This is a genomic window from Bacillus paramycoides (assembly GCF_001884235.1).
Classification (GTDB): domain Bacteria; phylum Bacillota; class Bacilli; order Bacillales; family Bacillaceae_G; genus Bacillus_A; species Bacillus_A paramycoides.
In genome coordinates, this window is sequence record NZ_MAOI01000112.1 from 57672 (window position 1) to 163051 (window position 105380).

Genomic DNA, 105380 nt, shown 5'->3' on the forward strand with positions numbered 1-105380 from the left:
CTTCTTCTTACCATCAAGCATTGTAACGAAATGGGACTTCAATGGAACTCCCACATCAACAATGGATAAAAGCACTTTTGTTATCGTAAATATAATTATATGTTCTTTTTTATTCTTTCTATTTTTAGCATTATCTAAAGCAATGAGTAATCAAAAATTTTTACTATGGACCGGTAATACAATTTTACTATTCTTATTTTTTGTTGATATTGTAATTGCCCTCATTGCTCTTGGCTTCTCACTTCCTCTTGATCATCTAATATTTTTAGCTTTAGGTTTATTATTTATATTAATAGGCTATTTCAGTTCCAAAATTGATACAACTAAATCAACAGTTTCATTGGAATGGAATCATAAACATCTTGAAAAAAGAGCTTCCAATATTTGTAGTGTTTCTATGATGATAGCAGGTATTTTTTTAGCGATTCTTCCGTTTATAGTTCCTGCTCCGTATAGAGGTTACGGAATACTAGCAATTATTTTAGGAATGACACTTGTCATTATATCGAGTATGATTTATTTACTTATAAAAGACAGCAAGCAGTCTACTAATTAAAAAAGTTAATTGAAATACGAAATCGTAAAACGATGAATAAAAAATAGGAGGTTACATCCCTCCTATTTCAGTTAAATATTTTACTTTCACTCTTATTCATTTCAAGTATTATTCCTTTCTCTATCCAACCTTCTATCCCATCTTTCTTTATTAAGTCATAGCCCGCGCAGCTACCATCAATAAGTGAAACAATATCCCCTTTTCTAACACTTATTTGCGCACAAGAAATATCAGTTTTCACTGTATATTCACCTGACTCAAGTTGCTTAATGTATTCATTTTTCACAGTGAGTAACTTATTCGTTTTCTTTTGCCTGCATATTGTGTAATCTTGCATCTTCTTCACAGGCTCAATGTAATAATACGGATATGTAACCCCGCCCTGCATTGTTGAATCTGAATTAAAATCTGCAATTACTTCATACACTGGAAAATAGTCTACATATGTATAAGAAAACGTATCACCTGTAGTTGCCCTCTGAATGATAAATGCATTTAATTGCCCCGCCTCTTTAATCGCATTTCCGCCGTCAATTGCAATAATTTTTTTCTCCTTATCAATAACTGGATTGTTAGACGGTGCTTCTTCAGAATAGTTTACAACAGGCCAATGACCAACTACTACATACTTATTTGCTCTATGTGATTGATTAAAAAATTCGGGCATTGCTATCGCATTTTTGCGCTCCGTTTCTTTCCAATCTACTCTATCTTCAAGTCCAGCATGCACAAAAATATAATCTTCTGTTTCAATCGCTGTTGGCAACTCTGTTAGCCAATTTATTTCTTTTGAAAATTGACTCATTAACACTTCCTTCACTTCTCCAATAGAAGTATCTTCATGAATAGAAAAATGCAATTTCTCTAACCATTCATTAAAAATCGAATGCTTTCTCATACATAAATAATTAATGAGACCAGGATTTTCATTAATAAGAGCATCAACTAAAACTTCACAATTCCCCTCAACAACATGCACATTTGAATTGCTCTTTACGAGATTCATGACATAGTTTACTACGCCGTTGCTATCTCTTCCTTTCTCACAAAGATCTCCATTAATAATTAAATAATCTTCATCTTTAAAGTTAACTTTATGTAGTAATTCTTTTAAAAGAGGTAATTCTCCATGAATATCAGATATTACGATTACTCTAACATCATTAGGGATTGATAGTTTCTTTATTTTTTCCAAGTATAAGCGCTCCTAACTTTTCTTTATAATTTATAGAAACAATTCAACAAAACAAATTATAAACCTTTCTAAATGAAATAGGTTCTATATATTATGTCATATAGAACCTATCCTTCTTTATAATTTTTTATGAAAAGAAAAACTCACCTTATCATACCCTTCTCTTTCATAAAAACGGTGGGCATCCAATCTAGGAAACGCTGATGTAAGAGCGATAGACTCACACCCATTTTCCATTCCCCAGTCCTCTATATAAGAAAGTAAAACATTCCCATACCCTTTTGATCGATGCGCTTTTGCTGTGACAAGGTCATATACGAAAACGTGCTTCTTATTATAAAAATTCGTACAAATCGCTACACCAGCGAGACTAACAACCTCATCCTCTTCGTTACGTAACGAAAGTAATTTATAATTTTCTTCTTTCATTTTTTGAAATAAAGAACTTGCTTCTTCTTTTGAAAGTTTCGTTCGTAATTGCTGTAAAACGGGTAATACATCGTGTAACTCAGCTTCTGTTACTATTTCACTAATATTCATTATGACTCTCCCCTAACTATTTATAAAATTTTCTAAATGTTATATCATCATTATAGGAAGCAACTGCCCCTTGCTTAAGTGACAGTTCGATTCTTTTTTATAAGGCCAGTATGTAAAGGAGAATTCATAAAATGGATTTTATCATCCCATTACAATTAAAAAGCAAAACACCAATTTACTTACAAATTTACAAATATATAAAACGAGAAATCTCTCAAGGAACGCTTCCTGCCGGCAAACGACTTCCCTCTCATAGAAATTTAGCATTACAACTTAATGTTAGCCGTATTACTGTTGAATCTGCTTATCAACAATTAATTGCTGAAGGATATGTAGAAAGTAAACCGAAACGAGGTATTTTTGTTGCCGAAGTTGATATTAATATCATGTCAAAAAGTGAACAAATTGAGGCATACAAAACTAACAATAATATAGAAGAACAATATGACTATGATTGTAGCCAAGGGCTTATTGATCAAAAAGCTTTTCCGATCACAAACTGGAAAAGGGCCTTACAAGAAACCTTATTACAGTACGAAGATGACTTATTTGCTAAAGAAGACCCTCAAGGTGAATTCGTTCTTCGAGAGCATATTTCAAAATATTTATATCATGCCCGCGGGGTACATTCTTCACCTGATCAAATTATTATCGGAGCCGGTACGCAACCTCTTCTTTGGCTACTACTTCAACTGCTCGGCTCTAAAAAAGAATATGGTATCGAAAATCCTGGATTCCACCGTATAACTGCTATGATTCAAAGCTCTGACCTTCCTATTCACCCTATTCCTTTAGATGATAAAGGGATTCATATTTCAGCTTTACGTGAATCGGGTTCCAATGTAGCATACGTCACTCCATCTCACCAATTTCCACTTGGAATAATCATGCCGTTATCTAGAAGACTCGAATTATTAAGATGGGCCAATGATTGCAAAGGATATATTATTGAAGATGATTATGATGGAGAATTCCGCTATGTAGGAAAACCTATTCCCTCTTTACAAGGGCTAGATTCAAATAAACGTGTTATTTATATGGGGACTTTCTCAAAATCTTTTTTACCTTCTTTACGAATGGGATATATCGTTTTACCCCCTCATCTTTTAAAAATCTATCATGAACTCGGAGGTAAGTTTAAACAAACTGTTTCCACAATGCAGCAACTTGCTTTTGCAACCTTTATTCAAAATGGTGATTGGGAGCGTCATTTAAACCGTAGTCGTACGTTATATAAAAGAAAGCACACATTACTAGTTAAATCTGTCACAAATGAAATGGGATCTCGTGTTCAAATACTTGGCCAACAGTCCGGACTGCATATCGTACTTCATGTTCATAATGGTATGAACGAACAAGAACTTATTCATGCTGCTGCAAAACAACGAATCAAATTGTACCCACTCTCTACATATGATTCTGTACATAATTTAAGAGAGGCATCATATGTACTACTCGGTTTCGGCAGCATTCCCGAAGATAGTATCGAAACTGTAGTCAAATTACTCAAAGAATCCTGGTTCCCTAATTAAAAATAACTCCACATAAGTTATACTTATGTGGAGTTATTTTACACACTATTTTTCTGATACGTCTCCTGATCGGGCTGTCCTTCCTGGACGCTTTACACCAGTTGTTTCTGTTGAATAAGAAGCTTCAATTATAGCACTTGGATCTACAGAGAGAACGAGATCTTTCATTTTTGGATAAATGAAACGGTTTGTAATACAATAAATGATTCTCTGATGCTCACCTAAAAAACCACCTTCTCCATGTAGATACGTAACAGACAGTTGCAATTCTTTCATAAGCAGTTCGCCAATTTCTTTATTTTTATTCGAAATAATCATGACGCTCTTTCCTTGATTAATACCGTCTAATATGAAATCTATCATTTTCGTAACAATATAGAAAATTGCTAATGAGAACATCGCTTGCTCAATTGAAAATAAAATAGCAACAAATACAAAAATAACTGCATTTACAGCAAGTAAAAATGTACTAATTGGTACTTTAAAATGCTTATTCATCCAAACAGCTAACATTTCTGATCCGTCAATTGCTCCGCCCATTTTTACAACGATCCCAACACCAACTCCAAATAGAACTCCTCCGTAAAGTACAATTAATAATTCCGAAGTTGTAATTGCTGGAAATGGTTTTAAATAAATCAATCCGAGTGTTGTAACAACATTTGCATAAGACGTACGGATAAAGAACTTCTTTCCCATTACTTTTGCAGTAAATAATAAAATAGGAATATTAAGTCCTAAAAACACTCCGTAAAGCGGTAATCCTGCAACCTTATTTGCCATAATAGCAATCGCAGTTACCCCTCCGTCCACTAGTCCATTAGGCGCTAAAATAAGTTCTAGTGAACCAGCTACAATAATAGATCCAATTGTTAATAATACGTATTCGAATACTTTTTTCATTCATTACCCCCAAAACATATATATTTTCTTAGTATTATTTTAACGTAATTTTTCTGTAAATACAAAGAAATCGGCTTATATACACATATTTTTCACCTTTTTGGTAATTCTTATGTAGCATTGCTAGCTTTCATTCAGAAATAATTACAATCCTAAATCCCCCTCATACTTACATTATGTTATATAATTAGTTTATCGAATTTACAGAATAAAAGGAGAATTCGCATGTTACAACAACTATTCACTTCCCCCATCCTATCCGCCCAAGCACTACATCCAGGCTATGACGACCATGCAAGCGATGTGTTTCTCGTAAAAACAGAGACTGAAGAAGTCATTGTTCGCTCTTCAAAAATGACTGAGGAACCAAACGATGATTTTTGGTGGGGATGCCAAAACCTATTTGGAATTGATCCAAGAAATGTACATCATTTAGAAACGATACACACATTATTGAAAAAAGCATACTACCTTACCCATCCCGACTATTTTACAAAAACATGTTTTAGATGGACGAGAGTATGTTATCGCCGAAAAACTAGCAGGAAGTACGCTGCAATTATTTATCGGACAACCTGATTCTATTTTATTCAGCCTTGGAAAAGGACTAGCAGAGATTCATTCATTTAAAGCTAATTTCATAGGAAACCCTTCTGGTACTTTCCAAGTGCCACTTAAAAAATTTAAGTCTCACATTTTAAAAGTAAGTAGCGACCTTGTGAATATGTTTTATTCCGATAATATGAGCATACATAACACATTTCATACTTTTGAATCACAGCTCTCTTCCTTATCCATACCAAAGGAATCTACACTCGTTTTAATTGATATGGATCCTACTCAGTTTTTATCAAATGGTCAATCCATTACTGGTTTAGTAGATACAGAAGCTTATGCAATTGCTCCACGAGAGTTCGATTTTATCGGATTAGAATATGTACTTACAGAAAAAGAGGCACGTGCTTTTAAACAAGGTTATGAGACCATTATATCCATTCCTCGTCTTGAAGAATGTAGACAACCCTATCGATATTTATATCGCTTATTATCTGTTCAAGGGAGTGTGGAGTTAGAAAAGTGGTTACGTCATCCATCCTATTTTTAAAAACGATTGCGAGGGATTATGAAATGAATATTGAAAAAAAGAAATCTTTAACAGCAAACGAAATTCAGCATATGAAAGATTTAGCTCATATTTGCGGACAACACGATCAAATTGATTATTCGTCAGATTTACATGTAAACTTTTTAACTGCTCGTAATAAAGACGAGATAAATGATTTTCTATTTTATAATAATACTCAATTAATTGGTGCATTAAGTATGTATGACTTTGAAAGACCAACTAAACTGGAGTTAATAGGATTTGTTCATCCAAACTATAGAAAACAACATATAGGCACTACCCTTTTACAAACTGCAATGAAAGAAATACAAAAAAGAGAAGCAGATGAAGCCCTTCTTATAATTAATGGTGACTCTATTTCAGGGAAATCATTTGCAAAACAAATGAACTTGCCTTATTTATATAGTGAGTACGGTATGGAATTCAAAACAAACGAAACACAAAAAACACTGAAAAATAATATTAACCTTACCGTTGCACCTTCTGAATTACTTCCTGATCTTATAGAAATCGCTAGTAAAGCTTTTGGAGATTCAGTAGAAAATACGTCCACATGGCTACAAAAGATGATGACTTCATCTTCTCATCAAATTTACCGTGCTCTTATCGATGAAAAAGTGATAGGAACGATTACTGTTACTGAGCAAAAACACTCTACTACACTATCAGGATTTGCTGTGCATCCATCTTATCAAGGTAAAGGATATGGCAAAGAAATCCTCAGCTATATGGTGCATACCCTCATTACAAAAGGAGTTTCAACAATTGAATTAGAAGTTGAAACAAAAAATAACAATGCTTTAAAACTTTATACACAATGTGGATTTGAGATTATGACGAAGTATGATTATTATGGATTGTTGGAAAAGAAGTGACTTTTCTTTCGAGGAAGCTTGTTACTCTAAAGAAGAAATAATTTCTTCTCTAAAATCTGCAGGATTTAACAATATACAATTACACGGTACAAATAGAACATTTTTCATTTGTCAAAAATAAAAAAACTGAATCATATCGATTCAGTTTTTTTGTATTATTTTTTTCTTAATATATTTACAACAGTAGTCGTTTCATTCTTTTCTTTATATACACGCGGAATTCTTCTATCTAACATACATGTAACTTCATAGTTAATAGTACCTAATATATCAGCTATTTCTTCTACTGCAATCTCTTCTTCACCTTGTTTGCCGTAGAATACAACTTCGTCTCCTACTTGTACTGGCATCGCTTTTGTAACATCTAGCATAAGCTGATCCATACAAACACGACCAATAACAGGCACTCGAACTCCATTAATTAACGCCTGCCCTTTATTAGATAACTGACGATTATAACCATCTGCATAGCCAATAGGTACAGTCGCAATCCATTCTTCACCCGTTGTTACATACGTATTCCCATAGCTAACACCACGATTTTTCTTCGCATGTTTAACATGAGCTACTTTTGATTTTAAAGACAACGCTGGCTGTAATGAAACAACTGTATAATCAACTTCTCTTGAAGGATACATGCCGTAAACTCCAATACCGACACGAACCATATTTTGAAATGTGTTACTAAGCTCAATTGATCCTGCACTGTTTGAACTATGAATATATGGAAAATGAATCCCTAATTCTTCCGCTGTATGTACAGCTTTCTCAAACAAACTTGTTTGCATATTTGTATAAGTTTTATCTATTTCATCAGCGGTAGAGTAATGTGTAAACATTCCTACTACTTCTACATATCGCATACGTTTTAACTCTTCAAAAAATGGTTTAACTTCTTCTTCCTGTAAACCAATACGGCTCATTCCTGTATCAATTTTCACATGAATACGCACTTTCTTTTGAAGACGATTTGCAATTTCATTTATACCATGTAAATCTTCTACTCTATAAACAGTCATCATAACGTCATATTGAATTACATCTTCTGCAGCCACTACTGGTGTATAGCCTAAAATTAAAATCGGTACAGTGATTCCAGCTTCTCTTAATTCAATTGCTTCATCTACAAATGCAACAGCAAGTTGGTTTATTCCTGCTTCAATAGCAGCTTTCGCAACTTCAACTGCCCCATGGCCATACCCATTCGCTTTTACAGCAGCCATCATCGCAATATTTTCATCGTTTACATGTTTTTTAAATTCTTTTACATTATGTTTTACAGCATTTAAGTCAACTTCAACAATTGTATCTCTTCCATATTTCAAACTCATTGGTCTAACTCCTAACTCAATAATTGCATTCCATTCTATTTCACGTTTCATATGACCTTTTACAATATAATACTTTTCACTATGCTAGTCAAACTACTAGAATTTTCCGAATTTTGAGTATGATATAATACCCTTAAGAAACTATTATATACGGAGGCGAGGAAAATTACAATGTTTGTCCAATCCGCGTTGCATCAACTTAAAGTTGCTGTTGATAGTTTTATTCATATGCTCAACCAATATAATGATAACAATTTGCAAATAACACCGATTCAATCAAAGCGTTCACTATTTGAAATGTGTACACATCTTTCACTTATTTGTCATGCTGATTCTCTCATCTTAAATGGTATTAAGGAAAAAGAGCTACATACTTTTTATAAAGAGCATACACCTAAAACAATTACTCAAATGCAGCAAACATTGATACAAGGGTACAATCTTCTTTCTAAAACTTTTCTATCCTATTCCAATGAAGAATTAGCGGAAGTTATGACCGCCTATTGGGGTATTTCTTATTCTCGATTTGAATGGTTACTTGAAATTATTGCACACTTTTATCATCACCGTGGGCAAATTTACATTTTATTATGTGAGCATATTCATGATCCTAAGATATCTTTATTCGAATAAAGATATCTTTTTAAATAATCTTAAACTCCTTCAAAGCAAAAGCAATACCACCTTCACTTGATTTTTTTGTAATAAAATCCGCTCTTTTCTTTAACTCTTCCCCACCATTCCCCATCGCAATTCCTAATCCTACATATTGTAACATCTCAACATCATTTCCACCGTCACCAAAAGCAATTGCTTCTGATTTACAAATTTTCAGATGTTCCAATACCTTTTGAATTGCAGTTAGCTTCGATACTTTACTATCTTCCAATACATTCATAACGTAACCATGAAAACGTTCAAACGTAAGCGTTGGATATCTTTTTAAAAATTTTTGGGCTTCTGTTTCATCAACATACAGACATACACAATAAACCTCTTCTAACAAGTTTCTGACTTTGTCAGGATACTGTTCTAAATTTAACGTTTCGTTTAGTGCTCGTATTACACGTTCATCTTTCGAGGCAATACCATTCATTGCAAATTCCTCTGTAAAATAAGAAACACTGTGACCATGTAATTCAGCGAAATTTGAAATATCATGAACAATTTCACTAGAAAGTACCGTTTTATGTATAACCTCTTCATCACACTTTATATGTGCGCCATTTGCAGAAATAAACGTATTTACGCCTAGTTCTTTAAATTGTGAGCATAAACTATATGGTCTCCCAGTTGTAACAACTACGTGAATACCTTTATCTATCAATCTTTGTATTGCTTCTTTTGTGCTTTCATGCATACTTCTATCAATCTCACTTAACAACGTACCGTCCACATCAAAAAATACAACTTTGTACATAGCCCCTTACATTCCATCCAAATGATTTGTATCATTTATAAAATGAACTATTTTCTGTTTATCCGTAAGTTCAATCAAACTAATTCCTGTATCTCCCATTTTAAAATAATAGTCCATTGAAATTGCCATTTGGAAAAATGCACGTAATATACTATTTATTACACCACCATGTGCAATAATTGCAATCCGGTCATATGTATTCTCTGTCACGATTTTAGAAAAGATTCCTTCTATTCTCATTCTAAATTCAATAAATGATTCCCCGTTTTCAAAACGATCGTGAAGATACTTTGGCTCTGGATATTTCTTCGCTTCTTCAAATGACAAACCTGCTTGTACCCCATTATTAAACTCCATTAATTCCTCTTCTAATTGAATTGGGCATCCTATTGCTTCCGCTAATGTTTCAGCAGTTTCACGAGCACGTTTTAATGTACTTGCCCATATGAAATCTGGCGGAAATTCCGCTTTCACTTTCTGGATAAGTTTTTGTACTTGCTGTCTTCCCTTTTCTGTTAATTCAAAATCAGCTCGTCCTTCATGTACATTTAAAATATCAGCTTCTGATTCTCCGTGGCGTATTAGTAGTATTTGCATGTCTATTTCCCCCTTATCTCCTTTTAAACAAGGTTAAATTTTAACATATTATTAAGATTTTTCAAAATAATAAAAGCAATCCCCATTCCTAAAAGAATGAAAATTGCTTTTATTACCAACTAACTTTTTTCTAAACTAGCTTTCGACTTTCCTCCTACTCCCCAATGTGAACTAGGGATTTCATTTACTAAAACACGTACATGCCCAGCATCTACATCTAAATTTTTTGCAACCGCCTCTGTAACATCTGAAATAAGATTTTGAATTTGCTCTCGTCCTCTACCTTCTATTATTTGAATTTGTATAATTGGCATTTCTCTCTCTCTTTACTATTTATTCACAAAACATTGCTACACTTCCTAAGTCATCAAACTGTGCAATAATAGAATCTCCTGCTTTAAATGCAATCGCTTCTGACAATGCTCCACTTAATACGATATCACCTTTTTTAAATCCTTCATTTTGTAAACCAAGTTTATTTACCGCCCAAGCAATCGCCTCTGCTGGATGCCCCAGTACAGCTGCCCCTGTTCCAGTTGTAGCAATCTTTCCGTTTTTCGACATAACCATCCCTATACTAGCTAAATCTATTTTTTTAGCATCAATCCATCTACTTCCTAATAAAAACTTTGAAGATGAACAATTATCTGCTATTACATCAGGTAATGTAAATTTAAAATTTAAATACCTGCTATCAATAATCTCTAAAGCTGGAGCGACATATTTTGTTGCCTTTAATACATCATCGGCTGTAACATTTGTACCTTGTAAATCCTCTCCTATTAAAAATGCAACCTCTGGTTCTACTTTTGGATGAATTAATGTTTCATATCGCAACGGCTCCCATTCGAACGCTATCATATCATGTAACAAATACCCGTAAATCGCTTCATCAATCCCCATCATTTGTTGTTTTGCCCTACTCGTTAATCCAAGTTTCACACCAACTCTTTTAGAACCTTCCTTCACTTTTTGTTCAATTAAACATTTTTGTAATCTATAAGCATCATCCACCGTTAAATCAGGATGCTTATCCGTTACTTTCACTACTTCTTTCCTTTCCTTTTCAGCCTGAAGTAAATAGTCAACAATTTCTAAATCTGCCCCTTTCACTAAAGCCACTTTTTACACCCCCGTTTTTATCTTTGCTAATTCTGCCGCTACATCTAAAATCATATCCTCTTGTCCACCAACTACTTTTCTTTTCCCAAGTTCTATTAAAATATCACGAGCGTCTACACCAAAACGCTTTGCCGCTCTTTCAGCATGTAATAAAAAGCTAGAGTATACACCAGCATACCCCATTACAAGACTACCTTTTTGAATTTCTTGCGGTCCCGGTAATAACGGAGCGACTACGTCCTCTGCTAAGTCCATCATCTTATACAGATCTATATCTAGTTCATATCCCATACGATCTAAAACGGCGAGCAATACTTCTGTTTGTGCATTTCCAGCCCCCGCTCCAAGACACCGTACACTTCCATCAATACGTGTCGCACCTTCTTCAATTGCCGCCACTGTATTCGCTACTGCAACTGAAAGGTTGTTATGGCCATGGAAGCCAATTTCAACATTTAAAGATTGACGTAATGCACGAATACGTTCACGTACTTCATGAGGCAATAAAGCACCAGCTGAATCAGTTACATAAATCGCTTCTGCACCATAGGCCTCCATCAGCTTTGCTTGTTCTACTAACTTTTCAACCGGTGCAGAATGTGCCATCATTAAAAAACCGCACACTTCCATACCTAACTCACGTGCAAATTGAATATGCTGAGCTGAAACATCCGCTTCTGTTACATGCGTTGCTACACGAACAAGTTTCGCACCAATATTTGCAGCTTGCTTTAGTTCATGGATAGTTCCAATACCAGGAATTAACAAAACAGCTACTTTAGCTTGCTTGCACTCATCTACCGCTGCTTCAATCAGCTTCATTTCATTAATTAGCGACTTTCCATATTGTAATGTGGAGCCTCCTAAACCATCTCCATGACTCACTTCGATATAATGCATACCAGCTTCATCTAATGCCCTTGTTACAGAACGAACTTGTTCTTCTGTAAATTGATGTTTCATTACATGACTTCCATCACGTAAACAAACTTCCGTTATTTTAATTGGCATTTTACTATTTCGCCTCATTCATTACACCTCTTTTCATTTCTGAAATGATCTGCGCTGCAAACTCTTCACCAACTTTTAATGCCGCTGCTGTCATAATATCTAAATTACCGGCATAAGGAGGAAAATAATCTCCAGCTCCTTCAACCTCTAAAAATACAGTCACACGATTCCCATCAAACATTGGATCTTGTTTTAACGCATAACCTGGAACATACGTCCTAACTACTTCCACCATCTTTTGAATCGTCTCTCGGATAGCAACCTTATCCATATACTTAACTTCACAATATACTGTATCTCTCATTAAAATAGGAGGGTCCGCAGGATTTAAAATAATGAGTGCTTTCCCCTGATCTGCCCCGCCAATTTCTTCAATTCCACGCCTTGTCGTAATTGTGAATTCATCAATATTCGCCCTTGTACCTGGACCTGCACTTAAACTTGAAATTGTAGCAACTATCTCTGCATATGTAACATTTGCCACCTCATTAATAGCATGCACAATCGGAATCGTTGCTTGCCCCCCGCACGTAATCATATTAACGTTTTGCTTATCTACAAAATCATTATTTTGTAAAGCAGGGCAAACGAACGGTCCACATGCAGCAGGTGTTAAGTCGATTACTTTTTTTCCAAGCTCTCCTAATACTTTTGCATGATAATTATGTGCTTTAGCTGAAGTTGCATCAAATACAATATCAGCTATACTCGGCTTATCAATAATTGCTTGTATCCCGTTATCAAAAACCACATATCCCTCTTCTTTTGCTCGCTTTAAACCATCCGATTCTGAATCTATTCCAATCATGGCATTCAGCTCTATGACTTCACTTTTTCTTAACTTATACATTAAATCCGTGCCAATATTACCTGATCCAATAATAGCTGCCTTTACTTTTTCCACATCTATCCCCCCTTTTTCACCGCTTTAATCTATTTGAATTTAACAAAAACCGATCCTAGTGAACCGAAATCAGCTTGAATACTATCTTTACTATTCACTGCGACTGCACCAGATAACGCACCTGGTAAAATTAACTCACCTGCTTTTAATCCAATATTAAATTCATGAAGTTTATTAGCTAACCAAGCAACGGCTTGCGCAGGATGCCCTAATGCTGCTGCGCCAGCTCCTGTAGCAATTAAACAATTATTCTTATAAAGTGTCATTCCTGTTGTACGTAAATCTACTTTATCAATGCTAGAGAATGTATCACCAACTACAACTTTTGCCGATGACCCATTATCCGCCACTGTATCAGCAAGCTGAATCTTCCAATCGGCAATTCTACTATCAATAATTTCAAGTGTAGGCACGACATATTTCGTCGCCATTAGAACATCAACATATGTAATGTTAGGACCGCTTAAGTCTTCTGCTAAAACAAAACCTATTTCCGCTTCTATCTTTGGAGATACAAAGGAGTCTATTGAAATTTCACTACCATTTTCTATCTTCATATCATCTAGTAAATGTCCATAGTCAGGTTCATCTACTCCAAGCATTTGTTGCATTGCAACACTCGTAAGACCGATTTTCTTCCCAATTATGCTACGCCCACTCTCTAATTTCCTCTCTATAACTTCAAGTTGAATATTATAAGCATCCAAAACTGATAAATTAGAATACCTCTCTGTAAAAGGAGTAATCCCTACACACGAATTTTCAGCTTGTATTAGTTCATCTGCTAATTCTTTAATTAATAACTGCACTCATCTCACCCCATTTTTCAATTTTATACTTATCGCACATCAACGAAACTTTAATTAGCCCCCACTTAGCTTCTTTGTTTCCACATAATTTTGAGGTGGGAGCTTTACTGTTCACAAATAGTCGGATAAAACTCCACTGATGCAGCATTGACTTTATAATTTCATCGTAACTGTCTTAGCTTCTGTATAAAATTCAAAACTATGACGTCCACCTTCTCTACCAATCCCGCTAGCCTTCGAACCTCCAAATGGAGTACGTAAATCTCGGACATACCAACAATTAATCCATAGTAAGCCTGAATCAATTTGTGAAACAACTCGTTGTGCTCGTCTAAGATCGTTCGTCCAAACAACTCCAGCTAGTCCATAAACGGAATCGTTCGCAATGCGAATTGCATCCTCCTCCGTTTTAAATGGGATAACAACTAGAACTGGGCCAAATATCTCTTCTTGCGCTACACGCATACTGTTATCAACATCATATAGAATAGTAGGTTCATAAAAATTCCCTTCTACTAAACTTTTAACTCTTTTTCCACCATAGGCTAATTTTGCGCCTTCCGAAATCCCTATTTCTACGTAACGATCAACTGTTTCTAAATGAGATTTTGATACAAGCGCTCCCATATCGGTATCTTCAGAAAGAGGATCTCCCACTTTTATTCTTTTTACAGCCGCTACAAATTTCTCTAAAAACTGTTCATATACACTTTCTTGCACAAGTAATCTTGAACCAGCTAAACAAATTTCTCCTTGGTTCCGATAAATAGCTTCAATCGATCCCTGTACTGTTTCATCTAAATCCGCATCTTCAAATACGATATTTGCTGATTTACCTCCTAACTCTAATGAAACCGGAATTAAGTTTTCTGATGCATTACGCATAATTGTTTTTCCTGTGTTACTTTCTCCAACAAATGAAATTCTTCTTACAGCCGGATGTGTTGTCATTGTTGTCCCAACAGTATTTCCTGGACCTGTAATAATATTAAGTACACCTGGAGGTAGCCCAGCATCATTTGCAATTTCACCGAGCATAACTGCACTTAAAGGGGTATACGAGGCTGGTTTGACAACAACAGTATTACCAGAAGCAAGTGCAGCTGATGCTTTCCACGTCATTTGCATAAATGGCAAGTTCCAAGGAATGATTAAACTAGTCACTCCCGCTGGAGCATACTTTGCATATGACATAAAGTTATGTTTGTCATAATGCTCATGCACCATATATTTAGCCATTTCAGCAAAGAAGCGAAAATTATGAGCCGAGCGTGGTATATCGAACCCTTTACTTTCTTTAATTGGTTTTCCAACATCAAGAGTTTCTAAATACGCTAGTTCATCCACTCTTTCCATAATCAAATCCGACATTTTGCATAAAATATTCGATCGTTCTTCCACAGGCATTTTACTCCAAATACCACTTTTAAATGTTCGTTCTGCCACATCAATTGCTCTTTTTGTGTCCTCTTCATTTGCCTTTGCTATAGAAGCAAGCTTTCTATTCGTCGCTGGATTGAACGTATCAAACGTTTCGCCGGATATAGAATCCACATATTGTCCATCAATAAACAACTTCGCATCTTTTACTTTCAGTTTTTCAGCTAATAATTCTTTGTTCACCTTCCTTACCCCCTATTCCTCAATTTCTAAAACCATCTCAATTTCAATTGTTGTGTTATTAGGTAATTGAGCCATTCCGACAGCAGAGCGGGCGTGTTTTCCCTTTTCCCCAAAAATATCAACTAATAAATCCGATGCTCCATTCATTACCTTTGGCTGATCGATAAAATCTTCTGTACAATTTACAAAACCAAGCATCTTTACAACTCGTTTTACCTTATTTAAATCACCAAGTTCGTTTCTCACAACACTTAACAAATTCAACATTGATTGTCTTGCTGCTTTATATCCCTCATCAATTGGTATATCCTTTCCTAATTTCCCATGATACTCATCTACACCTTGTCCAGCAGTAAACAATAAGTTACCCACTTTTACACAACTAACATAATTTCCGACTGCTGGACGAATAGCTGGTAGTGTGATACCTAACTCACTTAATTTATTCTCAGGTGTTTGTACTCTCTGCATATGCTTCACCTCGTTTTTTTATATCAATATTTAAAAATTCCGCAGCATTTCCCCCAAGCATTGCTGCCTTTTGTTCCTCAGATAAACTGGATGTCTCGTCAATCACTTTTCCTGGATCAATTTCTCGCAATAAAAATGGATAATCCGAACCCATGAAAATTTTTTCATGTCCAAATCTTTCAATCATATATTTCAAATTAATAGGATCGTAATTTAAAGAATCAAAATAAAATTTCTTTGCATAATAACTAGGAGGGTGTGTAGTCAACCGCAAATGTGGCCATACTTTCCACCCCTGATCTAATCTTGGCAAAATATATGGGAAAGACCCTCCACCATGCGCAAAACAAACCTTCAACCGTGGAAACTTCTCCATAATCCCACTCCATATAAGTGTAGCTGCCGCTAGAGCCGTTTCACTTGGCATCCCGACTGTATACATAAAATTATGATGCGGCATTCTATCGCGCCCTAATGTTTCCCATGGATGAATAAAAATTGGAACTTGCCACTTTTCGGCCATTCGAAAGAATTCAATAAATGATGGATCATCTAAATTTTTCCCATTTACGTTTGTACCAATTTCAATACCATGTAAATTTAATTCCGTAATACACCGCTCCATTTCACGAACCGCAGTTTCCCCATCTTGCATCGGAACCGTTCCTAATCCGACAAAACGATCTGGATATGCTAAAACTGTTTCTGCAATAAAATCATTTTGAATACGTGCCATACTTTCAGCTTCCTCTGGTTTTGCCCAATACGAAAATGTGACAGGGATTGGTGATAAAACTTGAATATCGACACCTTCACGGTTCATATCTTCAATCCTTTTCTCAGGACACCATACTTGATCTGTCACGTCGCGAAAATTTTTGCCTCCAACCATAATACTTGCACCACATGTACAAGTCCGATTTAATATTGGCCAACGACCGCCACCAAACTTCTCTTCAAAATCCGGAAAAGTTTCAGGAATAATATGTGTATGAAAATCTATTCGCACTTCCATTCCTCCACTTCTTCCGGCATAATGTAACCACAGTTTTTACATGCACGAATTTCTTTATTTGAATTAAAACTATGAATCGCTTCTTTTACTTGTTTTTCAATATCATTTAATTGAACACGTACACGATGCATTTCATGATTACACTCGTCACAGAACCAAACGAAATCCTCGAGTTCTCCTTGGTTACGTTTTCTTTCAATTACTAGCCCATATGTGTTAGCAACGCGATGTGGTGAATGAGGTACCATAGCTGGTAGCATAAATACATCGCCTTCTTTTACTGTAACGACTTCACGCTTACCTTCCTCTGTAATACATTCCACATAACAGTCACCTTTAATTTGATAAAAAAACTCATCTGAGGGATCTACATGGAAATCACGTCTTCTATTTGGACCACCTAATATCATGGCGATAAATTCCGAGTCCTGCCAAATAACCTTATTATTTACCGGCGGCTTCAACAAATCTTTATTCTCATCAATCCATTTTAGTAAATTAAAAGATTGTAATGTTTTTGACATATTTCTTCCTCCTCATTATTCCTTCTACTTATATCGTTTTGAAAGACCATCCGAGTAAAGAGCTAGACTTTTGCAACTCTCCTTGACATACATGATTTCTAATTCTTGTTGAAGATATCCGCTCACCTTCTTCACAACACACATCTTCAACTATAGAAATATTGAAGTGTTCTCGTAGAAGCTCTATATCACCCTCTCGATTTTTTCCAAATCTAAAATCTTGGCCAATATAAATTTCTACAGGACATAACCTTTGTAGCTCTTTAACAAAATAACTCGCCCTTTTTGTTACATAGGACTCATCAAAACGAATTGCAACTATATGTTCAACACCAAGATGCTGAAGACGTTTCACCTTCTCATCAATTGGCGTTAATATTCGAGCGCCTTGAAAATAAGAACGTGGTGGTGGATCAAATGTATACACAACATTTGTAATCTTTAATTCTTTCGCTCTATGAATCGCGTTTTTAATAACAACTTGATGACCTTTATGTACGCCATCAAAAGCACCAATTGAAACAATTGATCTCTTTAATACCGGTATACAGTTATCATGTATATAAATGAGTCTCACCTCTCTTTTTGGAATTAAATTTCCAAAAAACCAAACTCCTTCGAAATTAAATTCGCCGTATTCATCACACTTTGAATTATGATTTCACGATTACTTCCCTGCATATACGATATAGGTCCAACAATATTAAGCGCTGCAATTGTTCTCCCAGTGTAAGATCGAATGGGAGCTGCAATTCCATACAATCCATGCTCATTTTCATTATCACTAATTGAATAACCTTGCTTACGAATCGTCTGTAACTCTGTCTGGAATTGTTTCACGCAAGTAATTGTATTGGGTGCTCGTGGCAAAAGCCTTTTTTCTGAAGTAAATTCTAGGGGAGATGAATTAAATGAAAGCAACACTTTCCCTGTACTTGTACAATACGCAGGCTCTCTTGATCCAACATGTGTTGAAATTTGAACAGAATCCTTTGATGAAACTTTCAAAATAAATACAACATCACCACGATCAAACATGCCAATATGCACAGTTCCATTAAAATTCCTTACAAGCTCTTCTACAAGCGGAATTGCTCCACTATAAATCTCTTGCTGAAACATTACTTGATTTCCCCACTCTAACAATTTCCAACCTAATCTATATTTTCTTTGCTCATCTTGAATGAGCATTCCTTCTTCACACAACGTACGAACAAGGTGATGAACCGTACTAGCATTCATATTTAGTTTTTCCGCTATTTCAGAATTTCCTAGTACAGGTTCATCGCTCGTAAAACAATTTAGAATTTTACAAATTTTACTGATAGAAGCGATCAAATCATTTACCTCCCCTATTTCAGTTACAGTTCTCTATTTTACATGTTGTTAATAATATAAGAAGATTTACATCCTAACAGTAAAATTCTTGTTATCATCTGTTGCTCCTTCCTTTTCCAAATAAAAATGTAAGCGTAAACATTTTTATTTAGCTTAAAGCGCCTTCGGATGAACTCGATTGCAAAGCTTTCTTCACTAGAGAAAGCGATTGTTGTTTTTTGTACGCACTATAAAACATTCCCATTTTACGCACCGGATCTCCAGAATAGTAACGCTCATATTGTAATAATCGTTGTCCAAAAGCTTCACCACATAAATCCCAAGCTAATTTAAACAAGCGAACACGTTCCTCAGAAGAGACTCCTTCACGCCCGATATAATATTTATGCATATCATCTTGAATCTCAGGGTTCATAAAATCAGCGCCTGTCGGTGACATCAATAGCCCACCAGCACCAATGGTTTGAATGATTTCAATAGCCCGCGGATACATTTTAGGTAATAAACTACGTATCGTATCAAGCGGCAACCTCGCAGGAACAACTTCTCCATATGGATTCGTTTCATATTCATATTCAGCTACTTGCAAGAGAGCACGTATCGTTTCTACATCTTGCATAAGCTCTGCTAACTGGTTTTGTACATTTAAAAAACCGTCTACTCCTATCGAATCTGCTAATTTCATAGCTACTTCAGCGGCGAAAGATAGCTTAACTAACCCTCTTACTCCAGATTGATGCGCTGGTTGATGACCAATTCCCGTTTTAGGATACAATTGATTCCCAGCTTCTACACTTTGATAAATAAATACTTTATCCCATGGGATAAACACATTATGAAATACTAGTAATGCATCCATTTCCTCAAACCTTGATGCAAGTGGATGATCAAATAGAGAACGTTTTCCATCTTGCATTGGCTCACGACAAAGAATCCTTAGTCCCGGTGCATTAATTGGAACGGCAAAAGAAATTGCATGACGTTCATCACCTGGTTTAAAACTTGGATAGGAGTATATAATTACCTCATCTGTAATCGGGGCAAGTGTCGCTAACATTTTAGCACCACTAACATACATCCCTTCCTCTGTTTCACTTACTACACCTAAATGCATTGTTTCATCTTCTTGTTGATGAGAAGCCTTGCTCCGATCATTTTGCGGATTAATAATCGCATGTGTTAAAAATAAATCATTATCTCGTATATGTTTATAATAGTTCTTTATATTCGCTCCCCATTCTGGATTGAACTTCTCAAAAAACCACGCATTACTTGCCATTGAAGTAACTGTTACATTTAAAAAATCAGGTGTTCTTCCCATTAAACCAAAGGTAGCTTTTGCCCATATTTCAAATAATTCACGACGCGCTTTTAAGTCCTCATAATTTTTGGGTACTAAAAATGCATTTGAGACCCTTTCTCCTGTCTCTTCGCATATATGAGTAATCTTATCCTGATATTCTGGATTGTGCTGCATATCATATAAGTTAGCAATTTGTAAAATAGGTTCGCGAAAAACATCTTCATTTACTACATCTGTTACTTTTCTTCCACCCATCCAGATTTCAGGATTTCTTTTTCGCAATCCTTCAATATACTGTTCCCCTGTTCTAATTGCCATTCTTTCCCCTCCAATTTCCCATAATAATATACTAAAAAGTTTAGAAATCTCATTAGATGACTGAATTTTCAATTATTATATCAATTTTATTTCGTATAATTTCTCCCTTATTTCACATTATGAAATCTTAATAATTTTTTAAGCAATACGAAAAAGGAACGGTCTCCCGTTCCTCACCCATTCACTTTCTCCGCATTATTCCAATAATACTTACTAAACGCTTCCGTTAACACATCAATGGTATTATATAGTTCATCTAAAGTATTATCTACACCACCAACTTCGATTAGCATCGTATTTTTAGATAAATCTTGATTATACACTCCATCCCCGTCCTTTTTATACTTCGGAAAAATCCCTCTACTTAAACCGTAATAATTTTCATCTAAATAACTATTGATTGCCCTTGCAATTTTTTCATTCTCTGTATAATTCCCATTTTCCATTCCAATTATAAAATATAATCTTGCATACGATTTCCCGTTAATTACTTTTGTTGTTACCTTTTTCCGCTGATCATCACGATGTATATCAATTGGAAACGCAATTTTATTATTTTGCGCCAATGTTTCTTTTACATATCCATGAGACGCTTTATACGCTTGATACCATTTCCACTTTTTACTCGCTAATAAATCCCCCATATTCGTTTTATCATGAATTACTGGTATTCCTTGCCCTTCAAGCTGCTCCTTCAAACGTTCCCCTAGTAAGGACACATTTACGTCCGGGCTCGATGGGTCGGTAGCTCCTGGTAATAATGGAAAGAACGATTCCCAACTATGCGTATGATAAATGTATACTGCACTTTCACCCTGTTTCGTTCCATTTCTTTTCTGTACTGGATTTTTCTTTTCCGCTTCTGTGACTTTATCTTTTGCTACTTCTCGCTCTTTTGCTACTTCTCGCTCTTTCGTTACTTCTTCAATTGGTACACTAGATTCATTAGGTATATTCGTATAGTTCGTCCCTTCACCAGCTACGATAATGTTAGAATAATACTTCGACATACCTGGTACTTCTTTCCCGACAAACGTTCTTAAGTCTTTAATTTTCAAATCCGTCGCGATAGAGAATAATAAACTTCCAACTGACTCCCGTTTATTTATTTAAAAATAATCTGTTCCGAAATAATGATTCTCACTTTCTATCATTTGAACAAAACCTTGCATCGATACTTTTCCGAACCATTGATTCGCGTAATAAGATTTCATTGTATGTAAAAGTGAAGTTACAATAGATGCAATTACGATCACTATAAATGCATATGTAAACAATAAATATATTAATCTCTTTCCATGTATACGAGTTGAATACTTTTTCAATGTATCACCTTCTTTATACATGAATATGTACAAGCTTTATGTAATATACGCATAAAAAAGAGAAATGGCATCCCATTTCTCTTTCTCACACTTATTTCTCTTTTTCTGCATCTGACGAAGGTAACCTCTTCGCTTGTTTTTCTTTAAAGATTTCACCAATTGCACCAAGAGTACCAAGTGTTTCAATTGCATTAGATGGAATAAAGACTTTATTTGCTGGCCCTTTCGCAACTTCTGCTAATGATTCAAATGATTTATAAGCAAGTATACGTTCATCTAAATTCGCTTCACGAAGTAACTCAATTCGATTTTGTTCTGCTTTTGCGATTTCCTCAATCGCTCTTGCTTCCCCTTGCGCTTCTAATTCTTTTGCTTCTTTAATACCTTCCGCTTCTCGAATACGCGCTTCTTTATCCCCTTCAGCCATTAAAATTTTACTTTGTTTTTCCCCTTCAGCACGAAGGACCTTATCTTGTTTTGCTGCTTCAGCTTCTAAAATGATCGCACGTTTATTACGTTCTGCTTTCATTTGTTTTTCCATTGATGCTTGCACATCTTTTGGCGGGTTAATATCTACTACTTCAACACGCTCAATACGAACGCCCCATTTTTCTGTTGCTTCGTCAAGCGCTAAGCGAATTTCTGTTGAAATTTTTTCACGACCAGATAATGTTTCATCAAGTTCCATTTTACCAATAATTTGACGCATCGTTGCAGAAGTAATGTTACGAACACCATATTCATAATTGGAAATACCGTATGTCGCAAGTTCTGGTTCAACAATTTGATAGAAAATAATTGTATCAATTTCTACTTGTACATTATCTTTCGTAATTACCTTTTGTGGCGGTACATTCGTTTGTTGAATACGTAAGTCGTGATATACGCGAACTCGATCTACAATCGGTATTAATAAATTTAATCCTGGCTGCATAATACGCTGAAACTTACCAAATCTTTCAACGACCCCAACTTTTTGCTGAGGAATAATCTTAATTGTTAATGCAACAAATGTAACTACAATTAGTGCGAAAATAATCGTTAACGTTAATGCTACCATATTTATTCACTCTCCCTTTTTACTTGTAAAATAGTACTATGCCTCTTTATAACAACGATTTTTTCTCCAGAATCAATAGGAGCATCCGAAATAGCTGTCCAAGTATCTCCATCCACTTTCACAATACCGTTCACTTCACTTGTAATCGTTTGCATAACAATCCCCTTTTTACCGACAAGTTTATCTACTGTATCAGTAAAACCTTTTGCTTCTCGAAAGTTTTTTGAAATTCTTTTCGTAAAGAAAGTCAATGTTAAACTTACAATCGCACCAGCGACAACTTGTAAAAATAGTGCATCAGGAGCAAATAAGGCAATAAGACCTCCGACAACAGCTCCAATTCCAAGCCAAAGCATGTAAAAAGTAATCGACAACATTTCTGCGATAAATAAAATACCCGCTATTATAAACCAAATCACCCATCCAGCCATATGCAACCCTCACTTTCTTTCTCAATTTCTATATGTATATGAAGAAAAGAATGGTTTATCCGCCCTATCTCACACAGAGGGCGTTTGCTACAAGTTATTATACATATTCGCTGTTACAACAAGTATTAATAAAATACTATATCAATATATTCTTCATTATACATGAAAATCCCTTTCAAAAAATGACAAAATATTTAATTCTTCCAAAAACGTAATTTTCAGATTATAATTATTCTAACTAAAAAAGCATTATTTTTTTGGGAAGGTGGTATTCTTATTGCCAAAACGTTCACTAGCTTACTATTTAGTCTCCAAAATGTGTATTACCCTCGCTGACATTGTATACTTAATGATTATTACGACTCACATCTATATCACAACTAAATCAGCTACAATTACTGCTCTTTTTCCATTATTACAAGTAATCACAAATCTTATCGCGAACACATCTGCACCACTTATAATGAATCGTTTTCCATCTTATGCATTGCTATATACTCTACAATGGATTAAAACAGTTCTTTTACTATTATTAATGATATTATTTCCTATGCTATCCACAAACATCATTTCTCTTTTAACTTTCATCATCTTCATTTCATTATGTAGCGGCTGGAGCGCTCCATTATTATACAGTATTCTTCCACACCTAACGCCAAAAGAAAAGTTAGTAAAAGTAAATAGTATCTTTTCCTTTTCAACACAAATTGTGCAAGCAGCTGCTTACTCATTTACAAGTATAATTGTTCTTCTCATTGGTGTTACTTCGACACTCATGATTAATAACATATTGATGATTTTCGGATGTATTACATTACACCTTTCATTACAATCTATACAAGCTGAACGAGTAGCAGAACCCTCCTCTTCAAAAACTATTGCTTTATTAGATGGCTGGAAACTATTATTTCAGCACCCGTCTCTACGCACCGTTACATTTATGGATTTAATTGAAACTTTCGCAGGGACGATATGGATCGGTGCCATTACGATGGCATATGTAACTACCGCTTTACATAAAGGCGAAGAATGGTGGGGATATATTAATACAAGTTATTATGTCGGAACGTTAATTGGCGGGATATTAGCATGGAAAATGAGTACATATATTCAAAATAATTTAATACGCTCTATGGCGATAGGATCTCTTTTGTTTAGTATTCTTACATTTTTATACGGTGTTACGAGCAGCGGATTTATTGCCCTATTCCTTTGCGTTCTAATGGGACCATGTTATCAAATTAGAGATATTTCTCAAACGACAGTTTTACAATCAAGCGTCGCTCCTTCTTTATTATCAAAGATGTACACAGCTCACGGTGCTCTTCTCTCAACCGCTTCTGGTCTTTCTATGCTAAGTGTTGGCATAATTACTGATACTTTCGGTGTTCGCACTATTTATATCATTGCTTCTTTTCTTATTTTATGTTCAGCTTGTTTGTCTTTTCGTTTATTAAAACATCAGAGGTCACAAAAGAAAGAGATTTCTATTTAATATATATCATAAATATAATGTTTTCCGTAATTGGAGCTTCCAACTACATAACACCATAGTACATGAAATTATATGAACGTTTTTAAAATATATCTATCGTAACTTACAATATATCAAATATTCGACAATACTTTTAGCTATTAAAATAAGAGAAGGCTGCTCCCAAAAAATCCATTTTGAGCAGCCTTCTCTTTTTCCATTTACGATAAATTGGGAATCTTTCTATGCTTTGTCGCCTGTTCAAAAGCGTATGCTAGTTTAATTAATACCCCTTCACTAAAAGCAGTACTTGCAAGTGTAATCCCAAAAGGCCTCCCGCTTTTCATATATCCAGCCGGCATTGCTATAGACGGATAACCAGCTTTGGCACAAATTGTAGATCCTATATAGGAGGGAAACAGTATCGCATCAAGATTGTATTTTTTTAATGCAAAATCAATTCCTTGTTCTTGTGAAAAGTATATATCTTCTAATCTTGCATTTAAATATTCCGGATTTCTTAACGTATTAGGAAAATCTTTTCTTATTTCTAATTTATTTTGTCCATATTTCAATGCCCTTTCTTCTATATGATTATTAAAATCGATTAGTTCTGAAATCGAATGCACTGGAATATTGGAAGGTAATTTAGAAAGATAGTTATCCAAGCTATGCTTCAGTTCGTAAAGAGGTACTCCCCAACTCCATTCCCTATGAAAGGATGGAATATCGATATCTTCTATTACTGTCGCTCCTTCACTACGTAACACTTGAATTGTTTCTTTAAACAATTGTTCATCGAACTCGCCAGATTCATAATAATCTTCTGGTGCTTTGTCAAACACCCCAATTTTAGCTCCATGTAAGCCATTAATATTAAGATATTTCGTATAATCCTGCTGTGCCCTTCCTTCGCTTTTTTGAGTAGATGCATCCATCTCATCTACTCCCGTTAAGCTCCCTAATAAAATTGCAGCATCTGTTACCGTTCTAGCAAATGGTCCCGCTGTATCTTGCGAATAAGTGAACGGAATAATGCCTCTACGACTAATTAAACCAACTGTCGGTTTAATACCTACTACAGAGTTTTGAACAGCTGGGCTTAAAATAGAAGCATCTGTTTCTGTTCCAACAGATAGTACTGTTAAGTTAGCGGCAACTGCCACGGCAGACCCTGTACTCGATCCTCCAACAAACATATCATCTTCTCCTGTTCCGTAAGGGTTTATTGTTTGACCTCCCCTAGCGCTATATCCAGCCCACATTTCAAAAGACATTCCGTTTGCCAACTCTGTCATATTTGCTTTCCCTATTATAATTGCACCTGCTTCTCGCAGTTTTGTAACAAGAAATGCGTCTTGACTACTAATATTATGCTCAAGAGCAATTGTCCCTGCACTTGTATGCATAGAATCATTCGTTTCAATATTGTCCTTCAGTAAAACTGGTATACCATGTAATGGACCTCTCACACCTTTTGTCTTTCTTTCATGATCTAACGCTTCTGCAATAAAGATAGCATCTGGATTTATTTCTAAAATAGAATTGATTTTCGGACCATCTTGGTCATACTTTGCGATCCTATAAAGATAATACATGACTAATTCTTTCGACGTTAATTTTCCTTCCTCCATTGCAGTTTGTATATCATGAATTGCTAATTCTTTTTGCAATAATGTATTAAACTGAATTTTCATTCTCCTTTTATAAGCCCTTTTCTTTATGAAGTGTATCTATTAATTTTTCATTTTCTTCGCTCCTCGTATAAACAACTACTATCCCTTAAAAGAAATTCAACTCACCTATTTAAAAACCTTTAATTTCCCGAAAAATAAAAAGAGTCTGAAACGAATCAGCTTCCGCTTCAGACTCTTTTATTACTTTATATATATATCATCTAGTAAATGTAAAAACTCTCCTTGTTTACCTGCTAATTCAGGACATTTTGCAATATCAACCCATTCATAACAAAATGCTAAACCTTTATCTTCTTCACCATCACTTACTATATGTTCCCACGTATCTTTCACATCTGTTACTAATGAAACATGGAAAAAATGACGTTTTTGATATTCCTTTTTTTCTTTCACATAAATAATATAATCAGCAAGGAATCGCTCAATGTATAAATGACATAGTCCCGATTCTTCTTGTACTTCACGTAAAATCGCTGCTGTTAACGTTTCTCCTTCATCAACTGTCCCACCTGGTACTTGGATACCAGCTTCAGGTATATCACGATGTTTAAAAACGAGTAATTGCATAATCCCTTCTTTTTCTCTTGTAACATATGCATGTACCTTTTTCTTATATAACATCGTCATCTTAGCCCTCTCCCCCCAATTATTTACTTCGTTACTTCTTCAAGCGTAAGTTGGTTTTCATATAAATATGTAGCTTGCGGATTCCCCACATATCGTACGTGCCACGGTTCATATCGATAACCAGTAATCCCTTCTTTCTGTTTCGTATACCGAATAACGAAACCAAACTTATGTGCATTTTCAGAAAGCCACTTTCCTTCTTTCGTCTCTCCAAAAACTGTTTCTAATTGAAATTTAGCAGATTGAGATGTAATATCCATAGCTAACCCTGTTTGATGTTCACTCGTACCAGGAACTGCACTGGACATCGCTGTTTTTGCTTCGCCATCTTGTTTTTTATACATCGTATTTAATGCTTTTTGTCGATCAAAAGATCTAAATCCAGAGACTGCAAAAAGGAAAATACGCTCCTTATCAGCTTGCTGGAACATTTGCTCTAGCGCCATCGCTGCCTCTTTCCTCATTTTTTTCTTCTCTTGATCACCTTCACTAGAGTAACGTACTTTTGGAATAACTAAATCTGGTGGCTTATACCCATCTGGTAAACGCCTACTTTTATTTACAAGTACAAGCATCGAATTTGGATTATTAATGACTGCGATATCCCCATCCATATTAGCAATCGTTTCTTTTGCTTTTGGAAATATATTGTTTACATTTACTTCCCGCGCCTCTTGATCCTTATACATTTTATAATTTATCCCTGCTACTCCAACAATCAGTATCACTGCTACGATACCAAGTAATGTCCATCTTTTTTTCATATAACGACCTCTTATTTTAATAATTTGGCCATTTCATACTCATCGACACCATTTCCATCGATGATAAGAGCAGATTTTTTGACACCTTCTTGTTCAAATCCAATTTTACTATATAGTGCCTGAGCTCTTGTATTGTGGGCCATTACCGTTAATTCTAAACGCCATACATCATGTAATCTTGCCCACTTCTCTACTTCTTTAAACAAACTTGTTCCAATACCTCGGCCACTATACTCTTGTAAAATACCAATGACAATTGTCGCAACATGTCTCTTTCTTTGAACATCATTACCATTAGCTAAAATAAATCCAACTAATCTACCATTTTCAACTGCTACAAATATTTTTGCATATTCACTTTCTATAAAACGGTGGACCATCTTTTCTTGTTGCTCTACTGTAGTTTTTCGTTCTCCTGGTTCATATAACATAAATTTCGTTTCTTCGTCTAATTGCTTACTTAATTGTAAAAATGATGCTGCATCTTCTACTTTAATCTCCCGGATCACCTTGATCACCCTACCCATTCTGTTAGTTAAAAATTTTCCTTGTAAAAAGATTTTCTCCACTATTCCGAAAATCCCTTTCTAAATTCCTTACTATAAATAGACAAATTTCGATATTGCTATAATGATAGGAAATTATGTCTATAATGTGACATATCTTTTTAACCATAACTTATACTCAAAAAGAAAAAACGTAAGCTTCTCACTTACGTTTATCCATTCACTTTTTCAGCTTGCCAAAAATATTCTCCAAATGCTTTAGCAAGAACATCAATTGATCTATTCAATTCTTCATCCGTATTATCTACGCCACCAACTTCAATTAAAATCGCCTGTCCTGATAAGTCTTGATTATAAACACCATTACCTGTTTGGAAACCTTTTTGAATAACACCTCGGCTCACTCCCGGATATTTCTTACTAATCGTCTCATGTAAAGCCGTTGCTAATTGTAAGTTTTTTTCATAGTTTTTGTTACCTTTCCCAATTACAAAAGCAAGCTTCGCATATGATTTATCTCCAATTGTTTTTGTCGTGACGTTTTTCCGGGCACTATCACGGTGTAAATCAAAAAAGTATTGAAGTTCTTTATTTCCAGTCATAGCTTGTTGTACAATTTCTCGTGACATTTTGTAAGAACTATTACTGTTTAATCCTTTACTTATTAACTTTTGGCCGACATCAGTCTTATCGTTAGTAGCACCTATACCTTCACTTTCCAGTTGTTCCCGAAAACGATCACCGACTATTGAAATATTCGTTACAGAACTCGTTGCTTTATTCGGATCTGGGTCATTCGTTAAGTTCAGTAACGGCAAATAAGATTCCCAACTATGTGTATGATAAATAAATGCAACTTGCCTTTTCCCCGTTGTTTGAGCTGGCTGTTTCTTCTCTTTATTCGGATCAGGCTTAGGAACTTGTCCAGTTTCTCCAGTCCGTTCCTTCACTACTTCTTCAAGAGGAACGCTCGACTCTATTGGTAAGTTGGAGTAATTTGTTCCTTCACCTGCTATAACGATTTCCGTATCATACTTTCCAAATCCCGGAAGTTCCTTTCCAACAAAACTACGTACATCATCAAAACGTATATTCGTTGCCATCGAAAAGAGGAATGAGGAAATAGAAAAGTCTTGATTCAAATTCCGGTACTCTTGTGTAAAGTAATGATTCTCTTTTCCAAGAACATACATGTAACCATTCATTGACAACTCATTTAACCAATTATATAAATACGTTGACTTCGTCTCTTTCATAGAAGTTACCATCATACTAATAAGAAAAAAAGTCGCTAATACCGTAGTAATAATAAATAAAATTAACTTGCGTACGCTCGTTAATTTCACATAAAAAAAACCTCGATTCATACTATCACCCTCTCTATTTCAAGTTATGTACAAGCTCTAGAGAATAGACCGCTTAAATTTCGGCTATATTGTTAACGAGGTGAAATGAATTGAAGCTATTAATAGGAACATTACCAATCGTTCTATCATTTATTTTTTATTTACTTGCTATACACCGTAAAATTCGTATTGCACTTCATATTTTTGCGTACATAGCATTGTATGTACTCGGGACAATTATTTCTATTAATATATATGATGTTTTAATACAACATCTTGTTTTCATGACGAGCATTCATGGTATTTTACTAAATCCATTATTCCTTATTTCCGGAGCATATGTAGGAATATACACTTTGTCCCTAATATTGTCTCAAATTATTACGAAACTACTGAAAATAGAAAATGGAGAGTAATAAAATGCAGCCACCGTTCATCTGTCATACATGCAAAAAAAGAATAGTGAGAAAGCAAGATCTTATTACTGCTACATGGTACTTCCGCTTTTATTTATTTCACAATATTTGTTTTAAGCAGCAGAAACTATTTACCTCTCGCTTTATCCCTATTAATACACTCTTTAGTTTCTTTCTTATTATATATGGACTTATCGCTGGCAGCATCCTAATGTTCACAGAGCCATCTATAATTTGGCTTATTTTTTTGATTCCTATATTATATCGGCTTCTTTCTTATTATTACGTAGAGCGTTATTTCTCTAAATAACTGGTAGACTGCCCCCTAGGAATACTTAAACACGCCCAATCGGTTTCTTTTAACATTTTACCAATGTAAATGATTTGTCCAATATGTAAAGCATAATGTGAAATTTGCCTTTCAATCGCTTGCATGACAGTATGTTCTTCTCCACGAATGTATACTCTCTGCAAAATCTGATCCGGTGTTAAATTATCCATCGCTTTAAAAACATATTCCCATCCTTCCTGCCACGCAGCAAGAGCTTCTTGTTTTGAATTGTAGCCACCCTCAAATTCACCATCTCGATTACGATCGGTTTTTTCACCATCCGACGTTAAAAAATCCGTCCATCTGGAACGCATATTACCATGTAGATGCTTAATAATAATGGCAATACTATTCGTCTCCTCATGAGAAGACCACATGATTTGTTCATATGATAATTGAGAAAGTGCCCGTTCTCCTTGCTTCTTTGTTGCTTTGAAATTCAAAATTGCACATTGCAAATATTCTCGTCCGATATCCAAATTAACCCCTACCTTCACACTAACTTATTTTCGTTCCATTCGGTAGTTCCATATTTGGCTGAAGTAAAACAACATCGCCAGCTTCAGGAACACCACCCAGTACAAGTACTTCGGATTTAAATCCTGCCACACGCTTTGGCGGGAAATTTACAACAGCAACAACTTGCTGACCAATTAACTCTTCTGGATTATATCTCTTAGTAATTTGAGCGCTTGATTGCTTAATCCCTAGCTCGCCAAAATCAATTTCTAGCTTAATTGCAGGAACCCTCGCCTCTTTAAATTCTTCAGCCATTCTCACCGTCCCAACCCTTATATCCAAAGTTAAAAAATCTTCAAAATTAGCCATTTTATCATTCCTCCCAATTATTACTTAGACAAAATACAAAAATCCCCTTCAAAAAAAGAAAGGCGCCTAAGCACCTTTCTTTTGTAATTCACTTGATTCATTTGATTTATAGAAGAAGTAACCGAGTACCCCGCCAATACATGATGGGATTAACCATCCTATTCCTTCTTTATATAAAGGTAGCATTTGCAGTACATTTGAAATTGCGTCAATTTTTATATTTGCACTTTCTAAACCATTAAACAAGCTAATTGATAATGCACCTAAAATAGCTCCAATGTAAATTGTATTACGCTTTCCAATCCATGTATGGAAATACGAAAGTACGATTAATACAATTGCAACTGGATAAATGATCATTAACACTGGTAAAGTTACTGCGATTAATTGTGTTAATCCTAGGTTAGATACAACTAAACTAAACACACATACCATCGTTACAATCGTTTTATGCGAAAGTTTTGGGAACAAGTTTGTAAAGAAGCCCGCACAGGCAGATGTTAATCCAACAGAAGTTGTTAAACAAGCGAGTATAATAACAAGACCTAATAAAATTTTACCACTTGTTCCATATAACTCATTTACAACATTCGTTAAAATAAGACCACCGTTCTCTGAAACACCAAGTGATGTGCTTGTAGAACCGAGATACGCAAGTGATAAATATATTAACGTTAAGCCTAATACAGCAATAATACCTGATACGACTGTTATTTTTGCAATTTGTCCACTCTCTTTTATCCCTTTAGAGCGAATAACTTGTACAACAACAATTCCAAAAACAAGAGCACTAATTGCATCCATCGTTAAATACCCTTGAATAAACCCACCAAAGAAAGCATTTTCTTTATAAGCAGCTAACGGTGCAGCCGGAGTTCCAATCGGATCAATAATTGCCTTTCCGACAATAACTGCAACTATTAATACTAATAATGGTGTAAGAAACTTTCCAAACCAATCAACTAATTTAGATGGATTTAATGATAAATACCACGTTATTCCGAAGAAAACTATAGTGAATAAAAATAGCATGTACCATTCTGAAACCATTGCTTCTGATAAAAACGGCTTCATCCCCATTTCAAACGAAACAGCCCCTGTACGTGGGATTGCAAAGAATGGTCCAATTGCTAAATAACTAACGAGTGGAAAAACAAACGCAAATATAGGGTGAACCCTTGAAGATAACGCTTTCAAGTCCCCCTCTACAAACGCGACAGCTGTGACAGCTAGTAGGGGAAGTCCGACTCCCGTTACAAGGAATCCAATTGTAGCAATCCAAACATTTTCTCCAGCTTGTTGCCCTAAAACTGGTGGAAAAATTAAATTTCCTGCTCCTAAAAATAATGCAAATAACATTAAACCAATTGCTAGCGTATCACCTGGCCTTAATCGTCCCTTCATTTCTTTAAATTGCATAGCACTTTTACATTGTTTTTCTCTATTCTCACAATATGCTATGCATCCTCCTCTCTGTTCATGATCATAAAATATGCCCCTTACAAAGCAATGTCTTTCTCCATAATTTCTCCATCCCCCTTTTAATTACTCTAAATAACGAATTTTGATTTTTTCGAAAATTTAAATCATTAGAGTGTTATAACGCGGAGTTTAGTTGTCAGACCTCTTTGCTTTTATCACACATATAGTAACATATTTAGTTGAAAAATAAAAACATAATTTTTAATGGAATTTTTCGAAAATCAAAATTATCCACACTTATCTACTCTATTTTATTCTATTACACAAATATTTTTTAAAATCTATGTATTTGTATGTTTTGTTATCTTTGAATAACTTTATGTAAGGACTATAGCAAAAGCCATCCCAAAAATAAGATGGCCAATAAACGTTAATCTATAGTCTCCACTTCACGTGGATTATTCATCTCTTCAACATACACAACTCTAAATCCATGATCTTCTAAATCCTTTAACAATGTTTCTAATTCAGCATCTTTAAATTCTTCTCCTAATGTAAACATAATTCTACGTACTAATAACGCGTCATTATCAAAAGTCATCAAACTTTGAATACCAGTGTATTTCTTTAACACTGTCGATAATTTTTGAATTGCTCCATTATAATCTTGTGTTCCAATCATGACAGAATATTTACTAGAATGAACGCCCCATGCATCTTCTAATAATTCAAAAACTTTTTTATGAGTTAGGATTCCAAGGAAAATCCCTTTTTCATCGACTACTGATAAATACGGTAGTTTTTTTATTGTAAAAAATATTTTAAAGAACGAAGAGTCTTCTCTTACGTATCCATCTTTATCGTTCAATAATTGTAATAAATTATCTTCAAGTGAACCTTTATATTCTAAAATATCTACTTTGTATACATTTCCTAAAAATTTCTCTTTTTTTTCATCTAATACTGGTACACAACGATACCCTGTTTTATTTAAATGCTCCAGCGCTTCCCCTACCGTAATTGAACTTGAGCAAAATAAAACTTCCCTTTTCGGCACATAATTCCCTTTAATCCTCATAAAAAGCCTCCTTATGTTAAAATACTTTCTGTGCCATAACTATATTATATTTTCAGAAAAAAATAAATAATTTATTTTATTTTTCTGAAAATTTTTCGTTTTTTCGTCATAATTTATTCATGAATCATACACTTTTATTAAGTGAAATTTTAATCAGTAGGGATTTTGTCCACGCCCACTGGTTAATTAGCTCATACCAATCCGGTAACTCTTCAATATGGAACATTCTCTCACAGTTACTTTTAGAAAAATATATTGTAACTTCCTTAGAAAAAAGCTAAAATAAGAATAAGAATTTTCTGAATATTCAAAGAGTAGGTGATTGTATGTCCTTATTGCGCTCACATATATGTAAATTTATCGTTGGTGTTTTTATTATTTTCGTCATAAGTCCTATTCCAGCTTTATTCATTACACATAATTTCTCTTACTTAACTGGCTTTATAAGCATTTTTCATAACTTCACACAACTTTCTTCCATTTCGATTCCAAGAATCGATTGGATGCATGAACCTATCTTTTTCTCAGCAATTCCGATGGTACATACACAAAATATGATACATACTTCTAGTCATTCGACTCCTCTATTCCCCTACATATGGGAAATATATTTTTTATCGATTGTTCGTTTCACTTTCACTCTTGCAATCGGTTTCTTTATAAGTTTAGGAATCGGCCATCTATTTTTAAAAGCACCGGACTCAGTAAGAAAGTACACTTCTTTATTGCGTTGGATACCATATTCTTTTAGCGCTGTATTATTACAATGTTCAGTCCTATTATTACTTCTCTACATCGCAAAATTCATAAATCTTCCTTTCTTCTCATCTTTTATCATCGTATGTAGCACTTCCATGATTATCGTTATGCAAGCAATAAAAAAATGGCTACCTTTCTTAAATAATACAAATGAATACGAAATAAAAAATTCAGCTTTCCTTGTTGATACGTTATTTATGGCGCTTACTTCCAATCATAAATCTATTTTAAGTTCCATTATTCTTTCCTTCGTTTTTATGGAGTGTGTTTTTCACGCAAACGGACTCTTACAATTTATCGTTCAATTTGGCGGAAATGCACCTATAGTTGTCGCAATTGGTCTATTACTTCTTTACATCCCATACAGCGTCTTATCTTTTCTCCAAACTCTATGGACAACAAACTACTCCAAACAGCAAACATATACTTTAGCAAGAAGTATTTCAAAACCATAACGTAGAATAACCGTCTACTTTAAATTAAAAGTAGACGGTTATTCCTTTTATATAGAGGACAAAATAACAGCAAATTTAAAAAACACTTTAGAAACCTACCAATATTTACCCATTTCCTTTGACTAATCTTTTCATTTGGATTTATTATAAAAGTATAACATAATTGCAGGAGGTGACATCTTTATTCCAACTTAGGAGTAGAGAACACACTTGGACATATTAAATATTTTTCTCATCTTTATACTTATCCTTATTTCTGGCTTTTTCGTTGCATCAGAATTCGCTGTTGTAAAAGTACGAAAAAGTCGAATCGATCAGCTTGCAAATGAAGGTAATAAGCAGGCATTAGCTGCAAGAAGCGTCTTATCTAACTTAGATGTTTATTTATCTGCTTGTCAGCTCGGTATTACTATTACTTCTTTAGGACTTGGTTGGCTTGGTGAACCAACTGTGGAACATTTACTACGACCACTATTTGAAAGAATCAACATTACTGGAGCAATGGCTAACACGTTATCCTTTATTATTGCTTTTAGTATTATTACTTTTTTCCATGTTGTATTAGGAGAGTTAGTTCCTAAGTCTTTCGCAATCCAAAAAGCAGAAGCAATCACTTTAAAATTTGCAAGACCGCTTATTTTATTTGATAAAATTATGTATCCATTCATCTGGCTATTAAATAGTTCGGCAGTATTTTTCACCAAGTTATTCGGTTTAGAACCTGCAAAAGAAAACGAACTTGCCCATTCTGAAGAAGAACTGCGACTTATTTTAGGTGAAAGTTATAAAAGCGGCGAAATTAATCAAACCGAATATAAATATGTAAATAATATTTTTGAATTTGATGATCGTGTCGCTAAAGAAATTATGGTACCTAGAACTGAAATGGTTTGCTTATCTACTGAAAATACGTTAGAAGAGAATATGGAAATCGCCGCAACTGAAAAATATACACGCTATCCTATTATTGAAAAGGATAAAGATGATATTATCGGTATGATAAATACGAAAGAGATTTTTCACAATCAAACAAAAGGCATTTACAAACCACTTGACGCGTACATACATCCTGTTTTAACTGTATTTGAAACAGTTCCCATTCGTAAAACGTTAATCCACCTTCAAAAGAACCGCGTACAAATGGCAATTGTTATGGATGAATACGGTGGAACAGCTGGACTTTTAACGATGGAGGATATTCTTGAAGAAATTATCGGAGAAATTCAAGATGAATTTGATACAGACGAATCACCAATGATTGAAAAGCGTACTCCAAAACTAACTGTTTTAGATGGAAAAGTACTCATTTCTGAAGTAAATGATATGTTTGGTCTGCATATCGATGATAGTGATTTAGATACAATTGGTGGTTGGCTTCTCTCTCAAGCAATCGATTTAAATATTGAGGCTGGCTATTCGGTTGAATATGCTGGTTTTCAATTTAAAGCATTGGAACTTGATGGGCATCAGATTAAAAAAATTGCTGTACATAAATTAGATACTATAAAGGAGTTATAAAGTGACTGTTTTACTAACAATTTGTATCATTGCTTGTTTCATTGTTTCATTTCTTGCCTTTATTTACCCCATTATTCCTGGCATCCTTGCCGTATGGGCTGGCTATTTCATTTATCATTTTGGAATAAATGGCGGAGAGTTAACGATATCTTTTTGGGTTATTCAAGTCATTTTTACACTCTTCATTTTTGTTGCTGACTTTATAGCAAATGGATACTTCCTAAAAAAATATGGAAGTTCTAAGTGGGGCGAACGAGTCGGCATGGTTTCTATTATTGTCGGATCGTTCTTCTTTCCACCATTTGGTCTTATTATCATACCGTTCTTATCAGTATTTATAACAGAACTAATGCATAAAAAGACGCCAAAAGACGCCTTTTTAGTCGGAATTGCAACTGTAGTTGGTTTTTTGAGCAGCACAGTAGCCAAAGCAATTCTCCAAATCATTATGATTATCATCTTTGTATGCTATATCATTTTTTAACCATCCCTATTTGGGGATGGTTTTTTAATATGAAATACCTACTCGACTTCTCTCGTATAAGTTTTTATAGCGTAAGCTCCATGTAAAATAAGCTGTATCACCAACTGTTATTTCAGAGCCATCAGCTGGCAACATATCTTTTTCAGTTCGATATACACCTGTTACTTCACCATCTATTAAATACGTTGGACAAACAACAGTCCAACTTAGTTTACTATTTTTCAACGCTATATACGCAGCTAAATGATCTTCCGCAGCTGTGGTTGTTTTCCTTTTCGATTCCTTTGACCGGAAACGATATATACTTGGATTTGTTCGCGCCTGTAAAATACCAGCCGTTCCTATTGTAACTATTTTCTTTATACCTTCTTCTTCCATACACTTTATAATATTTGGCAAACTCTTTGCTAACGTCCCATTCTGATCCGTTCCAAGAGCACTAATTACAATATCACATCCTTTCAATGCTTCCTTTATATCATTTCCGTTTAATACATTTCCCTCAATAATACGTAACCTTTCATGCTCTATTTCCATTTTACTCAAATCACGAACTAATACCGTCACTTCATATGAATCATGTAATGCTAACTTCATAATGTGTGAACCTACTCTACCTGTCGCTCCTAATATACATACTTTCATATACTATCCCCTCTTCAATTCTTTCTCTCTATTTTTCCGCAAAACTTACAAATATACAACAAAAAAGCTCCCTCGTATATGTGAGGAAGCTCTGTTATCCATTTATTTCTTTTCTTTTGAATCAGAAGACTTCTCTGTTCCACTTGTTTCTTTATCTTTTTTTTCATCTTGCTGTGTTGTCGTTTCATCCTCTTTCTTTTTATCCTCACCTTTACTACAACCTACCATTAATAAAGAACTTGCAAGTGCCATAGCAGTTAATGACTTAACCCATTTGTTCATTTGCGTTTCCTCCTTTTGATAGAATATGTACAACCCTATATTACTCTTCATTTTTAAAGGGAAGATTTAAAAATAGTAAAGATATGGTAAACTTTTGTAAATTTACCGATAACAAAACCGGTTTTCTCAATTCTTCTAACTAACCCTTTCATTGAACGAAAAAAAACTAAGGCACCTTTCATTCCGCCTTAGTTTTTCATGCAAACTTCTCATTTTCATATACATGTTTAATCTTATAATCCTTCTTCATAACATATTGCCAAACACTATAAGCATAACGATTCATTTTTACAAAACAATTTTCCAAAAAAGAACGAAACTCTGGGTTCGCAACTTCCACTGCCACTTGAGCAAACTTTAATGCCAATCGTTTCAAATGTGAAATATAGCAAATAGCAATCCCAATATCCCCTGTATATTCATTATCTGTTTCCATAGCTATTTCAGTAAAATCAGGCCACATTTGTTCACAAGTTATATGCTGTACATTTTCTCCTTCTTGAAAATTCACTTGTTCATTATATGCCTGCAACATATACGGTAAATGATGCTGTAATATATCCTTTAATTCTTCATCTCGAACCATGCTCGTATACTCTCCAACTTTATATATAAGCGTGTAACTATATCTCATCAATTCTTTCATACAATCCATTAAAGTACTCCCTTCCTATTTCATCTATATACTATAAATATGATGCGATAACATTCGCTATTCTTGCTAGAAACCAATCCCAGCTACTAATTTTCTCAAAATCTGCTTCAGAATATCTTTTAGATTTATGAAAATCTTCCTCAAGTCGGCTCCATACTTCTGCTACTACTTTCTTATCATAAATAAAGCAGTTAGATTCAGTATTTAAATAAAAACTTCTATTATCAAAGTTTGCTGTACCGACATCAACAATTTCATCATCAATAATTGTTACTTTCCCGTGAAAAAATCCATTTCGATATTGATAGATTTCTGCCCCTGCCATAAGCATTTCTTTTAAATATGGGTAAGCTGCTTGTTTCAGCATTACAGCATCACTCTTAAACGGGACGAGAATTTTTACACGAACACCTCGATTTAATGCATCTTTTAGCCCCTGCATCATTTCTTTACTCGGTACAAAATATGGTGTGGCGATTATTAAGGAATGTTTCGCCTTCTTTAATAGTGCCCCATATTCCTGCCATAAACCTTTTCCATTCGAAAATACGTATTGATATTTTACATTTCCTTGTACAGGTAAACCATGATGTATAGGGAGCTTTTCTCCCGTATCTTCCTGCCAATCTTCCGTAAATTTCCGTTCCATATCAGCAGCTCCATCCCCTTCGATGCGTACATGATAATCACGCCACGGACCAAATTTAGGATCCTGTCCAAGATACTCCTTGCCGATATTAAAACCACCGATGTACGATACTTTCCCATCTATAGTAACAATGCGTCTGTGATTACGTTGATGCAAAGAAAAAAATAAATTTTTAAATTTAGGGGTTTTACTGAATGTAAACCTCACGCCTTTTTCTTTTAATTGACTAATTATCTTTTTCTTAAGCTTATATCCACCTATCCGGTCTACTGACAATTTCACATCTACACCACTAGATGCTTTTTTCTCTAATAACCGTAAGAACTCTTGACTTGCTTCATCTTTACCTACAATATAAAAATGAATATATATGTACTTTTCTGCGCGATTTATATCATCAAATAAATTCCTATATAACTCATCACCGTTCGTATATAGTTGAAAATCCCCTGATCGAATTTTTTCTAATTCATAACTACTAGCCATTTTTTTCCCCATTTCCACATCGATGTTCATCCAAGTGAATACACCTATAAAACAAAGTATTACAATGACAAAGTGCTTCATGGATAAATTCCTTTCTCCACATACTGTTATTCCTATATCTTTCCTTTTTTAAAACATTATCATACAAAAAATATGTCATTACATGATATACGTCCATATCAAACAAGAGCTCATCTGCATATTGTATGTTGTATCTTAAAATAAAAGGAGGAAATAACAATGGGCTTCGCACATGGTAATGGATTTGCGCTACTAGTTGTATTATTTATCCTCTTAATTATCGTCGGTGCTGCTTGCTTCTGCTAAGCAGTTATTGTAAGACGATATGCGGATGAAAAAACTATAAAAGCGGACACCTATTTTTAGGTGTCCGCTTTTCATTTCAAAACTTTTTTCGCCTATTATTGAAATATTAAACGAAAAGAAAAAGTATTTATCATCAAAAAGTTAGCAGTTTAGCTACTTTCTTACTCTCTGCCTTACGAATATGGCGCTGTTCTGCACGTAATACAGCAATTCGATGTAATTCTTTCTCCTCTTCTGTTTCTGGGATAACACGCGGTACAGGAACTGGATTATTCTCCTTACTCAGTGCAACAAAAGTAACGAATGAAGTTGCCGCTACACGTTTTTCACCTGAAATTAAATTTTCCGCTACCACTTTAACAAATATCTCCATAGATGTTCTTCCCGTCCAAATTACGAAAGATTCATAACTTACACAATCTGTTGAACGAACTGGATGTAAGAAGTCTACCCAATCCATAGACGCTGTGACACATTCCATTCTTGAGTGTCTCGTTGCTGAAATCGAAGCAACCATATCCATCTCCGCTAATATTTTCCCACCAAATAGCGTATTATGATCATTTAAATCCGTTGGAAATACTCGACTCGTTTTAAACACTCTTGATTCATTTGCAGTTTTCCCCTTTACTTCTGTCATTGTTATCGCCCCTTTAATTATTTATCCCTAATATTTCAATAATTACTACACTAAGTGAATTACATGTTTAATATTAACAATCTTTAGAACTTTTAGTCCATAAAAAAGAACCGATTTTATCAATCGGCTCCTCTAAATACATATTGTTCTTTCGGCTGTTCAACTTTATTCCATTTCGTTACTTCTAACACAGGAATGTTCGCATGAAACGGCTGGTAAAATTCAGTTGTTATTTCTCCTTCTACCTGAATCCAGTCATCATTATTCCACTCTACACCTTCTGGTTTTTTTACTAACATACCATATACACCAGAATCCGCTACGCAATGTATAATACCGAAACGGAATAAGAAATATTGTTCTTTTTTTGAAGAGTCATCGCGGAAAACAAACCCTTTAAAAGATAAAGTTTTACCAGTAAACTCACCAGGATAATTATAAATTGTCTCCATACCCTTGAGGAAATCCTCATCTTTTAATGCAATATTGTCTTTTGTAACAAACTCTTTCTTCCCTTTTTCCATTACACCACGATATCCTTCTTTTCCGTAATAAATACTCGTATCTGGTCTTAAGAATTGTCTTGTCATAAATGGATCTTTACTTTCCGCTTGTGCAACTGGAAAATGAAACCCCTTCGCTTTAACAATGTCCGAATCTAATGTTGCAATTGGGAAAAATAATCCTGAAATAATCGGGAAACAGAACAATGTGTACGAAAATGCTTTTTTCCACCATGTATTTTCATCTTTCGAATGATCGTGCCCACAATGACTATGATCACAACTACAATCTTGTTTCTCTTTTTCCTTTTGATGCTCTTTCTGGAAAACGATAATAATTTGTACAAGCGTTAAGAAACCTAAAATAATAGCTGCAGTTTTTGATAAATAAGCATACTTCATATTTATATATTTCGTAATGTTACCGGAAATATGAAGCTGCCCAATTAAAATTGTGAAACCTAGTAATATATATACCCGAAACATAACCTACCACCCCATCGCATAAATGAGTAGTGAGCTTGCATAAACAACAAGTGTAACTGTAACTATCACAACAATTACAAATCTTGTTTTAAATGTCGCAAGCATCATAAACATATTTTTAATATCCACCATCGGTCCATAAACGAGGAACGCGACAAGTGACGCTGTTGAAAATGTACTTTGGAACGAAGAAGCAATAAATGCATCTGCCTCTGAACAAAGTGATAATATATAAGCAAGTCCCATCATTACAGCTGATGAAGAAAACGGACCTTGCCCAATAGCAAGCAACGTTGAAGTTTGTACAAACGTTTGAACTGCGGCAGCAATTAACGCTCCTAACACTAAATATTTACCCATTGAGAAAAATTCCTCAACAGCATGTGTACATACATCCCACATTTTTTTACGTAATGGACGCTTATGGTTCACTTCTGGGAAGTGGTCATCTCTTAATTGATGCTCTTTAAACATAAATGATAATATAATTCCAACAATAATTGCTACGACAATCGCTACAATAGAGCGATACCATACCATGTGCATACTACTCCCAAAGGCAACATATGTTGCAAACAATACAACTGGATTAATAATTGGTCCAGTTAGCATAAATGCAATTCCAGCATATGGCGGAACACCTTTTCCAATTAATCTTCTTACAATCGGAACAATTCCACATTCACACCCAGGAAACATCATTCCTAAAAAAGTAGCTAATAGAACAGACAGAAATCGATTCTTAGGCATCCACTTTGCCACCATATCTTCTGTCACAAACATTTGAATGAATCCTGAAATAAATACACCAATTAGCACAAACGGAAGTGCTTCGATTAATATCGAGATAAAGATTGTATTCATTTGCAGGAATGCTTTCGGTAATTGAAACAATTCCATGATGTATGTCCTCCAACTTTTCATTAACAATATGTAATTTTAACCCCATTTTATTATTTGGACAAGACTTATACGGAATTCAAAACCTTAATACATATTACATTTTACAAGTTATATTCTATTCCAAAATCGAGATTTTATAGCAAAAAAGCTGTTCTAGCGCAGTTTTATAACTATGCTAGAGCAGCTTTCTTATGGTTAAAAGTAACGTTTCTTCCAAAAAACAAATGCTAAAGCGAAAGATAATGTTACACATATTATTATTACAATTACAAAACCTTGAGCCTCACCTTCAAACGGAACCTTTACATTCATTCCAAAGAAACTAGAAACCATTGTTGGTAATGATAAAATAATTGTAATAGAAGTCAACAGTTTCATAACACTATTTAAATTGTTAGAAATAACCGAACTAAATGTATTCATCATCCCGCTTAAAATGTGACTATATATTTCTGCCATTTCAATTGCCTGCTTATTTTCAATTAATACATCTTCTAATAAATCTTGATCATCTTCATACATTTTTAAAAATGTACTGTTACGCATTAATTTTTGAATAACAATTTTGTTAGCCTTTAATGATGTTGTAAAGTAAACTAAACTTTTTTCAAGGCCTAGCAACGTAAAAATTTCTTTATTTTTCATCGACTGATTTAATTGGTGCTCTAAATCGATAGTTTTTCGATTAATTTGCTTTAAGTATCTTAAATAATAAGTAGAAATTGTATATAAGAGCTGAAGTGCGAATCGCGTCTTTTTAAACGTATAAAACTCCTTAATACGTTGATTAATAAAGCGTTCAAAAATTGGATTTTCTTCTAAACAAATTGTAACAAAACAATCTGGCATTACAATCATACCTATTGGAATCGTGTCATATATCGAATTTCCTTCTTCATCATGTCTAACTGTCGGAATATCCACGATAATTAAAGTATTATTGTCTTCCTTTTCAATACGAGAGCGTTCTTCATCATCCAAAGGGTCTTTAATGAAATCTAAGTCTACATTTAAAGTTTGTACTAGATACTGAATTTCTTCTTCAGTTGGATGAAGTACATTAATCCAGCAACCCTTTTGCATTTCCTCAATCTCTTGTAGTTTTCCGTTTCGGTCTGTTAAATAAATATTTAACATACTATCACCCCGATTCTTTTTACATGTAGGAATCTGCCTCACTTAAACAACAGTTTTTGAACCGCCATTTTCAGCATATGAAACAAACGATTAAATTTCAATAGAAAAATTATTTTGAAAACGTTTTTTTAAGAAAAATCTTGTAAACATAGAAAAAGACAGAGTGTTCTCTGCCTTTAAAAAAGCTTATGTTGCCTTTATAACATATTTAGAAAGCATCCACAAGTTAAAACCAACTGAAATCGTATAGCCAGCGTATGTTGAAATGATAAAACTTACAAAATCAAAATAAGGTAGCAATACAATATTTAATACTATCTTTACAATAATTCCGATTACTAATCCTAGCACTGTTTTCTGTTGTTGATTAATTCCTTGTAACATCGCAGCAGTTACCGTAAATAGTGAAAATAGTATACAAGCAGGGGCATAATATTGCAAAATGATACTCCCCATCTCCGGATCATTTCCAGCGCCAAATAATAGAGTATATACTGGCTTTGCTAATACCATCATTCCTATTGCTGCCGGTACCGTGATCCCCACCACCAATAAATTCGTCCTCGTAAAGTGTTTATACAGTAGCTTCTCATTTCCCGCTGTATAAGCTTTCGTCATCTCTGGTACGAGAGACATACTAAAAGCCGTCGCAACAGAAACTGGGATTAGCACAACCATCTGAACAAGGCCAATTATCGCATTAATCTTTTCTGCTTCTCCTTGCATATACCCTACTTGTATTAATAGTTTATTGATTGTAAATGTATCAATTGTTTGATACAACGGAATTGCCAAACCGACTACAACAAATGGGATGGAATATGTAAATAACTCTTTATATAATGAAAAAAAAGATTTCGTTGTCTGGGGAATACTTGCTATCTCCTTTTGTTTCAAGTATTTTCGCCTTTTCATATAATAAGCACTCAAAATAATTAATCCACCTACTGCACCCATAAATGCTCCAAAAGTCGAAATACCAACCGCTAACGACACTGATTCTTTTAAAACATATAAAACAACAAAACTTCCTATCAAAATCGTTAAAACACGAAAAAACTGTTCGACAACAACACTCAGTGCCGACGGTCCCATCGATTGGAATCCTTGAAAGAATCCCCTCAATAAACTCATTACTGGTACAAGTATTAACGCAAAACTTACAATTTGAATATTGTGCGTGACAGCTACCACACTATTCCCCGACTGATCATTTCCATCAATCACAAGTTTAGCTAAATGTGGTGCTAACATATATAATGCTAAACAAGAAATAACGCCCATAATGACCATAAAAACGATACCACTCTTTAGTACTCTCTTAACAGTATGATAATCATTGAGTTGATCATACTTTGAAACCATCTTTGAAACGGCAAGTGGTAATCCCATCGTTGCAATACTCAACATTATTGTATAAGGACGGTATGCATACGTGTATAATACGTAGCCACTCGTACCCACCATTGCTGTAAATGGTATAACATATATAAACCCTAACATTTTAGATATCATCGTTGCCATCGTTAAAAATATCGTTCCACGTAAAAACGGTGATCCTTTCATCACATTCCCCCGCTACGCTTTATTATTACACATTATGGACAACTTCTTTTTTTTAGAACTGGAACAAATAAAAAAAGCCAATGAAAAATCATTGACTTTAACGAGTTGTTTTTCTCTTTTTCAAATACTTTAAACCGAAGTAAAGAGCTATAAATAGGACTGCTCCTATAATTATGTAATGTGTATAATCAGATGCATACTCTTTAATATGACGCCAATTTCCACCAAGCTTTTCTCCTAAGTATATAAATAGAATTGACCATGGGATAATCGCTACTACTGTATAAAGTGTAAAGAGTTTTAAAGGCATCTTTGCTAATCCTGCCGGAATAGATATTGCATGACGTACAACTGGGATAAAACGTGCCGAAAATATTACTCCAGCTCCATAACGCTTAAACCAATTTTCTGCTATGTCTAAATGATGTTTATTAATAAGCAGATATTTTCCATATTTCTCAACAACCGGACGCCCTCCGTAATATCCAAGCCAGTATAAAAAGATTTGTGCTAAAGTACCACCGATTGTTCCCGCGATAACAGCCCCGACAAAACTAATTTTTTCTTGCGCAACTAAAAACCCTGCATACGAAAGAACAATTTCACTTGGAATTATTTCAATCATTAAACCTAGTGCTACCCCGAAGTATCCTAGACTTGCAAAGAATTGTAATAACTGATCTATTATATTCGCTAACATATTCTTTTCTATCTCCTTTTTTCTTCACATACCCTCCATTATCACATAAAGATTGCCATCTGCCAATATAATCATGTGAACCTCTTCATCTGAATCATAGATTTTGAAGAGGAATACGCCTTCTTATTTTTTGTTAAAAGAATATGTACAACCTTTTTTCAATATAACCTTGGCATGATACAAAATTAACTTTACTATCCCTCTATTTACGGGCTTGTCGACTAATAATCAACGTAAATATAACAAACGAGACCGATTAATTATTAGTCCAGTAGCCTTTCTTTATTTCTATCTTTCATATACGCAAACATTTCTTTAATTTGCCATTCTGTATTTCTAGCATTTGATAAATCAGGTATTTCGTTTTCACTAAAGAAATCTATATCTTCTGTTTCAATGCTTAATTTCTTTTCTCCACCAACAATCTCACAACCTATAAAAATTTTATATACATGTGTAGCTGATAGAGATGGTTGATGTTTTTCTTTATCGAATATAGCTAGTAGCCTAAAATGATCTACCTCATAGCCTGTCTCTTCTAAAACTTCTTTAGTAGCGACTTCTGTTGGAGTATAACCAACATCAGCCCATCCACCTGGTAATGCCCAACTCCCATCACTTTTTTCTTTCACAAATAATAATTTGTCATTTTGAAACACTACCGCTCGTATATCAACTTTAGGAGTTTGATAGCCTGTCTCACTTGCAAATAATTTCTCTACTACTTCCCAATCTGTTTTTGTGTAATGTGACATCATTGAAATTGAAATGTCTCGTAATTGTTGGAAACGCTCTATATCATACACATCTTTGGAGTACGTTAAACCAGCTTGTGCTATCGACTGTATTTGTTTTACCCAATCAATCCATTTAACCGTCATCTCTACACAACTCCATTCTCTATCAAATAAATACTATGTTACTTTTTTGGTACATCTTTATTATACAAAAAAAGAGATTGATAATGTTCCAATCTCCTTCAAAATTAATCCAATTCATGAAGATGCTCTTCTATATAATTTCTTCTTTTATTTATATATTGAAAAATCATATCAGCCTCTTGGTCAAATGTTTCTATTTTTTCTTTCATATATGGATCTTGTAGTAAATACGGACGAATCAATTTACACATTTCTTCTACTTTCGGCCTCATAAACGAAACTGTAAATTGTTCTACTAATATTTCTTCTAAAATACTTCGATATTGTTTTCTAAATACGGGTATATCTAACAACCTTGCACTTAACGTATTATATCCTTGAATACGAATGTATTTATGATTTAGTGGTCTTCCTTGTACATCCCGCCCCCAAGTTGCATCATAATCCCACGGTATGACTTCAAATAAATTTGTCTCATCGTTATGATATAACGCATAGTTATGAACAAAACCATCAAAGTTTTGAGTCAAAATCACTCCAGCTAACCATCGTAAATATTTATCAACATGAAGGTATTTTCCAATTTCTTTTTCATACTCTTCCCTTGATAGTGTATTTGCTTGAAAAACAAATTCACTCAGTTGCTCTTCACTATTTTCATTCGAACATTTAAATTCATATCCTGCAAAAAGCTCGCTTTTAACATCTTTGTCTCTCTCGCTCATTAAAGAAAAATTCGCATCATCATCTATTGCATAATAAATAGAACCATTCGGTAACCCTCTACTTTTTAAAAAGTTTTCATCAACCGATTCTAACTGTAAATATACGCCTTGGATTTGGCCATTTATTTTTATAAATACATGCTGCGACTTCGGTGAAAGTACCCCAATATCATTAAAAAAATCGAGTGATAATTTGTTACGAATAAGCGATGGATCCATAAATTCAGAGTTTAAATGAAATTCCTTTATCCCTTGAAATTTTTTCGGTTTATAAAATTTAACATGATAAGACTTTTTCTCAAACTCGCGAATATGAGCACCTCGATAAACGATATCAATATCATACTTCTTTTTTCCAAATGTTAACTTTGCTGGCACTGGACTATCTGACCAAATATCTTTTTTCAATTCCACTAAGTACATTGGATGAATAAAAAAATCATATAAAGGTAGCATATTTTCTCATCCCTTCCCAGTTCTCTTCATTCAATGTATGCGCCTTGTCTTGTCCATACATCTGCAATCATCTATTTATATAAAATTACACTCTTGTCCTGTTCAGAAAGATGCCTAAATTCATATCATGTTAAGGAAAAAGAATACCTTTTCAATTTAATACATGATAAGGAGGATTTCTATGAAACGTGATATTAGAAAAGCTGTTGAAGAAATCAAAAGTGCAGGGATGAAAGATTTCTTGCATCAAGATCCAAGTACTTTTGAATGCGATGATGATAAATTCTCTCATCATAAATGTACAACAGGATGTAAATGTACAACAGGGCGTAAATGTACAACAGGGCGTAAATGTCCAAGAACAAGATGTACTCGCGTGAAACATTGTACTTTCGTTACAAAATGTACTCATGTAAAAAAATGGACATTTGTTACAAAATGTACTCGTGTACGCGTTCAAAAATGGACATTCGTTACGAAAGTTACACGTAGAAAAGAATGTGTTTTAGTTACAAAACGTACTCGTGTAAAAAAATGTACTTTTGTTACAAAGTGTGTGCGCTTTGAAAAGAAATTTTTCTGGACAAAACGAAGTTTTTGTAAAAAAAGTGTATTCTTCCCTCATAGTAATGGTTGCTCTTGCGATGATTCATGTAATCATGACGGAAACAAATGGCATGGTTGCAAAGACGGCAGGCATAAGTTCCCTTCCTGCAAACATAAGAAATTCGATCACTTCTGGTATAAAAAACGTAATTGGTAGTTTTTTTATGTCAACAAAAAAAAGGCCGCGTTGCGGCCTTTTTTACGTTCACTGAAAATGACTTACATCTGCAAATTGTTTTACTTTACCACGATCTTCATCAAATTCAATCACACTGAGACTCGCGCTATACATAAATGGATCATCCCACACATTTTCAATTTCAATACCCGCGAAATGCCCTACAAGTAATTTCGCTGCCGCAGCATGAGAGACAATCAATATACTCTCACCTTTATGCTTTTCTAAAAGTATATGTAGCCCTTCTATTACCCTCTTATGAACGGCCGCAAAGTTTTCCCCTGATGTTGACTGAAAAAGATGTGGCTCATTCCAAAATAAATGTACTTCTTCTGGATACTGCATTTCCAAGTCATTAATTGTTTGCCCCTCCCATGCCCCCATATTAATTTCATAGAAATGTTCATCTGCAATAATTGGTATATTGCGTTCTCCTTTAATCAGTTCAGCAGTATGAAGCGTTCTTTCACTTGGACTACTATAGATGGCATGAAGCGGTAAATCCTTCATATGATCACCTAATTGTTTCGCTTGTATCATACCATTCTCAGTTAATGCTGAGTTTTTTCGTCCTTGCATCCGCCCTGCTATATTCCATTCCGTCTCACCGTGTCTTGTTACATATACCGTTGTCTTCATTTCCTATTCCCCCTTACCATTTTGGCCGCAATTCCCACGGCTTAACTCTCCCTACAACCCATTCCGCGTATTTCCCTTCAATTCCTTTTATAACCCCGTCAGCTATCTCTTCATGAGTAAGCCACCTTGCATATGTATCTTCTAAAATAAACCCTAATATAATTCTATAATAACTGCATAATGCCCCGCCTATTTTTTGTAACTTCGCACGTGATGCACTACTACCTAATATATGAAATACACTATATTCCTTAGACGACAATTCAATCTCTTCGCAAATTATCGGAAGTGCACGTTCAGCAGTCGAATGTATCCATGCAATAACTAGTGTGATTGGGCCATTGTGTTCAATTGACTCTTTAATAGATTTCTTTACATCTTCTTCGTTATGATAATCTAAAGAAAGACTCGTAATTTTTTCTCGTTCACTACATGCTTGCTTAACATTTTCTAATTTCGCATTATCTCGTCCAATAATAGAAACATGAAACCCTTGCTTACAAAGCCACATAGAAACCTTCTTTAACATTCCTGTTCCACCAATTACAAGTGCATGCAAATTCCTTCCCTCCCCTCAGTAGAACATCATATGAGGCTTTGCTTCCCTATAATAATTTAGACGGTCTTGTAACGTCCCTGAATGGAACTCAAATTTATGACCATCTGGATCAAGAAAATATATAGATTCGTAATCTCTCACATCACGTTCTCGGCCTTTTAAAATATGAACTTCGTTTTCTTCTAATCGCTTTAACAAACAATTAAAATCTTCCTGTTCAACAGTAAATGAAATATGTGTATAAGATTGATGAATCTCATTTCTTGGAATATCTACTTCCTCATTAAGCGCTACCCAAACTCCGCATATATTAAAATACGCAAGTTTTCTCCCTTTAACTAACAATTCTCCTTCTAATACTTTCTCATAAAACATAATAGATTTTTCCAAATTTGAAACTGAAAAACATAGATGATTGATTCCTTTCAACACGTAAGGTTCCTCCCTATACAAATAAAAGATAAGCGAAAATTCGCTCATCTTTTATTATACTATTTTTTTGTAATATATGCCCATTTATAACTAAAGTCCCCACCGAACGTATGGTTAACAATACCTTTTACATACGGCTTCTCTAAATAAGCTGTACTTTGTTGATACGTAGGAGAGATTGCAGCATCTTGACCAATTAAGATTTTTTCAGCTTCTGCAAGTGCTTTCCAGCGTGCTGCGTCATCCTTTAATAGTTCCCCTTTTGATTTCGCTACTAAATCATCATATTTCGGATTAGAATAAGCCATTTCATTAAATGTGCTTCCTGTAACGAACATATCAATGTACGTCATTGGATCTGGATAGTCTGGGCCCCATGCAGATAACGAGAATTCATATTGTAACTTCTTCTCTAAATCTAGTTTTTGTTTATAAGGTTGTTGTTTCAAATTCACCTTTATACCTGGTAAGTTTTTCTCTAACTCTTCTTTAATAAAGTCTCCTACTTTTTTACGACTACCGTTATCATCATTTAGTAATTCTACTGTAATTGTATCTTGACCAAGTTCTTTCTTCGCTTCTTCCCATAATTTTTTTGCCTTTGCTGCATTATCTTTATTATCACGGAAATTTTTGTTTACAGAACGGAAGTCTTTTCCATCTGGTCCTGTCGTAAATTTTTCAGGTACTAAGAAGTATGCTGGCAATGAGCCATCATTTAAAATAACATCTGCAATTCCTTTTTTATCATATGCTAAATCAATTGCTTCACGAACTTTTTGATTTTTAAATGTTGCATTTTGTTGATTAAAGCGTAAGAAATACATACGTGGATCTAGCTTCGTTTTAAATTCATCTGGCTTACTCTTTTTATATTTATCAACAAATTCAGAACTTAGAATAACTCGATCTGCTTGATCACTATCATATAAATTTACTCCTGTACTCGTTTCCTTTACAACACTTACATTTATTTCTTCTAACTTTACAGTATCTTTATCCCAATAATTAGGGTTTTTCTTTAACTGATAACTTTGTTCATGTTTCCATTCACTCATTGTAAATGGTCCATTGTACAATAGTTTATCTGCTTCTAATGCATATTTATCCCCTTGTTCCTTTACATACTTTTCATTTAAAGGGAAAAATGTTGGGAACGAAGTAAGTTCAAGGAAATACGGCGCTGGTTGTTCTAATTCCACCACTAACGTTTTATCATCCTTTGCTTTAACCCCTAATTGATCTAAAGGTAATTCCCCCTTATTTACTTTCTGTGCATTTTTCACATCAAATAAAATAAATGCATACTCAGCAGCTGTTGCTTTATCTAATGCACGTTGCCAAGCATATACAAAGTCTTGCGCTCGAACTGGCTCGCCATTAGACCACTTTGCATCTCGTAATTCAAATGTATATGTTGTTTTATCCTCACTAATCTTCACATCTTTTGCCATACCTGGCGTTGGCTTATTATCCTTATCTAAACGATACAATCCTTCCATTGCATTTACAAAGGCGCGGAAAGATACGGAATCCGTTGATTTTGACGTATCCATTGAAGGAATTTCTGCTGTTTCCAGTAAGTTTAAAACTTGCTTATCTGCTACTCCCTTACTTGCTTCTTTCTTCGTTGTAGATGCCTTCTCCCCATTTCCGCAACCTGCAACTAACACACTAGTCGATAATGCAACTGCAGCAATCGTTGTTACCTTTCTCTTCATTCTTCCTTCCCCCAATCTATATGTATAAATGAAAGCCTGTATAATATATACCATTATACAAAAGATTCTGATTATTTTAAATATTTATTTTTATAAACAGAAAAGAAGCAGTTAGAAATTGCTTTCCATCCGCTTCTTTTTGCACTGCTTTTACTTGTAATCCATCCTCTAAGTCAAATGGATTTTGAACCTTAAATATTTCTTCCATCATCTTCAAAAACTCTTCTTCACTTTTAGATTCACCGTTAATCGTAAGTGAGTATGGCTCAATTTCACTCAATTTATAATCAACAATAAATTGAATCGTAACTTTTTGTCTTGGCATCCCTGGGCTGTATCCTTGAAATTCTACTAGTTCCAGTCCTTCCGACCCGCGATAATATACCCACCCTGAATTTTGGAAATAACTTTCAAACGATTCACCAATCGAAAAGAACGGGTATTCATAAAGCGAGCTTGTACGTACTTTTTGTATAATGTCTCGATCCGTCGGAAAAAAGAAATGACTGAAAAAAATAGTTGCAATGGTCAAAATAGTAACGATTGTCGCCCCCATTTTACTTGTTCCACCACTATCACGAATAAGATACTCTTCAACCGATTCATCTTCAATTCCCCGTGCCTTAATACGATATATACGCCTTTCTGAAAATTGATAATATAATCCATTCGCAAAAATCCCCATGCCAAATACAATAAAAACGAGTAATAGAAATGTAAGGGGAACCATATTAATAAATGGCAACGCTACATTGAATCCCATATAATAAGAAAATGCATCACATGCTACTAATAACAATACAAATAAAGCAGCAGGTAAATAATACTTCCGATAACCAAGCCATCCTACATTAAAAATAGCTGCCCATCCATTCCAGCTCCACCTAGCAATTCGTTTATTTTCTAGCTCCCATTTTCTTTTATAATGTGGATAGTTTCTCCCTACATATACTTCTAACTCTCTGTCTATTAGCGAGCTTCCTTCACCTTGTTCATTATGCAAGTTTCGCTGACAATTCGCACAATTTAACTGATCATTAGTACAAGGTCGCCCACAATTTATACATTTCAAAACGATCCCTCTTTCCATCCATACTTCATTTTATAATGCCTTCATGCTTCAATAACCACTCTTTCCTCCATAAACCACCCGCATACCCAACAAGCTTTCCACTCTTTCCAATCACACGGTGACATGGAACGATAATAGAAATTGGATTCCGACTATTTGCTCCTCCTATCGCTCGTACAGCTTTCGTATTCCCAACCTTCTCCGCAATATCTAAATATGAAGCACTTACGCCATATGGAACAGTATAAAGTGCATCCCATACACTCTTTTGAAATGTTGTTCCTTCAGCAGACAATGGAACTGTAAACTCTTTTCTTTTACCTTTAAAGTATTCATCTAATTCATCTATACATTGTTCAACAATTTCATTTTTAAGTTCTTCTTTTCTTTCTTCAACAAATATAACAGACGTAATTCCTTTCGTATTCGCTGTAATTTCCAGCAAGCCTAATTCATTTTCATAATAAGCCCGATACATACGTCATCCTCCAATTCTTTTCATATTTGTCATTGTAACACGAATTAACAAAATTTTGCGTATAAGCGTTTCATTAGGGAAACTACAAACAGAATGATACAATGAAAGAAAATTCAAACAAAGGGGGATTCCAATGCTTTTTTCACCTTATACAATTAAAGGTGTTACGCTAAAAAACCGTATTGTTATGTCACCTATGTGTATGTATTCATCAGAAAATGAAGATGGACAGGTAACCAATTTTCACCTTGTTCATTATGGGACTCGAGCAGCTGGGCAAATCGGCCTCGTTATGATTGAGGCAACGGCAGTTGTACCTGAAGGACGTATTTCTAATAAGGACCTCGGTATTTGGGATGATAGTCTTGTTGAAGGTTTACACAAAACCGTAACATTCATCCGTGATAACGGTGCAAAAGCTGCCATTCAACTCGCTCACGCCGGAAGAAAGGCTGAATTAGAAACGGACGCTTTAGCTCCTTCAGCAATTCCGTTTAACGATAGAATGAAAATCCCAGTAGAAATGAGTAAACAGCAAATTAAAGAAACTGTTTTAGCTTTTCAAAGAGCTGCTTTACGATCTAAAGAAGCTGGCTTTGACATTATTGAATTACACGGTGCCCACGGTTATCTTATTAATGAATTTCTTTCTCCACTTTCCAATAAGCGAACCGATGAATATGGAGGTACACAAAAAAATCGCTATCGCTTCTTACGTGAAATCATTGATGCAGTAAATGAAGTTTGGACTGGTCCGTTGTTTGTTCGTATTTCTGCTAATGATTATCATCCTGAAGGTTTAACTGTTCAAGATTATGTTCAGTATACAAAATGGATGCAAGAACAAGGTGTTGATTTAATTGACTGTAGTTCAGGTGCAGTTGTCCCAGCACACATTGATGTTTATCCTGGGTATCAAGTACAATATGCCAAACATATTAAAGAACATACTAAGATTGCAACTGGTGCAGTTGGATTGATTACGACTGGGGCACAAGCGGAGCAAATTTTAAATAATAACGAAGCAGATTTAATCTTTATCGGACGTGAGTTACTTCGCAATCCGTATTTCCCAAGAATAGCCGCCAATGAACTTGGCTTTGAATTACAAGAACCGTATCAATACAAGCGAGCACCTGGGAAAATCCATACGAATAAATAAAACCGAGAATTAAATGAAATAAAAAATTCTTATTAACCTAAAGCATGCGATAGTTTAATAAGATTCTAAAAATGTTGTTGTAGTAAATGAGGTCACTTGTAGTACAAAAATAGGATAGAAATAGCAGATATCTCTTCTGCCTTTCTATCCTTCTTTTTTGAATTTAAATTATAAATTGTCGTGATAATTGTTAAACAACATGCATTTACTGTTAATTCAAGCCTCAACCTTTATTTCTTTGGTCTTTCAGTAAAAGTCATTCTTCCCGGTTTTATTTATTCTATCGTTGTAATTTCATTTGAATTATAAATATGGATTCCCGACTCTTCACGTAACGCTGTTATATACATTCCCTTCGCTACGTCTTTCGCTGAGATTGGTTTATATTTTTTAAAAGCACCTTTAAATATAAACGGAATAATACGAGATAATTTCTCAGCCATTCTTTCTCCAAAACGAAATTCTTGTCGATTTCCTACTAATAATGAAGGCCTAAAAATATGAATACCACCAATAACTAGCTTTTGCAACTCCTCTTCCATCTTTCCCTTTACTTGCGAGTAAAAGAAAAATGATTTAGGATTTGCTCCCATTGATGAAATAACAAGGAAATTTTGCACACCTTGTTTTTCAGCTAAACAAGCAGCTCGTAACGTATATTCATAATCTACTTTTTTAAAATTCGCCTTCGATTTCGCTTTTTTAATCGTTGTTCCTAAACAACTAAATACATCATCTACTGCAAAAAACTCTTTATATTCCTCTAATACCGAAAAATCCACCTGTTTCTGCTGTAATTTCTCATGTTGCCATTTCAATGGTTCCCTTACAAAAATAGTAACCGAATCGTAGTAATCTGAGTCAAGTAATAGACGCGTTATTTCTTGTCCAACTAATCCACTTGCACCAAGTACTAACGCTGTTCGTTCATTCATATATATGCATACCTCTTTATTTACTTTTCTCTCCTTTTGCTGATAATCGCTAATAGGAGTTTCCGTTTTATTATTTTATCATAAGTAAAGCACTATGCGTAAGCATAGTGCTTTACTTACTCTTTTTTCTTTTCTTTTTCTTCCACTGGCAATTTCGTAATTGTTGTAGCATCCCCTAAATTACTTATTAGTCTTCTTAAAAAGATTAAAACAAAAGTTAACGGCAAAACAACCGCAAGTATTAAAAAGATAGCCTCCATAATGTATCCCAAGCGCTCATCCCCTTTTTTCTGCTCCCTCCCAATATATGAAAGTAACATTGTCACATATGCACCAATCATAAAAATTAATACCTTTCTTTTTGACAGATTTATAACAAAATCAAATCGTAATGATTATTATTTATTGCAACTTTCATAAAGATGTATTATACTAGGTTCGCAAACTAAAACGTAATTATTCCGTTTTGTGTTGAATCGATTTTTTCTTCTTACATTTGGAGAAAATATAATTGTAAAAAAGAAAAGAGGAGAATTATATGCCGAAAAAATTAGCTATATTTTCATTTATACTTATTTTCACACTCATCTTTGCTGGATGTTCCAACAACAAAGATGGTGCAGCGAAAAAAGATGGGAAACTTTCTGTTTATACAACCATTTTCCCACTTGCTGACTTTGCAAAAAAAATCGGTGGTGATTATGTAAATGTAGAAGCAATTTACCCACCTGGTGCGGATTCTCATACATTTGAACCGAGCCAAAAACAGACTGTACAAGTTGCAAAAGCCGATTTATTCGTTTATAACGGCGCAGAATTAGAACCATTTGCCGAAAAAATGGAAAAATCATTAAAAAATGAAAACGTAAAAGTTGTAAATGCATCTAAAGATATCGAACTTCGTACTTCAACTGAAGAAGAGCAGCACGATCATGGAGACGGTCATAAAGAAGATGAACATCACCATGATAAAGATCCACACGTTTGGTTAGATCCTACTCTTGCGATGAAACAAGCAGAAAAAATTAAAAATGCACTTGTAGAATTACAACCTGAACATAAAAAAGAGTTCGAAAAAAACTTCGCAGCACTACAAACAAAATTTACTGATTTAGATGATCAATTTAAAGCCGTTGTTGCAAATGCAAAAACGAAAGAAATATTAGTTTCACATGCAGCTTATGGCTACTGGGAACAACGATACGGTCTAAAACAAATTCCAGTCGCTGGAATTTCAGCATCTGATGAACCATCTCAAAAACAGCTTGCTGACATTACAAAAACAGTAAAAGATCACGGTCTAAAATATATTTTATTTGAGACATTCTCTACTCCAAAAGTAGCATCAGTTATTCAAAAAGAAACAGGTACAAAAGTTTTACGCTTAAATCACCTTGCTACTATTTCTGAGGATGATGCGAAGAACAATAAAGATTACTTCACATTAATGGAAGAAAACGTAAATACTTTAAAAGAAGCAACAAACTAATCAACTATATTTTCTAGGCAGCTGAATATTGCATTCAGCTGCCTTTTTATGTATTTCCCCTTGACTTGACCGAAATAACAAGTAAAATTATCCATATTAGCTTTTAAGCTATAATAATTTAGAAGGTGAGTTGGAACTATGAACCTTCACATTTGTGAAGTAACAGCAAATAATTGGCGTTCAGTAGCTGCTTTAAGCGTAACAAAAGAACAGCAGCAATTTATTGAAAGTAATGCGTTTTCTTTAGCGGAATCATTATATGAAGAAAATGGAACGTCAGTAGGCTTATATAATGAAGAAACACTTGTTGGATATGCACTGTATGGATGGTATTGGAAAAAGAATGAAAGCGTATGGTTAGATCGTTTTATGATTGACCAACAATTTCAAGGAAAAGGATATGCAAAGCGTTTCCTTCGCCTTTTAATTCAGTTCTTACAACAAAAATTTGAATGTAAAATAATTTATTTAAGTTTACATCCAGACAACAAACTAGCAATGGGATTATACGAATCATTCGGTTTCCGCTTAAATGGGGATATTGATGATGAGGGCCCAGTTGTAGGTGTTGTAATGGAATTGCTTATAGATAAAAATACAAGCCTGTGAAAACAGGCTTTTTGTTATAGATTTATCAATATAACATTTTCTATTTCTAGCTTCTTCCCCTTATATACTTCATTTTTACAATCTAATACTATCTCAACGAAGTGCTCATTCGATTGAATTAGATGAATCGCTTGATTTTTTAAACGGACAATTATTTCCTCTTCCTCATTTATAACATCTGAAAATAGACAACTAATAATATTCCGATCTTCATTTGTTAATTCTCCATATAATTTCACTGCAATAATTCCAGCGACACCCTTTTCCGCACTATTTGGATACATATATTTCTCCATATATTCTCTGCTCTTTTGATCCTTCATTTGTTGTAGAAAAAATTGAAACGGCATCCCCTTCATTGGCTGTATGTATGCATTTTTCCATGGCATGGTTTTCTTTAACAAATTAAAAAACCACCTGTATTGTAATGGTTCTGGTTTTGTAATTTCAATTCCACCTTCTCTCATTTTTTCATACACCTTATCTATATTTTCAACATCAATTGCCAGTCCGATTAGTCCTCTATGCCCATCATTATATTTCTGAACCCACTCTTGTACCCAACCGCCCCCATTTTTTGTTTTTACTCTTACCAATTCTAAATATTCTTTTCCAATCCATATGTTAGATACTTTAAATCCTTTCGTTCCCTTTCCCCATTTCGGAACATATGGTAGCCCAATAGAATGCACACTTTTAATAATCTCCTTATTTTCTTGTATTTCTTTATTAACATTTACAACAAGATGATCGATTTTCATTTTCTTCCCCACCATATTTTTAATTTTTTAATAGTTTCTCTAATTTATGAATTAATCGAAGTTGCATCTCACATTGTTCATACATATTTTCAAAAATAAGTTTCATATATTCCGGTACATCATCCTTCAGTTTTTCCCCTTCTCTCATTTCTTCATAAGTAGCTAGTATTTCTCTTTTCTGTTCATCTAAAGCTTCTAAAATCTCTTCTTTCATACTCTCTTCTTCTGACAAGAATGTTAACGCTGTATACAGATGATTCGGAAACACAACTGAAGTTTTTTGAAATGATTCTTTAAGTAACTTTTTAAACTGTTGACTTCCTTTTTCGTTTATACAATACATAGTTTTCGATCGTTTACCAGTCATTTCAATTGCTTTTACTTGAATTAATTCCTCATTTGCCATTTTTTTAACGCGTGATAAATAGAAGCCGGAAATACCTCCGCCCATTTACTATTTTGAACCATATGTAGCGCCTGCTGTATTTCATAACCAGATAGCGAATCCCTTTTAGTAAGCAATCCAAGAATCATTAAACGCATCATTTCTCTTCCTCTTCTCAAAAAACTAAATATTTAGTATTTTTAGATTATTTTAATATTAATTCCAATATTAGTAAACAAAAAAACCCAAAAAAATAAACCCGCAATTACGCAGGCTTACTTCACACACTCTTGGAAATGTTCTTGGAACCACTCTTTATTAATATCTTTTCCGATGAAAACTACTTCACTTACTCGCTCTTCACCCTCTTGCCACTCTCTATCATACGAAGCAGCAAACAATGTATGTACACCTTGGAAAACAATACGTTTATCTACTCCATCAATTGATAATATTCCTTTGTAACGATATAAATGCTCTCCTAGTTCTTGAACGACAGCTGACATCCACTCATTAAGTTTTTGTAAATCTAACGGACGTTCTTCACGTAATACAAATGATTTTACGCCTTCTAGATGATTATGTTCTTTATGTGGGTAAATTTGTAACGTATCTCTCGTTTTAAACGTTTGTATTTGTAGTAATGATGGAATATCCACCTCACAGTTAGTCGTCGGAATTAATTTCGCAGTTGGATTTATTCCTTGAAGTTCATGTAGAAGGTCTTCCTTCTCATTTTCTTCAATTAAATCTAATTTATTAACTAAAACTACATCAGCAAATGCAATTTGTTCTTTTGCTTCTAGTCCCTTTTCAAAATGTTTATGTATATGGTAACTATCTACCACTGTTACAACGCCGTTAATTTGGTATGCAGATTGAATAACTGGATCTAAAAAGAACGTTTGAATAATCGGACCCGGATTTGCAAGACCCGTCGTTTCAATTACTAAGCCATCAAAATCCATTTTCCCCTCTGCTTTTACATCCAGTAATTGTTTTAAGGCAACGAGTAAATCTTCACGTACAGTACAGCAAAGACAACCGTTTGTCATTTCCATAATTTCTTCTTCAACATTCATAATTAATTGATTATCTATACCAATTTGCCCTATTTCATTTACAATCACTGCTAATTTCTTACCGTGATCCTCTGATAAAATTCGGTTTAATAATGTCGTTTTCCCTGATCCAAGAAAACCCGTTAATATTGTTACTGGAATCATCCCTTACATCTCCTTATTGCTCTATGTTTCTACATTATAGCATATAGAGAAAATCGTTTTTGTAGCAAAACATATTTATTGTATGTACAACCGGCTAACTATATAATAGTATTTAGCAAGAAAGCCTTTTCAAAAATATTATTATTCATCAAGGAGGTACTTATAATGGAACGAGTTCAAATGACCGAAACACTAGAATTTTCTCGTATTATTCAAGGATTTTGGCGTTTAGCAGAATGGAATATGACGAAACAAGAATTACTTTCTTTTATTGAAGCTTGTATGGATATGGGAATTACTACTTTTGATCACGCTGATATTTATGGTGGATATACATGTGAAGGATTGTTTGGAGAAGCGTTACAACTAAAGCCTTCCTTACGCGAAAACATGCAAATCATCACAAAATGTGGAATCGCTCCCCCATCACCGAAATTTCCAGAACGATATGTCGCTCACTACAATACGAGTGCAGAACATATTATAAAAAGCGCGGAGGATTCATTAAAAAACTTACATATAGATTATATTGATGTACTGCTCATTCATCGTCCCGATCCATTCATGGATCCAAATGAAGTGGCAGAAGCGTTCTTACGCTTAAAACAAGAAGGAAAAGTTCGTCACTTCGGTGTTTCTAACTTTTTACCTTCTCAATTTAATATGTTAAGTTCGTATTTAGACTTCCCGCTTATTACAAATCAAATCGAAGTATCTGCGATGCAGCTTGAGCATTTTGAAAAAGGTACTATTGATTTATGCCAAGAAAAACGAATCAATCCAATGATTTGGTCACCTCTTGCTGGTGGTGAAATCTTTACTGGTCAAACTGAACGTGCTGTACGTTTACGTGAAACTTTACAAAAAATCGCTACTGAACTAGGCGTTGATAGCATTGATACTGTTATGTATGCATGGTTACTTGCTCATCCAGCAAAAATGATGCCAATTGTTGGCTCTGGCAAATTAGATCGAGTAAAAACGGCTGCAATGGCAACAAAAGTTAATTTAGATCGCCAACAATGGTTTACAATTTTCGAAAGCTCTAATGGACATCCTGTACCCTAATGCATACAAAAGAAGAGCTGTTACTTTACAGCTCTTCTTTTTCATATGTATTTCTCGTCATAGCGAACACACACATATCCCTTAATCCATTTCCCTCTACCGCAACACTCGCACTTTCTAAAATACCCTCTAATTTAAAGCCTAATTTCTCAGGTATCGCTCTACTCTTCTTATTTAGAGAATCGCATCGAATTTCTACGCGGTTTGCTTTCAGTTCAGCAAAAGCGTAATCCGTTATACCTGTTGCAGCCTCTACCATATAGCCCTTTCCACTAAACCTTGAATCAATCCAATACCCGATTTCAAATTGAGGTATATCCCAATTAATACGATGTAATCCGGCAGATGCAATAAATTCACCTGTTTCTTTCGAAAACACTAGTAATCTCAAATCCTCACGCTGCAAAAATTGAATATGCGATTTTCTAATACTCTCTTCTATTTCTTCCTCTGTTTGTTCTTTTTGTGCAAAAACCATCCAAGGCTTTAATTCTTTCATTGAAGCTTGAATCGCTTCATATACAACCTTACCATCACCTGGTTTTGGCATTCGAATAAAAAGCCTTTCAGTATTAAATTCAGTAGGAAAATCGAATAATAACGGATTCAATATAACCACTCCTTATAATTCTTTTATATATAATAATATCCATCTCAAGTTATACAGTAAAGAAATTTCTGAATTTTATACATTTTCCTCATTCACATCAACCGCCACACGAATTCCAGATTCAATCGCACCTTGAATCCATCCGTGATATAGTGTTGTATGGTCTCCAGCGAAATATATTCTCCCCTCAGGTTTTACAATGGCTGGTTGTAATTCAGATTCTTGACCAGCTTGAAAAAGTGCAAACCCTCCCAGTGCATATGGATCTAATGTCCAACTTTTTGATATTCCAGACATGAACTCATCATATACTTGCCCACCTAATATTGTTGCTAAATTTTGTAGTGTGTAATAGATGCGATCACCTTTTGATAAACCATCCCATAGCAATGCATCGTATGACCACGTATAACTCCCAAGCATTATGGCTGGTCCTTTTGAACCGATGCCGTGACTTGGGTAATAGGCATAACGAATAGGAAGATCTGTTATAATTCTCCCCCCTAATTGCCCTTGGTCCTCCCAAAAACGACTTTTAAACTGAATTCCTATTTTTGTAGCTGGCATATAATGTAATTCACGAATTGCTTTCCATTTCGCATGAGATATAGAATCAAATGGATCTATTTCCACAAATCGCATTGTTGAAAAAGGGATTGTAACAATAACTATATCACCTGTTATGCTACTATATTCAAAAGTTTCCTCATTCCGATAGTAAGCTGTCACACCATTAGCTTGTTGATGTAGTTTCATTAATTTTTGGTTATATATAATATTTTCTTCTAATTGTGGTAAAAATGACTTTGGTAATCTATCGTTCCCATCTATTATTTCGCAAAATCCGCTTTCCTCTTGCATAATGTATAAAAAACGTAATGTCTCAATGAATGACCTTTCCAAAAAACCTTCTAAGTCTAGTAGAACTCCTATCATTTCAATCGTTACCGGTGAAAAATACGTATTATATTGATAAGGATGATACTTTAAAAACTGCCCTGTAGAGTACTTCCCAAAATCCTTTTCTACAACGTCCCAATTTTTCTCTGGGTTTCTTTTAATAAAATTTATAATTGGCTGAACTGCTAACAATAATAATTCCTCAGAAGTTTTCCCTTCTTCATTCATCTCAACAGGATACCTTAAAATACTCGGGTCTTTTTCGTATTGTTTCAATGTCGTTTTCCGGCCATTGACATAAATAATATCTGTTTCATTTCTATTAATAAAAGGACTCACCTGTAGCCCAAACTTTCTTATATATGCCATCGTTAATGTATGCGAATACGGAATTCTCATCGCCCCAACATCTAAGTATAATCCGGTATCTTCCATTCTGACTGTCTCAATTCGGCCTCCTACACGATTATTCGCTTCAAAAATCTTTACTTGATGCCCTGCGTCCTTCAGTAAAGATGCCGAAACTAATCCAGCCATACCGGCCCCAACTATAATAATTTGTTTCGGACGTGTTGTCTTTTGCAATCCCTTCTCTATTATCTTTACATCCGCCTGTATATCAAACATTATATCTTTTTGCACAATCCCACCCCTTAATTCATAAAATGTGCATTAGTGGTTTAGTGCATTTTATTCATAAATCCCCTTAAACATAACACCATATCAATTTGAAGATTCACTAAAAATACATATGGTGTAGCTCTCCCCCTTCTACGTGCTTCATACAATATATATATAGTAACTGTAGGGAAAGGGTGAATACACATGAAACGTACTTACGACTATCACGCAACAAAAAAACATTTAGAATTAAAGAAAGAGCAGCTTTGTAAAAAACTTACTAGCGTTAAACTTACTGAAGAAGAACGCAAGCAAATATATCTAGAAATTGATAACTACGAATATATTTTAAACTTAGTCGAAATGAATCATTATGAACGAGGGTTTTCTCGTTAAAAGCGGATAAAATATTATCCGCTTTTCCTTTTGAGCATTTCATTACGCATTTTTCGTAAGTAAATATATAATAGGATGTACATTAAGATTGAGAGGTATATTCTATGATCAAATTAAGTGTATTAGACCAATCACCTATTTCAGATGGTAGCACAGCGGTTGAAGCTTTTTCACATACAGTTACGCTTGCACAAGAAGTTGAAAAACTCGGATTTACACGTTTTTGGGTATCCGAGCACCATAATTCTGTAAGCTTAGCTGGTTCAAGTCCAGAAATACTCATTTCTCATATTGCAGCGAAAACGAATCGTATTAGAGTTGGTTCTGGCGGTGTTATGTTGCCACATTATAGTTCATATAAAGTCGCCGAGAATTTCCGCGTTTTAGAAGCACTTTATCCAAACCGCATCGACCTTGGTATTGGTAGAGCACCTGGTGGTATGCCGATAGCAACTCGTGCATTACAAGAAGGAAAAATGGTCTCACTTGATCAATACCCGGAACAAATTGCAGATGTTGCAATGTACTTACATGATAAAGTACCTGAAAACCATCACTATGCAAACTTAAAAGCTACTCCTATAATCCCAACATCAGCTGAAATGTGGATGCTCGGTTCTAGTGGAGAGAGTGCTAACATTGCGGCGCACAATGGAGCTTCTTTTGCATTTGCACAATTTATTAATGGCTTCGGAGGTCCAGAAGTTATGAGGGCTTACCAGGAACAATTCCAGCCTTCATTTTTAGGGGATAAACCAAAATCAATCGTCGCTATTTTTGTAATATGTGCCGAAACAAACGAAGAAGCAGAAAAAATTGCTTCTAGTTTAGATTTATCAATCTTATTACTAGAACAAGGAAAACGGACTACTGGTACTCCGTCTATCGAAACTGCTCAAAATTATTCGTATAGTGCTTATGACCTATTCCGCATTAAAGAAAATCGCCAACGTATGATCGTCGGTGACCCATCATCTGTGAAAGAAAAAATATTAAACTTAAGCAAAGCATACAATACCGAAGAATTTATGATTGTCACAATCACACATCAATTTGAAGACAAATTAAACTCTTATCGCTTATTGGCTGACGCTTTTAATTTATAATTTCAAAAGGGAGATACATCACATATGATGTATCTCCCTTTCTTACTACATATTGTTTTTGCTTCCTATATATTCAATAGCTTCTTTTAATAACTCATCAAAATTATTAGGATAATCATGTTTTAAGTTAGGCACAACTTTATACTTATGTTCTATATCTTTATCCTTTAATAACTGTACAAATTGCTGCGTGACTTCATAACAATCTTCATCTTGATCGCCACATATTATATATCCCTTTATACCTTTATCCTGTAACATCCCCAGCAACTCATTCCATTCTTCAATCTCTGGAAGCCACGGTGCCATAAAAATAAAACCATCCACATTTATATCTTTTTGTAAAATAGTATATAAAGCCACTCTTGCTCCAGCAGAAAAACCACCAATTACTACATTTTCTACTGTATGATTTTCTATAAACTTATCGTAATGCTCTTTTAATTCTTCTTTCCCTCTATCTATATCATCCCAAACAAACCCATCTGAAAACTGAATTTGCGAAGACTGTGGTAAAGCTAACGTATAATCTTGTGTCAAAACTGATTTCCAATATGGTTCTATTATTTGTATATTTTCTTGATCACCATGCATTGTAAGTAGTAGATTTCCCTTTTTCTTGCTGTAAATATATTTCACGTCTGCTCGTACTGTTTTCTTTGCTAATTCTTCTCTTTCTTTACATAATTGAACCATTTTATGAAACTCTTCAAATTTATGTAGTGGTTTTAAATCGTCGTCGGAGATTAAATACTCATTTCCATACCAAAATCCATTGTCCATAATAGCTTCCTTCATTAAATGTAACGCTTCTTCTTCAAGTCCTGCTGCACTTGCAAGCGCATATTTAAAATTATATATTTGTGCCTCATTCCCCACTACACCTTTAGCATGTTCCATTATATAAGTGTACGCTTCAAAACTTCCTTTATTTGCATAACAATCTAACGTTTCATTTAACAACTTAATATACGTCATGTTATTTTTCATATTGTAGTTCCCCCGTAACCTTTTTACTTATTTCTCGAACTATTAAACCATTCTGTGGTCACGGTGTATTCTATAACTTAACAATAGCCGATTCTCAGAATGATATTTACTAACTAATGTATGTATACGCATAATACATCGCTTCTTTCTATCTACTAGTTTTAGTATAAAGTTAAATAGACTGAAAAATCAATATTTTAATAACCAAAAAAAAGACAACAATATATTTATTGTTGTTTGCATCACATCTACCTACTATTCTTTTTTTTCTTATCTGGTTTACTTGAAACTAAATAATGTTTTTCTGAAATATATAAGTTTCTTTTTAATATACGATTTAAGTAAGGTCCTAGTTTCATTCCGCATACGAGGCGATCTTCGCTATTTTCAACAATTGGGAACATTTCTTTTTCAGTTACATATTGATCTACTGCCTTTTGTACGACATCAATTTCTTTAACTAGTTTTAAATTTTCTTCTGTATGTTCAAATACTTCAAGCGTTTCCTTCGTAATAAGAAAAAGATTTGTTGGAAATGCAGGTAAATAGGGCTTTAACAAATCATAATTTACAGTGTAATCATCATTTACTAAGACTGTATAAACGATATTAGCATTCGTTTCTAGAAACTTAGCCATCGCTTGCTCTAATTCGTCTTTCGTAATTTCCCTCTCTTCTTTTCCAGTTCTGAAAAAGCGAAACATCGCATCGCCTCCTTTTCACTATATTATAGCATAAAAGAAAACTGAAAAATTATAAAAAACTCTATTGAAAGAATTTTTCAATAGAGTTTTTTAATCCATTTTTTATTTTAAGAATGCACTTAACATCCATACATGTTGTTCTAATGTCGTATGAATTGCTAATAACATATCAGCCGATGTTTCATCACCAGCTTCATCAGCTACTTCCATACCTTCTTTTAACTCTTGAATAAGTGCAGAAAAATCGTTTACTAAAGCTTGTACCATTTCTTCTGCAGACTCCTTGCTTGTTCCTTCGCTCACAGTTGAAGTTGCTAGATACTCTTTCATTGTCGCTAACGGTTTTCCTTCTAACGCTAAAATACGTTCTGCTAACTCATCAATATATGTTCCAGCCTCATTATAAAATTCTTCAAATTTCTCATGTAATGTAAAGAAGTGTGGTCCTGTCACATACCAATGATAATTATGCAATTTCACATATAACACATTCCAGTTTGCTACCTGCTTGTTTAATACTTCAACAACATTTGTTTTCGTACTCATACAATCCACTCCTCTTATCATTTTATAATTATTATCTTTTAATAATTCAATTACATTCTACCATACATTTCCTATTCTCTCGAGTGAACAGCTTATATGTAACAAAGTTTTAACACCTTTAATATTTCCCTAATATCATATAATTCATGTATTCTTTCAACTACTTCATATGTCTAATCGTCCAAGCTTACACATATGCATAGTAGTAAGTCAAGCTCATCATAGAAGAAAGAGGGATAACATGGACAATCAACAATGGCAAGTAGCAAAGAAAGTCGCTGCTACTTATATCGGAACTGTCGTTGGAGCTGGATTTGCTACTGGGCGAGAAATTGTTGAATTTTTTACAGTTAACGGATTGTACGGGACAATTGGCATATGTATAAGTGGATTTTTTTTTATTTGGCTCGGCACTAAGATGATGTTACTCTCATCACAAATCGGGGCATTTTCAGCTCAAGAATTCAACAAATACTTATTTGGGGATGTATTTGGAAATGTCGTAAACACATTATTATTACTCGTATTATTTGGTGTAACGAGCGTTATGTTATCAGGAGCCGGAGCAGTATTTGAAGAACAACTCCGCCTTCCGAGACAACTTGGCATTTTCATCACAGTCATCGCCTGTCTCATTATTGGGAGCCGAGGATTACAAGGTGTTTTTGAAGTAAATACGCTCGTTGTACCTATTATGATGATCTTTATTATCGGACTCGCCATTACAACTTTTATTCATGATTCAACTCCTATTAGTAACACCGTTCCTACAGAAAGTTGGAATATGAAATGGATTACTAGCCCAATTACATATGTCGCATTAAATCTTTCTCTCGCCCAAAGTGTTCTCGTTCCATTGGCCAGTGAAGTAAAAGATCGAAAAGCTATTTTATGGGGTGGTATTTTAGGAGGCGCGGGGCTTTGCTTTATTTTATTATGTAGCCACTTAGCAATATTATCAGTTGAACAATTTTATCAATACAACATCCCAATGGCTGAAGTTGTAAGAAGGTTTAATGCAACTTTCCACTTTTTCTTTGTTCTTATCATTTTTGGTGAAGTGTTCACAACATTAGTTGGGAATATATTCGGAATGACAAAACAAATGCAATCCATTACCGGATGGAAAAGTAACCATATTATTTACTTCATATTACTAATTAGTTATTGCTTTAGTTACATCGGTTATAGTGAGCTTCTTCATATTTTATATCCTATTATCGGTTGGGTGAGCATCATTCTACTACCGATTATTGCTTGTAAACAACTTCAAAAAACATGAAAAAGCATCCGTGTATACGGATGCTTTTTCATGTTCATTCACAGTCTTCACATACTTCCCAGTATGGCCCCATCTCCACTGCAAGGTATGGCTTTAATTGCAATCGAATCATTCGACTTGGCATGCGTTCTAAAACGAATTGAATGCCATCTTCCTCTTCGTCTAACTCAACTTTCGAAATAGCAATTCTTTGCATAGTAGTAATGGGGCTTCCATCTTTATATAAAGTGATTTTCACCTCATCATATTCATTAAAATACAATTCAACACTCATTTGTTTTTTTAACATTTCATCAACAATTTCATATTTATCATTTTGTTCCTGGATTATATATTTCCAGCCGTCTCTTCCCGCTTCTAGTGGAGCAACTTGAAATAATGTCACCAAATCCTCGTATAGCATAAGATAACCCCTCTCTTACTAAAAAACGATGAGTATTTTATATACCCTTTATCTCTATCACTATCCATGTTTATTGTACCATATATCAAGAATCTTACCCCATTCATTTGCTTCATAAACACATATAAAACATATAGTATTCTTATTTCATTCTCTGCTCACTAGTATAGCTTTTTGCTGACAACTAATCTCCTACTGATTTATTAGCCCACACCAATCAGGCTTTTACGGGCAGCCCGAAAATAGCGGGATAAATATTTTGGATTTTATATAAAAAAGAAGAGTGACTTGTATCACTCTTCCCTCAAAAAAATTTTCCCGTCGCTACTAATGCTAAAACTATAATTAAGCTTGCAAATAATAGCGATACAATTAAACTAAAAATCGGTAATACTTTCTTTTCATTCTTCCTAGATAATAACCTTAAACTAAGGATGATGTTTAATGGTACAAATATAAAATAAAAGTATTTAACGATTTGTATTGAGCTATTTGAAAGTGTTTTAAATACAAACACTTCAATTAAAAAAACAACAAAGAATAAAATACTTAACCAAAATGAGACATAACTAAGCCATGAATGTCTTTTCGTTCCCCAATATACTCCCATAATGATCTCCTTTAAACGTAGTCTATATTATATTAATTATACACCCACTAAACAAATTCCTCTATTTTTCGACAAACATTAAATAAAGTGAACCTCTAATCATTTATCCCGCATTAACGGGCAGTAAGACTCCCACCTCCAAATTCGGAGAATGCGAGGAAGTTAGGTGGGAGATCAACTGCCCGTAAACGCCCGATTGGTTCAACTAATAATCAGTGGGGATGAACAAAACCCCCCACTGATTAAAGTTTCACTTTATATCCCCCTGTTTCCCTTTACCTATTAGCTCACACTAATCCGGCTATCAGCTAAAAAGGCTGTCTCTAATAGCACAAATGCTATTTTGAGACAGCCTTTTTACACTTTAAACCTTTCAATTAACACTTGTAACTCTTCAGCCATTTGAGATAATGTACCAGCTGCAGAACCAATTTCCTCCATGGAAGCCAGTTGCTCCTCAGCTGACGCAGCAACACTTTGTGTACTCGTCGAGTTATTTTGTGCTGTCATTGCAATTTGACCAACTGAAATAGATACTTCATTTGCACCTTTTGACATTCCATTAGCCGTTTCAACCATCGTTTTTATTTGATCAGCAATTTCATTTGTAGATTGTAAAATCTCAGTGAAATTTTGTTTCGTTTCATTAGCGATAACAAGTCCAGATTGAACTTCTTCATTTACATTATTCATAGATTTTACTGTCTTACTCATATCATCTTGTATTTCACAAATTAATTTACTAATTTCACTTGATGATACGCTAGATTGTTCTGCTAATTTTCGTACTTCATCAGCAACAATTGCAAAGCCTCTTCCATGCTCACCAGCTCTTGCAGCCTCAATTGCTGCATTTAAAGCTAGAAGATTGGTTTGATCTGCAATATTTTGAATTACTTCTAAAATATCACCAATTTGCTTTGATTTGTTATTCAACAACTGAATAACAGCATCTGATTGTGAAACAGATTCCGCAATAGACTGCATTTGATTTACTGTTTTTCCGACTAGTTTTCCGCCATCTTCTGCTTTTTCACGAGTATGAGCAGAAGCAGCATTAATAGATGATGAACTATTTGCTACATGCTGAATCCCTTCTGTTACATCAAACAGTAACATGGCACCATTTTCAACACTTGATGTTTGCGTCGTTGCCCCTCTTGATATTTCATCCATTGCCATTGTAATTTGTTCAGTCGCTTCACTTGCTTGTCTGACGCTTGCTGTTAACTCTTCAGATGCAGCAGCAACATGCCCTGCTGAAGTATTAATCCTTCCAATTAATGTACGTAATGAATGGGTCATCTCATTAAACCCTTTAGCGAGTTGACCAATTTCATCATTTGAATGTATTTGAATCGTTTGAGTTAAGTCCCCTTCACTTATTTCTTTAGAAGTGACAACTAATCTCTTTAACGGTTTCGTAATAGAAAGTGTCACGAAATAAATAAGCGCTCCTCCTACAACTAATGAAATCAGCATAACAATTAACATATTATAAAAAACAGGTTGAGCAGCTTCAACTACTTCATTTGAGTACATCGTCCCACCGATTTTCCAACCTGTTTTTAAATTTGTAGCGAATACCATTTTCTTCTCACTACCACCATAAGAGTATGAAAAAGTCCCATGATTATCTTCATAAATCTTCTTAGCCCAAGCATCATCTGCTTTGTCGCCTGATTTCTCTTGAGGGTGGGCAATTACTTTTTGCTTCCCATCTAAAATGAAAGCATAGCCTTTTTTACCAATATTGATTAACTTTGTTGTTTTTAATAAATTATCTAAGCTTAAATCTACTGCAACAACACCATTTTTATCTTCTGTTTGTTTTGCAATTGTTACGACAATATGTCCATTTCCTTGTGCCTTATATGGTTCAGTGACAACAATTCCACCTTGCTTATTCACTGCATCTTTATACCAAGAACGTGCCGTTGGATCGTAATCTGCTGCCATTTGTATATTTGGTTCTTGCACAAATTTCTTATCATTTCCTGCAACATATACTTGTTCAACATCTTTATTTAAGTTGATATATTGAGATAGCATTTTCCTTATTTCATCTTGATTATCCCCTTGATACATATCACCGCGAATCACTCGTGCGAAGTTATTCACATCATTGAATTTTGCTTCGATCATTTGATTAATTAAATTATCCAATATTTTTATATTATCATTAGCACTATTCATAATTTGTGACTCAAAATTCTTTTTAGCTGTTTCATAAGACATGCCCCCAATAACAGAGACAGCCGCAATTAAAATAACAAAAAATGAAGTTAATAACTTCTTTGCTACTTTCATTTCTCGAAACCAACTTAATAGTTTACTCATTATAAACCTCCTACATTTCAATATTAAGTTTTAAAGATAATACAGAGTTAGTTATGAATATATCCCATTCCCTAGTTCTATTTTTACAATTTTGTTTGATGAACACTTTGTAAAGTTTAAACAAATAAATTCTTTTTGTCCATATATATGAATAATATTATTATAAAATTTACAAATATAAAAAACCAAAGGAATAAACCCTTTGGTTTTTTATATTTTTTTATGTTGTTTAGAAATCTTTTTCCATCTATCTCGTTCTGCTCTTGCCAGAGTAATATTTTGTTTTCTCATAACATATGCCAGTTCTCTTTGCAGCTTTTTATAGCTTAGCAAGCGCTCTACTGCTATAAGTCCATTATCTATAGCGCTGCGTACTCCACATCCTGGTTCACCCTCATGTTTACAATCTCGAAAGCGGCATGTTTTGGCAAGATCTTCAATATCAGAAAATGTGGTTTGAATTGCCGCACTTCCTTCCCAAAGTTGAAGTTCCCTCATACCAGGAGTATCAATTACTAAACCGCCACTCGGTAGTTGGAACAACTCACGGTGAGTTGTCGTATGTCTCCCTTTACTATCTTCTTCACGTATATCTCCTGTCTTAGCTACATCTGTTCCTATTAATGCATTTAACAAAGTAGATTTCCCTGCACCTGAAGATCCAACTAAAGCAATTGTTTTACCTGGAGCTACAAATTGTTGTAATGATTCGATTCCAACGTACGCTATGCTATCAATAACGAAGATTGGAACACCGATTGCTACTGCTTCAGTTTCTGTAATTTTCTGTTCCACATCTTCACATAAACTACTCTTCGTTAAAACAATAACAGGCATTGCACCACTTTCATAAGCCAATAGCAAATAACGTTCCATCCTTCTTACGTTGAAATCATGGTTAAGAGCATTTACTAAAAATAGATAATCCACATTCGTAGCTATAATTTGTTCCTCAGTTCGGTAGCCAGCCTCTTGTCTAGAAAAAGAGCTTCTCCTTGGAAAAACGCGATGAATAATCGCCTTTCTCTCTCCTTCTATTTTCTTTATATACACCCAATCACCAACTGCCGGATAATCGCCCTTCGTTAACGCTTCATGACGAAATTTCCCAGACAATTCCGCTACATATTCACCATCATTACAAATAATCCGATATATATGCTTATGCTCAAGTAAAATACGCCCTACTTCATAGTTCTCCACAGCTTGTTCTTCAAAAAAAGAATCCCAGCCGAACGATTCTAAAATATTTTGGTTCAAATTGATATCCTCCCTAGTTTAAGCTAAGTGGAAGGATAGTGCGCTCACTTATATAGTATCGCCCTTTCCATCCACCTTTGTATTTGGTTTATTATTCATATAAGTCAATTTCGCCATAATACATCACCCCGTTCTCATTTTAATTACTCTCATTATATGGAATATCTCTTTAAAAAGCTACCTCATTTTACGTAATTTTCAAATAACTTATTTTTTAGCATTCTAATTTGTCCACGATGACTAATTTCATCTTCTAGTACGTGAAACCAAAGGTAGTGCTGATTATACGCTACGCCGTTAGGCCACTTTCTTTCTGACATTAGCCATTCATCATCCTGTTGTCTCAAACACTCTAATGTTTCCTCTCGAACTTTCTGTAAAAGTTGTACATAATACTGTATTTCATAGCCACGAATAAATCTCCCCGCTTCCCCTAAATACAGTGCATCTTCCCATATTTCTAATTCTTCTTTTGTAAAATCACGATTTTGAAAAGAAATAAGCTGATGGACTTTTTCTATAGCAGCTATATGCTTTAGTAAAGCACCAATTGAATTCTCACCACTCGGCATTATTACATCTAATTGCTCCACTGCTAAATCATCTATTTCCTGTAATGTTACTGCCCGAGTATGCTCCATCATACTTACTAGTTCCCCTATATTTTTTGTATAACCATCTACACTTCTTATTCGATAATCTATATACATTTCACGCACCCCTTTCTGAATTCATATTAGTGAAAAAATGCTTCATATAATAGACTGAAATATATCAGATTTTTCTGTTATAATTAAATTGAATAAGCACTTTACCTAAACAAATTTTCTCAATATGCTTATATGAAATATTAAAAGGATTCAATATGTAAAAATCGAATCTTATTCACTAAAAGGAGTGGATTCGATGGAAATGTATCAATGGCTAACTGCGGTTCTTGTTGGTGGCATTACTGGCTTCGTTTCCCATCTGATCAATAACCAAGGCAAGTTATTGCTCCCACGCCGTCTAAAAACGTTTTTCCACTTTGGGTTTTTAACCGATATATTTACCGGTAGCCTAGCTGCACTGCTTGGACTCGTTTTATTCGATGTCACCACAATAAAAGAAATTATAAAAGTATCTATTGTAACTGCCATCTCAGGTCAAACATTTTTACTTCATCAAGCTTTAGGTGGTGAACAGGCTAAAAATACGCAAATTGGGAAAGCTGATGAGAAAATTCAAGAAATTGACAAACTATTACGACGTTAATCTATACTTTCTTTAAAAATTATTGTTATAATAAAAAATAAATATTTTCTATTGCGTCGTTTGTCAGAAGAAAGGGTGTTTCGTATGACAAAAAAGAAAATAGAAGATTTCTTAACAAACTCCGAAAAAGAGGAACTGCTAGAAAACTATAAATGTTTACGAGAAGCCCGCACAAAAAATGAAGCTAACTATTTTGGTGAAGCAGTAGACCATCTATTAAATAAAGTAAAAAAGCGAATTATTGAAGAAGCAGGAATACATGATGAAAACGCAGCAACAGTTCAATCTAAACGAAAAGCACTGTTTTAGTACATAACTAAAACAGTGCTTTTTCTTTATAACGCTTCTATGATGCAATTCCCTTCTCATTTTTTACAGAAAGTTTTTCACTTTTCCTAAACAAAAGTAAAGAGATTATATATAATAGTGCCGTAAAACATCCTATAAACATAAAATTATGGGAAACAGTAAATAATCCACCAGCTACTACCGCTCCAATCATTTGTCCAATATACATAGAGGCATTCGCAAGTGCTGCACCTGTTCCCCTTGCTGTACTCGACAAGTTTTGTAAACGTCGCATCATTAATACAAATAATATACCTGTTACAAAAAATAAAACGAAAAAGAATAATTCAACAAAAATTATGTTATTTAAGTGTGGCAGTAATACATATAGAAGTGCTGTAAATACAATTCCACCATAGAAAGACATGCTAAAGCCGATTTTATTCAAGATTCTAGACCCCAAAATATTACCTGTTAAATTCCCTAATCCTAGTACGAGCATAGCTGTACCTATTTCATTTACGTACAAGCCAAATTGAACTGCAAGCCAAACCCCAAAGAAAGAGAATGCTGCGAAATTACCAGTCTGAAAAATAAAATATGCAAAATAAGAGAGTGAAACCTTTGAATCTCTAAGTAATTGTTTATAGCGCTGTAAGATTGATTGTTTATTATCCTCTGTTTGAACAGGCTTTATTTCTGGTATAAAAACACCAATAAAAATAACGAGTAATGCTGAAAGGATGCCAATGACAAAGAATGGTGTTGTATAATGTATCGTTGCTAAATAGGCCCCAATTGGTAGTCCAAGAATTTGAGCAACTGATAACCCCGCTGTTGCAATCCCAATTGCTTTCACAATCTGCTTCTTCTCTATTAGGAGTGGAATAGATGCCCACACTTGCGGGGATACAAACGCTGCACTTACACCTGCTAAAAACCGAAAAATCAGCATCCATAAAAAACTAGGTGCAATTCCACACAAAAACGTACTAATTGCGAAAAAGGTCATACCTAATATCATTACTTTTTTTCTGTTTAATCCATCTGATATAGGACCAGTGATAAGCGCAAATCCAGCGTATCCTAAAGCATATGAACTCACCATCCATCCTGAAAACTCCGTTGAAACATGATACACCTGTTGTAATGTTGGCAAAAGTGGTGAAATCAAAAATGTATCAGTACCAATCATAAACATTATTGTAAAGAATACACCTAGTACTCTTTTCATTTATGCCATCTCCTTATATATGGACAGAGGGTGATATCCCTCTGTCCTATCTACCCTCTAATATAGATTCAATTTTTTTCATATCCTTCTCATTCAATGAAACGTCCACTGTTTTTACACTTTCTCTTATTTGTTCTGCACGCTTTCCACCAGGAATAACAGCATCGATTCCTGGTTTATTTAATAGCCATGCTAATGCTAAATGAGACATTGCTATATTATTTTCTTTAGCTAAACCTTTTAACTTTTCAATTTTCTTAAAGTTTTTCTTATATGTATTTTCCTCAAAAAGATTTACGCCATTGCGCCAATCCTTTTCATTCATTTTAAAATCTTCTGTATATTTACCACCTAATATTCCAAAAGCAAGTGGCCCATATGGAATAAATGAAATACCCGCTTCAATACAATACGGTAAAAGTTCTTCCTCTGCATTACGATCTAGCATATTGTAAGGCGATTGTACAACATCTATATCTCCATATCGATTCGCTTCTTTTAATTGTTCTACATTTACATTTGATATCCCAATTGAACGAATTTTCCCCTCTTCTTTTAAACGGATAAGCTCTCCAATTGAATCTATGTAACTTGTTTCAGAGTTTGTAAAATGTAAATAATATAAATCAATATACTCTGTCTGTAATCTTCTTAAACTATTCTCCACAGCGTTTCTTAAATAGCTTGGCTCATTATTAATATAAACCTCTCCATTTAATAACAGCTGTATTCCACCTTTTGTAGCGAGTACATATTCATGACGCTTTCCTTTTAAAACCTCTCCTACTAATTCTTCTGATCTACCAAAACCATATGAGTCCGCTGTATCAAAAAATGTAATTCCTTGTTGAATTGCCTCTTCAATCATTTGTTTTCCTTCTTCTTCATTCACATTTGCATATAAATTATGTCCCCCTACTGCATTTGTTCCTAAACCCAATTGTGAAATATTTAATCCTGCCTTTTGTAAATTCGTATACTTCATTTTTTCTCCCCCTATATTTCTATTGTTCGATTATATTCGAACAATAGAAATATAGCACTTTATATGTTATAGTGCAACTAGAACAACTTATACAAGTAGGTGAAATGATGCGAACACTATATCATCCTAATCGTGAGGAAATTCAATTTTCCTCTGTCCTATATGCACTTAGCGATCAAATCCGCTTACAAATTGTAAATATGTTACTAGAGAAAAACGAACAATCTTGTGGTGCGTTAAACATTCCAATTGCAAAATCAACTTTATCTCACCATTTCAAAGTTTTACGTGAATCAGGTGTGATGTATACACGTCTTGAAGGTACACAGCGTTTTATTTCAATTCGAGAAGAAGACTTGAATGCTAGATTTCCGGGCTTATTAAATGTCGTATTAAACGCGACAGAACCATACTAAAAAACATCTCATATGCATATGAGATGTTTTTTAGTAATTCCTATTCTTTTAATAAAGTGAAACTTTAATCAATGGGGGTTTTATTCATCCCCCCACTGATTATTAGTTGAACCAATCGGGCTTTTACGGACAGTTGATCTCCCAACTAACTTCTTTGCTTTACAGCCACATTCTGAGGTAGGAGTCTTACTGCCCGTTAATGCGGGACAAATCTATTAATCCATTTCCTTCAGATGTACGCTCATATCCTAAAGGTACGGTTCTTTTAATAAGTTGCGCATATATTTCCGGCTCTGATAGCTTTCTACCATATTCTCTCTCGCACTGCTTAATAAGAAGTGCTAACGCCCCAGCGACATGCGGCGTCGCCATTGAAGTACCACTTAATACCGCATATTTCCCCTCTGGATACGTAGATAGTATTTCATCACCTGGCGCTACTAAATCAATTTCTTGATTTGAATTACTAAAGCATGAAATTTTCCGCTCTAAATTAACAGCACCTACTTCAATTACTTCAGAATAAGCACCTGGAAAATCTAATTCTTCAGTATCATCATTACAATCTCCATCATTTCCTGCAGCGCATACGACAAGTACGTCCTGCTTTACTGCATTTTGAATAGCTTCATGTAACTCTGGTACATCTTGTGGACCACCAAGGGACATTGAAATAATTCTCACTTTCTCTTTATTCGGTCCCCTCCAATTCACTGCATAATGAATTGCCTCAATAATTTGCTCATAACTTCCAGAACCGTCTCCTGCTAATACTTTTAATACTAACAATTTAGCAAGTGGTGCTACACCTAAAATACCTACTCCATTTTCAGTGGCTGCAATTGTACCCGCTACATGAGTACCATGCCCATTATTATCAAGATAAGTATTTTGATCCCCTTCATAATCTTTCGTGAAATTTCTTCCACCAATAATACGATCCTTTAAATCTATATGATTTATATCACAACCTGTATCTAAAACGGCAACGACAATGTCTTTCCCTTTTGCACTCTTTTCCCATACTTCCGGAGCGTGAATCAGTTGTACGCCTGGTGGAATTTCGTTTACTTGTTCAACCACTTTATTTACGGTAAACGGAATTAATTTAATACCTTTTTGTTTATTTGCTGTACTACTGTTCATCGTAATCCCTCCTGAAAATGTATTATTTTCATTTCAGACCACTACTTTAGATTTAATATTCGTTTTATTCGCTCCATTTTCCTTCCTTTCAAATATTTCTCAATAAACAAAATAAAAGGACCTATTAAATGGTCCTTTTATTTTTCAGTTTTTCAAAAGAATAATATAAATTAAAACTAAATCTCACTCTTGTTCAAAAACTGCTCAATTTCTTTTATTACATGTTTTGCTCCTTCTATACTAACAGTAATGTTTCCATTTGCTAATGAAATATTTTGTTCTGAAACATCACCTGTTATTTGACAAGCATTGTAAGGTTGATATTTTTGTAAGATGACTTTGTCTTCTTCTACGAAAATTTCAAGTGGTGATTTAATTTGTATTCCTAATACATCTCGTAATTCTTTAGGAATAACTATCCGTCCCAATTCATCTACTTTTCGAATAATTCCTGTTGCTTTCATGTTACTCCCCCCTTACTCTCTATTAATTTTTTCACCTCGCTATTTTCATTTTATCACTATATATTTGGTAATGGCTGCCTCTTTTTAGAAAATATAGTACAAAAGTTAAAAAAACACATTCAACGAATATTCAATCTTTCTTTCAATTGTTTTAAATAACGAGATCGTATAAGTATGAAGTATATTGCTTGGATACCTATGAAAATACTTAACACAACCATATTCTCTTTAAAAAGTGAGTACTCAAACATTTGTCCTAATGCCGTTAATGCTACTGCCCCATGTAATGTTGCAACCCCAATTGGAACGAAGAATAAAAGCGCTAAGCGAATTGTAACTACTTTCGATAATTCTCCTCTTGTTAATCCAACTTTTCGAATCATTTCAAATAAACGAGCATCATCTTCTAAATCAGAAAATAATCGGAAGTATAGAAAACTTCCTGCACAAACGAAAAATACAATGCCAATAAAGAAACCTACAAATAAAATTGGCCCCGCAATTTGTAAACTTTGATTTTGATCGTACTCTTCTGCACTAAACGTTGAATATTCTTGATAAGGCTTAAGCTGATGCGTAAGCTCTTTACCAATCTCAATTTCATCTTTCGTTCCTTTCGTTTTATACATATAATCTTTTACTTCTGTAAATCCATCTTGTAATAAATCATATTGATTGTTAGAAATCACATACACATTACCCATAAGTATTTTACTTAGTGAAGAAGTATTAATTTTTTTCACTTTTAAAGTCTCATTAATATTTGATAAAGAAATTTCTTTTCTTTCTTTTATCGGTGGTCCTGGTATTTCTGCTGATAAAAATAAAGCTTCTTTACCTGATAATGTATTGAACGGTTCTCCAGTTAACTTCGCATATTCCTTATAATCAGCTTCTTTTATAAAAATGGCGCTTCTTAACGACTGCTCCTCAGTTTTCTTCGATGAAATATTTATTTTTGAAGCTGCTATATTATGTTTCTTTAATCCTTCGTCAATGATTTTCAGATGCTGTGATTCATTACTATTTCCTTGCTTAGAATGATAGTGAAACGAAATTGGTCTGTTCATAATTTCTTTCGTCATTGAAGCAAATCCAACCAATGTACCAATTGCTGAAAATGCTACAGTTGAAATAATCGTTACAATAAAGAACATTCTCGCGTTATCTCTCATACGGTATGCTAAATCTGATAAAGTAATAATATTTGTTCTTGTCCAGTAGAAACGTTTACTTTTTTTACATAATCGAATAATAAAAACGCTTAACTGCTTATACAGTAAATACGTACCAATAATGACTACCGTTGTGACAGGTATCATCATAATAAATACCATTGCACCATGTGACATAAGAGCTCCTACATACCCTGCGCCCAGTAGTACTACCGCTAATATAGAAGAAATAATAGATGCTTTCGGTTCTGGCTTCGCCTCTGCTGATCCTCTAAACAATTGCATAATTTTATTTTTACGAACCATTCCTGCACTAAACAATGAAATGATAATAAATAATACGAAAAACATAACACTCGTTACAGCAATCGCTGATTTCGGTATGTAATAAGATAAAGAAATATCTAATTTTAATAACAATGGAGCTACAAAAATTAATATACCTGAAAACAACATACCTGAAAGAATACCTATAATAATTGCCCCGATGCCAATCATGATATTTTCAAAAAAGATAAGTCGCTTTAATTGATATTTCGTCATTCCAAGCATCATTAATATCCCTAGCTCACGCTTTCTCGTTTTTAAAAACATTCCCATAGAATATAAAATAAAGAAAAATGTAAATAAGTAAATAATAGACTGTGCAAAAGACATACTTACAAATACATATTGTCCTAATGTCCCTGCACTTAATGCTGGATGAAATGCAAAAAATGAATAAACAAAAAAAGCCATAATTGCAAATGCACTACTCAAAAAATAAGCCGAGTATGTCCGTCTATTTCGTGTCACATTTCGAAATGCGAGTTCTCTAATATTCATACTACTTCTCCGCCCTTCTACTAACTATGTTTTTATATTAGTAAAGTTCGGAAATATCTTCCATCGATTCAAATGACAAAAACCTTACATTATTGAAAGGTTTAAAAAAATTGCTTATACAAAAAAGTTTACTTATAATTACTACATTCATATTCATACACGCATCCTATTGTATATTCGTTAGTTTTGCGAAATAATAAAGGATAGAAGTATGTACCAATATACATATAAACTTATTAACCGTTTTAATATGAATAGGAGGAAAACATAATGACATTACAAGAACAAATTATGAAAGCATTACACGTTCAGCCTGTAATTGATCCGAAAGTAGAAATTCGTAAACGAATTGATTTCTTAAAAGATTATGTAAGAAAAACAGGTGCAAAAGGATTTGTACTTGGAATTAGCGGCGGACAAGACTCTACATTAGCAGGACGTTTAGCTCAGCTTGCAGTTGAAGAAATTCGTAAGGAAGGTGGAAACGCAACGTTTATCTCCGTACGTCTTCCGTACAAAGTACAAAAGGATGAAGATGACGCACAATTAGCATTACAATTTATTCAAGCTGATCAATCTGTTGCTTTTGATATCGCTTCAACTGTTGATGCTTTTTCAAATCAATACGAAAACTTATTAGGAGATTCATTAACAGATTTCAATAAAGGTAATGTAAAAGCACGTATTCGCATGGTTACACAATATGCTATCGGCGGGCAACAAGGATTACTTGTTATTGGAACTGATCATGCTGCTGAAGCTGTAACAGGTTTCTTCACAAAATTTGGCGATGGCGGTGCAGATTTATTACCATTAACAGGATTAACGAAGCGCCAAGGACGTGCTTTATTACAAGAATTAGGTGCAGACGAGCGACTTTACTTAAAAATGCCAACAGCTGATTTATTAGATGAAAAACCAGGTCAAGCTGATGAAACAGAATTAGGCATTACTTACGATCAATTAGATGATTATTTAGAAGGTAAATCAGTTCCAGCTGACGTTGCAGAGAAAATTGAAAAACGTTACACAGTGAGTGAGCATAAAAGACAAGTACCAGCGTCAATGTTTGATGATTGGTGGAAATAGAACATAAAAAAGAAGCTAATCTCATTTAGCTTCTTTTTTATATGTTAACGATATACACCTACTCTTTTCTCTAATAAATCCTGTAAGCAATCTTCATGTTGCTTATTAAATAATGGCGGCATTTCGTCTAACGGGAAAAACTTCAAATCCAACGTTTCATCACCGTCTACTTTTTTCTCTCCTCCGGCAATTGTGCATGAAAAGAATATCACAATTGACTGGACTTGATCACCATTCGGATATGTTTGAAAATATTTCGTGTACACTCCAATAAGCTCATTTATTTCTACATCATACCCGGTTTCTTCTTTAATTTCTCGAATCGCAGTTTCTGCGGCAGATTCTCCGATTTCCATTGCACCGCCAGGAAATCCCCAAGCGTTAAAATCACCTCTTTTTTGCAATAATACTTCTCCATATTCATTCAACACACAACCACCCGCAAAATTTAAAAAAACACAGTCGTGCCCTACTTTTTTACGTAATTCTTTTATATAATTAGCCATCCTCTTCCCCTTTTCATACACCTTCTATCGCTATTTCTTATCTTTTTCAAGCAATTCAATAATTCGATCTAGCTTCTGGTTCATATTGATTACATGTTGTTTTTTTGCAACGCTGTTTTGCAATAATCTTCTAATAAACAAAGTAAATGATGTGAAAAACAAAACAATAAGTCCGATTACTAGACAAGTATATATCAATGTAAATATATTACTTTCGAACAAGTTCATTCAGCTTTCAAATCCTCTCCTTTTTGATTATATCACATTATTCTAATTTTTTAGAGTAATCAATCGATAAATATAAAAAGAGCACCTTTTAGAGATGCTCTTTTTCATTAATACGTAAATGTAATTGTCGCTAATGAATAACCTGTCATTGCACTATATGGCGCAACTTGATAAGATACACGCTTTGCACCTTTTGGCCAAGTTATTTCATCTAATACTTTCTTTATATCTTGCATTGCTCCATCCATTGACTGTTTATATCGCACTTCTACTTTTTCTGGCTTGGAAGCAAATTGTTGCTGTAATTTTTTCTTAAATTCATTGTAATTTTCCGCTCCATATTGTGCAGACAAGTACTTTAAATTTGTTTCTTTTAACATCTGTTCATATACAGCAGTTTTTGAACTACCAGCTTTTATTTTGTTTGTTAATTCGTTGAAGTAACTTGTAGTTGCCGCTGGGTATTTACTTCGATCCCATTCATGGTCTTTGCTTAATTGTTCATCGGACATATTAAAATATGAATATGTTACACGCCCAGCTTTATCAGGCACAGGATCATCAAACGTAGTATCAAGGTGGTACCACTTGTTATCAATGTTTACTAAATTCCATGCGTGAGCTTGTCCATTTCCTTTTCCAGTTACAATATGAGATTGAATACCTGCTTCTTTTAGTAATTGATATGTTAATAATGTATATCCTTGGCAAACTGCAGAACGATTCGCTAACGCTTCATATGCTGTATATGCTTGATAAGACGTATCATAGGATACATGTTTCACAACATAATCATGAATAGCTTTCACTTTTTCATGTTCATCCATGCCTTGTTTAATGATAGAATTCACAATTGCTTTCGACTGAGACTTTACATATTGTGTTTGCTCTTTTGATTCACGATACTCCACTTGTAATGTGAACGTATAATTCCCTGGCATCCCTTTTATAGAATATTTAGTAGACGCTACATTATATTTTACATATTCATCAGCATCTACAATTTTACTATACTCTTTATATAATTGATCCATAACATCTCTAGCATTTCTATCTTTCGTTTTATATGCAATTGTAATATTTTCATCTCGATTATCAATGTGTTTTTTTAATTCTTTTCGAAAATTATCCAATAATTTAGCATCTGATTGTGTAGTCACTACAGTCGATGTAGTAGCTGCGTAAGATACAGACGACGCATGTAAGCCACCCATTACAATTGTTGAACAAAGTGCGACAGCTGTCACATACTTATTTGTCTTTCTCATCTCGTCACTCCTTACATTCTATAAATATATGAAAAAAAGCATCGTATAGTTTCAGAGTATACAATACTTTTCAGAAAAGGTCATATGAGATTATGCATATTTATTAATAAACATTATGAAAAAAGTTGTTCTTTTAGAAAAAGAACAACCCCTTCTTTAGCAAGTTTGTAACACACAACATGTATTTTCAAAACGTCGATTCTTCAAATCTTCATTTCCAATACAGAAATAAAGCATTCCTAATTCTCCCCAAACCATATTACAATTTTTATAATCAGAATCAATTTGGAATAAAAGCGTCATATGCTGCGGATCTACTCCCATATATTGTCCGGTCTCGTACAATACTTCTTCTTGTACGGAGAATGGTTCTCCAAACATTTGATGATTATCATAGTTGTCTGGGATTAGCTCTTCAAGTAATTGCAAGAAACGATCTGAATCCGCCTCATCTTCAATGAAAAGCTCCGGTAATTTATACGTAAGTTCAAATGAAATTGTACACTGAGTAAATTGCGCCTGATCTTCATCTGCTCTTCGTAATTGCTCTGCGGGAATATCATAATAAAGTACACGCCCAGCTTCACTTGGATTCACAGCTTCTTCAAAATAATTTTCAATACTAAAGAAATATAACATCCCTGTCTTAGGAAGATTATGATCCATGCCAACGTTTTGTAAATCACTTAAATTAAATTGTGCGATAAAGCGTAATGGATTCCCTTTGTATGTTGGATATTCAAATGCATCCGGCAAATCAGGAACTCCGCCCATCTTCGAACTACCTATCGCAATTGTTTCCTGCTGATTTGGCACAACTTTTATACAAGGAAATATAGTATTCACAAGCTCCTGTTTTAAATGCGCTAGTTCATATTTATCAATTAATACTTCAATTTTCTGCTTCATAAATTCTCCTTACATTTACATACTTATTTGTATCATAGCACAAAGATTATACTCCATTCATTGTAAATTCAACAAGCTCTCAAAAAAACGGGCTCATCCCTCGTACGCGAACAAGCTTAAAAGAGCATAGTATACATTGTTCCTACAAACATGATATCTCATAATTTCTTACAGTATACTTTCCCTCGTTCATTTTCACTTTTAATATAAGGAGGAATTCCACATGGGTTACGGTGGTTACGGTTACGGCGGTAGTTGTGGCGGTTACGGCGGCGGTTACGGCGGTAGTTGCGGTGGATGTGGTTATGGAGGTTTCGCTTTATTAATCGTTTTATTTATCCTTCTAATCATCATCGGAGCTAGCTGTTGGGGCGGCTTTGTAGGCTGCTAGTAAACTTAAAAACTATTGTAAAAAAGCACGTACAATACGTGCTTTTTTGCCATTTCAGAATTTATCCCGCTATTTGCGGGCAGTAAGACTCCCACCTCAAAATTCGGCTGTAAAAAAAGAAGTTGGGTGGGAGTCGGGCTGCCCATAAAAGCTCGATTGGTGAGGGCTAATAATCAGCGTGGAATACCCCCCACTGATTAAAGTTTCACTTTATTATCCGAAAGGGAGTATGTTTATGAAGATTGATGGTGTTTTCGAAGGAGGCGGTGTACGCGGAATTGCACATGTAGGAGCAATTTGTGCGTTAGCCGAAAAAGGTTATGAGTGGGAACGTTTAGCAGGGACATCAGCTGGTGCTATTATCGCAGCACTTCTAGCAGCAGGATACTCCTGTTCCGAATTAAAAACGATTATAACTGACATTGATTATAACAAATTTACTAAGAAGACTTTTCTTAATAGAATTCCCTTTATCGGTAAAGGATTAAATGCATGGTCTACTCTAGGTATTTATTCAAATGCATTTCTCGAAGAATGGCTCGAAGACCTGCTTAAAAAAAAAGGAATTCATCTATTTACAGACTTACCTGATTTGAATAAACTCAAAATTATCGCTTCAGATATAAGCAATGGTAAAATGGTTGTCTTCCCTGATGATTTACCAAGCTACGGATTTTCGAATTATCGCTTCTCTATCGCTAAAGCAGTACGAATGAGTGGAACTATTCCGTTCCTCTTCGAACCAGTGAAATGGCGAACACCAAAATGGAAACAGCCTTGTTATATGGTTGACGGAGGTATTTTAAGTAATTATCCAATTTGGATTTTCGATTCACCTTCCTCGCCTCGCTGGCCTACCTTTGGATTTCATTTCGTGAAAGATGAAATTCAAGCTGATCCCGCCCACTATGAAGATCCTATCTCCATGTTCAAAGGATTATTTAAAACGATGATGCAAGCTCATGATTTACGTCATTTAGATAAAGAAGCAAAGGCAAGAACTATTACAATTCCAACAGGAACCATTACAAGTACTAATTTTCATTTAACTAAAGAAGAGAAAGAATGGCTCTATAACTCTGGTTATAACGCCGCTAATAATTTTTTACAATCTTGGAATTTCAGGCAATATGTTGATAAATATAGAAACGGAAATCAGGATCGAAAAACAAATCGATTTTTCCGTCAGCTCGACTCATAATATTATTTTTTTCATTAAAGAGAGATCGATACTCTAAATATAAATAAGCCTAATAATTTAGTATGTTATTAGGCTTATTTACTTTCTGCATACTTCCACACATCGTTTAAGGATAAGTTAACCCTTTTGCTTCTTCCGCGGTAATTACTACGTAACGATTTCCTGTTCTTAATCCTAACAATTCAGCTTTTTCAATCGCGTCCTGCTTCGTCTCTGCATAAGCTGCTAAATATTTATCTCCGTCAATAATTTGACAAATCACATATTGTTTCATCCTTTTCTCCTTTTACCTTTTTATCCCGCTATTTGCGGGCTAATAACCAGTGTGGATGATCAAAAATCATACTGATTAAAGTTTCACTTTATTAATTGCGCTACCTTTTTTATCCCAATTTCAATTTCTTCTAAAGTTGCATAAGAATACGAAAGTCGTAAAAATTGGTTCGCACTTCTATCATACAAAGTACCTGGGTTTAATAACACCTTTTCTTGCAAAGCTTTTTCAAATACACTACGATTCGAAAAAGGTAGATTCATATGTAACCAAATATAAAAGCTCCCTGCTGGCTCATGCCAAGTTGCAATTTCACTGCAATACTTTTCTAACATACTTATCATAAAATCTCTACGTTTTTTTAATTCACTTCTGATTAACTGTAAATGTTCATCATACAAACCATCTGTAAACCACTCTGCTGCAATTTGCTGGGATATAGAACTTGAACCATAATCTGTTTGCATTTTTATATCTGCTAATCTTTGAATAACTGGTTCAGCCCCAACAATCCAGCCAATTCTTAAACCAGGACTTATAACTTTGGACATGCTCCCGATATGTAATACTATCCCGTTTTTATCATATGCCTTTAAAGGCTTTGGAACTGGTGCATCGAACCATAAATCTTGATAGACTGCATCCTCAATAATAGGTAATCCAATTTCATTACATATACCCATCACTTCTTTCCTCTTCTTAGCATTCATACTAAAGTTCGTCGGATTATGAAAAGACGGAATTGTATATAAAATCGATGCATTAAATTGCTTCTTATATTGTGGAATATATGAAGTGTTTATACCATTCTCATCCATTGGCATTCCTATCAAGCGCATTCCTGTTGATTGAAAAACATTAATAGAATATAAATATGATGGTTTTTCTAATAGAATTGATGCTCCTTTTGGAAGTAACCCCATGGAAATAAGCTGCAGTGCTTGAATTGCCCCTGAAACAATTAAAATAGAGTCAGGGGATACATAAACATCATGCCCTTTTAAATATTCCGCAATTTTTTCTCTTAGATGGCGATTTCCTTTCGGTTCTTCATACCCAAGTGGAACATTTGTCTTCATACACTTATTAATAATTCTTTTCATATTTTCTTCAGGTAACAGACTTGGTGAAAGCTCACCAGTTCCTAATCGAATTACATTGGGATAAAATTCAGCTTGGTTAATCTCTTGTATAGCAGGAAGATTCGGGTAATGAAGTCCTGTTTCTACATAAGATTGCCAATTAGGTGGCGGGGCATATGTTGAAGTATTCTCGCTATTATTTATAACAATTGTTCCCTTCCGACCGTTCCCCTCAATATAACCTTTTGCTACTAATTCATCGAACGCCATTACAATTGTACTTCGATTCACTTCAAATGTTTGTGCCAAAGCTCTTTGTGAAGGTAATTTCGTTCCAACTGTCCATTCCCCATTAACAATTCTTCCCTTTATGTATGTTTCTATTTGTTTATATAGTGGAATAGACGAAGACATATTAGGTTTCCATTCTAATCTTTCCATCCTATCACCCCACATTCATTTTGGTTGGTCGACTATCCAACCATATGGATGGATACAATTTCTCATTTCCTCTATACAATATACACTATCATAATTAATTACACTAAGTAGGAGGTAATATAATGAGTGAAGCAATTATTCACGGTATCATCCTTGCATTTGGCCTTATCATCCCATTAGGTGTCCAAAATGTTTTCGTCTTTAACCAAGGCGCCAGTCAACCAAATATTTGGCGTGCTGCTCCTGTAGTCTTAACTGCATCTATATGTGATACATTATTAATTTTAATTGCTGTACAGGGTGTATCCCTTGTACTCCTTACTTTTTCTTGGCTAACAACTACCTTGTATATGATTGGATTTTTCTTTCTTATGTATATGGGCTGGGTTATTTGGAAAAGTAATCCTTCAAATGATGTACAACAAGAAAAAAGAATGCCTTTAAAAAAGCAAGTTATTTTCGCCGCATCAGTTTCATTACTAAATCCACACGCAATTTTAGATACAATTGGTGTAATTGGAACAAACTCTATCCAGTATATAGGAAATGAGAAATGGGCTTTCACTTTCGCAACAATTATCGTTTCTTGGATTTGGTTTATAAGCTTAGCTATGGCTGGAAAATTTCTAAAAAGACTAGACTCAACAGGGAAAACGATCATAGTATTAAATAAATTTTCAGGGCTAATCATTTGGGGCGTCGCACTTTATATGTTAAAACAAGTGCTTTTTCCTAACTGAATAAAGTGAAACTTTATTCAGTGGTTTTTTTCTCAGTCCTACTGATTATTAGCTCACACCAATCTGGCTTTATGGACAGCTCGAAAATATCCTGATAAAGAGAATTGCATGCTAATTACAAATCATGCAATTCTCTTTCCAATTATGAAGTTGGTTCCGGTTTTTGTTTTTGCACCATGTTATCTTTTGCTGGTTTAATCCAAATAATTGCTATGACAGCACCAATAGCAGCGAAGATACTTGTTAAATAAAACACTTCATGGTCCGCCCCTTTCATAAAAAAAGAATAAAGGGGTGGTCCAGCTGCTACACCGATAAATCGCATTGAACTATAAAATGAAGTAACTGTGCCCCTCTGCTCTTTTTCAATTCCTTGAGTAATAAGAGCATCTAAACATGGTAACGCAATACCAATACCTACCCCCATAATAACAAGACAAAGAAGTAGCAAATAGATCCCTTTTATAAATAAAGGTAATACGACAGAGGCAGCAGCCAATAAAAACCCAATATAAATACACTTTTTCATAACATCCTGTTTATCTCCAATTTTCTTACCAGCCATATATGAGCTAAGTGATAGTACAAGTAAAGGAATAGCAAGTACACACCCTTTCCATATACCATGAATGTCGTACTTCGACTCCAGTATAGTCGACAGATAAAAAAGGATTCCGAATAAAATAAGCATAATAATTGCACCTAGTATAAAAATGGCAATTAACCATCTTCCCTTTTCTCGAAACGTAGAGATAATAGATTTAACAAATTCTTTCAGTGGAGGCGCTTGTTCTTCTTGTTTCTTCGCCTTTACTAACACCAATAATAAAACAATCGATATTACACATAAAACTGGAATTGCCCAAAATGGTAAGAACCATACAATGGCCGCAAGAGCAGATCCTAAAATAGGACTCAATACTTTTCCAAATGTATTTGACGTCTCAATAATCCCTAAGCCGGCACTAACCTGTTTTTCATCTTTGTACAAATCACCAACGCATGGTATAACAACTGGCATAGCTCCAGCAGCTCCTATCCCTTGAATTGCCCTTCCGATAAGAATCCAAACATAGGGATTATCAACTTTCCATGATACCCAGCCCGTAATCGCTCCTCCAATAGCTGCAATTACTAAACTTGGAACCATTACCATCTTTCGTCCCCATCTATCTGATAAATAACCAGCAATTGGTATAAGCAAAATCGCAATGATAGAATAAATTGTAATAATCATGGATACTTGAAAAGATGAAATATGTAATTTTTTTTCAATGGTTGGCAGAATTGGAATAAGCATTGAATTCCCTAATGTCATAACGAGTGGAACTGATGCAAGCGCAATTAAACAACAGTTTTCTTTTTTTAACATGTTGATTTCGGAACCTTTCATCATATATTTCTTACCATATAATAGCCCTGCTGGAACTTAATTTTACATTCCACCAGGGCTATTACATCTTTACTACTTTCCATTCACAACAAAAGAAATTGGGTAAAACATAGCGTTACTTCTATTCTTTGAATCCAGTTCACAATATATCCATACCAATTAATTGAAAATAAAAAAGAAAGGAAGAATCCTTCCTTTCTCCTATAACCTTCTACATTTAGCGAGTATATCCGCCACCAAGCTGTTGTTCTGCCATCGCTACAAGGCGTTTTGTAATTTCACCGCCTACAGAACCGTTTGCACGTGAAGAAGTATCAGCTCCAAGTTGTACACCAAACTCTTGTGCAATTTCATATTTCATTTGATCTAGAGCTGCTTGTGCTCCATTTGATGCTAATTGATTAGTGTTACGATTTCTAGCCATTACCGATCACCTCCTTATATATATTAAATTGTATCAAAACCGATATTAAATACCTGGTAATTTTTGGTTATATATTTTTTTAAAAAAGAGTCTCCGCAACGAGACTCTTACATCATTTCACATTATGAAGTTACTACTTCTAATTTTCTATTTGTTAATACCTTCATTACTAAACTTTTCGTCTTTTTACAACATTAAATCCGTATTTTTTAATAGCCGTAAGTTTAGTTTACATAATATAATTATTTAAACCTAAATTGATAATGTTTTATATAAACAATCCATATCTCGCCACACATATGCTATTTCTTCTATATTTAGTCTTGCTAAAAATTTTGTATCAATTTTTTCAGGATTATATTTTTCATAAAATTTTTTAGAAGGATTATTAGAGACAACCCAAACTAAAAGAGATTGCATATTATTTTTTTTACAATCTGATAGTAAAGCTTGAAATAAACGTTGTCCTATCTTCATTCCTTGATACTCTTGTAAAATGTATATTGCATATAATTCCCCATCACAATTATATGTCCCCGTTCTTTCAGTCCCACCATCGATAAATCCGATAATCTCCCCATTTAAGGTCTCTGCTACAAACCTATATTGATGCCCGTCTTCTTTTTGAAAAATACTTTCCCATAGCTTTTCTCGTTGTTCATACGTTATATTTTCTAAAATTTCGTTAGCAAATATCCCTTTATACGTTGTTTTCCAGCTTTCCACATGCACTTTTGCTATACTTGCAATATCATTTTTCGTTGCCCTTCGAATATGTATCTCCATCATTTGCATCCCCCTATGTAAATAATTATAGCAAAATGTTTTTTTCAGTAAAAAAAAGAGTGAATTTTCATCACCCTTTTCAATCTTTTTTATCTACTTTCCACTTCAACAGATACAACATGATCGATTTCTTTTAGAGAACTATATAACTCAGTTGTATATAAATCTTCCGGAGCTAAAATTACCATTTCTAATTGCTGAGATGCTCCATTATCAATATCTTTAATTTTCACTCGCTTCACTTGCATATTTAAATTTTTAATTTGCTTAAAAATCCCATCTAACTCTCGATGCTTATTTACGGTAATTTTTATAGACAAGTCCTTTTGTCTCAATGAATACGGACCTGCAATTTTCACAAGCTGTGGTAGTACATTGATTGCTAATATAATTAAAATCATGGCAACTATCGCCTGTATATAGAAACCGGCCCCAATCGCAATACCTAGCGCTGAAGCGGCCCATACCATAGAAGCTGTCGTTAATCCTGAAATAACGTCATTACTTCTTCGTAAAATTACACCTGCCCCAAGAAAACCGATACCACTTACAATTTGAGCAGCTAATCGCATTGGATCCATATTCGTATGTCCTGGAACAGAATATACATTCACTGATTCAATTGAAACCATCGTAATTAAACAACTCGCTACAGAAATAACCATACTTGTTTTCACTCCAAGCGGTTTATTCTTTAGCTGTCTATCTATTCCGATGAATAATCCTAAAAAGAGTGCTAAACCTAATTTGAATAAAAATTCATATGACATATTTCATTCTCCTTACTTTACAATGTTCCCTTCGAATAATACACTATAACTCTTTTATGATATCAATTCCAGTCTTTTCTATTCATTGAACGACAAAAGCCGAAAAAACATTTTTTATTACAATGTTTTTTCGGCTTTTTCTATAGTTTTTTTAGCGTGATTAAGATACTTCTTTATTTTTGTTCTTTAGTCTTAATCTGTGCATCTTTGTAAAATGCTAATTTACTGTCATTATACTCTTTTGTATGTTTGTTAAATTGTTCTTTCGCCTTTTGAGCTTCCACATTTAACTCATTAACAGTTTTAACTTTTTCACCAATTTCTTTTAACTTCGTTTCTTTTACTTTTAATTTTTCATACAGCTCTTTTTCATTCGCTAATGCCTTCGTATAATTCTCATTCATCTTTTGGAAAGATTCATAACGGTTTTTATACGACTCTTCTACTGCTTTTGCTTGTTTTTGCAATTTCTTATCTTCAAGCTTCTCTATATTGCTTTGAACCGATTTCGTTTCCTTCTGAGCTTTTTCTAACAGTTCTTTCTCGTTTTTCATTACTTTTTCACGCTCATCTACATTTGCAGTAGCTTGCTCGATCTTCTGCGTAACTGCTTCATTATGCTCTTTACCTTCTTGTAAAATTTGAGAATATAGTTCTTGCCCTTGCTTCTCTAATTTCTCTAATTTTTTCGTATTATCAACTAAAGATTTTTCTTGTGTCGCTGCTGCTTCAAAAGCCGTATATAAATTTTCTTCTGGCTTTTCACCGAAACATCCTGATAATAATCCTACTGATAATGCTCCAACTACTGCTACTTTTCCATACTTCAACTTCAATTCCTCCAATTATAAACGGTTATCGTGCCAGAAGTTCACTGGGAAGTGATTCTCTTCATGATATGCTTCAAATTCATAACCCTTTTCTTTTAGACCCTTTAAAATTGCTGGCACAGCAGCAACTGATTGCGGGTGAATATCATGCATTAAAATGACTTCTTGTGGTTTTGTTGCACCAGCTAATACATTTTGAGCGATTTGCGCTGCCGCTGCATCAACTGGTACTTTATTGTATTTCCAGTCTAAAGAGTCAATTGTCCAGTCCCATACTTTCAAACCGTCCTCTACTACTTTATTTCGGAGACCTTCATTTAAACCAGGCGTCGATCCGTATGGAGGACGTGTTAATTTAGGAGATTTCCCAATAATATTTGCGATTAAGCCTTGATCTTCTTTCATTTCATTAACATACTCGCCATTTTTATATAACTTCGCATAATTGTGTGTCATACTATGCATTCCAACATAATGTCCTTCTGCATTTTCACGTTTTACTAAATCAGGAAACTGTTTCACATTCGCGCCAATTAAAAAGAATGTCGCCTTCGCATCATGCTGTTTTAACATATTCAATAATTCAGCCGTATATTTTCCTGGCCCATCATCAAATGTAAGGTAAGCAACTTTTCTTTCCGTTCCATTAAAACGACTTGGTGCCGTTTTATTCATTTCAACTTTCGGTTGTTCACTTGCAAGCTGTATTACATTTTCTTGTTTCGCAACAGCTTTTGCTGGTGAAGTAATAGATTGAAACATGAAATACCCAATAGCTACTGCTGCAATCGCTATTAAAACGACTACTACTCGTTTAATGTTAAAAGCCTTTTCCATTCTATCGAATTCCTCTCCCTATTAATCTTATATATAAATCACCCAATGTAATTATACATTTATTTATTTTATTACACTATATAAACAAACAACATATGAATTATAGTGGGAGCTTTATCAAAATTGTTGTTCCTATTCCTTCTTTACTTATTATACTAAGAGTACCTCCATGAAGGTCTACCATTTTTTTCACTATAGCTAGACCAATGCCTGCACCTGCAACATGATTATTAATTTGATAAAATGACTGCTCTATAAAAGGTAGATGCTCTTCAGCAATTCCAATACCTTGATCTGTCACTTTAATCACTGCTTGTCCTTCACTTTTTGTCACTTCAATGTGAACTGTACTGTTTTCATATGAATATTTAATAGCATTATGAATAATATTCAAGAAAATTTGCTTTAGCCTATTTCGATCCCCCATCAATTCAATTCGTTCTAGAGTATGGATGAATTGAATTTTCTTCTTTTCAGCGTTAGGAGTTAATTGCCAAATCGTCTCCTCTAGTATATCGTACAATTGCACTTTTTGTTTATATAAATTAAAATGATTTGATTGTAATCTTGAAAAATCTAGCAATTCTTCTACTAAATGAATCAATCGGTCTGTCTCACCTGAAATAATTCCCATACCTTGCTTTATTTCTTCTTCCGTTAAATGCTCTACAGTTTTTAACGTCTCACTCCAACCTTTAATTCCCGTTAAAGGCGTCCGTATTTCATGAGAAATAGAAGCAATAAATTCATTTTTCATCTGTTCTGCTTTTTCTATTTTATCAGACATATAGTTTAAACTATGTGCTAACTCACCTAATTCACCGGGATAGTCTTCTTTAATTCTATCTTTCAGTGTTCCTTCTGCGATTTGTGAAGAAGCTTGAATAATAGATTCAATTGGCTCAACAAATGAATTTGCCAAACGTCTGCTAATTAAGAAGACAATTCCTGAAATAACAATACCTACAGAAATAGTAAACATCATGATTTCGATAATCTTTGCATTTACATGTGTTAAAACAGTCGTATATTTTAAAACACCGATAGTTTGCCCTTGATGTACGAGTGGACTTAATACTTCTAATTGTTTTTCATTATCTTTCGTAGTAGTAACTTGGTGATACATTTCCCCCTCTAGTAAAGAATAAGGAATATTTACTTTACCTTCTACCTTTTGTCCGCTTGACGACTGTATAATCGTACCGTGCCGATCGATCAATTGTAATTCTGTTCCTTCCAATTGAAAACTTCCAATGATGTCACCACTATATTCGTTCAAACGAATAAAATATAATGAATTATACTCAGAGAAAAAACGTGTACTCGTCTTCGCATGAGATTCTATATACTGCACAATACCATTATAATAATATTGATAAATAGAGACTGAAAATGCTATTTCAAACAATACAAGCATAAGTGTTATGACCGTCATAAAATATAAAGTCACTTTCCGTCTCATTTTATAGTTTCCTTCCACACATATCCTTTACCCCACACTGTCAGGATAAACTGCGGTTCAGATGGATTGCATTCTATCTTTTGACGTAACCGCCTCATATTTACATCTACGACTTTCGTCTCACCTACGTAATTAACTCCCCAAATCATATTTAATATTTCATCCCGTGAAACCGGCTTAGAAGCATGGTCCATTAAATATTGTAGTATCATATATTCTGTAGGGGTTAAATCCACTAATTGCCCATCTTTATATAAACTTTCTTCTGTAAGATTTAATGAAAACGGACCAGATGTATGTATATTTGTTTTTTCTGCATGCACTTCTATTCTTCTTAATAAGGATTGTACACGTGCCGTTAACTCTACTGGACTAAACGGCTTTGCAATATAATCATCCGCCCCAATTCCTAACCCTTGTACCTTATCCTCATCTTGTACACGTGCGGTTAACATAATAATACCCATTTTTTTATTATTTTCCCGAATAGCTTTACATACTTGAAAACCGTCAATCCCTGGTAACATTACGTCAAGTAGTGCAACTTGAACAGTATGTTGACGTAAAATCTCTAATGCTTCTTCCCCTGTATTAGCCTCTAATACATGAAATCCAGCACGTTTCATATTTAATACAATAAAGCTACGAATTGGTATTTCGTCTTCCAATACTAAAATTGTTGGCATAATTCCCACCTCCTACTCTTGTTGATAATCCGCTAGCGGTTTTATATATGCTTTCACTTTTTCAAACTTTGATTGCTTCGGTACTGCATATACGTGAGATGCTGTTTTAACTGCTGCCTCGTATCCTTTTATTTTGAACCAGTCTCTCCGCTTAAAAATATGGACTTCAAGCCATACTTCATTTGTACTTGCATCCAGAAACTTTTGAACATTTGATTCCTTTTGCTGATCTGGGATAGTGATTTTTCCCATTAACTCTTCAGGAATTTTCACAAAATATCCTTTTTCTATATTGATATATCGTTCTTCTATAGGTTTAGTTCCATCTTCACTCCACTGTATGTAACGTTCAAAGAACGGACTATCACCATATGATTTATCTTCCCAACCTTTTGGACGTACAGTACGAACAAATTCAATAATGCCGTCTTCATTTACGTCTTTACTTTCCACAACATAATCATTGAATAAATCTTCTTTCCCGTCTATAGGTAATTCCTCATAATGATCCTTATCAAATTTCGCTACATATGTTACACCTGAATGAGCCCCAACTCCCGCATCAATTACAACCGCCTTGGACAGTTTGGAAATACATCCAAACTGTATTCTTTGAATACTATTTATAAATGGGTCAAATGAAACTTCAGAAATAGTCTTAAACTGCTCAATGAACTCAACTGTCAACTTCTCATCTTTTTCATAAGTAACAAGGCTTATGTCATTAAGGCCATTTCTGTTTAGATCTTCTATAAATAGCTTCGTATAATGCCGATTATAAATCTCCTTCATATCATCATTTTCTTCCGAAAAAACATACATGACATGATCTAAAGATTCGCGACTTACAGAGATTCCAATTAATAACTCTCTCTTCCCATTCCCTGTAAAATCACCCACTTCAACGATATCTACTTCTCCTCCATCAAATTTATGCGTGGACTTTATTTTCCACCCATTTCCGATTTCCTCATATACAGCTAAATATACGCTATGATCTTCATTCGGCAATTTATAAAATACGATGGCTTCTTTTTTATTATCTTGTTTAAAATCCATTGACCAAATCATTTGTTTATCTTTATTAGACATCGGAGTAAGCAATCGATAATTAACAGGCAAATCTTTATCTATTTGCTCTTTCAATTCATTTATCCATTTCTCATTTGCAGGAGCCACCATTAAATTTGTCGGAGCTTCAGACATTTTACATCCAGTCAATATAAAGATGATTCCCATAATGCCTATCCATTTCTGCATATGATATCTTTCCTTACTACAGATTTTAAGTATTTCTCTATACTTTTGCTTCTCCAATATTCTCATACATATGAGTATAATTTTTCTAAAATAAAAAATCGTTACAGAAAAGTTACAAATCCATTTCCAAAAAAAAGATTGGCGGAGGCCAATCTTTTTTTACTATTCATTTCGAACTGATTTTGGTGTTACACCTAAATGTTCATTTAATTTATTTGAAATATCTTTTACATTTTTTTCGTTTGGAATGTAATAATAAATACCACCAATACGTTTATCTGTTCCTTCTATTTGCATCTTTTCCATTTGCAGATCCGATCCTGCCATATTTTTCGTAATAGCAAGCATATCATCAAATGTTAAATTTGTTTTCATATTTTTATCAATTGCATCAAGTAAAGAGCCCATTTTGCTAATCGATTGAACAGACATTGCTTTTTTCGCAATTGCTTCAATTACAAGTTGTTGCCTTTGACCACGCATTGCATCACTGTCAATTTTACGCGTTCTTGCAAGTGCAAGTGCTTGCTCTCCATTTAAATGTTGGAAACCTTTTTCTAAATGAATCATACCTGCTTGGTCTTTACTATCTTGTTCTGTGAAAGTAACCGGTACATCAATATCAATACCACCAAGTGAATCTACAATTTGTACAAATGACTCGAAGTTAAACTTCACATAATAATCAACTGGAACATTTAAAAATCGTTCCACTGTATCTCGTGTACTTTCAACACCACCAAATACATGTGCGTGTGTAATTTTATCTAATTTCTTTCTAGATGGAATGTAAACGCGTGAATCACGCGGAATACTTACTAATTTAACTGACTTATCATTTTTATTAATTGTCGCTAATAAAAGTGCATCTGTCCGAACCGCTTCGCCATATTGGCTTTTTCTCATTTCACTTCCGTCTACACCCATAATTAAAATTGAAATATTATCCTTTAAAGGTTCAACTTCTTTATCCCGTTTTGATGACTTATCAATTTTTGCATATGCATCACTTACAACAGCTTTTGCTTTGTTATATATAAACGATCCATATCCTACTCCTCCAAAAATAAGTAGGAAAAATGGAATTAAAATGAACCATTTTATAGACTTTCTTTTAGAACGTTTTTTACTGCTTCTCGTGTTTTGTTCTAATTCAGAGCTCATGTTCATTCTCCTCTCTTTCTCTTTTCCTAGTATAATGTATGTCTAGTAATCTTCATATTGAATTTCCTTTCAATCACCTTACATTTTTGTAAGGTTACATCATGAATCCAATATGTATTCCATTTCACATTATACTCTCGTGCTTATTTTTGGCAAGTCACCATTTACCAACTTCAAAAATTTAACACTTCTAAACATTCTGATTTACAGATTTACCATCCTGTTATTTGTGAATATAAGACTTCAACCTCAAAATTCAGTAAGTATGCAGAGGCAAGTTTCCTTTAAAATCCCGATTGGTTCACCTAATAATGAGTAGGGAATGCCCCCACTCATTAAAGCTTCACTTTATTGACTCTCATTTGGTGTATACATTATTTGCTTCCCGTTATTATAAATTAAAGCTGAATTTGCTTTAATTTTCGTTTTTTCTATTTCCACATCGTCATTCGAGAAATTCACAATGATTTTAATATCTTTTCCATATGAAGCAGATTGTACTAGCTTATCTTCTGACAGATATGCAAAGTTCGTCATTTCTTCTTTTACTGCCTTTTCATGAACTTCATCCCAAACTTTCAGATGCTGTGTAATTTCTTTTTTATGCTTATTCCACTCTACTTCATCTAAATGGTACAACGGAGGAACATTATACAATAACTCATATAACATACGATTTCCAACTTCATCTTTCACCTTCAAACTTCCCCATTCCCAGTGGTGCGTTGTAATAACGGAATTGTTGTATACTAATTTATATAATGGTACCGAATATACTGGATTTAAATACACTTGTTTATATTCTTCTTTCAACGGTACTTGTTTTGCATATTTTTCAGGAACATTTTGATTTGGTGACCAATATCCACCTACATAATACGGGCTTGTTTTGTTTTTCCTCATATCTTCATCGTCCCATTTAATAACTGGCGTTTCAATTCCATGAGCAAATGCAATCGTACTACTTGCAAAATCATTTCCGCCCTCAGAGCCAACTACCATACCTTTTTCTTGCGCAATATAATCCATTCGTTTTAATCTTGCTTTTAAATCTTGTTCTTGTGTCGTTATATGTTTCGTTGCATAGTCATCATAAATTTCACCCGTTGCATCACAATCAATAAACCATGAATTATACTTAGGTCCATTTTGTAATATATCGTTCATTCGTTCTTTTACACTAGGAAGTGCTAATGTCGGATTTAATTTTCGGCCTCTCCCTAAAAACCCTTGCACCTTCTCTCCATTTTTCTTCGTTACGGTTGCTTCTTCATATAACGATGGATCATTAAAGGAAGCTGTGTTCCAATTTTTATCACCTTTTTCGTGAATGGAATGGTAAGAATCATACGGACCAACTAAATATCCCATTTTCTTAGCTTCTGTAACGAAATTAGGTTGCATAAATCCTTGTTCCCAGTTCGGCAAACCAATCCACGCTTTGTCTATCCCTGCTTCTTTCATTTCCTTTAAGATATCTGTTCCATCTGCAGAACCCCATTTACTCACCTCTTCAACTGCATCACCGAGTCCTGACTTTAATAAATGCTTATTTAAGCTATACAACTCCGTCTTCGCTAAGTGATCTACGCCTTTCTTTAATAGTGCACTAGCTTCCTGATCAACTTTCGGGAAAATATCCTCTTTATAAAATTCCTTCATTGATAATACTTCGTTTACATAACGCAAAATAACATTTTTTTGATACTTATCGATGAAATCTTGTTTACTTACTTGCTCAAATACATTCAGTTCTCCAGATTCTGAACTATTCTTTTGAATGAGTTCTTTTATATGGCTAAACAGTGGGCTATTTATTTGCTCCCTTAGCTTTGGCCAATTTACGTTACTTTCTGATAAACCATTTTGATTCCAAAAATAAAAATGACCTGCACCGTAAAGTTTTTCTATCTCTTTATTTTTTCTAGCCTTTTCTTGTAATGTTTTAAATTCACCTTTTTCAACGATATTGTTCTTATATAGTTTGGCGATACTTACTGCATCATTATTTGTAACATATAACTGAAATCCATATGTTTTATTTTTATTTATACTCGGGAATTCATGTGTAAAATCAAATCCTATTTTCGGATCTGAATGAAATTTCAATTCATTATTAAACATATTGTTCGCAATATATACAATCGAATATTTCGAACAATTTAATGCGAAAAACTTCATGGAAAATGATTCAGCAAATGAATATGCATCATCCTTCAAAAACTTCTTCCAATTCTCATCATTACTTGGAATTTGCTTACCTTCCCATAACGGAAGTGTATAATTTTCAGCTTGTACTTTCGGCCATGTAAAACTTTCTGCACCAGTCGATTCCACTTCAATATTTAAGTGGTCTTTTTTCTTTTCTAAGTTTACTTTTACTTTTTGATCTGGATATTCCCATGATGTGCGATCCTTGTCTTTTTTTAAATTCGACACCTTCATTTTCGGTAACGGTTGTGATGCCTCTTCCTTTACACCATCATGCTCTACAGTTAACGTGAAAGTCTCTGGATTTACATCATAAGTAAAATCTTTATACGTCGCTTTCTTTATTTTAGACTCTTGTAAAGCATCATTACCATTTACATCACACCCGACTAAAGTCGAAAATGACATTGTTGTAAGAAGACATATTGCTATCATTTTTTTCATCTTCTGCACCTCCACCACTGAATATACAGGGGTTTTGTTACAGGAATGTGGCAAAAAATAATAGAGCTAGCATAATGCTAGCTCTATTCGGAATATGAAAAATAAATTCATGAACAAATCTATTCTGCTTTAAAGAAGATATGTAATACAATAAGACTTTAATCCATGCCTTTTCGCACTAACTAATTATTAGTCCAAACGAATCAAAGTTTTAACAAGCATTCTTTACCTGAAAAAGTAACTGTATATAATATATCCTAAAACTAGCACTAAAATTAATATTCCTGTACCTTTCCAATTCATACCACCTACCATATCAACGTGGTTACCTGTTTCCGCTCTATTGAGCCCATCATTCAAAGAACCGGTAGGATTATTTTTCAATTCACTTTGTCTCATACGTTCTCTTTTTTCTTCTGGTGACTCTTTTGAACTCATATAATCACCTCCAAAATTAATACGCCCTTTACTCAACTATACAAAATTAAAATTCATTTTATATTCTCTTTCTAAAATATTATTTCTTTGAAAAAATTCCGATTAAAAATGTATTCCCCATAACGTAAAGAAAGCTAGCGATGCTAGCTTTCTTTATAATCCAATATGTTCTTCCTTATTTACAGTAACCCCTTTATGATCGATTTCAAGCTCACATACTTTCATTGCTATAAATACTCTCGCTAATTGCTCAGCAATTTCTTGCCGCTTCTCATATGGAGTTAATATAAAAATGGATGGTCCCGCGCCACTAAGTGCTGTACCATATGCCCCAAACTCTTTTGCACATTTACGAATAGATGGTAATAACGGTATAAGTTCTAAACGATACGGCTCGTGAAAATGATCTCTCTCCATCATCTCACCTACAACTTCCCACTTCTTTTGACATAATGCAGCTACTAACACATTGCTAATTGCACTAGCTTTAACAGCCTCATGAAAAGGAAACATCTTTGGTAATACAGATCGACTTTCATCCGTATTTAGCTCTTCATTTGGAATAAGAGAAATTACGCCTAACTCCTTACTTTCAATCCTCACGACCGAAACATTCTTTCCGTCCAGTGCTCCAATTACAGTCCCGCCTAAAATAGAAGCAGCAACATTATCTGGATGTCCTTCAAAATTTGTAGCAATTTGAACTTTTTGATCAGTTGTTAAATGTAAATTTCCAAGTTGATTCGCAAGCTCTATTCCTGCTACAATCGCTGACGCGCTGCTTCCTAGCCCTCTTGTCAACGGAATATTACTAGTAACTTCTATTATATGGGGTGATAAAGAAGGACATACTTTACATGCCGTACTAACAATTAAATTTTTATCGTCTGTTGGAATTGAATCGTCAAAAGAATGTACTACTTGCCACTTATCGGCTTCTCCTTTTACACTCACTTCTAAATATAATGACAATGCTATTCCTACTGAATCAAATCCAGGTCCAACATTCGCTGTGCTAGCAGGAACACGAACTCTTAATGGTATCACGACATAATCACCCCTTTAATATGATCTTTAATTTGTTCTATATCATTTGAAACACTTGCAATGTCTAATTTATTAGAAGAAATTGCGATATCAGGATCTTTCAAACCGTTTCCAGTTAAAACTGCAACAACTGTCTCTCCCTTTTTGATTTTTCCAGATTGAACATGTTTAATTACGCCCGCTAATGAAGCATTTGATCCTGGCTCTGCAAAAACTCCTTCAGTTTTTGCTAACAATCTATACGCATTTAAAATCTCCTCATCTGATACCATATCTATTTCACCATTAGACTGCTCAGCAGCCTCTACTGCATACGACCAACTTGCTGGGTTACCGATGCGAATCGCTGTTGCAATCGTTTCAGGTTCCTCAATTACATGTCCCTTTACAATTGCCGCTGCTCCTTCCGCTTCAAAACCGTGAATTCTTGGCTTCTTATAGCCTTTTTCTTTCTCATATTCACAGAACCCTTTCCAATATGCTGTAATATTCCCAGCATTCCCAACAGGAATAGCTAAAACATCTGGTGCGCTTTGCAACTGGTCACAAATTTCAAATGCCGCTGTTTTTTGTCCTTCAATTCGATAAGGATTCACTGAGTTTACTAATGTAATCGGCTCTTCTGCTGCAATATTTCTTACAGCCCGAAGTGCATCATCAAAGTTTCCTTCTATTGAAATGATCTCCGCCCCATAAGCGACTGCTTGCGCTAATTTTCCATGCGCAATTTTCCCTTCTGGTATTACGATAATACATTTCATCCCGAGGCGTGCCGCATAAGCTGCAGCCGATGCCGATGTATTACCTGTTGATGCACAAATAATTGCCTCTGAACCTTCTTCTTTCGCCTTAGCAACGGCCATTACCATACCACGGTCTTTAAAAGAACCTGTTGGGTTTGCTCCTTCATATTTTCCGTATAACTGAATCCCTAATTGCTTCGATATATTTAATAATGGAATAAGGGGTGTATTCCCTTCCATTAAACTGACATCAGGTGTGTTTTCATTCACTGGTAAATAAGAAACATACTGTTTTAATAGACCTTTATACATATTGTTTTTCCTCCTCAATAATGTAGTAACTGTTTATTTCACTTGCGACATCTTCTATCGCTCCTAAAACTCGTTCGAATTGATATTTTGAAGTTTGATGTGTCACAACAACGACCTCTGCAAGTTCACGATTCAAAGGTAATTGAATGACCTCTTTTAAACTCACAGAATAATTAACGAAACATTCTGTTACTTTTTGTAACATTCCAGGCTCATCTCGTAATGAAATGCGTAAAAAATATTTCGAAACTACTTCTTCATCTCCTTGTAATTCATATGGCTCTGGTTCTTTTAACGCACTTTTGTTTTTCGGAACTTGATTCATATTTTTAACGATTGAAATAATATCACTTACTACAGCAGAACCAGTTGGTAACTTCCCAGCTCCTGGTCCGTAAAACATCACTTCCCCAACCGCTTGACCGTGAACATACACCGCATTGAATTCGTTATTTACATTCGATAATGGATGATGACTTGGCAATAAAGTTGGTTCTACGCTTAAATGAATGGATGATCCTTGTTTCTCCGCTTTACCAATTAATTTCATAGTAAATCCTAACTTTTCGGCCATTTCTAAATCTTCTTTTTCGACCTTTCGAATACCTCTAACTTGAACATCATCTAAAGAAACATTCATCGAAAAACCTAAGTTAGCAAGAATCGCTACCTTTCTCGCAGCATCTAGTCCATCTACATCTGCTGTTGGATCAGATTCTGCGAAACCCAATTTCTGCGCCTCCTGTAAAGCCTCTTCATACGACCATCCATTTTGACTCATCTTTGTTAACATATAATTTGTTGTTCCATTTACGATTCCCATTATTTTTTCAATTTGATCTGAAGCTAGCCCGTCTGCTAATCCTCTTAATATTGGAATTCCACCTGCTACACTTGCTTCATAAAACAAATCGCAATTATTTTCATTTGCTAATTGTAGAAGCTCAGCCCCATATACAGCCATTAAATCTTTATTTGCAGTTACAACATGTTTTTTACTTTGCAAAGCCTTCATAATATGCTGTTTCGCTTCTTCAATTCCGCCCATTACCTCTACTACAATATCAATATTTGAATCATTTAGAACTTCATCCACATTACTCGTTACTACGATTCCCTCAATACAAACATCACGTTCTTTTTCTAAATCACGCACAACGACTGCCTTTACCTTTACTTCACACCCTGTATCAAGAGCGATTTTTTGATAATGTTCTTTCAAAATATGGACAACACCACTTCCGACAGTACCTAACCCTAATACCCCAACATTAATAACATTATTCATCTTCTAATCTCCTCCTAGAATTTTATTTTTCACCTCTATCAATCACCTTGCTCTGCCATTTTTTCATACAGGTGGTGGTTATTTCCGTACGTACTAATCGTTTCATGTTACAGCACCTCCCTTCAAAGTAATAAAAAAACACACTCATCCCTAGTAAAGGGACGAATGTGTTTTCGTGGTTCCACCCTTGTTCCAACCCAGACTTA

At 34.4% G+C, this 105380-nt stretch carries 116 protein-coding genes and 3 pseudogenes (1 of these 119 only partly in view); 28 read left to right on the plus strand and 91 right to left on the minus strand.

All coding sequences use genetic code 11. From position 1 onward, the window contains the following. Positions 1–556, plus strand: partial view of a DUF1648 domain-containing protein gene (locus BAU28_RS23950; protein WP_025149897.1) — the 3' portion only. 62 nt of this gene lie to the left of the window's left edge; 556 of the gene's 618 nt are visible here — the last part of the coding sequence; the start codon falls outside the window, past its left edge; the stop codon is at positions 554–556. Positions 557–623: 67 nt separating this feature from the next. On the opposite strand, the gene BAU28_RS23955 is transcribed toward BAU28_RS23950, so the two are convergent. Beyond that, on the minus strand, positions 624–1751 hold the full coding sequence (locus BAU28_RS23955) for a metallophosphoesterase (RefSeq protein WP_071720276.1): 1128 nt from the start codon (positions 1749–1751) through the stop codon (positions 624–626). Between the two features lie 117 nt (positions 1752–1868). Beyond that, positions 1869–2291 carry a GNAT family N-acetyltransferase gene (locus tag BAU28_RS23960; protein WP_071720278.1) on the minus strand — a complete coding sequence of 141 codons (423 nt, stop codon included), beginning with the start codon at positions 2289–2291 and terminating at the stop codon, positions 1869–1871. Between the two features lie 131 nt (positions 2292–2422). On the opposite strand from BAU28_RS23960, the gene pdxR reads away from it, so the two are divergent. Beyond that, positions 2423–3823: a MocR-like pyridoxine biosynthesis transcription factor PdxR gene (gene pdxR, locus BAU28_RS23965; protein ID WP_071720280.1), complete on the plus strand. Its 1401-nt coding sequence runs from the start codon at positions 2423–2425 to the stop codon at positions 3821–3823. A gap of 45 nt (positions 3824–3868) precedes the next feature. Here pdxR and BAU28_RS23970 read toward each other — a convergent pair whose 3' ends face one another. Then, a complete protein-coding gene (locus tag BAU28_RS23970) occupies positions 3869–4726 on the minus strand; it encodes a YitT family protein (protein WP_071720282.1) in 858 nt (285 codons plus the stop codon). Between the two features lie 225 nt (positions 4727–4951). Here BAU28_RS23970 and BAU28_RS23980 point away from each other — a divergent pair. The 3 genes and pseudogenes from BAU28_RS23980 to BAU28_RS23990 form a co-directional block, all read left to right on the plus strand. Further along, a pseudogene (locus BAU28_RS23980) lies at positions 4952–5831 on the plus strand (protein kinase family protein). A gap of 23 nt (positions 5832–5854) precedes the next feature. Further along, on the plus strand, positions 5855–6727 hold the full coding sequence (locus BAU28_RS23985) for a GNAT family N-acetyltransferase (RefSeq protein WP_071720407.1): 873 nt from the start codon (positions 5855–5857) through the stop codon (positions 6725–6727). Next, a pseudogene (locus BAU28_RS23990) lies at positions 6714–6848 on the plus strand (class I SAM-dependent methyltransferase); the annotation flags it as partial. The gene BAU28_RS23985 and the pseudogene BAU28_RS23990, both read left to right, overlap by 14 nt. A 34-nt stretch (positions 6849–6882) precedes the next feature. Here the strand turns inward: BAU28_RS23990 and alr are convergent. Continuing rightward, positions 6883–8058 (minus strand): alanine racemase, encoded by a 1176-nt coding sequence (alr, locus tag BAU28_RS23995; RefSeq protein WP_071720409.1) that lies wholly within the window; start codon positions 8056–8058, stop codon positions 6883–6885. 171 nt (positions 8059–8229) lie between these two features. On the opposite strand from alr, the gene BAU28_RS24000 reads away from it, so the two are divergent. Then, positions 8230–8691 carry a DinB family protein gene (locus BAU28_RS24000; RefSeq protein WP_071720287.1) on the plus strand — a complete coding sequence of 154 codons (462 nt, stop codon included), beginning with the start codon at positions 8230–8232 and terminating at the stop codon, positions 8689–8691. Between the two features lie 10 nt (positions 8692–8701). On the opposite strand, the gene BAU28_RS24005 is transcribed toward BAU28_RS24000, so the two are convergent. The 18 genes from BAU28_RS24005 to BAU28_RS24085 all read right to left on the minus strand — a co-directional run bounded on the left by BAU28_RS24005 (position 8702) and on the right by BAU28_RS24085 (position 23329). Further along, on the minus strand, positions 8702–9478 hold the full coding sequence (locus BAU28_RS24005) for a Cof-type HAD-IIB family hydrolase (RefSeq protein WP_071720288.1): 777 nt from the start codon (positions 9476–9478) through the stop codon (positions 8702–8704). 6 nt (positions 9479–9484) lie between these two features. After that, positions 9485–10075 carry a histidine phosphatase family protein gene (locus tag BAU28_RS24010; protein ID WP_071720290.1) on the minus strand — a complete coding sequence of 197 codons (591 nt, stop codon included), beginning with the start codon at positions 10073–10075 and terminating at the stop codon, positions 9485–9487. 119 nt (positions 10076–10194) lie between these two features. Next, the gene (locus BAU28_RS24015) at positions 10195–10389 is read right to left on the minus strand and encodes a 4-oxalocrotonate tautomerase (RefSeq protein WP_071720292.1); all 195 of its coding nucleotides are present in this window, start codon (positions 10387–10389) and stop codon (positions 10195–10197) included. A 19-nt stretch (positions 10390–10408) separates the two neighbouring features. Next, positions 10409–11197: a 2-keto-4-pentenoate hydratase gene (locus tag BAU28_RS24020; protein WP_002171567.1), complete on the minus strand. Its 789-nt coding sequence runs from the start codon at positions 11195–11197 to the stop codon at positions 10409–10411. 3 nt (positions 11198–11200) lie between these two features. Beyond that, positions 11201–12226 (minus strand): 4-hydroxy-2-oxovalerate aldolase, encoded by a 1026-nt coding sequence (gene dmpG / locus BAU28_RS24025; RefSeq protein ID WP_025149912.1) that lies wholly within the window; start codon positions 12224–12226, stop codon positions 11201–11203. Then, positions 12213–13112, minus strand: a complete 900-nt coding sequence (locus tag BAU28_RS24030) for an acetaldehyde dehydrogenase (acetylating) (RefSeq protein WP_071720294.1) — start codon at positions 13110–13112, stop codon at positions 12213–12215. The genes dmpG and BAU28_RS24030 overlap by 14 nt, the downstream gene beginning before the upstream one ends. A 29-nt stretch (positions 13113–13141) precedes the next feature. Continuing rightward, complete coding sequence (locus tag BAU28_RS24035; RefSeq protein WP_048372590.1) at positions 13142–13921, minus strand: 2-keto-4-pentenoate hydratase; 780 nt, start codon at positions 13919–13921, stop codon at positions 13142–13144. 153 nt (positions 13922–14074) lie between these two features. Beyond that, positions 14075–15544 (minus strand): aldehyde dehydrogenase, encoded by a 1470-nt coding sequence (locus tag BAU28_RS24040; protein WP_071720296.1) that lies wholly within the window; start codon positions 15542–15544, stop codon positions 14075–14077. A gap of 12 nt (positions 15545–15556) precedes the next feature. Further along, positions 15557–16015: a RidA family protein gene (locus tag BAU28_RS24045; protein WP_002171562.1), complete on the minus strand. Its 459-nt coding sequence runs from the start codon at positions 16013–16015 to the stop codon at positions 15557–15559. Continuing rightward, entirely contained in the window at positions 15993–17030 is a 1038-nt protein-coding gene (locus BAU28_RS24050; protein WP_029953043.1) for an amidohydrolase family protein, read from the minus strand. Before BAU28_RS24050 ends, BAU28_RS24045 begins: the two co-directional genes overlap by 23 nt. Next, the gene (nbaC, locus tag BAU28_RS24055) at positions 17015–17554 is read right to left on the minus strand and encodes a 3-hydroxyanthranilate 3,4-dioxygenase (protein WP_002171560.1); all 540 of its coding nucleotides are present in this window, start codon (positions 17552–17554) and stop codon (positions 17015–17017) included. Before nbaC ends, BAU28_RS24050 begins: the two co-directional genes overlap by 16 nt. Before the next feature lie 28 nt (positions 17555–17582). After that, complete coding sequence (locus BAU28_RS24060) at positions 17583–18131, minus strand: FAD synthetase family protein (RefSeq protein WP_071720299.1); 549 nt, start codon at positions 18129–18131, stop codon at positions 17583–17585. A gap of 14 nt (positions 18132–18145) precedes the next feature. After that, the gene (locus tag BAU28_RS24065; protein ID WP_002171558.1) at positions 18146–18892 is read right to left on the minus strand and encodes an IclR family transcriptional regulator; all 747 of its coding nucleotides are present in this window, start codon (positions 18890–18892) and stop codon (positions 18146–18148) included. A gap of 148 nt (positions 18893–19040) precedes the next feature. Continuing rightward, positions 19041–20513: a 4-hydroxyphenylacetate 3-hydroxylase family protein gene (locus BAU28_RS24070; protein WP_071720301.1), complete on the minus strand. Its 1473-nt coding sequence runs from the start codon at positions 20511–20513 to the stop codon at positions 19041–19043. Positions 20514–20686: 173 nt separating this feature from the next. Next, the gene (gene spoIIP, locus BAU28_RS24075) at positions 20687–21523 is read right to left on the minus strand and encodes a stage II sporulation protein P (protein WP_338062019.1); all 837 of its coding nucleotides are present in this window, start codon (positions 21521–21523) and stop codon (positions 20687–20689) included. Between the two features lie 99 nt (positions 21524–21622). Further along, positions 21623–21838, minus strand: coding sequence for a hypothetical protein (locus BAU28_RS31475; RefSeq protein WP_338062020.1), 216 nt, complete (start codon positions 21836–21838; stop codon positions 21623–21625). 91 nt (positions 21839–21929) lie between these two features. Continuing rightward, the gene (locus tag BAU28_RS24080; RefSeq protein WP_071720303.1) at positions 21930–22898 is read right to left on the minus strand and encodes an SPFH domain-containing protein; all 969 of its coding nucleotides are present in this window, start codon (positions 22896–22898) and stop codon (positions 21930–21932) included. Positions 22899–22900: 2 nt separating this feature from the next. Further along, entirely contained in the window at positions 22901–23329 is a 429-nt protein-coding gene (locus BAU28_RS24085) for an NfeD family protein (RefSeq protein WP_071720305.1), read from the minus strand. A gap of 277 nt (positions 23330–23606) precedes the next feature. Here BAU28_RS24085 and BAU28_RS24090 point away from each other — a divergent pair, with 277 nt between their 5' ends. Next, positions 23607–24824, plus strand: a complete 1218-nt coding sequence (locus tag BAU28_RS24090; RefSeq protein WP_116500464.1) for an MFS transporter — start codon at positions 23607–23609, stop codon at positions 24822–24824. A gap of 200 nt (positions 24825–25024) precedes the next feature. On the opposite strand, the gene BAU28_RS24095 is transcribed toward BAU28_RS24090, so the two are convergent. The 5 genes from BAU28_RS24095 to spoIIP (BAU28_RS24115) form a co-directional block, all read right to left on the minus strand. Beyond that, entirely contained in the window at positions 25025–26500 is a 1476-nt protein-coding gene (locus BAU28_RS24095; RefSeq protein ID WP_071720307.1) for an amidase family protein, read from the minus strand. 180 nt (positions 26501–26680) lie between these two features. Next, positions 26681–27127 carry an NUDIX hydrolase gene (locus BAU28_RS24100; RefSeq protein ID WP_071720309.1) on the minus strand — a complete coding sequence of 149 codons (447 nt, stop codon included), beginning with the start codon at positions 27125–27127 and terminating at the stop codon, positions 26681–26683. 23 nt (positions 27128–27150) lie between these two features. Beyond that, positions 27151–27891: a M15 family metallopeptidase gene (locus BAU28_RS24105; RefSeq protein WP_048372612.1), complete on the minus strand. Its 741-nt coding sequence runs from the start codon at positions 27889–27891 to the stop codon at positions 27151–27153. Positions 27892–27902: 11 nt separating this feature from the next. Further along, entirely contained in the window at positions 27903–28400 is a 498-nt protein-coding gene (locus BAU28_RS24110) for a GNAT family N-acetyltransferase (RefSeq protein WP_071720311.1), read from the minus strand. 209 nt (positions 28401–28609) lie between these two features. Further along, a complete protein-coding gene (gene spoIIP, locus BAU28_RS24115; RefSeq protein WP_071720313.1) occupies positions 28610–29764 on the minus strand; it encodes a stage II sporulation protein SpoIIP in 1155 nt (384 codons plus the stop codon). An 89-nt stretch (positions 29765–29853) separates the two neighbouring features. Between spoIIP (BAU28_RS24115) and BAU28_RS24120 the strand changes: the two genes are divergently transcribed. Both BAU28_RS24120 and BAU28_RS31150 read left to right on the plus strand, forming a co-directional pair. After that, positions 29854–30159: a hypothetical protein gene (locus tag BAU28_RS24120; protein ID WP_002171547.1), complete on the plus strand. Its 306-nt coding sequence runs from the start codon at positions 29854–29856 to the stop codon at positions 30157–30159. Between the two features lie 4 nt (positions 30160–30163). Beyond that, a complete protein-coding gene (locus BAU28_RS31150; RefSeq protein ID WP_002171546.1) occupies positions 30164–30469 on the plus strand; it encodes a hypothetical protein in 306 nt (101 codons plus the stop codon). On the opposite strand, the gene BAU28_RS24130 is transcribed toward BAU28_RS31150, so the two are convergent. The 4 genes from BAU28_RS24130 to cbpA all read right to left on the minus strand — a co-directional run bounded on the left by BAU28_RS24130 (position 30454) and on the right by cbpA (position 33818). Beyond that, positions 30454–30987 (minus strand): DUF1572 domain-containing protein, encoded by a 534-nt coding sequence (locus BAU28_RS24130; protein ID WP_116500466.1) that lies wholly within the window; start codon positions 30985–30987, stop codon positions 30454–30456. The genes BAU28_RS31150 and BAU28_RS24130 overlap by 16 nt on opposite strands. A 1-nt stretch (position 30988) precedes the next feature. Further along, on the minus strand, positions 30989–31318 hold the full coding sequence (csaA, locus tag BAU28_RS24135; RefSeq protein WP_048372616.1) for a chaperone CsaA: 330 nt from the start codon (positions 31316–31318) through the stop codon (positions 30989–30991). A gap of 66 nt (positions 31319–31384) precedes the next feature. Then, positions 31385–32722, minus strand: coding sequence for a branched-chain amino acid transport system II carrier protein BrnQ4 (gene brnQ4 / locus BAU28_RS24140; RefSeq protein WP_082147884.1), 1338 nt, complete (start codon positions 32720–32722; stop codon positions 31385–31387). A 448-nt stretch (positions 32723–33170) separates the two neighbouring features. Then, positions 33171–33818 carry a cyclic di-AMP binding protein CbpA gene (gene cbpA / locus BAU28_RS24145; RefSeq protein ID WP_025149932.1) on the minus strand — a complete coding sequence of 216 codons (648 nt, stop codon included), beginning with the start codon at positions 33816–33818 and terminating at the stop codon, positions 33171–33173. 326 nt (positions 33819–34144) lie between these two features. Here cbpA and BAU28_RS24150 point away from each other — a divergent pair, with 326 nt between their 5' ends. The 3 genes from BAU28_RS24150 to BAU28_RS24160 all read left to right on the plus strand — a co-directional run bounded on the left by BAU28_RS24150 (position 34145) and on the right by BAU28_RS24160 (position 37034). After that, a complete protein-coding gene (locus BAU28_RS24150) occupies positions 34145–35032 on the plus strand; it encodes a hypothetical protein (RefSeq protein WP_071720317.1) in 888 nt (295 codons plus the stop codon). 210 nt (positions 35033–35242) lie between these two features. Then, positions 35243–36550 carry a hemolysin family protein gene (locus BAU28_RS24155; RefSeq protein ID WP_071720319.1) on the plus strand — a complete coding sequence of 436 codons (1308 nt, stop codon included), beginning with the start codon at positions 35243–35245 and terminating at the stop codon, positions 36548–36550. 1 nt (position 36551) lies between these two features. After that, positions 36552–37034: a DUF456 domain-containing protein gene (locus BAU28_RS24160; protein ID WP_002171539.1), complete on the plus strand. Its 483-nt coding sequence runs from the start codon at positions 36552–36554 to the stop codon at positions 37032–37034. 24 nt (positions 37035–37058) lie between these two features. On the opposite strand, the gene BAU28_RS24165 is transcribed toward BAU28_RS24160, so the two are convergent. The 4 genes from BAU28_RS24165 to cls form a co-directional block, all read right to left on the minus strand. Beyond that, a complete protein-coding gene (locus tag BAU28_RS24165) occupies positions 37059–37679 on the minus strand; it encodes an NAD(P)-dependent oxidoreductase (RefSeq protein WP_071720321.1) in 621 nt (206 codons plus the stop codon). A 102-nt stretch (positions 37680–37781) separates the two neighbouring features. After that, complete coding sequence (locus BAU28_RS24170; protein WP_071720323.1) at positions 37782–37961, minus strand: hypothetical protein; 180 nt, start codon at positions 37959–37961, stop codon at positions 37782–37784. Positions 37962–38157: 196 nt separating this feature from the next. Further along, a complete protein-coding gene (locus tag BAU28_RS24175; RefSeq protein WP_071720325.1) occupies positions 38158–38616 on the minus strand; it encodes a spore coat protein in 459 nt (152 codons plus the stop codon). 31 nt (positions 38617–38647) lie between these two features. After that, a complete protein-coding gene (cls, locus tag BAU28_RS24180; RefSeq protein WP_071720330.1) occupies positions 38648–39832 on the minus strand; it encodes a cardiolipin synthase in 1185 nt (394 codons plus the stop codon). A gap of 159 nt (positions 39833–39991) precedes the next feature. Between cls and BAU28_RS24185 the strand changes: the two genes are divergently transcribed. Then, positions 39992–40078, plus strand: a complete 87-nt coding sequence (locus BAU28_RS24185; RefSeq protein ID WP_000505094.1) for a YjcZ family sporulation protein — start codon at positions 39992–39994, stop codon at positions 40076–40078. Between the two features lie 133 nt (positions 40079–40211). Here BAU28_RS24185 and BAU28_RS24190 read toward each other — a convergent pair whose 3' ends face one another. From BAU28_RS24190 to cotH, 8 genes are all read right to left on the minus strand, one after another. Continuing rightward, entirely contained in the window at positions 40212–40718 is a 507-nt protein-coding gene (locus BAU28_RS24190) for an acyl-CoA thioesterase (protein WP_002171534.1), read from the minus strand. Between the two features lie 119 nt (positions 40719–40837). Then, positions 40838–41707 carry a TIGR03943 family putative permease subunit gene (locus BAU28_RS24195; protein ID WP_002171533.1) on the minus strand — a complete coding sequence of 290 codons (870 nt, stop codon included), beginning with the start codon at positions 41705–41707 and terminating at the stop codon, positions 40838–40840. A 3-nt stretch (positions 41708–41710) separates the two neighbouring features. Further along, positions 41711–42607: a permease gene (locus BAU28_RS24200; RefSeq protein ID WP_025149940.1), complete on the minus strand. Its 897-nt coding sequence runs from the start codon at positions 42605–42607 to the stop codon at positions 41711–41713. Positions 42608–42805: 198 nt separating this feature from the next. Next, positions 42806–43747, minus strand: a complete 942-nt coding sequence (locus BAU28_RS24205) for a magnesium transporter CorA family protein (protein ID WP_002171531.1) — start codon at positions 43745–43747, stop codon at positions 42806–42808. Positions 43748–43933: 186 nt separating this feature from the next. Beyond that, complete coding sequence (locus BAU28_RS24210; protein ID WP_002171530.1) at positions 43934–45313, minus strand: putative polysaccharide biosynthesis protein; 1380 nt, start codon at positions 45311–45313, stop codon at positions 43934–43936. Between the two features lie 97 nt (positions 45314–45410). After that, entirely contained in the window at positions 45411–46013 is a 603-nt protein-coding gene (uptA, locus tag BAU28_RS24215; protein ID WP_025149941.1) for an undecaprenyl phosphate transporter UptA, read from the minus strand. Between the two features lie 263 nt (positions 46014–46276). Continuing rightward, positions 46277–46894, minus strand: a complete 618-nt coding sequence (locus BAU28_RS24220) for an NUDIX hydrolase N-terminal domain-containing protein (protein ID WP_071720332.1) — start codon at positions 46892–46894, stop codon at positions 46277–46279. Positions 46895–46998: 104 nt separating this feature from the next. Next, on the minus strand, positions 46999–48075 hold the full coding sequence (cotH, locus tag BAU28_RS24225; protein WP_071720334.1) for a spore coat protein CotH: 1077 nt from the start codon (positions 48073–48075) through the stop codon (positions 46999–47001). Positions 48076–48256: 181 nt separating this feature from the next. On the opposite strand from cotH, the gene exsB reads away from it, so the two are divergent. Then, positions 48257–48838 carry an exosporium protein ExsB gene (exsB, locus tag BAU28_RS24230; RefSeq protein ID WP_071720336.1) on the plus strand — a complete coding sequence of 194 codons (582 nt, stop codon included), beginning with the start codon at positions 48257–48259 and terminating at the stop codon, positions 48836–48838. 48 nt (positions 48839–48886) lie between these two features. On the opposite strand, the gene BAU28_RS24235 is transcribed toward exsB, so the two are convergent. The 6 genes from BAU28_RS24235 to BAU28_RS24260 form a co-directional block, all read right to left on the minus strand. After that, complete coding sequence (locus tag BAU28_RS24235; RefSeq protein WP_071720339.1) at positions 48887–49498, minus strand: phosphoserine phosphatase 1; 612 nt, start codon at positions 49496–49498, stop codon at positions 48887–48889. Between the two features lie 13 nt (positions 49499–49511). Continuing rightward, on the minus strand, positions 49512–50057 hold the full coding sequence (locus tag BAU28_RS24240; protein WP_071720341.1) for a short-chain dehydrogenase: 546 nt from the start codon (positions 50055–50057) through the stop codon (positions 49512–49514). A 15-nt stretch (positions 50058–50072) separates the two neighbouring features. Beyond that, positions 50073–50489: a FosBx1 family fosfomycin resistance bacillithiol transferase gene (fosB, locus tag BAU28_RS24245; RefSeq protein WP_025149946.1), complete on the minus strand. Its 417-nt coding sequence runs from the start codon at positions 50487–50489 to the stop codon at positions 50073–50075. Between the two features lie 59 nt (positions 50490–50548). Further along, positions 50549–52210, minus strand: coding sequence for a peptide ABC transporter substrate-binding protein (locus BAU28_RS24250; RefSeq protein WP_071720342.1), 1662 nt, complete (start codon positions 52208–52210; stop codon positions 50549–50551). 76 nt (positions 52211–52286) lie between these two features. Continuing rightward, on the minus strand, positions 52287–53282 hold the full coding sequence (locus BAU28_RS24255) for a DUF2628 domain-containing protein (protein ID WP_116500468.1): 996 nt from the start codon (positions 53280–53282) through the stop codon (positions 52287–52289). 25 nt (positions 53283–53307) lie between these two features. Continuing rightward, positions 53308–53760 (minus strand): methylated-DNA--[protein]-cysteine S-methyltransferase, encoded by a 453-nt coding sequence (locus tag BAU28_RS24260; RefSeq protein WP_071720343.1) that lies wholly within the window; start codon positions 53758–53760, stop codon positions 53308–53310. A 133-nt stretch (positions 53761–53893) separates the two neighbouring features. Here BAU28_RS24260 and namA point away from each other — a divergent pair, with 133 nt between their 5' ends. Next, positions 53894–54922 carry an NADPH dehydrogenase NamA gene (gene namA, locus BAU28_RS24265; protein WP_071720345.1) on the plus strand — a complete coding sequence of 343 codons (1029 nt, stop codon included), beginning with the start codon at positions 53894–53896 and terminating at the stop codon, positions 54920–54922. Between the two features lie 275 nt (positions 54923–55197). On the opposite strand, the gene BAU28_RS24270 is transcribed toward namA, so the two are convergent. Beyond that, the gene (locus tag BAU28_RS24270; protein WP_002171516.1) at positions 55198–55857 is read right to left on the minus strand and encodes an oxidoreductase; all 660 of its coding nucleotides are present in this window, start codon (positions 55855–55857) and stop codon (positions 55198–55200) included. Positions 55858–55973: 116 nt separating this feature from the next. Next, positions 55974–56198 carry a hypothetical protein gene (locus tag BAU28_RS30075; protein WP_002171515.1) on the minus strand — a complete coding sequence of 75 codons (225 nt, stop codon included), beginning with the start codon at positions 56196–56198 and terminating at the stop codon, positions 55974–55976. 197 nt (positions 56199–56395) lie between these two features. On the opposite strand from BAU28_RS30075, the gene BAU28_RS24280 reads away from it, so the two are divergent. Both BAU28_RS24280 and BAU28_RS24285 read left to right on the plus strand, forming a co-directional pair. Further along, entirely contained in the window at positions 56396–57346 is a 951-nt protein-coding gene (locus tag BAU28_RS24280) for a metal ABC transporter substrate-binding protein (RefSeq protein WP_071720347.1), read from the plus strand. 138 nt (positions 57347–57484) lie between these two features. Next, positions 57485–57955, plus strand: a complete 471-nt coding sequence (locus BAU28_RS24285) for a GNAT family N-acetyltransferase (RefSeq protein WP_071720349.1) — start codon at positions 57485–57487, stop codon at positions 57953–57955. A gap of 14 nt (positions 57956–57969) precedes the next feature. On the opposite strand, the gene BAU28_RS24290 is transcribed toward BAU28_RS24285, so the two are convergent. The 3 genes and pseudogenes from BAU28_RS24290 to BAU28_RS24300 all read right to left on the minus strand — a co-directional run bounded on the left by BAU28_RS24290 (position 57970) and on the right by BAU28_RS24300 (position 60327). Further along, positions 57970–58716 (minus strand): VOC family protein, encoded by a 747-nt coding sequence (locus tag BAU28_RS24290; protein WP_071720351.1) that lies wholly within the window; start codon positions 58714–58716, stop codon positions 57970–57972. A 19-nt stretch (positions 58717–58735) separates the two neighbouring features. Next, positions 58736–59259 (minus strand): annotated as a pseudogene (locus BAU28_RS24295) (PadR family transcriptional regulator). A gap of 117 nt (positions 59260–59376) precedes the next feature. Continuing rightward, positions 59377–60327 carry a CobW family GTP-binding protein gene (locus BAU28_RS24300; protein ID WP_048372652.1) on the minus strand — a complete coding sequence of 317 codons (951 nt, stop codon included), beginning with the start codon at positions 60325–60327 and terminating at the stop codon, positions 59377–59379. A 165-nt stretch (positions 60328–60492) separates the two neighbouring features. Here BAU28_RS24300 and BAU28_RS24305 point away from each other — a divergent pair, with 165 nt between their 5' ends. Further along, a complete protein-coding gene (locus tag BAU28_RS24305) occupies positions 60493–61395 on the plus strand; it encodes an aldo/keto reductase (protein WP_071720352.1) in 903 nt (300 codons plus the stop codon). A gap of 25 nt (positions 61396–61420) precedes the next feature. Here the strand turns inward: BAU28_RS24305 and BAU28_RS24310 are convergent, their stop codons facing one another. Beyond that, positions 61421–62005, minus strand: coding sequence for a GNAT family N-acetyltransferase (locus BAU28_RS24310; RefSeq protein WP_071720354.1), 585 nt, complete (start codon positions 62003–62005; stop codon positions 61421–61423). 75 nt (positions 62006–62080) lie between these two features. Then, a complete protein-coding gene (locus BAU28_RS24315) occupies positions 62081–63547 on the minus strand; it encodes a flavin monoamine oxidase family protein (RefSeq protein ID WP_071720358.1) in 1467 nt (488 codons plus the stop codon). Positions 63548–63730: 183 nt separating this feature from the next. On the opposite strand from BAU28_RS24315, the gene BAU28_RS24320 reads away from it, so the two are divergent. Next, positions 63731–63922 carry a DUF3896 family protein gene (locus BAU28_RS24320; protein ID WP_002148588.1) on the plus strand — a complete coding sequence of 64 codons (192 nt, stop codon included), beginning with the start codon at positions 63731–63733 and terminating at the stop codon, positions 63920–63922. A gap of 104 nt (positions 63923–64026) precedes the next feature. Further along, on the plus strand, positions 64027–65028 hold the full coding sequence (locus tag BAU28_RS24325) for an LLM class flavin-dependent oxidoreductase (RefSeq protein ID WP_071720359.1): 1002 nt from the start codon (positions 64027–64029) through the stop codon (positions 65026–65028). 45 nt (positions 65029–65073) lie between these two features. Here the strand turns inward: BAU28_RS24325 and BAU28_RS24330 are convergent, their stop codons facing one another. The 3 genes from BAU28_RS24330 to BAU28_RS24340 form a co-directional block, all read right to left on the minus strand. Then, positions 65074–66018: an alpha/beta hydrolase gene (locus BAU28_RS24330; protein ID WP_071720362.1), complete on the minus strand. Its 945-nt coding sequence runs from the start codon at positions 66016–66018 to the stop codon at positions 65074–65076. 248 nt (positions 66019–66266) lie between these two features. Further along, positions 66267–66722 carry a DUF3939 domain-containing protein gene (locus tag BAU28_RS24335; protein ID WP_048372666.1) on the minus strand — a complete coding sequence of 152 codons (456 nt, stop codon included), beginning with the start codon at positions 66720–66722 and terminating at the stop codon, positions 66267–66269. A 102-nt stretch (positions 66723–66824) separates the two neighbouring features. Then, complete coding sequence (locus tag BAU28_RS24340; RefSeq protein WP_002171502.1) at positions 66825–67268, minus strand: Dps family protein; 444 nt, start codon at positions 67266–67268, stop codon at positions 66825–66827. 241 nt (positions 67269–67509) lie between these two features. On the opposite strand from BAU28_RS24340, the gene BAU28_RS24345 reads away from it, so the two are divergent. Then, positions 67510–68550, plus strand: coding sequence for a YkvI family membrane protein (locus BAU28_RS24345; RefSeq protein WP_071720364.1), 1041 nt, complete (start codon positions 67510–67512; stop codon positions 68548–68550). Positions 68551–68584: 34 nt separating this feature from the next. Here the strand turns inward: BAU28_RS24345 and BAU28_RS24350 are convergent, their stop codons facing one another. The 5 genes from BAU28_RS24350 to BAU28_RS24370 all read right to left on the minus strand — a co-directional run bounded on the left by BAU28_RS24350 (position 68585) and on the right by BAU28_RS24370 (position 73873). Further along, the gene (locus BAU28_RS24350; protein ID WP_002171500.1) at positions 68585–68953 is read right to left on the minus strand and encodes a DUF3979 family protein; all 369 of its coding nucleotides are present in this window, start codon (positions 68951–68953) and stop codon (positions 68585–68587) included. A gap of 304 nt (positions 68954–69257) precedes the next feature. Beyond that, a complete protein-coding gene (locus BAU28_RS24355) occupies positions 69258–69563 on the minus strand; it encodes a hypothetical protein (RefSeq protein WP_071720365.1) in 306 nt (101 codons plus the stop codon). Positions 69564–69920: 357 nt separating this feature from the next. Next, on the minus strand, positions 69921–71903 hold the full coding sequence (locus BAU28_RS24360; RefSeq protein WP_071720367.1) for a HAMP domain-containing methyl-accepting chemotaxis protein: 1983 nt from the start codon (positions 71901–71903) through the stop codon (positions 69921–69923). 210 nt (positions 71904–72113) lie between these two features. Then, complete coding sequence (gene rsgA / locus BAU28_RS24365) at positions 72114–73163, minus strand: ribosome small subunit-dependent GTPase A (RefSeq protein WP_048372676.1); 1050 nt, start codon at positions 73161–73163, stop codon at positions 72114–72116. 182 nt (positions 73164–73345) lie between these two features. Continuing rightward, positions 73346–73873 carry a DinB family protein gene (locus BAU28_RS24370; RefSeq protein ID WP_048372679.1) on the minus strand — a complete coding sequence of 176 codons (528 nt, stop codon included), beginning with the start codon at positions 73871–73873 and terminating at the stop codon, positions 73346–73348. Positions 73874–74069: 196 nt separating this feature from the next. On the opposite strand from BAU28_RS24370, the gene BAU28_RS24375 reads away from it, so the two are divergent. Both BAU28_RS24375 and BAU28_RS24380 read left to right on the plus strand, forming a co-directional pair. Beyond that, the gene (locus tag BAU28_RS24375) at positions 74070–74417 is read left to right on the plus strand and encodes a DUF4257 domain-containing protein (RefSeq protein WP_048372681.1); all 348 of its coding nucleotides are present in this window, start codon (positions 74070–74072) and stop codon (positions 74415–74417) included. Between the two features lie 84 nt (positions 74418–74501). Continuing rightward, positions 74502–74726, plus strand: a complete 225-nt coding sequence (locus tag BAU28_RS24380) for a hypothetical protein (protein ID WP_048372684.1) — start codon at positions 74502–74504, stop codon at positions 74724–74726. 37 nt (positions 74727–74763) lie between these two features. Here BAU28_RS24380 and BAU28_RS24385 read toward each other — a convergent pair whose 3' ends face one another. Both BAU28_RS24385 and BAU28_RS24390 read right to left on the minus strand, forming a co-directional pair. Beyond that, positions 74764–75939, minus strand: coding sequence for an MFS transporter (locus BAU28_RS24385; RefSeq protein ID WP_071720369.1), 1176 nt, complete (start codon positions 75937–75939; stop codon positions 74764–74766). A 46-nt stretch (positions 75940–75985) separates the two neighbouring features. Further along, entirely contained in the window at positions 75986–76924 is a 939-nt protein-coding gene (locus BAU28_RS24390) for an aldo/keto reductase (RefSeq protein ID WP_071720371.1), read from the minus strand. A 107-nt stretch (positions 76925–77031) separates the two neighbouring features. Between BAU28_RS24390 and BAU28_RS24395 the strand changes: the two genes are divergently transcribed. Next, on the plus strand, positions 77032–77340 hold the full coding sequence (locus tag BAU28_RS24395; RefSeq protein ID WP_025149967.1) for an ArsR/SmtB family transcription factor: 309 nt from the start codon (positions 77032–77034) through the stop codon (positions 77338–77340). A 186-nt stretch (positions 77341–77526) separates the two neighbouring features. On the opposite strand, the gene BAU28_RS24400 is transcribed toward BAU28_RS24395, so the two are convergent. From BAU28_RS24400 to BAU28_RS24410, 3 genes are all read right to left on the minus strand, one after another. Continuing rightward, on the minus strand, positions 77527–78486 hold the full coding sequence (locus BAU28_RS24400) for a serine protease (RefSeq protein WP_071720373.1): 960 nt from the start codon (positions 78484–78486) through the stop codon (positions 77527–77529). 176 nt (positions 78487–78662) lie between these two features. Next, positions 78663–78950: an AbrB/MazE/SpoVT family DNA-binding domain-containing protein gene (locus BAU28_RS24405; RefSeq protein WP_002171490.1), complete on the minus strand. Its 288-nt coding sequence runs from the start codon at positions 78948–78950 to the stop codon at positions 78663–78665. A gap of 119 nt (positions 78951–79069) precedes the next feature. Beyond that, a complete protein-coding gene (locus BAU28_RS24410) occupies positions 79070–80950 on the minus strand; it encodes an FtsX-like permease family protein (protein ID WP_071720375.1) in 1881 nt (626 codons plus the stop codon). 270 nt (positions 80951–81220) lie between these two features. Between BAU28_RS24410 and nadE the strand changes: the two genes are divergently transcribed. After that, positions 81221–82039, plus strand: coding sequence for an ammonia-dependent NAD(+) synthetase (nadE, locus tag BAU28_RS24415; RefSeq protein ID WP_002171488.1), 819 nt, complete (start codon positions 81221–81223; stop codon positions 82037–82039). A gap of 44 nt (positions 82040–82083) precedes the next feature. On the opposite strand, the gene BAU28_RS24420 is transcribed toward nadE, so the two are convergent. From BAU28_RS24420 to BAU28_RS24435, 4 genes are all read right to left on the minus strand, one after another. Continuing rightward, entirely contained in the window at positions 82084–82545 is a 462-nt protein-coding gene (locus BAU28_RS24420; RefSeq protein ID WP_071720376.1) for an NUDIX hydrolase, read from the minus strand. Positions 82546–82575: 30 nt separating this feature from the next. Continuing rightward, positions 82576–82773, minus strand: coding sequence for a DUF4083 domain-containing protein (locus tag BAU28_RS24425; RefSeq protein WP_071720380.1), 198 nt, complete (start codon positions 82771–82773; stop codon positions 82576–82578). Positions 82774–82880: 107 nt separating this feature from the next. Next, positions 82881–84041, minus strand: a complete 1161-nt coding sequence (locus BAU28_RS24430) for a transglutaminase domain-containing protein (protein ID WP_071720382.1) — start codon at positions 84039–84041, stop codon at positions 82881–82883. Between the two features lie 156 nt (positions 84042–84197). Continuing rightward, entirely contained in the window at positions 84198–84950 is a 753-nt protein-coding gene (locus BAU28_RS24435; RefSeq protein ID WP_071720384.1) for a YwqG family protein, read from the minus strand. 223 nt (positions 84951–85173) lie between these two features. On the opposite strand from BAU28_RS24435, the gene BAU28_RS24440 reads away from it, so the two are divergent. Further along, complete coding sequence (locus tag BAU28_RS24440) at positions 85174–85341, plus strand: YjcZ family sporulation protein (RefSeq protein WP_002171483.1); 168 nt, start codon at positions 85174–85176, stop codon at positions 85339–85341. A gap of 235 nt (positions 85342–85576) precedes the next feature. Further along, complete coding sequence (locus tag BAU28_RS24445; protein ID WP_071720386.1) at positions 85577–86542, plus strand: patatin-like phospholipase family protein; 966 nt, start codon at positions 85577–85579, stop codon at positions 86540–86542. A gap of 106 nt (positions 86543–86648) precedes the next feature. Here BAU28_RS24445 and BAU28_RS24450 read toward each other — a convergent pair whose 3' ends face one another. Together BAU28_RS24450 and BAU28_RS24455 are read right to left on the minus strand one after the other, a co-directional pair. Then, positions 86649–86816, minus strand: a complete 168-nt coding sequence (locus tag BAU28_RS24450) for a DUF3933 family protein (RefSeq protein WP_002171481.1) — start codon at positions 86814–86816, stop codon at positions 86649–86651. 83 nt (positions 86817–86899) lie between these two features. Continuing rightward, positions 86900–88339 carry an aminotransferase-like domain-containing protein gene (locus tag BAU28_RS24455; protein ID WP_071720388.1) on the minus strand — a complete coding sequence of 480 codons (1440 nt, stop codon included), beginning with the start codon at positions 88337–88339 and terminating at the stop codon, positions 86900–86902. 122 nt (positions 88340–88461) lie between these two features. Here BAU28_RS24455 and BAU28_RS24460 point away from each other — a divergent pair, with 122 nt between their 5' ends. Further along, positions 88462–89079, plus strand: a complete 618-nt coding sequence (locus BAU28_RS24460) for a LysE/ArgO family amino acid transporter (RefSeq protein WP_071720390.1) — start codon at positions 88462–88464, stop codon at positions 89077–89079. Positions 89080–89221: 142 nt separating this feature from the next. Here the strand turns inward: BAU28_RS24460 and BAU28_RS24465 are convergent, their stop codons facing one another. From BAU28_RS24465 to BAU28_RS30765, 16 genes are all read right to left on the minus strand, one after another. Next, on the minus strand, positions 89222–90475 hold the full coding sequence (locus tag BAU28_RS24465) for a bacillibactin exporter BcbE (protein ID WP_048372720.1): 1254 nt from the start codon (positions 90473–90475) through the stop codon (positions 89222–89224). A gap of 214 nt (positions 90476–90689) precedes the next feature. Continuing rightward, a complete protein-coding gene (locus tag BAU28_RS24470; RefSeq protein ID WP_002171477.1) occupies positions 90690–90896 on the minus strand; it encodes an alpha/beta-type small acid-soluble spore protein in 207 nt (68 codons plus the stop codon). 252 nt (positions 90897–91148) lie between these two features. Next, positions 91149–91685, minus strand: a complete 537-nt coding sequence (locus tag BAU28_RS24475) for a GNAT family N-acetyltransferase (protein ID WP_071720392.1) — start codon at positions 91683–91685, stop codon at positions 91149–91151. Positions 91686–91771: 86 nt separating this feature from the next. After that, entirely contained in the window at positions 91772–92452 is a 681-nt protein-coding gene (locus tag BAU28_RS24480) for an MgtC/SapB family protein (protein WP_071720394.1), read from the minus strand. A 173-nt stretch (positions 92453–92625) separates the two neighbouring features. Then, positions 92626–93282, minus strand: coding sequence for a YkyA family protein (locus BAU28_RS24485; protein ID WP_071720396.1), 657 nt, complete (start codon positions 93280–93282; stop codon positions 92626–92628). Between the two features lie 15 nt (positions 93283–93297). Further along, the gene (locus BAU28_RS24490) at positions 93298–94119 is read right to left on the minus strand and encodes a peptidoglycan-N-acetylglucosamine deacetylase (protein WP_002171473.1); all 822 of its coding nucleotides are present in this window, start codon (positions 94117–94119) and stop codon (positions 93298–93300) included. Positions 94120–94219: 100 nt separating this feature from the next. After that, positions 94220–95581: a sensor histidine kinase gene (locus BAU28_RS24495; RefSeq protein ID WP_071720398.1), complete on the minus strand. Its 1362-nt coding sequence runs from the start codon at positions 95579–95581 to the stop codon at positions 94220–94222. Continuing rightward, on the minus strand, positions 95578–96267 hold the full coding sequence (locus BAU28_RS24500; protein ID WP_071720399.1) for a response regulator transcription factor: 690 nt from the start codon (positions 96265–96267) through the stop codon (positions 95578–95580). The genes BAU28_RS24495 and BAU28_RS24500 overlap by 4 nt, the downstream gene beginning before the upstream one ends. A gap of 12 nt (positions 96268–96279) precedes the next feature. Beyond that, positions 96280–97527, minus strand: a complete 1248-nt coding sequence (locus tag BAU28_RS24505; RefSeq protein ID WP_071720401.1) for a hypothetical protein — start codon at positions 97525–97527, stop codon at positions 96280–96282. A 162-nt stretch (positions 97528–97689) separates the two neighbouring features. Continuing rightward, a complete protein-coding gene (locus tag BAU28_RS24510) occupies positions 97690–98691 on the minus strand; it encodes an LCP family protein (RefSeq protein ID WP_071720402.1) in 1002 nt (333 codons plus the stop codon). Between the two features lie 348 nt (positions 98692–99039). Beyond that, on the minus strand, positions 99040–101346 hold the full coding sequence (locus BAU28_RS24515) for a glycoside hydrolase (protein WP_071720404.1): 2307 nt from the start codon (positions 101344–101346) through the stop codon (positions 99040–99042). Between the two features lie 225 nt (positions 101347–101571). Beyond that, positions 101572–101784 (minus strand): DUF6366 family protein, encoded by a 213-nt coding sequence (locus BAU28_RS24520; protein WP_048372738.1) that lies wholly within the window; start codon positions 101782–101784, stop codon positions 101572–101574. Between the two features lie 153 nt (positions 101785–101937). Further along, positions 101938–102831, minus strand: a complete 894-nt coding sequence (gene thrB / locus BAU28_RS24525) for a homoserine kinase (RefSeq protein ID WP_048372739.1) — start codon at positions 102829–102831, stop codon at positions 101938–101940. Then, positions 102828–103886: a threonine synthase gene (thrC, locus tag BAU28_RS24530; RefSeq protein WP_048372740.1), complete on the minus strand. Its 1059-nt coding sequence runs from the start codon at positions 103884–103886 to the stop codon at positions 102828–102830. Before thrC ends, thrB begins: the two co-directional genes overlap by 4 nt. Then, entirely contained in the window at positions 103879–105174 is a 1296-nt protein-coding gene (locus tag BAU28_RS24535) for a homoserine dehydrogenase (protein WP_002171464.1), read from the minus strand. Before BAU28_RS24535 ends, thrC begins: the two co-directional genes overlap by 8 nt. A 22-nt stretch (positions 105175–105196) precedes the next feature. Next, a partial coding sequence (locus BAU28_RS30765) for a hypothetical protein (protein ID WP_131801219.1) occupies positions 105197–105380 on the minus strand: 184 nt, incomplete at its 5' end.

Bases quoted from the DNA above. Each gene is read 5' to 3' on its own strand.
- BAU28_RS23960 (WP_071720278.1), bottom strand. From the start codon at position 2,291: ATGAATATTAGTGAAATAGTAACAGAAGCTGAGTTACACGATGTATTA.
- pdxR (WP_071720280.1), top strand. From the start codon at position 2,423: ATGGATTTTATCATCCCATTACAATTAAAAAGCAAAACACCAATTTAC.
- BAU28_RS23970 (WP_071720282.1), bottom strand. From the start codon at position 4,726: ATGAAAAAAGTATTCGAATACGTATTATTAACAATTGGATCTATTATT.
- BAU28_RS23985 (WP_071720407.1), top strand. From the start codon at position 5,855: ATGAATATTGAAAAAAAGAAATCTTTAACAGCAAACGAAATTCAGCAT.
- alr (WP_071720409.1), bottom strand. From the start codon at position 8,058: ATGAGTTTGAAATATGGAAGAGATACAATTGTTGAAGTTGACTTAAAT.
- BAU28_RS24000 (WP_071720287.1), top strand. From the start codon at position 8,230: ATGTTTGTCCAATCCGCGTTGCATCAACTTAAAGTTGCTGTTGATAGT.
- BAU28_RS24005 (WP_071720288.1), bottom strand. From the start codon at position 9,478: ATGTACAAAGTTGTATTTTTTGATGTGGACGGTACGTTGTTAAGTGAG.
- BAU28_RS24010 (WP_071720290.1), bottom strand. From the start codon at position 10,075: ATGCAAATACTACTAATACGCCACGGAGAATCAGAAGCTGATATTTTA.
- BAU28_RS24015 (WP_071720292.1), bottom strand. From the start codon at position 10,389: ATGCCAATTATACAAATTCAAATAATAGAAGGTAGAGGACGAGAGCAA.
- dmpG (WP_025149912.1), bottom strand. From the start codon at position 12,226: ATGAGGCGAAATAGTAAAATGCCAATTAAAATAACGGAAGTTTGTTTA.
- BAU28_RS24045 (WP_002171562.1), bottom strand. From the start codon at position 16,015: ATGCAGAGAGTACAAACACCTGAGAATAAATTAAGTGAGTTAGGTATC.
- BAU28_RS24050 (WP_029953043.1), bottom strand. From the start codon at position 17,030: ATGGAAGTGCGAATAGATTTTCATACACATATTATTCCTGAAACTTTT.
- nbaC (WP_002171560.1), bottom strand. From the start codon at position 17,554: ATGTCAAAAACATTACAATCTTTTAATTTACTAAAATGGATTGATGAG.
- BAU28_RS24070 (WP_071720301.1), bottom strand. From the start codon at position 20,513: ATGGCAATTAGAACAGGGGAACAGTATATTGAAGGATTGCGAAAAAGA.
- spoIIP (WP_338062019.1), bottom strand. From the start codon at position 21,523: ATGTCGAAGTATTATTCTAACATTATCGTAGCTGGTGAAGGGACGAAC.
- BAU28_RS24080 (WP_071720303.1), bottom strand. From the start codon at position 22,898: ATGGTAGCATTAACGTTAACGATTATTTTCGCACTAATTGTAGTTACA.
- BAU28_RS24085 (WP_071720305.1), bottom strand. From the start codon at position 23,329: ATGGCTGGATGGGTGATTTGGTTTATAATAGCGGGTATTTTATTTATC.
- BAU28_RS24095 (WP_071720307.1), bottom strand. From the start codon at position 26,500: ATGAAAATTCAGTTTAATACATTATTGCAAAAAGAATTAGCAATTCAT.
- BAU28_RS24100 (WP_071720309.1), bottom strand. From the start codon at position 27,127: ATGACGATGTTATATAAGAAAAAGGTACATGCATATGTTACAAGAGAA.
- BAU28_RS24105 (WP_048372612.1), bottom strand. From the start codon at position 27,891: ATGAAAAAAAGATGGACATTACTTGGTATCGTAGCAGTGATACTGATT.
- spoIIP (WP_071720313.1), bottom strand. From the start codon at position 29,764: ATGAATCGAGGTTTTTTTTATGTGAAATTAACGAGCGTACGCAAGTTA.
- BAU28_RS31150 (WP_002171546.1), top strand. From the start codon at position 30,164: ATGCAGCCACCGTTCATCTGTCATACATGCAAAAAAAGAATAGTGAGA.
- csaA (WP_048372616.1), bottom strand. From the start codon at position 31,318: ATGGCTAATTTTGAAGATTTTTTAACTTTGGATATAAGGGTTGGGACG.
- brnQ4 (WP_082147884.1), bottom strand. From the start codon at position 32,722: ATGAAGGGACGATTAAGGCCAGGTGATACGCTAGCAATTGGTTTAATG.
- cbpA (WP_025149932.1), bottom strand. From the start codon at position 33,818: ATGAGGATTAAAGGGAATTATGTGCCGAAAAGGGAAGTTTTATTTTGC.
- BAU28_RS24150 (WP_071720317.1), top strand. From the start codon at position 34,145: ATGTCCTTATTGCGCTCACATATATGTAAATTTATCGTTGGTGTTTTT.
- BAU28_RS24165 (WP_071720321.1), bottom strand. From the start codon at position 37,679: ATGAAAGTATGTATATTAGGAGCGACAGGTAGAGTAGGTTCACACATT.
- BAU28_RS24170 (WP_071720323.1), bottom strand. From the start codon at position 37,961: ATGAACAAATGGGTTAAGTCATTAACTGCTATGGCACTTGCAAGTTCT.
- BAU28_RS24175 (WP_071720325.1), bottom strand. From the start codon at position 38,616: ATGGATTGTATGAAAGAATTGATGAGATATAGTTACACGCTTATATAT.
- cls (WP_071720330.1), bottom strand. From the start codon at position 39,832: ATGAAGCACTTTGTCATTGTAATACTTTGTTTTATAGGTGTATTCACT.
- BAU28_RS24185 (WP_000505094.1), top strand. From the start codon at position 39,992: ATGGGCTTCGCACATGGTAATGGATTTGCGCTACTAGTTGTATTATTT.
- BAU28_RS24190 (WP_002171534.1), bottom strand. From the start codon at position 40,718: ATGACAGAAGTAAAGGGGAAAACTGCAAATGAATCAAGAGTGTTTAAA.
- BAU28_RS24195 (WP_002171533.1), bottom strand. From the start codon at position 41,707: ATGTTTCGGGTATATATATTACTAGGTTTCACAATTTTAATTGGGCAG.
- BAU28_RS24200 (WP_025149940.1), bottom strand. From the start codon at position 42,607: ATGGAATTGTTTCAATTACCGAAAGCATTCCTGCAAATGAATACAATC.
- BAU28_RS24205 (WP_002171531.1), bottom strand. From the start codon at position 43,747: ATGTTAAATATTTATTTAACAGACCGAAACGGAAAACTACAAGAGATT.
- BAU28_RS24210 (WP_002171530.1), bottom strand. From the start codon at position 45,313: ATGAAAGGATCACCGTTTTTACGTGGAACGATATTTTTAACGATGGCA.
- uptA (WP_025149941.1), bottom strand. From the start codon at position 46,013: ATGTTAGCGAATATAATAGATCAGTTATTACAATTCTTTGCAAGTCTA.
- BAU28_RS24220 (WP_071720332.1), bottom strand. From the start codon at position 46,894: ATGACGGTTAAATGGATTGATTGGGTAAAACAAATACAGTCGATAGCA.
- cotH (WP_071720334.1), bottom strand. From the start codon at position 48,075: ATGCTACCTTTATATGATTTTTTTATTCATCCAATGTACTTAGTGGAA.
- exsB (WP_071720336.1), top strand. From the start codon at position 48,257: ATGAAACGTGATATTAGAAAAGCTGTTGAAGAAATCAAAAGTGCAGGG.
- BAU28_RS24235 (WP_071720339.1), bottom strand. From the start codon at position 49,498: ATGAAGACAACGGTATATGTAACAAGACACGGTGAGACGGAATGGAAT.
- BAU28_RS24250 (WP_071720342.1), bottom strand. From the start codon at position 52,210: ATGAAGAGAAAGGTAACAACGATTGCTGCAGTTGCATTATCGACTAGT.
- BAU28_RS24260 (WP_071720343.1), bottom strand. From the start codon at position 53,760: ATGTATCGGGCTTATTATGAAAATGAATTAGGCTTGCTGGAAATTACA.
- namA (WP_071720345.1), top strand. From the start codon at position 53,894: ATGCTTTTTTCACCTTATACAATTAAAGGTGTTACGCTAAAAAACCGT.
- BAU28_RS24270 (WP_002171516.1), bottom strand. From the start codon at position 55,857: ATGAATGAACGAACAGCGTTAGTACTTGGTGCAAGTGGATTAGTTGGA.
- BAU28_RS30075 (WP_002171515.1), bottom strand. From the start codon at position 56,198: ATGATTGGTGCATATGTGACAATGTTACTTTCATATATTGGGAGGGAG.
- BAU28_RS24280 (WP_071720347.1), top strand. From the start codon at position 56,396: ATGCCGAAAAAATTAGCTATATTTTCATTTATACTTATTTTCACACTC.
- BAU28_RS24285 (WP_071720349.1), top strand. From the start codon at position 57,485: ATGAACCTTCACATTTGTGAAGTAACAGCAAATAATTGGCGTTCAGTA.
- BAU28_RS24290 (WP_071720351.1), bottom strand. From the start codon at position 58,716: ATGAAAATCGATCATCTTGTTGTAAATGTTAATAAAGAAATACAAGAA.
- BAU28_RS24300 (WP_048372652.1), bottom strand. From the start codon at position 60,327: ATGATTCCAGTAACAATATTAACGGGTTTTCTTGGATCAGGGAAAACG.
- BAU28_RS24305 (WP_071720352.1), top strand. From the start codon at position 60,493: ATGGAACGAGTTCAAATGACCGAAACACTAGAATTTTCTCGTATTATT.
- BAU28_RS24320 (WP_002148588.1), top strand. From the start codon at position 63,731: ATGAAACGTACTTACGACTATCACGCAACAAAAAAACATTTAGAATTA.
- BAU28_RS24325 (WP_071720359.1), top strand. From the start codon at position 64,027: ATGATCAAATTAAGTGTATTAGACCAATCACCTATTTCAGATGGTAGC.
- BAU28_RS24330 (WP_071720362.1), bottom strand. From the start codon at position 66,018: ATGAAAAATAACATGACGTATATTAAGTTGTTAAATGAAACGTTAGAT.
- BAU28_RS24335 (WP_048372666.1), bottom strand. From the start codon at position 66,722: ATGTTTCGCTTTTTCAGAACTGGAAAAGAAGAGAGGGAAATTACGAAA.
- BAU28_RS24340 (WP_002171502.1), bottom strand. From the start codon at position 67,268: ATGAGTACGAAAACAAATGTTGTTGAAGTATTAAACAAGCAGGTAGCA.
- BAU28_RS24345 (WP_071720364.1), top strand. From the start codon at position 67,510: ATGGACAATCAACAATGGCAAGTAGCAAAGAAAGTCGCTGCTACTTAT.
- BAU28_RS24350 (WP_002171500.1), bottom strand. From the start codon at position 68,953: ATGCTATACGAGGATTTGGTGACATTATTTCAAGTTGCTCCACTAGAA.
- BAU28_RS24355 (WP_071720365.1), bottom strand. From the start codon at position 69,563: ATGGGAGTATATTGGGGAACGAAAAGACATTCATGGCTTAGTTATGTC.
- BAU28_RS24360 (WP_071720367.1), bottom strand. From the start codon at position 71,903: ATGAGTAAACTATTAAGTTGGTTTCGAGAAATGAAAGTAGCAAAGAAG.
- BAU28_RS24370 (WP_048372679.1), bottom strand. From the start codon at position 73,873: ATGTATATAGATTATCGAATAAGAAGTGTAGATGGTTATACAAAAAAT.
- BAU28_RS24375 (WP_048372681.1), top strand. From the start codon at position 74,070: ATGGAAATGTATCAATGGCTAACTGCGGTTCTTGTTGGTGGCATTACT.
- BAU28_RS24380 (WP_048372684.1), top strand. From the start codon at position 74,502: ATGACAAAAAAGAAAATAGAAGATTTCTTAACAAACTCCGAAAAAGAG.
- BAU28_RS24385 (WP_071720369.1), bottom strand. From the start codon at position 75,939: ATGAAAAGAGTACTAGGTGTATTCTTTACAATAATGTTTATGATTGGT.
- BAU28_RS24390 (WP_071720371.1), bottom strand. From the start codon at position 76,924: ATGAAGTATACGAATTTACAAAAGGCAGGATTAAATATTTCACAATTG.
- BAU28_RS24395 (WP_025149967.1), top strand. From the start codon at position 77,032: ATGCGAACACTATATCATCCTAATCGTGAGGAAATTCAATTTTCCTCT.
- BAU28_RS24400 (WP_071720373.1), bottom strand. From the start codon at position 78,486: ATGAACAGTAGTACAGCAAATAAACAAAAAGGTATTAAATTAATTCCG.
- BAU28_RS24405 (WP_002171490.1), bottom strand. From the start codon at position 78,950: ATGAAAGCAACAGGAATTATTCGAAAAGTAGATGAATTGGGACGGATA.
- BAU28_RS24410 (WP_071720375.1), bottom strand. From the start codon at position 80,950: ATGAATATTAGAGAACTCGCATTTCGAAATGTGACACGAAATAGACGG.
- nadE (WP_002171488.1), top strand. From the start codon at position 81,221: ATGACATTACAAGAACAAATTATGAAAGCATTACACGTTCAGCCTGTA.
- BAU28_RS24420 (WP_071720376.1), bottom strand. From the start codon at position 82,545: ATGGCTAATTATATAAAAGAATTACGTAAAAAAGTAGGGCACGACTGT.
- BAU28_RS24425 (WP_071720380.1), bottom strand. From the start codon at position 82,773: ATGAACTTGTTCGAAAGTAATATATTTACATTGATATATACTTGTCTA.
- BAU28_RS24430 (WP_071720382.1), bottom strand. From the start codon at position 84,041: ATGAGAAAGACAAATAAGTATGTGACAGCTGTCGCACTTTGTTCAACA.
- BAU28_RS24435 (WP_071720384.1), bottom strand. From the start codon at position 84,950: ATGAAGCAGAAAATTGAAGTATTAATTGATAAATATGAACTAGCGCAT.
- BAU28_RS24440 (WP_002171483.1), top strand. From the start codon at position 85,174: ATGGGTTACGGTGGTTACGGTTACGGCGGTAGTTGTGGCGGTTACGGC.
- BAU28_RS24445 (WP_071720386.1), top strand. From the start codon at position 85,577: ATGAAGATTGATGGTGTTTTCGAAGGAGGCGGTGTACGCGGAATTGCA.
- BAU28_RS24450 (WP_002171481.1), bottom strand. From the start codon at position 86,816: ATGAAACAATATGTGATTTGTCAAATTATTGACGGAGATAAATATTTA.
- BAU28_RS24455 (WP_071720388.1), bottom strand. From the start codon at position 88,339: ATGGAAAGATTAGAATGGAAACCTAATATGTCTTCGTCTATTCCACTA.
- BAU28_RS24460 (WP_071720390.1), top strand. From the start codon at position 88,462: ATGAGTGAAGCAATTATTCACGGTATCATCCTTGCATTTGGCCTTATC.
- BAU28_RS24465 (WP_048372720.1), bottom strand. From the start codon at position 90,475: ATGATGAAAGGTTCCGAAATCAACATGTTAAAAAAAGAAAACTGTTGT.
- BAU28_RS24470 (WP_002171477.1), bottom strand. From the start codon at position 90,896: ATGGCTAGAAATCGTAACACTAATCAATTAGCATCAAATGGAGCACAA.
- BAU28_RS24475 (WP_071720392.1), bottom strand. From the start codon at position 91,685: ATGATGGAGATACATATTCGAAGGGCAACGAAAAATGATATTGCAAGT.
- BAU28_RS24480 (WP_071720394.1), bottom strand. From the start codon at position 92,452: ATGTCATATGAATTTTTATTCAAATTAGGTTTAGCACTCTTTTTAGGA.
- BAU28_RS24490 (WP_002171473.1), bottom strand. From the start codon at position 94,119: ATGGAAAAGGCTTTTAACATTAAACGAGTAGTAGTCGTTTTAATAGCG.
- BAU28_RS24495 (WP_071720398.1), bottom strand. From the start codon at position 95,581: ATGAGACGGAAAGTGACTTTATATTTTATGACGGTCATAACACTTATG.
- BAU28_RS24500 (WP_071720399.1), bottom strand. From the start codon at position 96,267: ATGCCAACAATTTTAGTATTGGAAGACGAAATACCAATTCGTAGCTTT.
- BAU28_RS24505 (WP_071720401.1), bottom strand. From the start codon at position 97,527: ATGCAGAAATGGATAGGCATTATGGGAATCATCTTTATATTGACTGGA.
- BAU28_RS24510 (WP_071720402.1), bottom strand. From the start codon at position 98,691: ATGAGCTCTGAATTAGAACAAAACACGAGAAGCAGTAAAAAACGTTCT.
- BAU28_RS24515 (WP_071720404.1), bottom strand. From the start codon at position 101,346: ATGAAAAAAATGATAGCAATATGTCTTCTTACAACAATGTCATTTTCG.
- BAU28_RS24520 (WP_048372738.1), bottom strand. From the start codon at position 101,784: ATGAGTTCAAAAGAGTCACCAGAAGAAAAAAGAGAACGTATGAGACAA.
- thrC (WP_048372740.1), bottom strand. From the start codon at position 103,886: ATGTATAAAGGTCTATTAAAACAGTATGTTTCTTATTTACCAGTGAAT.
- BAU28_RS24535 (WP_002171464.1), bottom strand. From the start codon at position 105,174: ATGAATAATGTTATTAATGTTGGGGTATTAGGGTTAGGTACTGTCGGA.